Origin of the sequence: Streptomyces sp. NRRL S-37 (assembly GCF_000721605.1) — a bacterium.
In the GTDB taxonomy this organism is placed as follows: Bacteria; Actinomycetota; Actinomycetes; order Streptomycetales; family Streptomycetaceae; genus Streptomyces.
The window spans coordinates 222,188-337,530 of the sequence record NZ_JOIZ01000007.1 but is presented as its reverse complement, the minus strand read 5'-3'; the positions used below and the strand labels follow the sequence as shown (position 1 = coordinate 337,530).

The 115,343-nt window shown below is 71.9% G+C and carries 96 protein-coding genes and 1 pseudogene (2 of these 97 running past the window's edge); 40 read left to right on the top strand and 57 right to left on the bottom strand.

What is annotated here, in order from left to right:
- From IH50_RS0114440 to IH50_RS0114410, 7 genes are all read right to left on the bottom strand, one after another.
- Window positions 1–29: the beginning of a GMC family oxidoreductase gene (locus IH50_RS0114440; protein ID WP_030861167.1), read on the bottom strand. It extends 1,762 nt beyond the left edge of the window; 29 of the gene's 1,791 nt are visible here — the first part of the coding sequence; the start codon lies at window positions 27–29; the stop codon falls past the left edge of the window.
- A 76-nt stretch (window positions 30–105) separates the two neighbouring features.
- Window positions 106–1,719, bottom strand: a complete 1,614-nt coding sequence (locus IH50_RS0114435; RefSeq protein ID WP_030861165.1) for a succinic semialdehyde dehydrogenase — start codon at window positions 1,717–1,719, stop codon at window positions 106–108.
- 129 nt (window positions 1,720–1,848) lie between these two features.
- Window positions 1,849–3,492, bottom strand: a complete 1,644-nt coding sequence (locus tag IH50_RS0114430; protein WP_030861163.1) for a serine/threonine-protein kinase — start codon at window positions 3,490–3,492, stop codon at window positions 1,849–1,851.
- A gap of 80 nt (window positions 3,493–3,572) precedes the next feature.
- Window positions 3,573–4,784 (bottom strand): serine/threonine-protein kinase, encoded by a 1,212-nt coding sequence (locus IH50_RS0114425; protein WP_051767300.1) that lies wholly within the window; start codon window positions 4,782–4,784, stop codon window positions 3,573–3,575.
- Window positions 4,785–4,865: 81 nt separating this feature from the next.
- Window positions 4,866–6,578 carry a serine/threonine-protein kinase gene (locus tag IH50_RS0114420; RefSeq protein WP_030861159.1) on the bottom strand — a complete coding sequence of 571 codons (1,713 nt, stop codon included), beginning with the start codon at window positions 6,576–6,578 and terminating at the stop codon, window positions 4,866–4,868.
- A 159-nt stretch (window positions 6,579–6,737) separates the two neighbouring features.
- Window positions 6,738–9,278, bottom strand: coding sequence for a protein kinase domain-containing protein (locus IH50_RS0114415; RefSeq protein ID WP_030861157.1), 2,541 nt, complete (start codon window positions 9,276–9,278; stop codon window positions 6,738–6,740).
- A 153-nt stretch (window positions 9,279–9,431) separates the two neighbouring features.
- Complete coding sequence (locus tag IH50_RS0114410; RefSeq protein ID WP_030861155.1) at window positions 9,432–11,483, bottom strand: serine/threonine-protein kinase; 2,052 nt, start codon at window positions 11,481–11,483, stop codon at window positions 9,432–9,434.
- Window positions 11,484–11,655: 172 nt separating this feature from the next.
- Between IH50_RS0114410 and IH50_RS0114405 the strand changes: the two genes are divergently transcribed.
- Window positions 11,656–12,699 (top strand): serine hydrolase domain-containing protein, encoded by a 1,044-nt coding sequence (locus IH50_RS0114405; protein ID WP_030861153.1) that lies wholly within the window; start codon window positions 11,656–11,658, stop codon window positions 12,697–12,699.
- Between the two features lie 155 nt (window positions 12,700–12,854).
- Here IH50_RS0114405 and IH50_RS0114400 read toward each other — a convergent pair whose 3' ends face one another.
- Entirely contained in the window at window positions 12,855–14,561 is a 1,707-nt protein-coding gene (locus IH50_RS0114400; protein WP_030861151.1) for a glycerol-3-phosphate dehydrogenase/oxidase, read from the bottom strand.
- A gap of 274 nt (window positions 14,562–14,835) precedes the next feature.
- Here IH50_RS0114400 and IH50_RS0114395 point away from each other — a divergent pair, with 274 nt between their 5' ends.
- Window positions 14,836–16,044, top strand: coding sequence for a nucleotide sugar dehydrogenase (locus IH50_RS0114395; RefSeq protein ID WP_030861149.1), 1,209 nt, complete (start codon window positions 14,836–14,838; stop codon window positions 16,042–16,044).
- Window positions 16,045–16,403: 359 nt separating this feature from the next.
- Here IH50_RS0114395 and IH50_RS0114390 read toward each other — a convergent pair whose 3' ends face one another.
- The 4 genes from IH50_RS0114390 to IH50_RS0114375 form a co-directional block, all read right to left on the bottom strand.
- Window positions 16,404–17,528: a GuaB3 family IMP dehydrogenase-related protein gene (locus IH50_RS0114390; RefSeq protein ID WP_030861148.1), complete on the bottom strand. Its 1,125-nt coding sequence runs from the start codon at window positions 17,526–17,528 to the stop codon at window positions 16,404–16,406.
- A 105-nt stretch (window positions 17,529–17,633) separates the two neighbouring features.
- On the bottom strand, window positions 17,634–19,136 hold the full coding sequence (gene guaB, locus IH50_RS0114385) for an IMP dehydrogenase (protein ID WP_030861145.1): 1,503 nt from the start codon (window positions 19,134–19,136) through the stop codon (window positions 17,634–17,636).
- Window positions 19,137–19,307: 171 nt separating this feature from the next.
- A complete protein-coding gene (locus tag IH50_RS0114380; protein ID WP_030829597.1) occupies window positions 19,308–19,895 on the bottom strand; it encodes a sigma-70 family RNA polymerase sigma factor in 588 nt (195 codons plus the stop codon).
- 959 nt (window positions 19,896–20,854) lie between these two features.
- On the bottom strand, window positions 20,855–21,466 hold the full coding sequence (locus tag IH50_RS0114375) for a response regulator transcription factor (protein WP_003948568.1): 612 nt from the start codon (window positions 21,464–21,466) through the stop codon (window positions 20,855–20,857).
- A gap of 380 nt (window positions 21,467–21,846) precedes the next feature.
- Between IH50_RS0114375 and IH50_RS0114370 the strand changes: the two genes are divergently transcribed.
- Window positions 21,847–22,176 (top strand): WhiB family transcriptional regulator, encoded by a 330-nt coding sequence (locus IH50_RS0114370; protein WP_030861143.1) that lies wholly within the window; start codon window positions 21,847–21,849, stop codon window positions 22,174–22,176.
- A gap of 166 nt (window positions 22,177–22,342) precedes the next feature.
- Here the strand turns inward: IH50_RS0114370 and IH50_RS0114365 are convergent, their stop codons facing one another.
- Window positions 22,343–23,239: a LysR family transcriptional regulator gene (locus IH50_RS0114365; protein ID WP_030861142.1), complete on the bottom strand. Its 897-nt coding sequence runs from the start codon at window positions 23,237–23,239 to the stop codon at window positions 22,343–22,345.
- A gap of 80 nt (window positions 23,240–23,319) precedes the next feature.
- Here IH50_RS0114365 and IH50_RS0114360 point away from each other — a divergent pair, with 80 nt between their 5' ends.
- The 3 genes from IH50_RS0114360 to IH50_RS0114350 all read left to right on the top strand — a co-directional run bounded on the left by IH50_RS0114360 (window position 23,320) and on the right by IH50_RS0114350 (window position 25,670).
- Window positions 23,320–24,000, top strand: a complete 681-nt coding sequence (locus tag IH50_RS0114360) for an MOSC domain-containing protein (RefSeq protein ID WP_030861140.1) — start codon at window positions 23,320–23,322, stop codon at window positions 23,998–24,000.
- A gap of 81 nt (window positions 24,001–24,081) precedes the next feature.
- The gene (locus IH50_RS0114355) at window positions 24,082–24,861 is read left to right on the top strand and encodes an SDR family NAD(P)-dependent oxidoreductase (RefSeq protein WP_030861138.1); all 780 of its coding nucleotides are present in this window, start codon (window positions 24,082–24,084) and stop codon (window positions 24,859–24,861) included.
- Between the two features lie 101 nt (window positions 24,862–24,962).
- Window positions 24,963–25,670 carry an ester cyclase gene (locus IH50_RS0114350; RefSeq protein ID WP_030861136.1) on the top strand — a complete coding sequence of 236 codons (708 nt, stop codon included), beginning with the start codon at window positions 24,963–24,965 and terminating at the stop codon, window positions 25,668–25,670.
- Window positions 25,671–25,872: 202 nt separating this feature from the next.
- Here the strand turns inward: IH50_RS0114350 and IH50_RS0114345 are convergent, their stop codons facing one another.
- From IH50_RS0114345 to IH50_RS41630, 4 genes are all read right to left on the bottom strand, one after another.
- Entirely contained in the window at window positions 25,873–26,958 is a 1,086-nt protein-coding gene (locus IH50_RS0114345) for a hypothetical protein (protein ID WP_030861134.1), read from the bottom strand.
- Between the two features lie 445 nt (window positions 26,959–27,403).
- A complete protein-coding gene (locus IH50_RS0114340) occupies window positions 27,404–28,105 on the bottom strand; it encodes a hypothetical protein (RefSeq protein WP_030861132.1) in 702 nt (233 codons plus the stop codon).
- Window positions 28,106–28,175: 70 nt separating this feature from the next.
- Window positions 28,176–28,970, bottom strand: coding sequence for a hypothetical protein (locus IH50_RS0114335; RefSeq protein WP_030861131.1), 795 nt, complete (start codon window positions 28,968–28,970; stop codon window positions 28,176–28,178).
- A 12-nt stretch (window positions 28,971–28,982) separates the two neighbouring features.
- The gene (locus IH50_RS41630; protein ID WP_158801224.1) at window positions 28,983–29,150 is read right to left on the bottom strand and encodes a hypothetical protein; all 168 of its coding nucleotides are present in this window, start codon (window positions 29,148–29,150) and stop codon (window positions 28,983–28,985) included.
- Between the two features lie 763 nt (window positions 29,151–29,913).
- On the opposite strand from IH50_RS41630, the gene IH50_RS38740 reads away from it, so the two are divergent.
- The 3 genes from IH50_RS38740 to IH50_RS0114315 all read left to right on the top strand — a co-directional run bounded on the left by IH50_RS38740 (window position 29,914) and on the right by IH50_RS0114315 (window position 33,644).
- Complete coding sequence (locus IH50_RS38740) at window positions 29,914–30,396, top strand: DUF3293 domain-containing protein (RefSeq protein WP_051767298.1); 483 nt, start codon at window positions 29,914–29,916, stop codon at window positions 30,394–30,396.
- Between the two features lie 20 nt (window positions 30,397–30,416).
- Window positions 30,417–30,626, top strand: coding sequence for a hypothetical protein (locus tag IH50_RS0114320; protein WP_030861127.1), 210 nt, complete (start codon window positions 30,417–30,419; stop codon window positions 30,624–30,626).
- 315 nt (window positions 30,627–30,941) lie between these two features.
- Window positions 30,942–33,644, top strand: coding sequence for a tetratricopeptide repeat protein (locus IH50_RS0114315; RefSeq protein WP_030861125.1), 2,703 nt, complete (start codon window positions 30,942–30,944; stop codon window positions 33,642–33,644).
- A gap of 267 nt (window positions 33,645–33,911) precedes the next feature.
- Here IH50_RS0114315 and IH50_RS0114305 read toward each other — a convergent pair whose 3' ends face one another.
- Window positions 33,912–34,205: a hypothetical protein gene (locus IH50_RS0114305; RefSeq protein WP_030861123.1), complete on the bottom strand. Its 294-nt coding sequence runs from the start codon at window positions 34,203–34,205 to the stop codon at window positions 33,912–33,914.
- A gap of 289 nt (window positions 34,206–34,494) precedes the next feature.
- Between IH50_RS0114305 and IH50_RS0114300 the strand changes: the two genes are divergently transcribed.
- From IH50_RS0114300 to pglX, 9 genes are all read left to right on the top strand, one after another.
- On the top strand, window positions 34,495–35,577 hold the full coding sequence (locus IH50_RS0114300) for a hypothetical protein (RefSeq protein ID WP_158801222.1): 1,083 nt from the start codon (window positions 34,495–34,497) through the stop codon (window positions 35,575–35,577).
- Window positions 35,578–36,022: 445 nt separating this feature from the next.
- Entirely contained in the window at window positions 36,023–40,447 is a 4,425-nt protein-coding gene (pglW, locus tag IH50_RS0114290; protein ID WP_030861118.1) for a BREX system serine/threonine kinase PglW, read from the top strand.
- A 104-nt stretch (window positions 40,448–40,551) separates the two neighbouring features.
- Window positions 40,552–41,793 carry a hypothetical protein gene (locus IH50_RS0114285; protein ID WP_158801220.1) on the top strand — a complete coding sequence of 414 codons (1,242 nt, stop codon included), beginning with the start codon at window positions 40,552–40,554 and terminating at the stop codon, window positions 41,791–41,793.
- Between the two features lie 219 nt (window positions 41,794–42,012).
- A complete protein-coding gene (locus tag IH50_RS0114280; RefSeq protein WP_030861114.1) occupies window positions 42,013–42,447 on the top strand; it encodes a hypothetical protein in 435 nt (144 codons plus the stop codon).
- Between the two features lie 259 nt (window positions 42,448–42,706).
- Window positions 42,707–42,934, top strand: a complete 228-nt coding sequence (locus IH50_RS0114275) for a hypothetical protein (protein WP_030861112.1) — start codon at window positions 42,707–42,709, stop codon at window positions 42,932–42,934.
- Between the two features lie 21 nt (window positions 42,935–42,955).
- A complete protein-coding gene (locus IH50_RS0114270) occupies window positions 42,956–43,504 on the top strand; it encodes a DUF6879 family protein (protein WP_199822083.1) in 549 nt (182 codons plus the stop codon).
- A gap of 36 nt (window positions 43,505–43,540) precedes the next feature.
- On the top strand, window positions 43,541–45,724 hold the full coding sequence (locus IH50_RS0114265) for an ATP-binding protein (RefSeq protein ID WP_051767296.1): 2,184 nt from the start codon (window positions 43,541–43,543) through the stop codon (window positions 45,722–45,724).
- The gene (locus IH50_RS0114260; RefSeq protein WP_051767295.1) at window positions 45,708–46,277 is read left to right on the top strand and encodes a GNAT family N-acetyltransferase; all 570 of its coding nucleotides are present in this window, start codon (window positions 45,708–45,710) and stop codon (window positions 46,275–46,277) included. Before IH50_RS0114265 ends, IH50_RS0114260 begins: the two co-directional genes overlap by 17 nt.
- A 293-nt stretch (window positions 46,278–46,570) precedes the next feature.
- Entirely contained in the window at window positions 46,571–50,296 is a 3,726-nt protein-coding gene (gene pglX / locus IH50_RS0114255) for a BREX-2 system adenine-specific DNA-methyltransferase PglX (RefSeq protein ID WP_030861103.1), read from the top strand.
- A 76-nt stretch (window positions 50,297–50,372) separates the two neighbouring features.
- Here pglX and IH50_RS0114250 read toward each other — a convergent pair whose 3' ends face one another.
- From IH50_RS0114250 to IH50_RS0114240, 3 genes are all read right to left on the bottom strand, one after another.
- On the bottom strand, window positions 50,373–50,573 hold the full coding sequence (locus tag IH50_RS0114250) for a DUF397 domain-containing protein (RefSeq protein ID WP_030861102.1): 201 nt from the start codon (window positions 50,571–50,573) through the stop codon (window positions 50,373–50,375).
- Entirely contained in the window at window positions 50,570–51,421 is an 852-nt protein-coding gene (locus tag IH50_RS0114245; protein WP_030861100.1) for a helix-turn-helix domain-containing protein, read from the bottom strand. The genes IH50_RS0114250 and IH50_RS0114245 overlap by 4 nt, the downstream gene beginning before the upstream one ends.
- A gap of 194 nt (window positions 51,422–51,615) precedes the next feature.
- Window positions 51,616–52,650 (bottom strand): hypothetical protein, encoded by a 1,035-nt coding sequence (locus IH50_RS0114240; protein WP_158801218.1) that lies wholly within the window; start codon window positions 52,648–52,650, stop codon window positions 51,616–51,618.
- Between the two features lie 322 nt (window positions 52,651–52,972).
- Here IH50_RS0114240 and IH50_RS0114230 point away from each other — a divergent pair, with 322 nt between their 5' ends.
- Genes IH50_RS0114230 through IH50_RS0114220 form a run of 3 tightly spaced genes read left to right on the top strand, consistent with a single transcriptional unit; the run spans window position 52,973 to window position 54,556 of the window.
- The gene (locus IH50_RS0114230; protein WP_051767305.1) at window positions 52,973–53,986 is read left to right on the top strand and encodes a hypothetical protein; all 1,014 of its coding nucleotides are present in this window, start codon (window positions 52,973–52,975) and stop codon (window positions 53,984–53,986) included.
- Between the two features lies 1 nt (window position 53,987).
- Window positions 53,988–54,269, top strand: coding sequence for a type II toxin-antitoxin system Phd/YefM family antitoxin (locus IH50_RS0114225; protein ID WP_037872376.1), 282 nt, complete (start codon window positions 53,988–53,990; stop codon window positions 54,267–54,269).
- Between the two features lie 5 nt (window positions 54,270–54,274).
- Window positions 54,275–54,556 carry a type II toxin-antitoxin system RelE family toxin gene (locus IH50_RS0114220; RefSeq protein WP_030861092.1) on the top strand — a complete coding sequence of 94 codons (282 nt, stop codon included), beginning with the start codon at window positions 54,275–54,277 and terminating at the stop codon, window positions 54,554–54,556.
- Window positions 54,557–54,772: 216 nt separating this feature from the next.
- On the opposite strand, the gene IH50_RS0114215 is transcribed toward IH50_RS0114220, so the two are convergent.
- From IH50_RS0114215 to IH50_RS0114205, 3 genes are all read right to left on the bottom strand, one after another.
- Window positions 54,773–55,357: a TerD family protein gene (locus IH50_RS0114215; RefSeq protein WP_030861090.1), complete on the bottom strand. Its 585-nt coding sequence runs from the start codon at window positions 55,355–55,357 to the stop codon at window positions 54,773–54,775.
- Window positions 55,314–56,021: a hypothetical protein gene (locus IH50_RS37675; RefSeq protein WP_063759484.1), complete on the bottom strand. Its 708-nt coding sequence runs from the start codon at window positions 56,019–56,021 to the stop codon at window positions 55,314–55,316. Before IH50_RS37675 ends, IH50_RS0114215 begins: the two co-directional genes overlap by 44 nt.
- Before the next feature lie 110 nt (window positions 56,022–56,131).
- The gene (locus IH50_RS0114205) at window positions 56,132–56,707 is read right to left on the bottom strand and encodes a TerD family protein (protein WP_030861086.1); all 576 of its coding nucleotides are present in this window, start codon (window positions 56,705–56,707) and stop codon (window positions 56,132–56,134) included.
- A gap of 390 nt (window positions 56,708–57,097) precedes the next feature.
- Here IH50_RS0114205 and IH50_RS43305 point away from each other — a divergent pair, with 390 nt between their 5' ends.
- Window positions 57,098–57,952, top strand: coding sequence for an ATP-binding protein (locus tag IH50_RS43305; RefSeq protein WP_324617135.1), 855 nt, complete (start codon window positions 57,098–57,100; stop codon window positions 57,950–57,952).
- Here the strand turns inward: IH50_RS43305 and IH50_RS0114195 are convergent.
- A complete protein-coding gene (locus IH50_RS0114195; RefSeq protein WP_030861082.1) occupies window positions 57,946–58,203 on the bottom strand; it encodes a Txe/YoeB family addiction module toxin in 258 nt (85 codons plus the stop codon). The two genes, IH50_RS43305 and IH50_RS0114195, sit on opposite strands and share 7 nt — an antisense overlap.
- A complete protein-coding gene (locus tag IH50_RS0114190) occupies window positions 58,200–58,478 on the bottom strand; it encodes a type II toxin-antitoxin system Phd/YefM family antitoxin (RefSeq protein WP_030861080.1) in 279 nt (92 codons plus the stop codon). Before IH50_RS0114190 ends, IH50_RS0114195 begins: the two co-directional genes overlap by 4 nt.
- Window positions 58,479–58,701: 223 nt before the next feature.
- On the opposite strand from IH50_RS0114190, the gene IH50_RS0114185 reads away from it, so the two are divergent.
- The 5 genes from IH50_RS0114185 to IH50_RS0114165 all read left to right on the top strand — a co-directional run bounded on the left by IH50_RS0114185 (window position 58,702) and on the right by IH50_RS0114165 (window position 69,623).
- Window positions 58,702–62,856: a hypothetical protein gene (locus IH50_RS0114185; RefSeq protein WP_063759483.1), complete on the top strand. Its 4,155-nt coding sequence runs from the start codon at window positions 58,702–58,704 to the stop codon at window positions 62,854–62,856.
- Window positions 62,856–65,588, top strand: coding sequence for a BREX-2 system phosphatase PglZ (gene pglZ / locus IH50_RS0114180; RefSeq protein WP_030861076.1), 2,733 nt, complete (start codon window positions 62,856–62,858; stop codon window positions 65,586–65,588). The genes IH50_RS0114185 and pglZ overlap by 1 nt, the downstream gene beginning before the upstream one ends.
- Window positions 65,585–66,937: a BREX system ATP-binding protein BrxD gene (gene brxD, locus IH50_RS0114175; RefSeq protein ID WP_037872374.1), complete on the top strand. Its 1,353-nt coding sequence runs from the start codon at window positions 65,585–65,587 to the stop codon at window positions 66,935–66,937. Before pglZ ends, brxD begins: the two co-directional genes overlap by 4 nt.
- Window positions 66,934–69,087 carry a DEAD/DEAH box helicase gene (locus IH50_RS0114170; protein WP_030861074.1) on the top strand — a complete coding sequence of 718 codons (2,154 nt, stop codon included), beginning with the start codon at window positions 66,934–66,936 and terminating at the stop codon, window positions 69,085–69,087. The genes brxD and IH50_RS0114170 overlap by 4 nt, the downstream gene beginning before the upstream one ends.
- Window positions 69,088–69,206: 119 nt before the next feature.
- A complete protein-coding gene (locus IH50_RS0114165; RefSeq protein WP_030861073.1) occupies window positions 69,207–69,623 on the top strand; it encodes a DUF1761 domain-containing protein in 417 nt (138 codons plus the stop codon).
- Between the two features lie 11 nt (window positions 69,624–69,634).
- Here the strand turns inward: IH50_RS0114165 and IH50_RS42025 are convergent, their stop codons facing one another.
- The 5 genes and pseudogenes from IH50_RS42025 to IH50_RS0114140 form a co-directional block, all read right to left on the bottom strand.
- Window positions 69,635–70,681 (bottom strand): hypothetical protein, encoded by a 1,047-nt coding sequence (locus IH50_RS42025; protein WP_030861072.1) that lies wholly within the window; start codon window positions 70,679–70,681, stop codon window positions 69,635–69,637.
- A gap of 162 nt (window positions 70,682–70,843) precedes the next feature.
- Window positions 70,844–72,472, bottom strand: a complete 1,629-nt coding sequence (groL, locus tag IH50_RS0114155) for a chaperonin GroEL (protein WP_030861071.1) — start codon at window positions 72,470–72,472, stop codon at window positions 70,844–70,846.
- A 148-nt stretch (window positions 72,473–72,620) separates the two neighbouring features.
- Window positions 72,621–72,929: a co-chaperone GroES gene (gene groES / locus IH50_RS0114150; protein ID WP_006130737.1), complete on the bottom strand. Its 309-nt coding sequence runs from the start codon at window positions 72,927–72,929 to the stop codon at window positions 72,621–72,623.
- Window positions 72,930–73,431: 502 nt separating this feature from the next.
- Window positions 73,432–74,145: pseudogene (locus IH50_RS0114145) on the bottom strand (polysaccharide deacetylase family protein); the annotation flags it as partial.
- Window positions 74,142–75,071 (bottom strand): polysaccharide deacetylase family protein, encoded by a 930-nt coding sequence (locus IH50_RS0114140; protein WP_051767303.1) that lies wholly within the window; start codon window positions 75,069–75,071, stop codon window positions 74,142–74,144. The gene IH50_RS0114140 and the pseudogene IH50_RS0114145, both read right to left, overlap by 4 nt.
- Window positions 75,072–75,161: 90 nt before the next feature.
- Here IH50_RS0114140 and IH50_RS0114135 point away from each other — a divergent pair, with 90 nt between their 5' ends.
- The gene (locus IH50_RS0114135) at window positions 75,162–76,349 is read left to right on the top strand and encodes a THUMP-like domain-containing protein (RefSeq protein ID WP_030861067.1); all 1,188 of its coding nucleotides are present in this window, start codon (window positions 75,162–75,164) and stop codon (window positions 76,347–76,349) included.
- Window positions 76,350–76,429: 80 nt separating this feature from the next.
- On the opposite strand, the gene IH50_RS0114130 is transcribed toward IH50_RS0114135, so the two are convergent.
- The 6 genes from IH50_RS0114130 to tsaB form a co-directional block, all read right to left on the bottom strand.
- On the bottom strand, window positions 76,430–77,539 hold the full coding sequence (locus IH50_RS0114130) for an LCP family protein (RefSeq protein WP_078913962.1): 1,110 nt from the start codon (window positions 77,537–77,539) through the stop codon (window positions 76,430–76,432).
- A 99-nt stretch (window positions 77,540–77,638) separates the two neighbouring features.
- Window positions 77,639–78,691 carry a LacI family DNA-binding transcriptional regulator gene (locus IH50_RS0114125; RefSeq protein WP_030861063.1) on the bottom strand — a complete coding sequence of 351 codons (1,053 nt, stop codon included), beginning with the start codon at window positions 78,689–78,691 and terminating at the stop codon, window positions 77,639–77,641.
- 275 nt (window positions 78,692–78,966) lie between these two features.
- Complete coding sequence (locus IH50_RS0114120; protein ID WP_030861062.1) at window positions 78,967–79,230, bottom strand: hypothetical protein; 264 nt, start codon at window positions 79,228–79,230, stop codon at window positions 78,967–78,969.
- A complete protein-coding gene (gene tsaD, locus IH50_RS0114115; protein ID WP_030861060.1) occupies window positions 79,227–80,312 on the bottom strand; it encodes a tRNA (adenosine(37)-N6)-threonylcarbamoyltransferase complex transferase subunit TsaD in 1,086 nt (361 codons plus the stop codon). Before tsaD ends, IH50_RS0114120 begins: the two co-directional genes overlap by 4 nt.
- On the bottom strand, window positions 80,305–80,886 hold the full coding sequence (rimI, locus tag IH50_RS0114110) for a ribosomal protein S18-alanine N-acetyltransferase (protein ID WP_030861059.1): 582 nt from the start codon (window positions 80,884–80,886) through the stop codon (window positions 80,305–80,307). Before rimI ends, tsaD begins: the two co-directional genes overlap by 8 nt.
- Window positions 80,883–81,536 carry a tRNA (adenosine(37)-N6)-threonylcarbamoyltransferase complex dimerization subunit type 1 TsaB gene (gene tsaB / locus IH50_RS0114105; protein ID WP_030861057.1) on the bottom strand — a complete coding sequence of 218 codons (654 nt, stop codon included), beginning with the start codon at window positions 81,534–81,536 and terminating at the stop codon, window positions 80,883–80,885. Before tsaB ends, rimI begins: the two co-directional genes overlap by 4 nt.
- Window positions 81,537–81,655: 119 nt before the next feature.
- On the opposite strand from tsaB, the gene IH50_RS0114100 reads away from it, so the two are divergent.
- Together IH50_RS0114100 and IH50_RS0114095 are read left to right on the top strand one after the other, a co-directional pair.
- Complete coding sequence (locus tag IH50_RS0114100) at window positions 81,656–82,204, top strand: hypothetical protein (protein ID WP_030861055.1); 549 nt, start codon at window positions 81,656–81,658, stop codon at window positions 82,202–82,204.
- Window positions 82,205–82,368: 164 nt separating this feature from the next.
- Window positions 82,369–82,557, top strand: a complete 189-nt coding sequence (locus IH50_RS0114095) for a hypothetical protein (RefSeq protein ID WP_030861053.1) — start codon at window positions 82,369–82,371, stop codon at window positions 82,555–82,557.
- Between the two features lie 116 nt (window positions 82,558–82,673).
- On the opposite strand, the gene tsaE is transcribed toward IH50_RS0114095, so the two are convergent.
- From tsaE to IH50_RS0114075, 4 genes are all read right to left on the bottom strand, one after another.
- Window positions 82,674–83,210, bottom strand: coding sequence for a tRNA (adenosine(37)-N6)-threonylcarbamoyltransferase complex ATPase subunit type 1 TsaE (tsaE, locus tag IH50_RS0114090; protein ID WP_030861051.1), 537 nt, complete (start codon window positions 83,208–83,210; stop codon window positions 82,674–82,676).
- A complete protein-coding gene (locus IH50_RS0114085) occupies window positions 83,179–84,411 on the bottom strand; it encodes an alpha/beta fold hydrolase (RefSeq protein WP_030861049.1) in 1,233 nt (410 codons plus the stop codon). The genes tsaE and IH50_RS0114085 overlap by 32 nt, the downstream gene beginning before the upstream one ends.
- Window positions 84,408–85,607, bottom strand: a complete 1,200-nt coding sequence (gene alr / locus IH50_RS0114080) for an alanine racemase (RefSeq protein ID WP_030861047.1) — start codon at window positions 85,605–85,607, stop codon at window positions 84,408–84,410. The genes IH50_RS0114085 and alr overlap by 4 nt, the downstream gene beginning before the upstream one ends.
- A 207-nt stretch (window positions 85,608–85,814) precedes the next feature.
- Complete coding sequence (locus IH50_RS0114075; protein WP_030861045.1) at window positions 85,815–87,248, bottom strand: bifunctional ADP-dependent NAD(P)H-hydrate dehydratase/NAD(P)H-hydrate epimerase; 1,434 nt, start codon at window positions 87,246–87,248, stop codon at window positions 85,815–85,817.
- Between the two features lie 148 nt (window positions 87,249–87,396).
- Here IH50_RS0114075 and IH50_RS0114070 point away from each other — a divergent pair, with 148 nt between their 5' ends.
- A complete protein-coding gene (locus tag IH50_RS0114070) occupies window positions 87,397–88,587 on the top strand; it encodes a hypothetical protein (protein WP_030861043.1) in 1,191 nt (396 codons plus the stop codon).
- A gap of 87 nt (window positions 88,588–88,674) precedes the next feature.
- On the opposite strand, the gene IH50_RS0114065 is transcribed toward IH50_RS0114070, so the two are convergent.
- The 3 genes from IH50_RS0114065 to IH50_RS0114055 form a co-directional block, all read right to left on the bottom strand.
- Complete coding sequence (locus IH50_RS0114065) at window positions 88,675–89,511, bottom strand: RNA polymerase sigma factor SigF (protein ID WP_030861040.1); 837 nt, start codon at window positions 89,509–89,511, stop codon at window positions 88,675–88,677.
- 96 nt (window positions 89,512–89,607) lie between these two features.
- Window positions 89,608–89,748, bottom strand: coding sequence for a hypothetical protein (locus tag IH50_RS42020; RefSeq protein WP_199822081.1), 141 nt, complete (start codon window positions 89,746–89,748; stop codon window positions 89,608–89,610).
- 5 nt (window positions 89,749–89,753) lie between these two features.
- Entirely contained in the window at window positions 89,754–90,125 is a 372-nt protein-coding gene (locus IH50_RS0114055; protein WP_030861039.1) for a holo-ACP synthase, read from the bottom strand.
- Window positions 90,126–90,497: 372 nt separating this feature from the next.
- Between IH50_RS0114055 and IH50_RS0114050 the strand changes: the two genes are divergently transcribed.
- Entirely contained in the window at window positions 90,498–91,001 is a 504-nt protein-coding gene (locus tag IH50_RS0114050) for a hypothetical protein (protein WP_234328157.1), read from the top strand.
- A gap of 80 nt (window positions 91,002–91,081) precedes the next feature.
- Here IH50_RS0114050 and IH50_RS0114045 read toward each other — a convergent pair whose 3' ends face one another.
- Together IH50_RS0114045 and IH50_RS0114040 are read right to left on the bottom strand one after the other, a co-directional pair.
- Window positions 91,082–91,279 carry a hypothetical protein gene (locus IH50_RS0114045; RefSeq protein ID WP_037872402.1) on the bottom strand — a complete coding sequence of 66 codons (198 nt, stop codon included), beginning with the start codon at window positions 91,277–91,279 and terminating at the stop codon, window positions 91,082–91,084.
- Between the two features lie 432 nt (window positions 91,280–91,711).
- Entirely contained in the window at window positions 91,712–92,128 is a 417-nt protein-coding gene (locus IH50_RS0114040) for an ATP-binding protein (protein ID WP_030861032.1), read from the bottom strand.
- A 204-nt stretch (window positions 92,129–92,332) separates the two neighbouring features.
- Here IH50_RS0114040 and IH50_RS0114035 point away from each other — a divergent pair, with 204 nt between their 5' ends.
- Genes IH50_RS0114035 through IH50_RS0114030 form a run of 3 tightly spaced genes read left to right on the top strand, consistent with a single transcriptional unit; the run spans window position 92,333 to window position 93,590 of the window.
- Window positions 92,333–93,172 (top strand): helix-turn-helix domain-containing protein, encoded by an 840-nt coding sequence (locus tag IH50_RS0114035; protein ID WP_030861031.1) that lies wholly within the window; start codon window positions 92,333–92,335, stop codon window positions 93,170–93,172.
- Window positions 93,173–93,180: 8 nt separating this feature from the next.
- The gene (locus IH50_RS39690; RefSeq protein WP_078913967.1) at window positions 93,181–93,375 is read left to right on the top strand and encodes a DUF397 domain-containing protein; all 195 of its coding nucleotides are present in this window, start codon (window positions 93,181–93,183) and stop codon (window positions 93,373–93,375) included.
- Window positions 93,372–93,590 (top strand): DUF397 domain-containing protein, encoded by a 219-nt coding sequence (locus tag IH50_RS0114030; protein ID WP_030861029.1) that lies wholly within the window; start codon window positions 93,372–93,374, stop codon window positions 93,588–93,590. Before IH50_RS39690 ends, IH50_RS0114030 begins: the two co-directional genes overlap by 4 nt.
- Here the strand turns inward: IH50_RS0114030 and glmS are convergent.
- Both glmS and IH50_RS0114020 read right to left on the bottom strand, forming a co-directional pair.
- Complete coding sequence (gene glmS / locus IH50_RS0114025; RefSeq protein WP_030861027.1) at window positions 93,551–95,398, bottom strand: glutamine--fructose-6-phosphate transaminase (isomerizing); 1,848 nt, start codon at window positions 95,396–95,398, stop codon at window positions 93,551–93,553. The two genes, IH50_RS0114030 and glmS, sit on opposite strands and share 40 nt — an antisense overlap.
- A 109-nt stretch (window positions 95,399–95,507) precedes the next feature.
- A complete protein-coding gene (locus IH50_RS0114020) occupies window positions 95,508–96,296 on the bottom strand; it encodes a hypothetical protein (protein WP_030861025.1) in 789 nt (262 codons plus the stop codon).
- Window positions 96,297–96,505: 209 nt separating this feature from the next.
- Here IH50_RS0114020 and coaA point away from each other — a divergent pair, with 209 nt between their 5' ends.
- The 4 genes from coaA to IH50_RS0114000 all read left to right on the top strand — a co-directional run bounded on the left by coaA (window position 96,506) and on the right by IH50_RS0114000 (window position 104,129).
- A complete protein-coding gene (coaA, locus tag IH50_RS0114015; protein WP_030861022.1) occupies window positions 96,506–97,495 on the top strand; it encodes a type I pantothenate kinase in 990 nt (329 codons plus the stop codon).
- Between the two features lie 16 nt (window positions 97,496–97,511).
- Window positions 97,512–98,459 carry a DUF389 domain-containing protein gene (locus IH50_RS0114010; RefSeq protein ID WP_030861020.1) on the top strand — a complete coding sequence of 316 codons (948 nt, stop codon included), beginning with the start codon at window positions 97,512–97,514 and terminating at the stop codon, window positions 98,457–98,459.
- 451 nt (window positions 98,460–98,910) lie between these two features.
- Complete coding sequence (locus IH50_RS0114005; protein WP_030861019.1) at window positions 98,911–103,389, top strand: ricin-type beta-trefoil lectin domain protein; 4,479 nt, start codon at window positions 98,911–98,913, stop codon at window positions 103,387–103,389.
- Complete coding sequence (locus tag IH50_RS0114000) at window positions 103,386–104,129, top strand: hypothetical protein (protein ID WP_030861017.1); 744 nt, start codon at window positions 103,386–103,388, stop codon at window positions 104,127–104,129. Before IH50_RS0114005 ends, IH50_RS0114000 begins: the two co-directional genes overlap by 4 nt.
- A gap of 79 nt (window positions 104,130–104,208) precedes the next feature.
- On the opposite strand, the gene glmM is transcribed toward IH50_RS0114000, so the two are convergent.
- From glmM to rplM, 3 genes are all read right to left on the bottom strand, one after another.
- Complete coding sequence (glmM, locus tag IH50_RS0113995; protein WP_030861015.1) at window positions 104,209–105,567, bottom strand: phosphoglucosamine mutase; 1,359 nt, start codon at window positions 105,565–105,567, stop codon at window positions 104,209–104,211.
- Between the two features lie 308 nt (window positions 105,568–105,875).
- Window positions 105,876–106,388: a 30S ribosomal protein S9 gene (rpsI, locus tag IH50_RS0113990; protein ID WP_019526966.1), complete on the bottom strand. Its 513-nt coding sequence runs from the start codon at window positions 106,386–106,388 to the stop codon at window positions 105,876–105,878.
- Window positions 106,389–106,430: 42 nt separating this feature from the next.
- On the bottom strand, window positions 106,431–106,874 hold the full coding sequence (gene rplM, locus IH50_RS0113985) for a 50S ribosomal protein L13 (protein ID WP_019526965.1): 444 nt from the start codon (window positions 106,872–106,874) through the stop codon (window positions 106,431–106,433).
- Window positions 106,875–107,694: 820 nt separating this feature from the next.
- On the opposite strand from rplM, the gene IH50_RS0113980 reads away from it, so the two are divergent.
- On the top strand, window positions 107,695–108,582 hold the full coding sequence (locus IH50_RS0113980) for a hypothetical protein (RefSeq protein ID WP_030861011.1): 888 nt from the start codon (window positions 107,695–107,697) through the stop codon (window positions 108,580–108,582).
- Window positions 108,583–108,593: 11 nt separating this feature from the next.
- On the opposite strand, the gene IH50_RS0113975 is transcribed toward IH50_RS0113980, so the two are convergent.
- The 6 genes from IH50_RS0113975 to IH50_RS0113950 form a co-directional block, all read right to left on the bottom strand.
- Window positions 108,594–110,411, bottom strand: coding sequence for a glycosyltransferase family 39 protein (locus tag IH50_RS0113975; RefSeq protein ID WP_030861009.1), 1,818 nt, complete (start codon window positions 110,409–110,411; stop codon window positions 108,594–108,596).
- Window positions 110,408–111,421, bottom strand: coding sequence for a glycoside hydrolase family 26 protein (locus IH50_RS0113970; RefSeq protein WP_030861006.1), 1,014 nt, complete (start codon window positions 111,419–111,421; stop codon window positions 110,408–110,410). Before IH50_RS0113970 ends, IH50_RS0113975 begins: the two co-directional genes overlap by 4 nt.
- Window positions 111,421–113,007: a glycosyltransferase family 2 protein gene (locus IH50_RS0113965; RefSeq protein ID WP_078913961.1), complete on the bottom strand. Its 1,587-nt coding sequence runs from the start codon at window positions 113,005–113,007 to the stop codon at window positions 111,421–111,423. Before IH50_RS0113965 ends, IH50_RS0113970 begins: the two co-directional genes overlap by 1 nt.
- 102 nt (window positions 113,008–113,109) lie before the next feature.
- Entirely contained in the window at window positions 113,110–113,976 is an 867-nt protein-coding gene (gene truA / locus IH50_RS0113960; RefSeq protein WP_030861002.1) for a tRNA pseudouridine(38-40) synthase TruA, read from the bottom strand.
- Window positions 113,977–114,118: 142 nt separating this feature from the next.
- Complete coding sequence (gene rplQ / locus IH50_RS0113955) at window positions 114,119–114,616, bottom strand: 50S ribosomal protein L17 (protein WP_030860999.1); 498 nt, start codon at window positions 114,614–114,616, stop codon at window positions 114,119–114,121.
- A gap of 207 nt (window positions 114,617–114,823) precedes the next feature.
- Window positions 114,824–115,343: the 3' portion of a DNA-directed RNA polymerase subunit alpha gene (locus IH50_RS0113950; protein ID WP_003966937.1), read on the bottom strand. Its footprint extends 503 nt past the window's final position; only the last 520 of its 1,023 coding nucleotides appear in the window; its start codon lies beyond the right edge, outside the window; its stop codon occupies window positions 114,824–114,826.

Genomic DNA, 115,343 nt, shown 5'->3' with positions numbered 1-115,343 from the left:
ACGTCGTAGTCGTAAGCGTCTTGAGGCACGGAGGGCTCCCCTTTGAGTTCGCGTGCGGGTCGTGTGTGGCTGGTCGCGCAGTTCCCCGCGCCCCCTTTGGGCATCTCACCTGAACCGGAGTGTCTTCATGAGGCGCAGGCTGCGGCTCATGAAGGCCGCGTACTTCTCGTCGTCCATGCCCAGCGAGGGGGCCATCGGGAGGAGGCGCTGGTGGGCGATCGTCTGGGCCTCGGTGTACTTGAGGATGCCCTCGGAGCCGTGGCGGCGGCCGAGGCCGGAGTCCTTCATGCCGCCCATCGGCGACTGGACGCTGCCGTACGCGGAGGCGTACCCCTCGTTGATGTTGACCGTGCCGGTGCGCAGGCGCGCGGCGACCGCGCGGCCGCGCCGGGCGTTCCTGGTCCAGACGGAGGAGTTCAGGCCGTACGGGGTGGAGTTGGCGCGTTCGACCACCTCGTCGTCGGAGGTGAAGCGGTAGACCGAGACGACCGGGCCGAAGGTCTCCTCGGAGCAGACGCTCATGGGGGCCTCGACGCCGTCGAGGACGGTCGGCTCGTAGAAGTAGGGGCCGATGTCCGGGCGGGCCGTGCCGCCCGCGAGCACCTTGGCGCCCTTGGCGACGGCGTCGTCGACGTGCCGGGTGACGGCGTCGAGCTGGCGCTGTCCGACCAGCGAGCCCATGTCGGCGCCGTAGGCGAGGGAGGTGCCGAGGCGGAGCGCCTTGGTGCGGGCGGTGAAGCGCTCCAGGAAGGCGTCGGCGACCGACGCGTGGACGTAGAGCCGCTCGACGGAGATGCACAGCTGGCCGGCGGAGGAGAAGCAGGCGCGGACGGCGCCCGCGGCGGCCTTGTCGAGGTCGGCGTCCTCCAGGACCAGCATGGCGTTCTTGCCGCCCAGTTCGAGGGAGACGCCGACCAGGCGGGCGGCGGCGCCCTGGGCGACCTCGCGGCCGGTGCGGGTGGAGCCGGTGAAGGAGACGTAGTCGGCGTGCCGGACGACCTCGGGGCCGACGACCGGGCCCTCGCCGAGGACGACCTGGAAGACGTCGGCGGGCAGTCCGGCCTCGATCAGCAGGTCACGGGCCCACAGGGCGGTGAGGCAGGTCTCCGTGTCGGGCTTCATGACGACCGCGTTGCCCGCGGCGAACGCCGGGAGGGCGTCGCCGACGGAGAGTTCGAGGGGGTAGTTCCAGGGGGCGATCTGGCCGACGACACCGCGCGGGTGGCGCAGTTCGGTGACCTTGGTGAGGGCCGGTACGGCGCCCGCGTGCCGCTTGGGCCGCAGGTAGGCGGCGGCGCGGCGGCCGTAGTGGCGGGCGGCGACGGCGACGGCCTGCACCTCCTCGTGGGCGTGCAGCCGGGCCTTGCCGGTCTCCAGCTGGATCAGGTCGAGCACCTCGGCCTGGCGGGCCAGCACCAGGTCGTGGAAGCGGAGCAGGACGGCGGCGCGCTCCCGTACCGGGATCCGCGCCCAGACGGCCTGGGCGGCGCGGGCCGCTTCGAAGGCCTTCGCCACGTCCTCGGGCGTCGACTCGGGCAGGTCGGCCAGCTTCTCGCCGGTGAACGGCGTGTGGCTGGCGGTCCGGCCGGAGCCGGCCACGCCCTTGGTGAGCTGGGCGACCAGTTCCGGCGTGACCACGTCGGCGGCGGTGCGGGCACCCGCCGGCGCGGGGGCGAGGGGGTTGGTGCCGGTCGTTTCCCGGGTCTGCGCGTCCGTCATGAGCCGCAGGGTATGCCCGGGGGAACACTTTGTGTACCCGTCGGTAACGGATTCACCGACCGCTCACATGCCGCCAGTGAACGCTGGCGGCGAAGCCCCTGATCAGGGCGTTGACGGACCTGCCGCGGTTCAGAGCTTGTGGACGTCCCAGGAGTCGATGACGGTACGGGCGATCTCCCGGCCGTCCTCGGTGAAGTGGCCCTTGCCCGGGTACACGATCCACAGCCGGTACATGTCGCCGCCCTTGCTCCGGTAGTACATGACCCGCACCTCGTGCACCAGCGCCGGAGTGGTGGTCGTCGTGTAGACGATGGTGTTCGTGGCCGCCTCGTGGTCCTTGTACGTGGTCTCGCGCGGCTTGCCCTTCGGGGCCGGGGTGTCGGCGATGCCCCAGCCGTACTCGCCGTCCTTCAGCTCCTCCCAGTGCGCGAACGCCTCTTCCGAGGCCGAGGCCCCGATCTCGCCGTCCTTGTCCTCGGCCTTGATGTCGCGGTCGATCTCGACCCGCACCAGCCCGCTGGGGTCGGTGAAGGAGGCGACCGTCCCGTCCGAGTCGTCGGGCTGCTCGTCCTTCACGAAGCCCTCCGGCACCGCGACGGAGGCGCCCACCCGGTCCCCGAGGTCGTGCCGCTTCCAGCCGTCCGGCAGCGGTCCCGCGAACGGGTCGGCGATCAGCAGGCAGGCGGCCACCGCCGCCGCGACGACCGCCGCGCCCAGCGCCGTCAGCGTCCTGCGGCCGATGCGGACGCCCTTGCCGCCCTCGGTGAACCGGACCACCTGGGTGGGCTGCGGCGCGGGCGGGTTCGCGGCGGCCTCCAGCGCGGCACGGACCCGGGCGGCGTCGGGGCGGCGCGCCGGGTCCTTCTGCAGCAGCGCGGTGATGATCTCGGCCAGCGGGCCCTGCGCGGAGGCGGGCGGCGCCGGCGTGGCGTTGAGGACGGACTGGAGGGTGGCGGGGGTGTTGCTGCGGCGGAACGGCGAGACGCCCTCCGTCGCCGCGTACAGCACCACGCCGAGCGACCACAGGTCGGAGGCGGGGCCGGGGCGCTGGCCCAGCACCCGTTCCGGGGCGATGTACTCGGGCGAACCGACGAAGCCGCCGGTGTCGGTCAGGTTGGTCTCGCCCTCGATCTGCGCGATGCCGAAGTCGGTGAGGACGACCCGGTCGTACCGGCCGAGCAGGACGTTGTCCGGTTTGACGTCCCGGTGCAGGATGCCCGCCGCGTGGGCGGCCTCCAGCGCGCCGAGCACCTCCAGGCCGACCCGGGCCGCCTCGCGCGCGGAGAGGGTGCCCTCCTCCTGCAGCACGGCGCCCAGCGAACGGCCCTGGACCAGTTCCATCACGATCCACGGCCGGCCGTCGACCACCGCGACGTCGTGGACGTCGACCACCGCGGGGTGGTCGAGCCGGGCGGCGGCGCGGGCCTCGCGGCGCATCCGCTCGGAGGCGTTGGAGCGTTCCCCCTCGGGGAGGTGGTCCGGGACGCGGGGCTCCTTGACGGCGACCTCGCGGTCCACGGTCTCGTCCTTGGCCCGCCACACCGTGCCCATGCCGCCGTGCCCGAGCCTGGCGAGCAGCCGGTAACGGCCGGCGATCAGCCGTCCGGCGCCGGGGTCGCTCTCCGGCTGCGGCCGCGGTGGGACCACCTGGGTCGGTGCCGCGTACGGGTTGCCGGGGTGCGGCACGGACGCGGGCGGGTTCGGGTTCGGCGGTTGCAGACCGAAACTGGTTGGCTCGTCGGCCCCGTGGCGGGCTCCCCCGTTACTGCTCATGGTTCATCACTATCGCGCCGAGCCCTCACGCATCCACCGCGGATGCCGACCGGTCACAGACCCGTGACCCGCGTGGGGACTTATCTCCCGTTTGCGGGGGTGTGCGGCCGGATCGGGGAATCGGCCGCCGGAGATGAGGGAGAGGGCGTCGGGGTCGCGGTGGGTGATGGGCTCGCGGGGGTCTCCGGCGCCGTGCTCGCCGGTGTACCGCCCCCGTCGCCGTCCCGGTCCTGCAGGAGCAGCGCCGCCGCTGACACCCCCGCTCCCGCCATGGCGGCGACGGCCAGGGCCGCGACGAGCACGCCCCTCGTGGGCTGCCGCCGGACCGGACGCGCCCCGGGTCCCCCGCCCGTCTCCTCCCGCCGCACCGGGGGCCGCCGGCGCGGCGCGTCCCGGTGCGGGGGCAGCAGTCCGGGGGGTGCCGACTCCGGCGTACGGCCCGTCTCCCGGAACGCCCGCAGCATCCGTTCGGCCCGGTCCGCGTCCAGCCGGCGGTCGGGGTCGCGCTCCAGCAGGCCGCGCACCACGGGAAGAATCGGTTCTGCCTCGATGGGCGGCCGTATCTCGTCGACCACGACCGCGTGCAGCACCCCGCCGAGGGAGTCCCGCCGGAACGGCGACTCGCCGCTGAGCGCCGTGCACAGCAGCGCGCCCAGCGACCACAGGTCGGACTCCGGTCCCGTCCTGGCGCCGGACATCCGCTCGGGGGCGGTGTACTCGGGCGAGCCGACGAAGGAGCCGGTCTCGGTGAGCGTGGTGGCGCCCGACACCCGGGCGATGCCGAAGTCGGTGAGGACGACCCGGTCGGTGCCGTTCTCCAGCAGGACGTTGGCGGGCTTGAGGTCGCGGTGCAGGACGCCCGCCGTGTGCGCGGCCCGTAACGCCCCGAGCAGGTCGACACCGATGCGCGCGGCCTCCGCTGCGTCGACCGGGCCCTGCTCGGCGATCCGGTCGGCGAGGGACGGCCCGTCGATCAGCTCCAGGACGATGTACGGGCGCTCGTCGTCCACGACGACGTCGTGGACGACGATGATGTGCGGGTGGCTCAACTGGGCCAGGGCACGCGCCTCGCGCAGGGTGCGGTCCCGCTGCCGCCGGGCGTCCGCCGCGGAGAGCGTCTCGTCGAGGGGGAGCTCCTTGACGGCGACACCCCGTCCGAGCAGTTGGTCGGTGGCCCGCCACACCACACCCATGCCACCGCGTCCGAGCCTCGCCTCCAAACGGTAACGGCCCGCTATGACACGTCCGTTGGTCCTGGCGGTCGCGTTCTCGGCGTCCCCGTCGGTCCCCATGGGCCCATCATGCCCCACCGGATGTCTGCCCTCCGGTACGGCGATTCGGCCAAGCGGCGCGCCTCGGCGCCCGCCCCGGGGTCAGGGCTCGCGCCACCCCTTCAGCACCGTCTCGAACTGCCCGCTGGTCGTGGCCCAGTCCTCGGCCGGCCCGGACATGTAGATCGCGTACTCGACGCCGTCCCGTGAGAAGTACATCTGGTCGACCGCCCGGCGCGGCCCCGGGAAGGCGGTGTCCTTGGCCAGGGCGGTCCAGGTGTACTCCAGCCGGGCGCTCTCGCGGTCCCGGTAGACGCGGCGGTCCAGACCGATCCGCTGGTAGGCGACCAGGCGCTGCCCTATCTGCCGGTCCAGGTCGCTCAGGTGCTCGTACGGGTCGTCGAAGTCGGACGCGTCGTCCATGGCGATGCGGATGAAGTGCTTGCCGCCGTCGGGCGTGTAGTCGACCTGCCGGGTCTCCTCGTCGAAGACCTCGCGCTCCCAGTCCTCGCCGGGCAGGGCGATGCTGAAGCCCCAGGGGTCGCTGCGGCGCACCCAGCCCTCCGGGAGGTTCCCCCGCGACCCGGCCTTCCCCGTCTTCGTGGGGCTGGGCGTCGGACCCGGGGAGGGGTCGGCCGTGGTGCTGCCCCGGTCCTGCTGCTGGAGCATCACCGCGGTGCCCCCGCCGATGACCGCCGCCAGGACGACGACCAGGGCGATCACCCGCCCGCGCACCCGCCTGCGGGGCGCGGCGGACGGCGTGTACGGCTGCTGGGCGGCCGTGGGGCCGCCGTGCGGGTACGACGGCTGGGCGGTCGCGGGGCCGCCGTGCGGGTACGACGGCTGGGCGGTCGCGGGGCCGCCCTGCGGATACGGCTGCCGGGCGGTCGCGGGGCCGCCGTGCGGGTACTGCGGGACCCCCTCGGGCCCGGTCTCGTACGGCAGGGGGACAGGGGCGTCGACCGCCCGGGTCGGCACGTACTCCTGGGCGGCCTGCGGCCGGCGTCCCTCGGCGGCCTCGGCGAGCAGCTGCTCGGTCCTGTCCGCGTCGGGCCGGGTGGCCGGATCCTTGCGCAGGAGTGCGCTGATGACGGGCCCGAGCGGGCCGGCGTGCTCCGGCTCGTCGGCCTCCTCCTCGACGACCGCCTGCATGGTGGTCAGCGGTGACGTGCGGCGGAACGGTGATCTGCCCTCCACCGCCGTGTACAGCGTCGCGCCGAGCGCCCACAGGTCGGAGGAGGGGCCGGGATCGTGGCCGCGGACCCGCTCGGGTGCGAGGTAGTCGACCGAGCCGACGACCTCGCCGGTGCGGGTGATGGCCGTGTCGCCGTCGATCTGCGCGATGCCGAAGTCGGTGAGCAGGACCCGGCCGTCGTCGCCGAGGAGGACGTTGCCGGGCTTGACGTCGCGGTGCAGTACGCCGGCGGCGTGCGCGGCGCGCAGGGCGCGCAGCACCCACAGGCCGATGCGCGCGGCCTCGCGGGGGTCGACGCGTTCCCGTTCCTTCACCGCGTCGGCCAGTGAATGGCCCTCGACCAGCTCCATCACGATCCACGGCCGGCCGTCGTGCTCCAGCACGTCGTGCACCGTGACGACGGCGGAGTGGTTGATCCGCGCGGCGGCCCGTGCCTCCGCGCGGGTGCGGGCCAGCAGCGTGGCCTGTTCGCTGTCGGAGACGTAGAGCGCCGCGGTCAGTTCCTTGATGGCGACGACCCGGTGCAGCACCTCGTCATGGGCGCGCCACACCCGGCCCATGCCACCGCTCCCGATGGATTCACCGAGCCGGTAGCGGCCCGCGACGAGCGAGCCCTGCATCTGATTCACGTTGCCCCGCAATGGTCTTGACAGGGTCAGCGTAAGTACCCCGGCGCGTCCTGGGAACCGAGGGGGTGCCATGGAGACCGCACTGTGACAGTTGTCGCTTTATGGGGCGTCAGGCAACCAAAACCCCTGTGACCACGTGGAGTCGGTGGGTCAGCCGGTGAAGCGGTAGGTCGCCGCCGCCTGCTCGTAGAGCCGGGTCACCTCGTCCCGTTCGGCCTCCGGTCCGCGTACCTGCACCACGTGGTAGCGGCCGTCGATCAGCGCCGCGAGGTTGCGGACGTACAGCTCGCCGCCGTCGCCGGTCCAGGTGAACTGGCCCTCGGCCATGGTCCGCCCGCCCACCTCGATGGTCTTCAGACCGGTGGAGGTGGCCCAGCTGGAGTCGCGGTAGGGCTGCAGCTCGCGCTCGTCGTCCCGCTGGTAGGCCATGGGGTCGCCGCCGTACTTCTGCGCGCTGTCCCGGCCCGGTACGACGATGAGCTCGAAGTCCCCCTTGGAGTACACGACCTGGCCGCTGCCGTTCTTCGGGGTGCGCTGCCAGCCCTCGGCGACGGCGACCCGGAAACCCTCCGGGTCCTCGGCCAGGGTGAAGCCGTCGGCGGCCTCGGGGCCGGTGGTCTGCGTCTCGGGGGAGGCGGCCGACTCCTCGGGGCTGCTCTCGGGGCTGTCCTCGGGCTTCGACGGGTTCCGCCCGGTGTCCGGTGGGCTCGGCGCGGGGCTCACCTCACCGGCGGCTCCGGTGCGGTCGGCCGAACCCGGGCCGTCCTCACCGGACTTCGGCAGAAACAGCATGGCGTACGCGATCGCCGCCGCCAGGGCGAGCAGCACCAGCAGGAGCAGGGTGCGGCCGAGCCGGCGCGGGGAACCGGTGTCCCGCTTGTGCCGCCCGTGATGCGCGGGGAGCCCGGCGCGGCGCCTGCGGACCAGCTCGCCCCGGCGCCGTATGACGGGCAGCTTGCTCGCGTCGGCGGGCGGTGCCGCTATGACGTGCACACCCGCCTCGGGTTCGGGCGCGGAGCGCACCAGCGAACGCAGCCAGCCGCGCAGCTCCTCGAAGTCGATGCGCTCGGTGGGGTCCTGGCGCAGCAGCGACTCCACGACCGGCCGCAGCGGCCCGCACTCCTCGGCGAACGCGGGCGGCTCGGCGCACACCATCTGCACCAGCTCGGCCGTCGACTCCTCCGGGTAGGGCGCGTGCCCTTGTACGGCCCGGAACAGCAGGGAGCCCAGCGCCCAGAGGTCGGTGGCGGGGCCGATCGGGGCGGCGAGCTGCCAGTTCTCGTGCACGGGTCCGGCCTGCTCCGGCGCCCACCGCTCGGTCACGGGCCCGACGACGGCCATGCGCGCCTGCCGCGCCCGCTCGGCGGCCAGCGCGGTGGTCGGGCCGCGGCGTGCGGGGGCGTGGGCCACCAGGTCGTCCCAGCGGGCGGGCGGGGCGGGGGCGGCCGCCGGTTCGAGGGCCGCGGGAGCCGGGGCGGCTTCGGGTGTTCCCGGGGCGGTGCGTCCGCCGCCGCCTGCGCCGCCCGTACGGGGCGCGGTCCCGTACCGGCCGGTGGTGCCCACGCCGTAGGGGTCGGCTATCTGTCCCGGCGGGATCGCGGCGGCCGTCGTGCCCGCGTCCTCGGCTCCCGGCCGGGAGCCGTACGGCGGCTGCGCGGAGCCGCCGCCGTGCTGCGGGGCGGAGTCCTCGGGGGCGGGCCGGGCGCCGGGCAGGGCGGCACGGCCGCTCTGCTGGGCCTCCTGCACCCGGGCGGCGGCACGGGCGCCCGCCCGGTACGCGGCGATCGCCCCCGCGCGGGCCGCCCGCACGTCGCCCGCGCTGTCGAGGGCCTTGGGGGCCGCCACGGGCGAGAGACCGCCCGCCGTTTCCGCCCCGCCGCCGGACATCCGGCCGGCCCGTGCCTCGATGGCGGCCCGGCGCGCGGCATCGGGATCGGGATCGGGTTCGGGCTCGCGGGTGAACCCGGGCGGCCAGGACGGGCCGCGCCCGGCGTCCAACGTGCCCGCGGGCGCCACCGGCCTCGGAGCTTCAGGGGCCCCCGCCGGCTGCCCCGGCTCCTCGTCCGGGGCGGGCACCGGGTCGTACCCGCACAGTGCCTCCTCCGCCGCACCGACCGCGAGACCGGTGAGCATCACCCGGCCGTCGTCGCAGACGAGCACCGTGCGCGCGGTGATGTTGCGGTGCACCCAGCCGTGGGAGTGCAGCACCCGCAGTGCGGTCAGGACGTCGGAGGCCACCTCGGCCGCCCGGTACGGGGACAGCGGCTTCTCGGCGAGCAGGGCGGCGAGCGGACGCGCGGAGACGAGTTCACTGACGATCCACAGCGAACCGCCCTCCGCGAACACGTCGAAGACCTGGTCCAGGCGCGGGTGGTCGGGGATGGCGGCCGCCGCCTGCGCGGCCTCGATGGCGCGTCGCACGACCGGGTCGGCGGGCCGCCGCGTGCCTCCGCGCGCGGACCCGGGTCCGCCGCGCCGCGCACCTCTGTCACGGGCGGTGAAACCGTCGGGCAGCCCCTCCGCGTCCAGCACCTCGGCCTCGACGACCTCCGGCAACGGGACCTGCCTGACCAGGACTTCCTGCCCGCTGTAGGTGTCGAAGGCGCGGGTCTCGGTCAGTTCGTACTCGTCGGAGGGCGGCAGCGGCAGGCGGTAGCGGTCGGCGAGAACCCGTCCCGCATAGTCGTCCACGTTGCCTCCCCCGGCACTACGGTCGGTCGGTTCCGTTCGCCCGGCGGGCCGTTCCGGCTGCGTACGGTCCGCGGGCATTCACGATACGTGCCGGAGGCAACCCGCAGCGAGGGGATGCCACATCTGCCTCCCCATTCCGCGGGCCGCTCATGCTCAGGACTTCGGCCGGAACGTTTCCGTCAGCGTCCGCCAGGTGTCCTTGCGCCGGTCGCTGCCCCAGTCGGCGGCCTTGGCCGTGTACATCAGCCCGTACCCGAGCCGGTCGCCGACGACGGTCCCCCGGTCGATGGACCGGTACTTGGTCCCGCTCTCCACATAGGTGAACTCCCAGTCGGCCGTGTCCCAGCCGCGGTAGTCCACCGCCTCGATACGGATCCGCTGGTACTGGGAACGCACCATGGCGCGTTCCTGGTTCTTCCAGTCGGCGACCGGGTCGTCCTTCGGCGTGGTCGTCCAGCCGATGAGCAGCTTCTGCCCGTCCGGTCCGGTGAAGCGGTCCCCGGCGGCCCCCGTCGACTGGAACTTCCATCCCTCGGGCAGCCCGATCGAGTACCCCTGGTTCCCGTTGTACGTCTCCGCCGCCGGCGTACCGCCGTCGTCCTCGTCCTCTTCCCCGGCCTCGTCCGCGTCCTCGTCCCCGGCCGCTCCGCCGGCGCCGGCTGTGGCGGTCGCCGAGCCCGCTCCCGTGTCCGTCGGCCCGGTCGCCGTGCCGTCGGTGCGGGTGCCGTCGCCTTCGTCGCCCTTGGTGTCGGCGCTCGGGGTCCCGCTGGCGACGGTCCCGCCGCTGCTGCCCTCGGCTCCCTTGCCGCCCTCGTCGTCGCCGAGCGTGAGGGCCAGCACGGTGCCGAGCACAGCGAGCACCACGACCACCGCGATGATGACCAGCGTCCGGCGCGGCACCACATCGGTGAGCGGCGCCCGCGGCACGGCCCTGGCCGGCAGGTCCGGCGGCGTCATCACCGGCCAGCCCGAACTGCGGCCACCGGCGGCCGGCTTCTGCCGTGCGGTCCCCGGCGCACCCGGGCCGGGTGCCTGGGCCGGGTGCGCGGCGGGCTTCGCGGCCGGGGCGGAGGGCGACGCCACGCCGGGCCTCGTCCCGGAGGCACCCGCCGCCGTGCTCCTGGTTCCCGCGGCCGAAGCGGCTCCGGCACCGCCGGACTTGGCGCGGGTCGCCGCGGCGGCACCGGCCGAACCGGCCGCCACCGCCGCCTTCCGCACGGAACGCAGCGCGCCCCGCAGCTTCTCCCCGGCCTCCTCGCCGCGCCTGCCCCCGCTGCCCGCCCGCTCGTCCGGCTGCTCGGGCAGCGGCACGACCTTCGTCGCGTCCGCCGGTTCCCCGGCCTCCTTGGGCGCGGGCGCGGCGAGGATCGCGTTCAGCATGGCCCGGGCGCCGCTGTCGTCGAGCCGCTGGGCGGGGTCCTTGTTGAGCAGCCCGTAGATGACGTCCCTGAGCGGTCCCGCGTTCTTCGGCTCGTCGAGCGGCTCGGTCATCACCGCCGTGAGCGTCGCGATCGCGGACCCCTTGTCGTACGGCGGAGTGCCCTCCACCGCCGCGTACAGCAGTCCGCCGAGCGACCACAGGTCGGCGGCCGGCCCCGGCTTGTGCCCGCGGGCCCGCTCCGGGGAGATGTAGGAGGGGGCGCCGACCAGCATGCCGGTCGAGGTGATGGACGGGTCGCCCTCGACCTGGGCGATGCCGAAGTCCGTGAGCACGACCCGGCCGTCCTCGGCGATCAGCACGTTCGACGGCTTCACGTCACGGTGCAGGATGCCCTCGCGGTGCGCGGAGCGCAGGACGTCCAGGATGGCGAGGCCGACCTCCGCCGCGCGCCGCGGTTCCAGCAGGCCGTCCTCCCGGATGGCCTCGGCGAGCGACTTGCCCTCGACGAGTTCCATCACGATCCAGGGCCGGTCGTCCTCCTCGACCACGTCGAAGACCGTCACGGCGCTGTTGTTGCGGATCCGCGCGATCGCCTTGGCCTCGCGCAGGGTCCGGGTGATCAGCCGCCGCTTCTCGTCCTCGTCGATGTTCGACGGGAAACGGAGCTCCTTGACGGCGACGGTCCGCCCCAGGGTCTCGTCCTGGGCCCGCCACACCGTGCCCATGCCGCCGCGGCCGAGCACATCTCCCAGCCGGTACCGCCCGGCGAGGAGACGTGCGCTCTTGTCCTGACGGGATGTCCCCGCCCGCTCCGCCTCCGACATGCGTCCCCTCATGCAACCCGCCCTGACAGAGCCTTCATTGTCCCTCACCCGACAAGTGGTCGACGCCCAGGGTGCCTCTGGCCGCGCACCGGGCCCGGCGCGCCCGGCACCTGGGAGGGCGGACACGCCCCTCCGCCCTGCATGATGGGGCTCCGACATAGGAGGATCCGGGATGCCGCCGCTACGGACACTACTGGCCGTTCCTGTGTCCCTGACCCTGCTCGCCCTGGCCCCGGCCGCCTCCTCGGACCCGGCCGTCCCGCCCACGGACGCGCTCCTCCCGCTGCTGGTCACACGGGGCGGCGCCCCCGCCGCGGCCCTGCTCGCCCAGGAGGAGACCGGCGCCCACTACGCCGACGCCGGCCCGGACATCGAGCGCGCCGACCACTTCCGCGCCGGCAGCATCACCAAGACGTTCGTGGCCACGGTCGTCCTGCAACTGGCCGACGAGGACCGCCTGTCGCTGTCCGACACCGTGGAGGAGCATCTGCCCGGCCTGGTGCGGGGAGCGGGCAACGACGGCCGCGCGCTGACCCTGCGTTCCCTGCTCACCCACACCAGCGGCCTGTACGACTTCTCCGCGGACACGCGAGGCACCGTGCCGGTCACCCCTCTTCAGGCCGTACGCATCGCACTCACCCACCCTCCGGCCGACCCCGGCCGCTTCTCCTACTCGAACACCAACTACGTCCTGCTCGGCCTGGTCGTCGAACAGGTCACCGGCCGCTCGTACGCCGCCGAGGCCGAGCGCCGCATCATCGCTCCGCTGCGCCTGATGGGCACCTCCTTCCCGGGTTCCCTGACCTCTCTGCCCTCGCCGCACGGCCACTCCTACGCGGCCGACGGAACCGACGTCACCCGGCTCGATCCGCGGGTGGCCGGCGCCGCGGGCGAGTTGGTGACCACGCTCGCCGACCTGGACCGCTTCTACGCGGCCCTGCTCGGCGGTGAACTGCTGCCCCCGCGCCGGCTGCGCGAGATGCTCGACACCCGCGCCGCACACGGCTCGTACGGCATGGGTCTGTTTCCTGTGACGCTTCCGTGCGGCACCACGGTGTGGGGGCACAACGGGCGCATCTCCGGCAGCTACGTGCGCACCGCGGCCACGGTCGACGGCCGGCGTGTCCTCACCTTCCGCGTGAACACGGAGTCGATGACGGATCCCGGCCTCGAACCCGCGATGCTCGCGGCCGAGTTCTGCCCTCGCACCTCTTAGAACGACCGGGTTCCGAACGGATATCCCGGATCTCGCCACCCGTTCGAGTGATTCGGACCGGTGGCCGGCGACTCGCGGCCTGCGGCTCACGGCCCACGCCTCACGGCCCGCGAACCACGCCTCACGGCCCACGACCCACGCCCCGCAGCCCGCGGCTACAAAGGCACGATGTCCGGAGCCCCCAGCCGTGCCGCGTCCGCCGTCAGGTCGTCGGGCTGCCGCTGCGACTCCCGCTCGGCCTCCACCCGCTTCTCGTAGTGCCGCACCTCGCGCTCGATCTGGTCCTTGTCCCAGCCCAGCACCGGCGCCATCAGCTCGGCCGCCTCGCGGGCGCTGCGCGTCCCCCGGTCGAACGTCTCGATCGAGATGCGGGTGCGCCGGGTCAGCACGTCGTCCAGGTGCCGCGCGCCCTCGTGCGAGGCGGCATAGGTGATCTCGGCACGCAGATAGTCGTCGGCCGCCCGGAGCGGCTCGCCCAGCGAGGGGTCCGCGGCGATGAGGTCCAGGACCTCCTCCGCCAGAGCGCCGTACCGGTGCAGCAGGTGCTCCACCCGTACCGTGTGCAGGCCGGTGCGCGCGGCCGTGCGCGCCCGCGCGTTCCACAGCGCGTGGTAGCCCTCGGCGCCGACCAGCGGCGTGTCCTCGGTGACGCAGTCGGCGACGCGCACGTCGAGTCCGTGCACCGCCGCGTCCACCGCGTCCTTGGCCATGACCCGGTACGTCGTGTACTTGCCGCCCGCCACCACGACGAGCCCGGGCACCGGATGCGCCACGGTGTGTTCGCGGGACAGCTTGCTCGTGGCATCCGACTCACCGGCGAGCAGCGGCCGCAGACCGGCGTACACGCCCTCCACGTCGTCCCGCGACAGCGGCACCGCGAGCACCGAGTTCACGTGCTCCAGCAGGTAGTCGATGTCCGCGCTGGACGCGGCCGGGTGCGCCTTGTCGAGGTCCCAGTCGGTGTCCGTGGTGCCCACGATCCAGTGCCGGCCCCAGGGTATGACGAACAGCACGGACTTCTCGGTGCGCAGGATGAGCCCGGTCGTGGAGTGGATGCGGTCCTTGGGGACGACCAGGTGGATGCCCTTCGAGGCCCGTACGTGGAACTGTCCGCGCTCGCCGACCATCGCCTGGGTGTCGTCGGTCCACACCCCGGTGGCGTTGACGATCTGCTTGGCGCGGATCTCGTACTCGCCGCCGCCCTCGACGTCCTGCACCCGGGCGCCCACGACGCGTTCCCCCTCGCGCAGGAACCCCGTGACCCGCGCGCGGTTGGCGGTCTTCGCACCGTACGCCGCCGCCGTGCGCACCAGCGTCGCCACGAACCGGGCGTCATCCATCTGAGCGTCGTAGTACTGCAGGGCTCCGACCAGCGCGTCCTTCTTCAGACAGGGTGCCACCCGCAGCGCGTGACGACGGGTCAGGTGGCGGTGCACGGGCAGGCCGCGCCCGTGCCCCCGGGCCATCGCCATGGTGTCGTACAGCGCGACGCCCGACCCGGCGTACCACCGCTCCCAGCCCTTGTGCCGCAGCGGGTACAGGAACGGCACCGGGCGCACCAGATGCGGAGCGAGCCGCTCCAGCAGCAGGCCGCGCTCCTTCAACGCCTCCCGTACGAGCGTGAAGTCGAGCATCTCCAGATAGCGCAGGCCACCGTGGATCAGCTTGCTGGACCGGCTGGAGGTGCCCGACGCCCAGTCACGCGCCTCGACCAGACCCGTGGACAGACCGCGCGTCGCGGCGTCGAGCGCCGTACCCGCACCGACCACGCCACCGCCCACCACCAGCACGTCCAGCTCGTGCTCGGCCATGGACGCGAGTGATCCGGCGCGCTGTGCCGGCCCCAGTGTCGCTGTCCTCACCGCTGCCTCCCGCTCATCGGTCGCATCGGCCGCACCCGTCGGGCGAAGCCCGGTCCCCCACCCTCATGCCCAGATTCTGACCGGCTTGCCCGACTTCAGCCACCACGGACCCTCAGCCTGTGGACAACCCGTGCGGGACGACTCACCGAAACTCAGCCGACCAATCCCGCATATCGGTCATATTTACTCCTAGTCTGACATTGCGCTCGCCTGTCCAGTCCACAGGGCTTGCGCACCTGTCGCACTCCGGTTATTGGGAAGGACGGTCCACGCCATGCCCGCAGACCTCGCCGTCATCGGACTCGGCCCGTACGGCCTGCCCCTGGCCCAGGCCGCCGTCGCCGCCGGCATCTCCACCATCGGTTACCGGACCGGCCCCGAGCCGGGCTTCCTCAGCGCCGCCGAACAGCGCCGCATGCTCGCACAGGGCTTCCGTACGACCGCCAACGCCACCGAGCTCGGCCGGGTGCGCACCGCCGTCATCTGCGCACCCACTCCGCGCGGCGCGGACGGCGGGCTGGACCTGGGCCAGGTGGAGACGGCCGCCCGCACCCTCGCCGCGCGGCTGCGCCCGCACACCACGGTGATCCTCGAGTCCCCGGTACCCCCCGGGACCACGGAGGGGCCCCTGCTGCGTCTGCTCGAATCGGGGTCGGGCCTGCGCGCGGGGCATGATTTCCACCTCTCCTACTCCCCGAGCCGGGTCGACCCCGGCAACCGCGACCACACCCCCGCCAACACCCCGAAGGTCATCGGCGGCCTCACCCCCGCCTGCACCGAGTCCGCCGCCGCCTTCTACGGACGCATCACCGACAAGGTCGTCCGCGCGCGCGGCCTGCGCGAGGCCGAAACCGTACAGCTCCTGGAGACCAACTTCCGGCACGTCAACATCGCCCTCGTCAACGAGATGGCCGCCCTCTGCCACGACCTCGGCATCGACCTGTGGGACGTCCTCAGATGCGCGGAGACCAAGCCCTTCGGCTTCCACCCCTTCCGCCCCGGCCCCGGCGTCGGCGGCCACGCCGTCCCCCAGGACCTGACCACCCACGCGGGCCGCACCCTGCGCATGGCGGAACTGGCCCAGGAGGTCAACAACCGCATGCCGCGCTACGTCGTGCAGCGCGCTACCGCCCTCCTCAACGAGCACGGCAAGTCGGCGCGCGGCGCACGGGTGCTGCTCCTCGGCGTCACCTACAAGCCCGACCTCGCCGACCGGCAGGGTTCCCCGGCCCAGGAGATCGCGGTCCGGCTGATGGAGCTGGGCGCCTCCGTCAGCTACCACGACCCGCACGTACCGTCCTGGAACGTCCTCGACCACCCCGTCCCCCGCGCGGACTCCCTCTACGAGGCCGCCGCCGACGCCGACCTGACGATCCTCCTCCAGCACCACCGCACGTACGACCTCCAGGGCTTGTCGGTGAAGGCCCAGCTGATGCTGGACACGCGGGGGGCCACGCCTACGGGGGCGGCGCATCGGTTGTGAGAGGGGCGCGCGGGCGCCCTCCACGCCACAGGGGTCGGTGGTGGGCGGGGCGTTGCGCGGGTACGGTAGAAACAGGTGGAGCCCACCGCAGCGGGTACTGCGGTAGGCCCCTGAAAAGTGAACGGAGTGTCCACCCCTAGTTCTTGTAGGGGTGGCCGCTCACTTTCCGTAAATCCACAAGATGCACCTCCTCCGGAACTTCACCATCCGAAGACGGATCCGGTCCCAGGCGGTGGGCTTGCGGTGACGGCCCACGGCGCGCCCCCTGAACACCACGCGCGCCCCCGGACACGCGAAAGAGGCCGGTCACCTCACCAGGTGACCGGCCTCCTCAGTGCCGTGTCGAAGCCCGCCCGGCCCTACCGCCGGTGCTGCGAGTCCGCCACCGTCACCTCGACGCGCTGGAACTCCTTCAGCTCGCTGTAGCCGGTCGTGGCCATCGCGCGGCGCAGGGCGCCGAAGAGGTTCATCGAGCCGTCGGGGGTGTGGGACGGGCCGGTGAGGATCTCCTCCAGCGTGCCCACCGTGCCCAGGTCGACCTTCTGGCCGCGCGGCAGCTCCTCGTTGACGGCCTCCATGCCCCAGTGGTGGCCCTTGCCCGGGCCGTCCGTCGCGCGGGCCAGCGGGGAGCCCATCATCACGGAGTCGGCGCCGCAGGCGATGGCCTTGGGCAGGTCACCGGACCAGCCGACACCGCCGTCCGCGATGACGTGCACGTACCGGCCGCCGGACTCGTCCATGTAGTCGCGGCGGGCGGCGGCCACGTCGGCGACCGCGGTGGCCATGGGGACCTGGATGCCGAGCACGTTGCGCGTGGTGTGCGCGGCGCCGCCGCCGAAGCCGACGAGGACGCCCGCCGCACCGGTGCGCATCAGGTGCAGGGCGGCCGTGTACGTGGCGCAGCCGCCGACGATCACCGGGACGTCGAGCTCGTAGATGAACTGCTTCAGGTTGAGCGGCTCGTGCGCGCCGGAGACGTGCTCCGCCGACACCGTCGTACCGCGGATGACGAAGATGTCCACACCCGCGTCGACGACGGCCTTGGAGAACTGGGCGGTGCGCTGCGGGGAGAGCGCGGCGGCGGTGACGACGCCGGAGTCGCGCACCTCCTTGATGCGCTGCCCGATCAGCTCCTCCTTGATGGGAGCGGCGTAGATCTCCTGGAGGCGGCGGGTGGCCGCCTCGGCGGGCAGGCCGACGATCTCGTCCAGCAGCGGCTGCGGGTCCTCGTAGCGCGTCCACAGGCCCTCGAGGTTCAGCACGCCGAGGCCGCCGAGCTCGCCGATGCGGATCGCCGTGGCCGGCGAGACGACCGAGTCCATGGGAGCGGCCAGGAACGGCAGCTCGAAGCGGTAGGCGTCGATCTGCCAGGCGATCGAGACCTCCTTCGGGTCCCGCGTACGGCGGCTGGGGACGACGGCGATGTCGTCGAAGGCGTACGCCCGGCGGCCGCGCTTGCCGCGCCCGATCTCGATCTCAGTCACGTCTGTGGCCTTTCCCTGATGCGTTGCAGCGCCTTCCAGTATCCCCGACGGACACGCCGAGGGCGGTCCCGGAGGTGTCCGGGACCGCCCTGGAAGGCCTTCTGACTACTTACGGCTGTAGTTCGGCGCTTCGACCGTCATCTGGATGTCGTGCGGGTGGCTCTCCTTGAGGCCGGCCGACGTGATGCGGACGAAGCGGCCCTTGGACTCCATCTCCTCGATGGTCGCGGCGCCCACGTAGCCCATCGTCTGGCGCAGACCGCCGACGAGCTGGTGCAGCACGTTGGCCAGCGGGCCGCGGTAGGGCACCTGGCCCTCGATGCCCTCGGGCACGAGCTTGTCGTCGGAGGCGACCTCGGCCTGGAAGTAGCGGTCCTTCGAGTACGACCGGCCCTGTCCCCGGGACTGCATGGCGCCCAGCGAACCCATGCCGCGGTACGACTTGAACTGCTTGCCGTTGATGAACTGCAGCTCGCCGGGGGACTCCTCGCAGCCCGCGAGGAGGCTGCCCAGCATCACGGTGTCGGCGCCGGCGGCGAGCGCCTTGCCGATGTCGCCGGAGTACTGCAGGCCACCGTCGCCGATCAGCGGGACGCCCGCCGCGCGGGCCGCGAGGGACGCCTCGTAGATGGCCGTGACCTGCGGGACGCCGATGCCGGCGACTACCCGGGTGGTGCAGATCGAACCGGGGCCGACGCCCACCTTGATGCCGTCGACACCGGCGTCGATCAGCGCCTGGGCGCCGTCGCGCGTGGCCACGTTGCCGCCGATCACGTCGACGCCGACGCTCGACTTGATCTTCGCCATCCAGCTCAGCGCGTTGCTGTTGTGTCCGTGCGAGGTGTCGACGACCAGGAAGTCCACACCGGCCTCGGCGAGCGCCTGGGCCCGCTCCAGTGCCTCGGGGCTGGCGCCCACGGCGGCGCCCACGATCAGGCGGCCCTCCGCGTCCTTGGCGGCGTGGGGGTACTGCTCGGCCTTCACGAAGTCCTTGACCGTGATGAGGCCCTTGAGGATGCCCGCGTCGTCGACCAGGGGAAGCTTCTCGATCTTGTGGCGGCGCAGCAGCTCCATCGCCTCGACGCCGGAGATGCCGACGTGCCCGGTGACCAGCGGCATCGGGGTCATGACCTCGCGCACCTGACGGGAACGGTCGGTCTCGAAGGCCATGTCGCGGTTGGTGACGATGCCGAGCAGCTTCTTGTTGCCGTCGGTGACCGGGACACCGCTGATGCGGAACTTCGCGCACAGGGCGTCGGCCTCGCCGAGCGTGGCCTCCGGGTGGATGGTGATGGGGTCGGTCACCATGCCGGACTCGGAGCGCTTCACCAGGTCGACCTGGTTGGCCTGGTCCTCGACGGAGAGGTTGCGGTGGAGCACGCCGACGCCGCCCTGACGGGCCATGGCGATCGCCATGCGGGACTCGGTGACCTTGTCCATCGCGGCCGAGAGCAGGGGGATGTTCACCCGGACGTTGCGGGAGACGCGGGACGAGGTGTCGACCGCGTTGGGGAGCACTTCGGATGCGCCCGGCAGCAGCAGCACGTCGTCGTAGGTGAGCCCGAGTGTCGCGAATTTGGCGGGCACTCCGTCGACGTTGGCAGTCATGACACCTTCCCCAAATGGCCTTGATCGGTGCGGATGTCCATGCTAACGGGAAGCGTGGGTGTCTCATTCCACGGTTTCGCACGGCTCCAGGCTTCGTATGTTCGTACGGGAACGGCTGATCTTCCGTTCATATTCCGTTCGTATGCCGAAGGGGCGGCGCGGTGGCGGGGGTTACTGCTCCGCCAGGGCGCGCAGCCGGCTCAGCGCGCGGTGCTGGGCCACCCGGACGGCGCCGGGTGACATTCCCAACATCTGTCCAGTCTCCTCCGCCGTGAGGCCCACGGCGATCCGCAGCAGAAGCAGCTCGCGCTGGTTCTCGGGCAGGTTGGCCAGCAGTTTCTTGGCCCATTCCGCGTCGCTGCTGAGCAGGGCACGCTCCTCGGGGCCGAGGGAGTCGTCGGGGCGTTCGGGCATCTCGTCGGAGGGCACGGCCGTCGAGCCGGGGTGCCGCATCGCCGCGCGCTGGAGGTCGGCGACCTTGTGGGAGGCGATGGCGAAGATGAACGCCTCGAAGGGCCGGCCGGTGTCCTTGTAGCGGGGCAGCGCGAGGAGCACCGCTACGCAGACCTCCTGGGCGAGGTCCTCGACGAAGTGCCGGGCGTCGCCGGGCAGCCGCGACAGCCGGGTGCGGCAGTAGCGCAGTGCCAGCGGGTGGACATGGGCGAGCAGATCGTGCGTGGCCTGCTCGTCTCCGTCGACCGCGCGGTGGACGAGCGCGCCGATCGCCCCTTGGGCAGTGCCCGCCTCGTCGTCGCGCATCGGTCCATGGTGCCCTGCGGACGTCTGGTCCGCGGCACCGTGTCCCTGGTTGTGCACCGAAGCGTTATGAGCAGGTGCGCCGGAACTCATCCCCTGCGCCCTCCCCTTCCGCTCGACCGACTCGTCCCCGAGGAACTCCACACCTCAAGGATGCGGCATCCGCGGCGAAACGAGCAGTGGGCACCCGGCGGCTGCCGCCGAGGCGCTGGTGACCGGGGTTTCCGCGCCCGGGCATGGTGGACAATGAGGCTTCCGCGCCCCGTACGACGGGCGTGCCCCCGGCCCTGAGCGCGGCCGACTGCGGGGCTCCCGCGCCCCGGCCCGCGCGCCCCGGCCCGGCAGACGGCAGGGCTTCCACACCCCGCACGACGGGCATATCCGCACCCCGAGCGCGGCCGACGACGAGAGCCTGCGCACCCTGGATCCGGCGGACGGCAGGGGCTCCACGCCCCGCACGGACGAGAGCTTGCGCACCCCGGCCAGGCGGACGGCAGGGCTTCCACACCCCGCACGACGGGCGACAGGCGTGCCCGCACCCGCGCGCAGCCGACGACAAGGGCTCGCACCTCCCCAGGCCCGACGGGTCCGGCCGGCTCCGCCGGCTCGGCGTGCTCCAGGCGGGCGCGATCTGCCCCGGGATCCGCCCGCTCCCCGGTGTGCCGTGCGGCTCGGTCCGTGGGGCCGCGTCGCACCGCGCGAGGCCACGTCGCACCGCGCGAGGCCACGGGCTTCGCCCCACCGGCGGCACACCACCGCGGCCATGGGCTTTCCGTGCGCCGACAGCGCACCGCGCGAGGCCACGGGCCCCGCGCCGGCCACGCCCCGGCTGCCCCGCCGGTCCACGTCGCCGGGCACGTGGCCCGGATTCCCCGCCGGGGCGCACACGCCCCGGCTCCCGCCGCCGTCCCGCGGCGCGGGGCCCTGCTCGCCACCCGGCGTGCTCCCGACGCGAGCCGGCCCTAGCGCACCAGGCCCCACCGGAAGCCGAGCGCCACCGCGTGGGCCCGGTCCGACGCGCCGAGCTTTTTGAAGAGCCGCCGCGCGTGCGTCTTGACGGTGTCCTCGGAGAGGAACAGTTCACGGCCGATCTCCGCGTTGGAGCGGCCATGGCTCATGCCTTCGAGGACTTGGATCTCCCGCGCGGTGAGCGTGGGCGCCGCACCCATCTCGGCGGAGCGCAGCCGGCGCGGGGCGAGCCGCCAGGTCGGGTCGGCGAGCGCCTGCGTGACCGTGGCGCGCAGCTCCGCGCGGGAGGCGTCCTTGTGCAGATAGCCACGCGCGCCGGCCGCCACCGCGAGCGCCACACCGTCGAGGTCCTCGGCGACCGTGAGCATGATGATGCGCGCTCCGGGGTCGGCGGACAGCAGCCGCCGCACCGTCTCGACGCCGCCCAGACCGGGCATGCGTACGTCCATCAGAATCAGGTCCGAGCGGTCGGCACCCCAGCGGCGGAGGACTTCCTCGCCGTTGGCAGCCGTCGTCACGCGCTCGACGCCGGGCACGGTCGCGACCGCGCGGCGGAGCGCCTCTCGGGCAAGCGGGGAGTCGTCGCAGACGAGGACGGAAGTCATGGCCGCCCTCCGCAGCTGATGCGCGTCACCTTGAGCCTCCAGGCTGGTACGGAATCGTCACCTGTGCGGTCGACCGTCTCGGACACCCGCCCGAGCGCTTGTCCCTTCAACCGCCTCGCACTCTCAACGACGGTCACTCGAAAGAGTTACGGGGCCGTCTGCCACCTTCGGCACTCTACGTGAGGAGACGGACACGATGGAGATACGCGCGACGGTCCTCCGAACTTTCATCACAAGCCGTGCCCCATTCAGCCCCTTTTCTTCCCCTTCGTTGGTGTCTGGAGCTAGATTCGCAATGAGTCATATTTTCATCTCCTTGGATCGTAGTTGTACGGTCGTGGACACCGGATCCGCCCAGAACGGCTACAAGGGGTCACGCAATGGCAGATTTCTCCCGCCTTCCCGGACCGAACGCGGACCTGTGGGACTGGCAGCTCCTGGCCGCCTGCCGCGGGGTGGACAGCTCGCTCTTCTTCCACCCGGAGGGCGAGCGGGGTGCGGCTCGAAGCGCTCGCGAGAACTCGGCCAAAGAGGTCTGCATGAGGTGCCCGGTGCGCGCCGAGTGCGCCGCGCACGCGCTGGCGGTACGCGAACCGTACGGCGTGTGGGGCGGACTGACCGAGGACGAGCGCGAAGAGCTGATGGGGCGGGCGCGCAACCGGCTGGTGTCGGCATCGACCACCGGCGGGCACGCCGCTTCGAACAACTGAAGGAACGTTTTCTCAAAAGCACGGGGCACGCACGCGTGCCCTTGTTTCGTCACTGGGGGTGATCAACCGCCCCTCACGCGCGGTGACCGCGCACCCCGGGCTCCCGTATCTCGGACTCCCGTATCTCGGGCCCCCGCACCCCGGACTCCCGCACCCCGGCCCCCTCTTACCGGGCGGCCGCCCCGGCCAGCTTCTCCAGCGTCGCGGTGACCGCCGGCACCTGGGCGAGATCCGGAAGGGTGAGCGCGACGATCTCCCGGCGCACGGCAGGCTCCAGCACCACGGTGCGCACCCCCCTGGGCCGTACCGACTCGATGGCGAGCTGGGGCAGCACCGCCACCCCGAGTCCGGCGCCGACCAGTCCGGCGACGGCCGGGTAGTCGTCGGTCGCGAAGTCGATGCGCGGGGTGAAGCCGGCCGTCTCGCACACCTCGACCAACTGGCCCCGGCAGCGCGGGCAGCCGGCGATCCAGGGCTCGTCGGCGAGGTCGCCGATGGCGACGGACCCCGCGCGGGCGAGCCGGTGCCGTTCGGGCACGAGCCCCACCAGCCGGTCCGACAGCAGCGGCCGTACGACGAGGTCGTCCCACTCCTCGGCGCCCGCCGCCCCCTCGTACCGGAAGGCGAGGGCCACGTCGCAGTCGCCCTCGCGCAGCATCTCCACGGAGCGGGGCGGTTCGGCCTCCTCCAGGGAGACCCGGGTGCCGGGGTGGGCGGCGCGCAGGGCGGCGAGGGCCGTGGGGACGAGCGTGGAGCTGCCGCTGGGGAAGGAGACGAGCCGGACGCGGCCCGCGCGGAGTCCGGCGATGGCGGCGACCTCCTCCTCGGCGGCGGTCAGTCCGGCGATGATCCCGGCCGCGTGCCGCACCAGCGCCTCTCCGGCCTGCGTCAGGCGCATCTCACGGCCGCTGCGTATGAGCAGGGGCGTGCCGACGGACGCCTCCAGGGCCTTCATCTGCTGACTGACGGCGGGCTGGGTGCAGCCCAGTTCGCGAGCCGCCGCGGAGAAGGAACCTGAGGTGGCCACGGCGCGCAGCACACGGAGATGACGGGCTTCGATCACCCCTCAAGGATAAGACGAACTTTGACACCGCGCCGGATAATGCGTCGACGCTTTGATGTTCATCGCTTACCGTGCGACACATGAAGCTTCTGTCTGTGAACCTGGGGCGACCCAAGGCCGTGCCCTACACGGACCACCGCGAGGGTGTGACCGGTATCGACAAGCAGCCCGTGGACGGGCCGGTGCGGGTGGCCGCACCGGGGCCGAAGGGGATCGGCGCGAGCGGCCTGGCCGGGGACGCCGTGTGCGAGACCCGGCATCACGGCGGGGACGACCAGGCGGTGTACGCCGTGGCCCGCGAGGACCTCGACGAGTGGGAGCGCGTGCTGGGGCGCCCGCTGACCAACGGCATGTTCGGCGAGAACCTCACCACCGAGGGGATCGACGTGTCCGGCGCCCTGATCGGCGAGCGCTGGGCCGTCGGCCCCGAGGTGGTGCTGGAGGTCACCTCCGGGCGCATCCCCTGCCGCACCTTCCAGGGCCATCTGGGTGAGAAGGGCTGGGTGAAGCGGTTCACGCAGCGGGGTGCGCCGGGGGCGTACTTCCGGGTGATCCGGCCCGGTGGGATACGCGCGGGTGATGCCGTACGGATCGTGCACCGGCCGGAGCACGAGGTGACGGTCGCGCTGCAGTTCCGCGCGATGACGACCGAGCGGACGCTGCTGCCCCGGCTGCTGGCGGCGGGCGAAGCGCTGCATCCGGAGGCGCTGGCGGCGGCGCGGACGTACGCGGAGAAGTACGGGACGGAGCGGACGGCCTGACGGCGCGTCCAGGCGTGCCCGGGCGTGTCCATGGGATGACACGAAGCGGACGCCTTCCCTCCGGGTAACTACTCTTGCGCCATGACAACGGCTCTGATTACGGGATCGACGGCTGGGATCGGTGCCGCGTTCGCGCGGCGGCTGGCGGCCGACGGACATGACCTGGTGCTGGTCGCCCGCGACACCGTCCGGCTGCGCGAACAGGCGACCGAGCTGCACGACCGCCACGGCATCGAGGCGGAGGTGCTGACCGCCAACCTGGCCGAGGACAAGGGCATCGAGGCGGTGGCCGACCGTCTCGGCGACCGCAAGAACCCCGTCGACCTGCTGGTCAACAACGCCGGCTTCGGCCACCGGGGCCGTTACCTCGAAGTCCCCATGGCCGACGAGCTGAGGATGCTCAAGGTGCACTGCGAGGCGGTGCTCCGGCTGACGTCGGCGGCGGTGGAGGCGATGCGCGAGCGCGGGCGCGGAGGCGTCGTGAACGTCGCCTCGACCGCCGCGTTCGTACCGCGCGGGACCTACGGGGCGTCCAAGGCGTGGGTCGTGCAGTTCACCCAGGGCGCGGCACAGGATCTCGCGGGCCAGGGCGTACGGCTGATGGCGCTGTGCCCCGGTTTCGTGCGCACCGAGTTCCACGCGCGGGCCGGGATGGGCACGGACAACATCCCGAACTGGATGTGGCTGGACGCGGACAAGGTCGCCGCGGCGGCGCTCGCGGACCTGGCCCGGGGCAAGTCGCTGTCGATCCCGGATCCGCGCTACAAGGCGCTGATGGGCGCGGCGAAGCTGGTCCCGCGCGGGTTGCTGGGCGGGATCTCGTCGCGGACGGGACGGAAGTACGGGCCCCGGCGGGGGTAGTCCGGCGGCCGCTCCGCCGCAGCGGGACGGAGCCCGCTCCCCGGGAGAGAATGGGTGCTGACGGAACCGACCCGGACGCGGGGGGACCGGAGGCGAGAGCCATGACCTTCCTACAGCTCATCGACTGCAGGACCAGCCGGTTCGAGGAGATGGACCGGCTCCTGGACCAGTGGGCCGAGCAGACCAGGGGGAAGCGGACGGCGACGCACGCGGTGGTCGGCAAGGACCGCGCGGACACGTCGCACGTCGTCGAGATCGTGGAGTTCCCGTCGTACGAGGAGGCGATGCGGAACTCGAAGCTGCCGGAGACCGACCGGATCTTCCGGGAGATGGTGGCCCTGTGTGACGGTATGCCGACCTTCACGGACCTGGACGTGGTGCGCGACGCGCGGCTGAACGCGGACTCCACGCGGCGCTTCTTCGAGGTCCTGGCCACCGGGGAGGACCTCTCCGCGATGACGGGCCTGGTCGAGGAGCACTACCACGACCACGATCCGGCCAACGAGCAGGACGTCATCGGCCTCGACCACCTCCGGCGCGAGATGGACGTGTGGCGCGGCGGCTTCGACTTCGCGTTCCGGATCGAGGACCAGCTCGCCGAGGGGGACCGGGTGTGCACCCGGTGGAGCTGGGAGGGCACCCACAAGGGCGACTTCCTCGGCATCCCGGCGACGGGGAGGAAGGCCACCATGACGGGCACGACCGTCTTCCGCTTCGGCGACAACGGGAAGATCGTCGAGGGCTGGTGGCAGTACGACCGGCTGGGGCTGATGGCGCGGCTGGGGGCGCTGGAGCCGACGGATCTCTGAACCGGCGCCGACGGACGACCGCCTCGGCCCCGCGCCTCCTGCCGCCCCCTCGTGATGCCGGGGCGGACGGGGCCGGACCGAAGCGGTACGCCCAAGTGCGGCTGTGGGGCGATGTGTTGATAACGCCCGGGAACCTGGTGCCGGACAAGCCCGGGGCTCGACGCCCCGCGCCCCGCCTCCCGCCAGCACATCCGTCCACCGGTCACCTCGTCCCGGGTGCCGCCGCCCGCGCCCAGCGGTGGAGCGTTCCGCTCTTGTCGTCGTACGTGAGCCAGGTCCCGTCGCCGAGCGGGCGTACGTAGCCGTCGACCGGGCCCGTCGGGTAGACGACCACCCCGCGTATGCGCAGGGTACGGGCGTCGAGCAGCCAGTGGCGGGCCTGCTCGGGGTCCTCGTCGGCGTCGACGGTCGAGGCGATGACCGTGTCGGCGTCGACGAAGCCGCAGACGTGGTCCCAGTAGGTCTCGTCCTCGTCCTCGTCGTCGGCCGGCTCGGGCTCCTGCTCGGCGATCACCGTGCCGTCCAGGGCGTGCAGGCGCAGGTCCGCCCCGTAGTGCTCGACCGTCAGGAAGCCGGGGTGTCCCGGGTGGACGTCCGCCAGGATGCGGTCCAGGCCCTCGTTCACGTCCCAGCCGGTCGGCTTCCCGCCGTCCCAGCGTGCCCAGTGCAGCAGGATGCCGTCCTGGCCCATGCCGATGCACAGCCCCATGTGCACGCCGTCGGGGTGGGAGAGGTGGTGCGAACCGGCCGCCGCGCTGTCGGCCAGCGGCAGCCACCCCAACTCCCGTCCGTCACGGGCGTCCAGGACCACCCAGCGCTCCTGCCAGTCACCCGGCTCCGGCTCCGCCACCACATGCGCCCATACGAGCCTGCCGTCGTCCGAGACCCGGCAGGAGCCGTGCTCCGAACCACGGCACACCTCCTGCTCGTCGCCCGTGTGCGGGTGATCGAGCTCGGGACCCCAGCAGTGGTGCCGGTACTCCCACAGCGTCTTCCCGTCCGTCCCCATGGCCCGTACGGCGCGCTGCCCCGAGAAGACCGCGAAGGTGCCGTCCGGGCTCACCGAGTGGACGCCGTGGTCCCACCGGGGCCAGGGCAGGGGGAGGACGGCCGCCGGCGCGCGCTCCCCCGCGAACAGTTCCCGGAGGTCGTAGACCTTCAGCTCGTGCCCGTTCCGGAGCAAGGCGCGGCAGGAACCGTCCCCACGGCTCTCCAGCGCGAAGCCGTTGACCAGTGCGCGCCCACCCGGCAGCCTCACCGAGTCGCGCAGTTGTGCGGTGATCGACATGGCCCGAAGGTAACGAGCCCCACTGACAGCGCGGACCGCCCTTCGCGCCACCGGCGACGCTGTCCCGGCCCGCCCACGCCGCCCGCTCCCTGGGCGGACCGGCAGGTGCGGCCGGTGCCGGCCTTCCGTTGGAAGGCCGGCGCCAGGCACGGCGGGCCGATGCGCAGGTGCTCGGGCACGGATGTTCCCAGCCCGTTCGAAGGTCAGGTGGGGCGCGGGCGGAAAGCCCGTCCCCGCCGCTCGGGCGACAGGGAACACTGCTCGGATCGTTCCACCACGGCAAGCACTTCACGGGTGTCCGGGGTTGTCCCGGACACCCGTGAAGGGTCACGACCGAGCCCTGCCGCGCCCGGAGGCCCGGCAACCCGTGTGGACGGTGGCCACGGCACCGCGGACGCGTAGGGCGGGGACGGCCGTTCCGTGACGGTGGCTCGCCGCACCTCGTCTATCTGACGAATCTGCCGTCGCCGATCACGACGTGCGGCCTGCTGTTCACCGCGTCCGACGCCCATTCCAGGATGGAGACGCTGATCGTGACGGCGCCCGCCCCGGCCACGTCCTCGGACACGTCGTACACGTCTCCGGTCCGGAGCGTGAGGCTGGTGAGGGTCGTTCCGTCACGGCTCTCGATGCCGACGTGCGCCACGTAGTCCGGCAGCGTCTCCCCGTCGAGACCGACAGTCGCCCTGAAACCCGTGAGGCCGGCGGGGACGTTGAAGGAGAGCGGCTTGACCGTCTTGCTGAAGTACCCCGGCGCGAAGACGATGCTCCTGCTGAGAGGAGCGTCACCGAGTTGGGAGGCCTCCTCCCTCACGTTGTTCCCGTATCCCCCGATGGGGCCGATCTCGGTGAGGTGCCGCACTCGGACGTCGGAACGGGATTCGGCCGCCACCCCGTCGGAGTCGTCGTTTCCGGGGCCGGCCGCCGAAGCCTCGCCGTCGCCGTCCGGGGCGTCACCGCCGAACCGCCCCTCGGACGACGGGGAGCCGACCGAGGGGGTGCCGTCCGAGGGCCCTGGTGTCCCGGGCTCCTCCGTGTCCTCGTCGCACACCGCGCCGTCCACACAGACCTTGCCGTCCCGCCCGGCATGCGCGTCGATGTTGTTGGTGTCACCGCAGCCGGCGGCCACGCACACCAGAAGGCACATGAGAGCGGAACCACGGGCCGCTCTTCTCCAGGTTCGCATTTTCTCCGCCTCGGTCACTCGACTCCGCCCGTCACCTGCGCACGACCGGGGACCCGACCGCCCCGTGAGTGCCACCGAGCGCCCCCTCGAAGGAAATGCGCAGCAGTCCGACCTTCGAGACGTCCAGTCCCCTGACCGGATAGCTCCTGCCGTATTCGAGTGTTTCCGAGTAGAGCACCTTTCCCGTCCCCTGGTCGATCACGTTCACCGCCAATGTCTCCGTCCTGTCGTTTCCAGGGGATTCGGCGGAGATACCGAACGTCGCGTCGAACCTGGAATACTTGCCGGCCAGTTTCGCCTGGAACCAGCCGCTGATGTTCTCGCCGCATCCGATCGCGCACTCGATGATGAATCCCGTGGAGAAGGATTCATCCCCCACGATCACGTCCGCGGCGTTCCAGTCGGTGCAGGTCCCCATCCAGCATCCGTCGGTGGTGTCCCTCAGCCCGTCCGGGAGGTTCCCGCCCGACAGGTTCACCCGGACCGGGACGGTTTCCCCCGCCACGGAACCGCCGCCTCCCCCCTGTTCGGTCGCCTCGCCCGACTCCACGGTGTCCTCCCCGCCGGGCTCCCCGCCCTCCGCGCCCCCTCCCTCCTCCTCCGGCTCCGAGGAGGAGGGATCCGGCCTGCCCCCGCCCGGAACGCCGAGGTCATGCGGGTCCGGCTCCTCCGAGGGCTCGCCGTCGAGGCACGTGGAGTCCTCCACACAAACCTTGGCGTCACCCTCAGCCTGCTGGTTGACGGTGGTGTCCCCGCACGAGACGAGGGCGAGGAGGGAAAGCGCCAGGAAGGCCGGTCCACGGACCGCTCTGCGCCATGCCCGCACGGTGTTCCGTCCTCAGCACTTCGAGTCGACGCAGACGACGCCGTCCCGCCCGGTCTTCTGGTCCACGCTGGTGGTGTCCGACTTCATCAGGCCGGTGATGACCGCGGCGACGATCACCGCCACCGCTCCGACGACCCCGACGATGATCTTGACCTTGTGGTCGGTGGTCCATCCCGCCATATCCCCAACCTTCCTCACTGAAAGTGAGGTTGATGGTGACACACGGGTGACGGTGAAAACGGTGAAATGCGACGGGCGTGCGGCGCTGTGGCCCGCCCGTTACAGAAGCGTTCCTCGCGCGGCTTTCCCGGTGCGCGCCCGCACAAAAATCCGACGACCGGATTCGCACTTTCATTCGCATCTGAATTTTTCATTCGATGCCTCTCGGCCACCGGTGTCGTCGCTGCCCCGGCCGTCGCCGCACCCCTCCTGGACAAGGACGCGGGAGCGCGTCCCGAAGTCGTGTTCCGTCGGCCATGACCGCGCGACGTCGACGACCGCCGTGGCCGGTCGTTTCCGAGGCGTGCGACGACCTCGGTGATCGGCGCAGCGAGGCGTTGACGCTCGGACGGCTGGGAGACGTGTCCTCGGCACGCGGCGAGCCGGACGCCGCGCGTGATTTCTGGGCACGGGCCGCGCGGCTCTCCACGAGGAGCTCGGCGACGAGCCGGCCGACGTTCCGCGGAGGCGGGCGGAGGACGTCACGCTCTCGGGGGACGGGCAGGAGGACGGCGGTGGCCGAGCCGGATGAGCGGGAAGGGCCCGCCGGCCGGCATCACACCGCCCTGCTGGGACATCTACGTGCACGACCTGGGCGTTCCCCCTCTTGCCAGGGGACCGGGATCATGAAATCTTGCGGCCGATGCCTCCACGATCCCGTGGGGGCCGGCACCGATCTCCCTGCCCGAGGTGTAAGGGGGTCTTCGTTCCACAGGAGGCCCTTGTGCACACCGTCGACGTATCCGGCACGCCCCGTCACTGGGATCTCTACCGGACGGCGGTCGTCGACATCCGGTTCGGGGAGCGGACCGTGCGGATCGCACCGCGTCCCCGGGGCACGGCCGAGGGCTTCTTCCCGCTGTCCGACGGCGGCGGTGCCACCGTCCATGTGATCACCGCATGGAACCCTCGTGGCCGTACCGCGCCGGACGACGCCAACGCCCGTGACCAGTACCTGCTGCTCGACGAGGTCCGCCGCCGTGGCCTCACCCGGTGGCCCGCGGTGGGTGGCGACGTGTGCGGCACGCACCGGGAGGAGAGCGTCGCCGTCGTCGGACTGAGCGATGCGGCGGCGCGTGACCTGGGGCGCCGCTTCGGCCAGGACGCGGTGTTCGCCTGGTCCCCCGACGCCTGGCGGGTCCTGGCGTGCGGAAGCGGTGCCGTGACGGTGAGCGGATGGGCGGCGTCCGTGCGGGCGTCGGCGTAGTCGTAGGCAGGAGCAGAACGATGGGCATGTATCCCATGCGGACCCCGGACCACTGTCCGAGCTGCGGCCGGCGTCTCGCCGACCCGCCGGCCGAGCGGGTCGCGGTCGACGGCTTCCCTGCCGAGGTGACGTACGCGACGGACCCGGTGTGCGGCGCGCGCTGGCACGTGTGGGACAGGACGTCCCCGCTGCGCCGCCTGGCCCGCCCTCATGTGGAGGGCACGGGGTGACGTCACCCTGCCGCCGGGGATGACCCCGGCCGCGGTGCTTCTTCCCGGCTGCCCTCCCCGAGTTCCCCGCCTGTCCTCCCCCGAGCGGCTTCCCACGTGCTGCCGCGGTCTTCAGCGGGCACGACGTGAGCCCGCTGAGCTGCGGGACCCGTGAAAACCTGCCCCAGCGGAACCGAAACCGACGCACGAGGACGCTGCTGATCCGCCACCGGGCGGGATCGGGCCCGACGGCCCACGCCTTTGCCCATCACTGTGCGCGGGCTCGTGATCGTGGCATCATCGGCTCGCGCCACGTTGGCTTTTCGGGGGAATTCCATGGCGGATCAGATCAGTTCACGTCGCTCGTCGTACTGGGCCACCGGCGCCCTCTGCGGCACCGTGGCCGCGCTGAGCGCGACCGGTGACATCATCTTCGACCTCTTCGACGGGCCGACCGCCCTCGCCGTGGGAGGCGGGACGGCGGTGCTGATCGGCGGTCTCGCCTGGTACCACTCGGCGCGCACCCTGCCCGGGGCGGTCGCACAGCCGGCCGCACGCGGTGTGGTGCGGCACGACCTGCCGTCCACCGCGCCCTGGGTGGGCCGCCGGACGCTGCTCGACGGCCTGCTCACCACGCTCCGGGACGTCCCGGTGCCGACGGGCGGGACCCTGTCCGTCGACCTCTCGCGCAGCCGGTCGAGGATCGTCGCCGTCCACGGGGCGCCCGGCACGGGAAAGACGACGCTCGCCCTCAACGCGGCGCACCGGGTGAAGGACGACTATCCCGACGGCCAGTTGCACCTCGCGCTGCGGGGTGACGGCGACGAGCCCATGACGAGCGCGGACGCGCTGGAGGAGCTCCTGCGGAGGCTCGGTGTCGCGCGCGAGGACATCCCCGCCCGCGTCGCGGACCGGGCCGCGCGCCTGCGGACGCTGACCAACGACCTCCGACTGCTGATCGTGCTCGACAACGCGCACAACGCCGAACAGGTGCGCCACCTGCTGCCGGTGGGGGCGGGGTGCGCGGTGCTGATCACGAGCCGCAGGGTGCTGTCCCTCGGGGACGTGGCCCGTCCCCCCGTGCACGTGTCCCTCCCGAACGAGGACGACGCGCTGAGTGTCCTCGCGCACTGGGCCGGCGAGGAGCGCATCACCGCCGATCTCGCCACCGCCCTCCGGATCACGCGGTTCTGCGGCAGGCTCCCCCTGGCCCTGCACATCGTCGGCTCGAAACTCAGGAACCGGCCGGACCTGAGTCTGGCCCGGATGCAGGAGCGCCTGGAGAACGAGCGGCAGCGGCTGCGGGAACTCTCCCGCGGCGACAGCGGCCTGGAGGCCTGTCTGGGTTTCAGCCACCGGGAGCTGGCGGAGCCCACACGGGCGGCCTTCGATCTGGTCGCCTCGTTACCGCCGGGGCGGCTCACCGACTGGCACTTCGCGTCCGTCCTGGGGACCCGGGAAGCGGCGGTCGCGACCTGCGACGAGCTGGTCGAGGTCAGTCTGATGGAGGCCCGGGGCGACGGGGAGTCGGACCCCGGCTACTCCGTCCACGACCTGATCCGGGTCTACGCGGCCGAGCAGCACGACCGGCTGCCGCCGGACGACCGGCGGCCCCTGGAGGCCCGCCTGGTGCGGGCGTTCCGGGACGCCGCCGTCCACCTCGCCGCACAGCGCGCCCCGGAGCTCGCGACGGAGGTGTCCGCGGAGCGGGTCGACGGCCTGGACCGGTCGTCGGCCGCCGCCTGGGTCTCGGACGAACAGGAGCGTCTGAAGTGGGCCATCAGCCGGGGCCGGAGTCTCGGCATGGACACGGAGGCGGCCGAGATCGGCGAGGCGCTGTCGTACTTCCTCAACGACATCACCCTGCCGGCCGGTGCCGCGGACTGGCTGTTCAGCGCGCCGTCCGGGACCAGGCCGCGGGTGCGGCGCAGTCTGCGGCGGGCCCGCGCGACGATGGCGCTGGCCGAGGGCTCGCCGGACACGGCACTGGCGCTGCTGGTGGCCGGCGGCACGGGGGCCGGGGAGACACCGGACGCGGTGGACCGGGCCAGGGACGAGATGGTCGTCGCCGCCGCACACGCGGCGAAGCACGACTTCCGGGACGCCCTGCGGCACATGACCGCGGCGGTGGACCGGTTACGGACGGCCGGTGACTCCTGGCATGTCCTGAACTCCCTGGAGAAGCTGGGCGAGTTCCAGAGGTGGCGGGGAAAGCCGGAACTCGCGGAGCGGAGCCAGCGGGAGGCGCTGCGGCTGGCCGAGCGGGCCGGTGATCTCCGGGCGCGCGCCCGGCTGCGGCGGACCCTCGCGGAGACCCTCGGCTACCTGCGCCGGCCGGAGGAGGCGGCGCCGCTGCTGGAGTCGGCGGTCCATGACTTCCGGGTGCTGAACGACCGCAGGTGGGAGGGGGCCGGTCTCTACGCCCTCGGCAAGATCTACCGTCTCCTCGGCCGCCGTGCCGAAGCGCTCGACTGCTACCGGCGGGCGGAGGAGATCTTCGGGCCGATGGGCGAACGGCACTGGGTGGGGCGGGTCACCAACGCCAGGATCCGCGTCCTGGCGGGCATGGGTGACCTGGACGCGGCCGGTGAGACGGCCGGGACGGCGATCGGGATCTTCCGGCAGGTCGGCGACGAGATGTGGGTCGCCCACACCCAACGGGACGTCGGATGGCTGCACCTGAAGGGGGGCAGGCCCGCGGAGGCCCTCGGACCGCTCACCCATGCCGTCGAGGTGACCGAACGCGCCGGTGACGCCTACGCCAACGCCATGGCCCGTCATCTGCGCGGGATCGCCCACCGCGACCTCGGCCACCACGCGGAGGCGCACGCCGACTTCGACGCCGCCCTCGGGGTCTACCGGTCGGGGGACTACACGTGGAACGAGGCGGCCGTGGTCCACGACGTCGTCCGTGCCCTGCGGGCGGAGGGCCGGCCCGACGAGGCCGACGCACTGGAGACCGGCACCGCCGCGGCCAACCCGTTCTTCACGGGGATGCGCGGGCGGAACGGAGCCGAGGCCGTACCGGACGAGGACTGACGGTCTTCCGCCGTCCCGGGGAGCGGCTCGGGTCCGGGTGCCCCCGCCGTCCCGCGGCGGACGGTCACCCGGTCGTTCCTCAACGGCCTTCGCACGGGTCGCCGCCCGCGGGCACCGGCACGGTGTCGGCCGCCAGGCAGGAGGAGTACACCCGCGGCGGTGCGGGCCGCGGCTCCGGTGCCGATTTCGACGTGGCACCCACGGCGATGATCGCCCCGGCACCGACGCAGGTCAGTGCTGCCATCACGGCGCGCCGTTTACCGCGGCTCACCGATCGTCCCGGAGGCGGTCGCGGAGCTCTTCGCCGCAGTCGTCATCGGTGCCGTTCTGTACTCGGGAGAAGACCAGCACTCTGTCTCTCTCGCCTTTCTGCCGGGCCTCGGCCACCTGCCTCTCGATGTCCGCGACGTACTCGGCGCACTCGGCGCTGACGGGCCTCTCGGGCCGCGGGCCCGGTGCCGTGGAGGCGTTCAGTCCGGCGGTGGCGACGAGGCCGGCCGCGCACAGCACCACCCACGCGGCGACCCATGTGCGGCGGCTCGTCCGTATCGGCTCGGGCATCCCGGCATCCTACGGGCGTCGCGGCGGGCTGTCGCGGAATCGCGGCTTCCTCATCGACGGGACCAGTGGCGGAGTCGGCCGACATCACCGGCGGGGGCGACGGTGTCCGACCGATCGCCCCCTCAGCACATCGGTCCACCGGTCACCCGTGCTCGCACCGTAGGACGCCCCTACGGCCGAACCCGGGCGGACCGCATTCACATAAACTCCCCGCCGCTCCCCTGGTACGTGTCACCGTGACGGGCGAATTCCAGTGGCCCTCCTCACTTCTCGGTGCTCCAATGAGGCCATGAATCCATTAAACAAGCTTTTTCGCTCCCTTTCTCCCCGAACCGACGCCCAGAAAAAGGAACTGCATACAGAACCGGACACCGACGAGGACGTGGCCGGGAGGAAAAGAATGTCCTCCTGGTCCCAGCGCACCACTGCGCACGTGGCCCACCTCCAGGCACTGCTCAACAAGAGGTGTCAAAGCAAACCCGAACTGACGGCCGCCGAGGAAAAGATCGCGGAAAAGATAAAAACCCACCTGGTCGCGGCGCGAAATTCCGCCGGCACCTGGGTGAATCCGGTTTCGGCACTGACCGGCTCACGCATCGATCGAGCATATTCCAACATACACAAGGCCGAAGTCAAGCTTCTCAAGTTGGTGCCCGACAGCGATGCCGAACTCAAGTGGGCCGGTACGGTCGTCCTGGCTCAGGCCCAGCAGCACCTCGGGGATAAAGATCCGAGACTGGAGGCCCTGAAGGGCCGCTTGACGAGCAACGGCCAAGAAATGGGGCCGGACCTGAAAGAGCTGGCCGTGGCCACGCTCCTGGCCGCGCACGAGGCAGAGGAGACAGAGAGGGCGAGAGTCCGCAGTTTCCGCAACATCCTCCTTTCCGCAGTCATCGTCACCAGCATCATTGCCACACTGTTCACCATCTGGAGTTTCAAGGGCGGCGAGGAAATGGCTTCCCTTCTGTGTTTCAGACCCCAGGACGGGCAAGTCTGCCCGACGGGCAAGGAAAGCAGCGAGGCAGACGTCCTGCTCATCGAGGCGATAGGGGCCGGCGCGGCCGCCCTGGCCGGCACCCTGGCCATTCGAAAAATCCAGGGCACTACCACCCCCTATTCGATCCCCGTGATGCTCATACTCCTGCGACTTCCCGCAGGAGCCCTGTCGGCCCTTTTCGGGATCATACTGATCCACGGCCGGTTCGTGCCCGGCCTGACGGCTCTGGACTCCGGTCCTCAGATCGCCGCGTGGGCGATCGTTTTCGGGATCGGACAAGAACTTATCACACGGCTGATCGACAAACAGGGAATGAGCGTATTGGACAACGTGCGAGGCCCGGAACGGGAATTCGATGACAGTAAGAAGAAGTAGGGGTGCCGGCCTCGGCGGCGAGCGGGTCGTCATCGGCAAGAGCGGTGACGGGCCGGCGTGTGCCGCGGTACCGGCGGCGCGGTCACCGTCTCCGCCCTCGGACGCGGCATCCGCCGCGACGACGACCTCGCCCACGCCTACCGCGACCGGCTCCGAGCCGCTTGACGGGCAAGAGGAGCATCAGGGCGGATCGCCCTTCGCTCCACCGGCGACGCCGTTCCGGCCATCGCCGTGCTCCCTCCCGGACGATGGCGCGGGTACGCGTCCCGAAGACGTGTTCCGTCAGCCCTGACCGCGCAACGCCGCCGGCCGCCTCGTCCGGTCGTTTCCGGGGCGGGCGTCGGTGTCGGAGGGGACGACTAGGATTTTGTATCCGTCGTCAGGGGGGATCACCACGCCGCAGCGTGTACGGGCCCTCCCGCCCGCTGTCCACCGGAGGTGCTCGGTGTCCGCTGCCCCGAAACCGGCCGCTCCCGCTCCCCGTGAGCGCTGGTTCCAGCCGCGGCGGTCGGGCTTCCGGTGGGAGCAGGAGGGGCTGGACCACCTCCGGGGGCTGATGCCGGGCATCGAGCCCTACCGGGCGTGGGCGACGTTCCAGTTCACCGGGGCGTCCGGGCGGATCAACGAGTGCGACGTGCTGATCGCGGTCCCCGGCGGGGTCTACCTCCTGGAGCTCAAGGGGCACCCGGGCCGGGTCGTGAACCACGGCGACACCTGGCAGTTCCACGGCGACGACCGGGTGCGGACGCTGCGCAACCCCCTGCACCTGACCGACCTCAAGGCGAAGGAGCTGAAGGGGCAGCTGGAGCGGGCGGCCCGCACGCTGGGGATGGATCCCCGGCAGGTCCCCTTCATCAAGCCGGCGGTCTTCCTGCACGATCCCGGCCTGGTGAGCGGCCTCGACGAGTTCCAGCGCACCTCCGTCTACGGCCGCAACGACGGGGCGAGCGGACTGCCGAAGGTCTGGGACGACCTGCTCGGCCGCCCTCCGGAGCGGGAGAGCTGGCGCATCACCCCGGTGATCGGCCAGCGCCTCGAGCAGCTGATGCAGCGGATCGGCATCAGTCACTCCACCGCCCACCTGCGGTTCGGCGACGACTGGAAGCTCCAGCCGCGCGCTCTGGACGCCGGTCCGGGCTGGGAGGACCGGCTGGCGGTGCGGGACGACGGGCTGGTGCAGGAGAGCGGCCGGGTCCGCATATACCTGGCCGGGCAGGCCGCCTCCGCGGAGCAGCGGGCGAAGGTGGACCGCGCGGCCCGCCGTGAGTACCAGGTGCTCCAGGGGATCAACCACCGCGGCATCGTGCAGGCGGCGCAGATCCGCGAGCACCAGGGCGGTCCGGCGATCCTCTTCCGGCACCGCGAGTCCGATCTGCGGCTCGACGCCTATCTCGACGCGTACGGCGGCCGGCTCACCCCGGCGGTGCGGCTCGACCTGGTGCGCCAGCTCGCCGAAGCGGTCCGTTACGCGCACCACCGCTCCCTGTACCACCGGGCGCTCGCCGCCCGTTCCGTCTACGTGTCGGCCCGGGAGGACGGCAGCGAACCGGTGCTGCGCATCGCCGACTGGCAGACCGCCGCCCGCGACTTCGAGACGACGCTGCACCGTTCGCTGGGCGACACCCCGCTCGACGCCGGCCTGATCGCCGACACGGCACAGGTGTACCTGGCGCCGGAGACGGACCAGGAGTTCGCCGACCCCGGTGATCTCGACGTGTTCGGGCTGGGCTCGCTCGCCCATCTGCTGCTCACGGGCCGGCCGCCCGCGGACCGGCGCAGTGCGCTGCTGGAGCGGCTGCGGAGCGACGGGGGGCTGCGTCCCTACGCGGTCACCGACTCGGTCTCGTCGGCCCTGGACGCGCTCGTCTTCCGCGCGACGACCGCGGACGTACGGGACCGGATCGCCTCCGTCGACGAGTTCCTGGAACTGCTGGCCGCGGCGGAGGCCGACGCGGCGGCGCCGCAGCCGTCCGCGGGGCCGCCGGCCGATCCGCTGACCGTGCAGCCGGAGCAGCCGCTGGGCGAGGGCTGGACCGTGGCCCGGGTCCTCGGCACGGGTGCCACCGCCCGTGCCCTGCTGGTGCGCCGGCCGCTGCCGGAGGGCGAGGAGGAGGAGCTCCGCGTCTTCAAGGTCGCCCTGGACCGGGAGAAGGACGCCCGCCTGTACGCGGAGGCGAAGGCGCTCAAGGAGGTGGGCGGCGGCCGGATCGTGAAGCTGCTCGCCGAGCCGCGGGAGCTGGCGGGGCGCACGGTCCTGGAGATCGAGTACGCGGGCGGCTACCGCGGCGCGGACGACCGGGAGCCGGTGAGCCTGGGCGCGCGCCTCCGCGACCAGGGCCCGCTGGGGTACGACCAGTTGGAGCGGTTCGGCAACGACCTGTTCCAGGCGCTGGACGCGCTGGCGGCGCGCGGGGTGCGGCACCGGGACGTCAAGCCGGACAACCTGGGCCTGTTCAAGCGCAGTGACGGCTCCTGGCAGTTGATGCTGTTCGACTTCTCGCTGGCCGACGCCCCGGACCAGGACGTGCACGCCGGCACCCGCGGCTACCTCGACCCGTTCCTCGGCGGGGCCGGCCGCTCCCGGTACGACGACCACGCCGAGTGGTACGCCGCGGCCGTCACGCTGCACGAGATGGCGTCGGGCGAGCGCCCGGTGTGGGGCGACGGCCAGAGCGACCCCCGCATGACCGCCGATTCCGCCCCGCACGTCGCCGCCGAGCTGTTCCCGCAGGCGCTCAGCGAGGGGCTGAAGGGGTTCTTCGAGCGGGCCCTGCACCGGGACGCGGAGCAGCGTTTCGACTCGTTGCGGCAGTTGCAGGAGGCGTGGCGGCAGGTCTTCCGGGCCGCCGACGCCGCCCATCCGGCGACCACTCCGGCCACCGTCGGACTGAGCGCGGAGGACCTGGAGGACGTCCGTGAGCAGGCCGCGGAGGCCGCGACGCTGAGGACGCCGCTCGCGGCGGCCGGGCTGTCCCCGCGTGCCGTGTCGGTCGCCGAGGGGCTGAAGGCGCACACGGTCGAGCAGCTCCTCGACATCCCCCCGCACCTGATCTCCCGGGCCCGGGGCGCGGGCAACGCGATCCGCAAGGAGCTGAACCGCCGTCACCGCCAGTGGACGCAGGCGCTGCGCCGCCGTCCCGCGCCGAAGCGGCCGGTCGCCCTGGAGCCGGACGCTCCCGAGGAGGCGCTGGAGTCGGTCGACACCCTGGCCGCCCGGCTCACGCCGCCGGAGGGCAAGCGCCGGACCCGGCCGCGTCCGGACGTGGTCCGGGCGACGCTCCAGCTCCCCGGCGTGCTGGAGGCCGGTGAGGCGCTGGAGCCGTGGCCGGCGCAGAGCCTGATCGCGAAGGCGCTGGGTATCAGCCAGCCGACGGTGTCGCAGAACCAGCAGGTGGCCGTCGAGCAGTGGGCGGCGATGCCGTGGCTCGGCCGGGTGCGCGACGAGGTGGTGGCCGTCCTCGCCGAGCGGGACCGGGTGTCCACGGCGGAGGAGCTGGCGGCCGAGCTGCGGGCGCGGCACGGTTCGGGGGCCGGTGCTCCCGCCGTGTCCCTGGCCAGGGCGCTGGCCGTGGTGCGCGCGGCGGTCGAGGCGGAGATCCGCAAACGGGACGACGACCCGGCCTCGGGCGCCTCCGGTGAGCCGGCCGAGGCGCCCGCGCGGCTGGCCGTGCAGCGGCGTGGCGGCCGGGTCGTCGTCGCGCTGGAGGACCAGCCGGGTTCCGACGATCCGACCCCCGCCGAGCTCGCCGACTACGCGGCGGCGCTGGGTGAGACGGCCGCCGACCTGGCCCGCCGGGAACCGCTGCCGGGCCGGGCCACGGTGCTGCGTGAGCTGCGCGCCGTCGTGGCTCCGGACGGCATGGCGCCGCTCGCCGACACGCGGCTGGTGGAGCTGGCCGCGTCGATGGCGGGCGGGGTGGCGTTCTCGCCGCGTCTGGAGCTGTTCCCGCTGGATCTGGGGCTCTCCCGGGCGCTGCGCATCTCGCAGGCCGCGGCGGGGGTCCGGCCGGAGAGCGGCATTCCGCTCGAGGACCTGCTGTCCCGGGTGCGGGCGCGTTTCCCCGGTCTGGCCGTGCTGGACGAGACGACGTACGTCGACCTGTCCGAGGCACTGGCCGAGGCGGGTTTCCCGCTGGACTGGGATCCGGAGCGGCGGCGTTTCCTCCCGAGGGCCGAGGAGGGCCGCGCCGGCCGGCCGGCCCTGTCGTCCTCCGTGCTGACCAGCACCGGTTCCCTGTACGCGGCGGCCCAGGGCCGCATCGCCGAGGGCCGTGACCCGCGTGAGGTGCTGTCCGCCCGGCTGACGGAGTCCCGTCGTCTCGGCGGTTTCCTCGCGCTCACGCTGAAGGGCCCGGACCTGCCGGGCGTCGCCGACGCGCTGGCCGCCCGGTACGACACGGCGGCGGTGTCGCTCGGCGCGGTGTTCCTGGACGCGCTGCGGGAGCTGGCCGAGGAGCAGTCGGTGCGCTGGCAGGCGCTGCTGAAGGCGGACGCGAAGTTCACGGCGACGGGCACGCTGGGCGCGGCGCTCGCCTCGTACACGCGGCTGGCGGCGGAGCGGGTACGGCAGCGGGTGGTGGACCTCGCGGAGGGGGCGAACCCGCGCTCGGTGGTCCTGCTACACGAGGCCGGTCTGATCGCCCGTTACTGGGACGCCGGCGGCCGTGAGCTGCTGGCCGGCCTCCAGCAGGCCGCCCGCCGTCCGGCGGACACCCCGCACGGCCTGTGGCTGCTGCTGCCGACGGAGGACCCGCGCGCGACGCCCACCCTGGACGGGCGGACGGTGGAGGTGGTGGACCGGGCGACGGAGTGGGAGGTGCTGGACGGGCTGTTCCTCAAGGACCTCCGCTCCGCGGCCGTACGGGCCTGACGGCAGCGGCGTACACCGGTAGGACTGTTCTGCCGCCCGAGTCCGCCTGTCGCGGTTGGGGGGAGAATCGAGCAGCGGTCAGTGGCATTCGGGGGTGGGTGATCATGAAGGTCGGCGAAGAGCTTCTCGGCAGGAAGGTCGTGAGGGCCTACCCGCCACGTGGCGGCATACAACTCGTCCGGCTGGAGGCGGTCGCGTCCTTCACCTGCTCGCGGTGTGCACAGAAGAAAACCGCACGTCTTGCCGCTGTACGCGGTAACACCTTGCTGTGCAACGGTTGTTATGGGCGCGTCGGGGCGTCGACGGTGGAGGCCGGTCGGCCTCCGGCGGCCACCGCGTCTCCGTCGGCGGCCGTGGACACCCGACCGCCGTCCCTTCGGACGGAGGATCTCACGCAGGTCGTCGTCGAGGAGCTCGACAGTGGACTGCCCCACTCGGTGGTCAACACCGGCCTTACGGTCGAGTGGAAGTTCCACGTGCGTGCCGAGCATCTACTGCACGGCACATGTCCCGTGCCGGCCGAGATGGCCGTCCGAGCAGCGCCTCAGGAACCGCTGGATCTCACGTTTGTGCGAGGGCGGAACCGCATCGGGATCCTTGACCAGCAGAAGGATGTCAAGCTCCGGACGGAGGGTGATCCGCCGCTACTGACAGGACTGACGTGGCAGCCCTTCGTCCTTCCCGGGACACGCGTGTCGGTGCGGTGGGACACCTGGAGGAAACTCCGCTTGGCCTACACCCCGCTCGACAAGCCCGTCGTGTTCGGCGGCACCGTGGTCCGCTACGCCTACGACCCGAAGGTCATGACCCGTGAACTCGCGGCATTTGACGCCCGCGTGGACCGGGTGGAGGAACTCGTGCTGATCGCGCTGCGTGAGCTCGGGTACCTCGACGAGAAGGGCCGGGCACTGCTTCCGCGGGAGGCATTGCTCCGGAACACCATGGAGCGTGCGCAGTCGGAGCGGCCTCCGGCGAACAAGATCGATGGGGCGATCGACCGGCTCCTCTCCCGCAGAATCCTCACGTGGGAGGAGGGCAGCGTCAACCGCGCGGGCATGCTCCACTATCCCGCGCGACGCGGGGACACGCCGGTTCCGTTGCTCTGCTACACCCCGGTGCTCCGGGAGGCAGAACGTGAGGACCTCCGGGATGACGTAAGCGCCGCGTACAGCGCGAGCGCCCATCGCGTGGCGGGACACCTCATGCGCATCGGCCACCTGGGCAAGGAAGCGAGCCCCGAGGCGAGAGCCGCCTACCGGGAGGATCACAAGCGAGCGGGCCTGGCGGGGCCCCACGAGCTGCCCCGCGGCTTCACCTACGTGCGGGAGCACGAGCGAGGAATATAGGCAGTGGGTGTGTGCGGGTTCGCGGGACACCACCGGGGCGCACGCTGCGGACGCGAGCGTGGAACCTTCCGTCCGAAGCACACACCTCCTCTCACGTAACGTTTCACCAATTCCGTTTCGTAATACTTCAGTTGAGTGCCTCCGCGAAGCTTCGGACAGGGAGTGCGCAAGCTGCTATACATCCCGTACGGTCCGTGATCTGACAGGGGGTGGGATCGGGTGGATCCGATTTCGGCGGCGCTTCTCGTGGCGCTGGTGAGCGGTGCCGGAGGTGCTGCCGGGACGCAGGCGTGGGCGGCGCTCGGCGGGCTGGTGCGCCGGCCGTTCCGGCGAGCCGATCAGGCGCCCTCCGGGGAACCGGTCCCGGCACTGCGGGAGCTGGAGGCCCTGGAAGGCAGCCCCCAGGACACGGACCGGGCACAGGCACTCGCCGACGTGTTGCGGCGCCGGGCGGCCCACGACTCGGATTTCGCCCGTTCCCTCACGGCCTGGCTGGAGGAGGCGAAGGCCGTGCCGACGGGGTCCGGGGATGTGCACAACAGCATCAGCGGCGGGTCCCAGGGAAACGTCCTCCAGGCCCGGGACCTGCACGGCTCCGTGACGTTCGGAACTCCCGCCGCGCCGGACGCCGGGACCACGGGGCGGACCGGTTGAGCGGTCTCCGGTCTCGGCGCCACACGGGAAACCGTCCTCCGCCGCATCGACACGGAGCCGACAACCGCCGCATCAAAAACCACACCCGAATTCACGGGGCACCCACCCGGGCATTTAGATCATTACATGACGACCCATGAAATGAAATCAGCCAAAATAGCCCGCTCGCGCCATTCGGCTGTGAACATTCTTGACGCGCCACATTATTCGCAATCTAATCTCACGCGAGCCGAGTTCGCCATCCGGACAGGGGAGAGGGATGAAACTCACCAAGCTCTACAAGGACCAGGGCTCGGGCGGCAACGGCTGCCCCACGGTCTACCTGGGCGAGACCGGCGAACTGGTCATCCAGGGAAGCCTCGTGGACAGTGCCACCTTCGCGGAATTGGAGAACGTCCTTCCGGGAGAGGGCGCCGTCCGCATCTCCGCGGACGTCGTGGCCGGCGCCATGGAGCGGTACCACAGCCGGCACGGTGAGGGGCGGTAGGTGGGACGCAGGTTCTCCTCCTTGGCGGACGAGGAATTCAACCGCCTGTTCACGGACTTCAAGTTCACGGCTTACCGTCTGGAAGCCCTCCAGCGGTACGACGTGACCTATGAGCAGGACGAGTTCTCACGCTTCCTCGCGGGCGAGTCGAGGGGTGAGTTCCCCGGTATCGCGGAGTGGATCGACGGCACCGTCGCCAAGGCGGTGGCGGCGGGAAAGAGCCTGAGCAGGGTCCATGTCGTCGAACTGCCCATGTCCGACTACGTCCGCTTCGAATGCGCGTGGGCGTACGAGCACACGGTCGAGGCGGGAGAGGACGTGCGGATCCTGCCCGTGCGCCGGGGGGAATGGCCGGCGGAGCTGCCGCACCACGACTACTGGCTCTTCGACTCGACGCAACTGGTCGCGATGTACTACGAGGAGGACGGGAGCTTCTCGTCCGCCGAGATCATCGACGATCCGCAACGGGTGGTCGAGGCCAATTACTGGCGCGACGTGGCCCGGGCGTCCGCCGTTCCCTACCGGGAGTTCGCCCGCACCCATCAGGATCAGCTGCGTGTCCCGGCCTGAGCGGACCGCACGAGCGACGGAGGCCCGAGCGGGCACATGACCGACGAGCCGACATCCGTCTCGAACGAGTTCTCCGGCGGCGACAGTGACGTGGTGGTCCAGGCCGGGACCGTACACGGTGGGATACACGTCCACGGCCCCGGCCGTTCTTTCCCCCCGCCCCGCCAACTCCCTTATGGGGTACCCGGATTCGTCAACCGGGTAAAGGAGCTGACAGGGCTGGACACCCTGCACCCGCGGCCCGCCGACGAGCACGGTGACGGGCCGGCCGTCGTCACGGCGATCACCGGGGGCCCGGGCGTGGGGAAGACCGCGCTCGCCCTGCACTGGGCGCACCGGGTCCGCCGGCACTTCGCGGACGGCGATCTGTACATCGACATGCGCGGGTACAACAGCGGCAACGCGCTGGGACCCGAGCAGGCCCTGACGTCCTTCCTCCGGGCTCTCGGCGTGGAAGCCGATCGCATTCCGATCGACGAGCAGGAATGCGCCGCGCTGTTCCGTTCGATGGTGTACGGAAAGAAAATCCTGATATTCATCGACAATGTTTCGTCCGTCAAACAGATCAGACAGGTGATTCCCGCTTCACGTTCCAGTCTCGTACTGATCACCAGCCGAAACAGACTCTCCGGTCTCGTGGCGAGGGAGGGAGCAGCGCGTGTGACACTCGACGTACTGTCGCTCGAGGAGTCGGTGCGGCTCCTGCGTGAGGTGATCGGGCCACCGCGGGTCGACGCGGAGCCCGAGGCGGCCCGCCGAGTGGCTGAGCTCTGCGGCTGTCTCCCCCTGGCGCTTCGCGTCGTGGGAGAACGTGCGGCCGGTCGTTCGCTGCTGTCGCTGGGCGAGCTGGTGGACGAACTCGTCCGGGAGCAGGATCTCCTCGACGCCCTGGCCGACCGGGAGGACGAGCTCAGCGATGTGCGTGCCGTCTTCTCGTGGTCCTACAGAGCACTCCCGGAGGAGTCCCGAAGAGCCTTCCGGCTTCTGGGTCTGCACGAGGGAAAGGTGCTGTGCGGCGACTCCGCGGCGGCGCTTCTCGCGGTCACCCCGGCGGTCGCGCGGCGCAGGCTCGGTGAACTCGCCGACGTCCATCTCCTCCAGGAGACCGCCAGGGACAGATACCGCATGCACGATCTGCTGCGTTCCTACGCGGTGGAGCTGCTGTCGGCCGAGGAGCCGCGGGAGGTGAGGACCCGGGCCGTGCGCCGGGTCCTCACCTGGTACCTGCTCAGCGCCGACGCGGGCCGGAAGGCCATCCTTCCGCGCTCCCGCTCCCTTCGCCTGGTGCCCGCGGGCGACCATGTGCGACCGGTCGAGCGTTTCGGCGAGGCCGCCGACGCGGTGCGGTGGTTCGACGCCGAACGCGAGAACCTGCTCGCCGCGCTGAGGCAGGCGGTCGCCTGGGGGCAGTACGACATCGCGTGGATGCTGCCCGCGGTGGCCGGCGGATTCTTCGAGCTCAGTGCCCACTGGTCGGACTGGAAGCACGTCCACGAGTTCGGGCTGGATGCCGCACGGCTGGTCGGGAACCAGGTAGGAGAGGCGTTCCACCTGATGTGCCTGGGTGATGTGCACTGGCGGTCCGGGACGTACGACGTCGCTGTCGAGAACTACCGGCGGGCTGCGGAGCTCAGCCGGGGCATCGACGATCTCTGGACGCTGGGGTTCTCGCTGCGAGGCTTGGGGCTGGTGGCCCTGGAGCAGGGCGATCCCGACGCCGAGGCGCAGACACACTTCGAGGCCGCGCTGTCCGTGTTCCGCGAGCACGGTGACAGACGGGGCGAGGGGATGAGCCTGCTTAGTCTCGCGGAGTGCGCCCGTGGGCGCACCGAGCACGTGGAGGCGGCCGCGCTCTGCCGCCAGGCCCTCGGCGTCTTCCATGCGATCGGCGACCGGTGGAGCGAGGCCTGGGGTGCGCTCCCCCTCGCCGACAGTCTCGGCGAGCTGGGTGAACTCGCCGACGCGGCGGACCACCTCGGGCGGGCCCTGGCCGTCTTCCGCGAGTTCACCGATCGGCGCAGCGAGGCGTCGACGCTCAGACGGCTGGGAGATGTGTCCTCGGCGCGCGGTGAGCCGGACGCCGCGCGTGATTTCTGGACGCGGGCCGCGGCTCTGTACGAGGAGCTCGGCGACGAACTGGCCGACGTTCTGCGGAGGCAGGCGGAGGACGTCATGCTCTCGGGGGACGGGCAGGAGGACGACGATGGCCGAGCCGGATGAGGTCGTGGTCGAGGGCGGTGGAGGGGAGTCGGCCGCCGACTGGTTCCGCCGGATCTGCGCGGTGCACGACCGCGTCTTCTCCGCCGAGCCGTTCGCCTGGGTTCCGGAGATGTCCCCCGCGCACGAGGAGGAACTCCGGAGCCTGAGGGAGGTCACGGGTTTCCGGCTGGTCGTGGCACGGCGGCGGGACCGCCTCCTCGGGTACGCCTACGGTCATCCGCTCCCCGCCGACCACGGCTGGTGGGGCGACTTCGACCGGCCGCTCCCCGCCGGCCTGGTACGGGAGTGGCCGGGCCGGACCTTCGCCGTCATCAGCCTGGCGGTCCTTCCCGAGGGGCGGGGCCGTGGTACGGGCGGACGCCTGTTGGAGGAGCTCCTGCGCGATCGCGCGGAGCAGCGCGCGATCCTGTCGGTGCAGCCCACCGCCCTCGCCACGCAGAGCATCTACCGGCACTGGGGGTGGACGAACGTCGGCAGGAAGGGCCCGCTGGCCGGCGTCACACCGCCCTACTGGGACATCTACGTGCGCGATCTGGGCGTTGCGTCCCGGTAGTCGGGCCGGCCGTCCCGGGCCCGGCACGGGCGGCCGTGCCGCCGACGTGAAGCCGAGGCACGGCCGCATCCCCTGCGGTCACACCGCACCACCGGGACGGGTGGTGCGTGATCAACCGTCTGAGCAGCGTAAATGCCGGATCGCGCCCTGCGAATAGTTCACTGTGCACCGATCTGCCTGAAGCCGGTGCGGCCGGGCTGGCAGGATGGGGCGGCGGGCCTTGGGGGGTTCGCCGGGAAATGAGGGCGTCCGCGTTGATCGCGGGGCCGGCTAGCGGGATGTGAGGTACGGCTGTGACGGTGACGGCTGAGGGGACGCAGGGGTCGGGGGCCTCGCTGGACGGCGCACGGCTGCTGAAGGACCTCCAGGCGCAGGCGCGGCTCCTGGAGGACGACCTGCGGGAGCGGACCGAGGCCGAGCCGGAGTTCCGGGACGCGCTGCGGGCGGAGTACGAGAAGGCCGTCGCGGCGGAGCGTACGGCCGCCATGTACGAGACGTGGCGGGACGAGCGGGTCGTGCAGATCGCCGCCGCGTGGGTGCTGGCGTGTGTGTTCGTGCGGTTCAGCGAGGACAACGGGCTGATCCCGGACGCGTGGCTGTCCGGTCCCGGGGACCGGCTGGCCGAGGCGCAGGACCGGCACGACGACTTCTTCCGGCGGAACCCCTCGCTGAACGACCGTGACTGGCTGCTCGCGTCCTTCGAGGCGCTGGCCCAGTCCCACCGGACGGTGGCGGGGCTGTTCGATCCGGCGCACAACCCGTTGTTCGAGGTCCTTCCGTCGTACGAGGCGGCCACGGCGCTGCTGGCGTTCTGGCGGCAGCGGGGCGCGGACGGCGAGGTCGTGCACGACTTCACCGACGGTGAGCTGAACACCCGTTTCCTCGGTGATCTGTACCAGGACCTGTCGGAGCACGCGCGGAAGACGTACGCGCTGCTCCAGACGCCGGTGTTCGTGGAGGAGTTCATCCTCGACCTGACGCTGGAACCGGCGGTGGAGGAGTTCGGCCTCACGCCGGCGTGGAAGTACCGGCCCGGTGGGTGGGACGGAGAGGTCTTCGCGGACGGTCCCGGTGGGGAGGAGGTCGTACGGGGGCTGCGGTGCATCGACCCCGCGTGCGGCTCCGGGCACTTCCTGCTGGGGATGTTCGAGCGGCTGCTGGGGAAGTGGCGGGAGGCCGAGCCGGGGACCGAGGCGTGGGTGCTGGTGCGGCGGGCGTTGGAGTCCGTCCACGGGGCCGACAAGAATCCGTTCGCTGTGGCGATCGCGCGGTTCCGGTTGTTGGTGGCCGCGCTGAAGGCGGGGGGCGTGCGGGAGTTGAGCGCGGCTCCTGGGTTGCCTATTCGGGTGGCTGTGGCGGACTCGTTGCTGCATGGGCGGGGCGCGGAGACGGTCACGGAGGCGCTGGACACGCTGTTCGCGGAGAACGAGCCGTTCTACTTCCGGACCGAGGATGTGGAGGGGTTCGCGCGGGAGGTGGATCTGCTCGGGCGGGGGTCTTACCACGTGGTGGTGGGGAATCCGCCGTACATCACCGTGAAGGACGCGAACGAGAACAAGAACTACAAGGCTGCGTATGACGCTTGCTATCGGCAGTATGCGTTGTCGGTGCCGTTTGCTCAGCGGATCTTCGAGTTGGCGGTTCGGGCGGGGGGTGACCATCGGGATGGGGGGTTCACCGGGCAGATCACCGCTAATTCCTTCATGAAGCGGGAATTCGGGAAGAAGCTGATTGAGGAGTTCTTCCCGAGGGTTAATTTGACGCACGCCATCGATACGTCCGGGGCTTTCATTCCGGGGCATGGGACGCCAACCGTGATTCTCGCCGGACGCAATCAATTGGCTCGAAAGAGTGAAACTATTCGAGCCATCTTGGGAGTTCGGGGGGAACCTGGCCAGCCAGAGAGGCCTGCGGATGGGGTGGTGTGGCAGGCGATTGCGGCTCAGATTGGGACGCCGGGAAGCGAATCGGATTGGGTGTCATGCGTCGATACACCTCGCAGCCAGCTCCGCAAGTTCCCGTGGTCTCTGTCTGGTGGAGGAGCACTCGACTGCCTAGCACAGCTGGAGAGCGGTACAGAGACTCGACTTTCCGACCGCATCAACGTAATCGGACGCACGACCAATCCCGGTGAAGATGAAGCTTGGACGCTTCCAGACATGGCCACAGCAATGCGACTCAAAGACAACAAGTCTGTGGAGCGGTTCGTAGTAGGAGACAATGTACGAGATTTCGGCGTGCACGGTTCCTTGCTGGTACGCAGTCCATACGCAGATAGAGCCCACTGCAAGGTTGTACCCGAGACTGATCACCTCCCCTCCCGGAGCCTGTGGCCGTCGCGATCCCTTCTGCGCTCCCGAGGCCTATTTGGCCGAACCCTGGAGGAGCATGGCCGATCATGGTATGAGCACTTGGAGAACTATGCAGAACGCCTCAACCTACCCCTAACAATCTCTTATGGCGAAGTAGCTACACACAATCACTTCGCACTGGATCGCGACGGTAAACTATTCAAGCAAACAGCCCCGGCTATCAAGCTACCAGAAGGAGCATCCGAGGAAGAACATCTAGAGTTGCTCGGCTTGCTGAATTCCTCAGCCGCTTGCTTTTGGATGAAGCAGGTGAGCCATGACAAAGGAAGTCAAGGCGTCAATGAAGGTTTCAAATCTCAAGCCTGGGAGCGGTTCTACCAGTTTTCCTCGACCAAGCTAAAAAAGCTTCCCATCCCTGGAACCCTCCCCCTCGATCTCGGCCGAAAGCTGGACGCGCTCGCGCAGGAGTTGAAACAACACGAGCCATCCACTCTGACACACAACGCCATGCCTGCCCGTGAAACGCTCGACGAAGCTCACCGAGCGCAAGAGCGGATCCGGGCGCGGATGATCCTCTTGCAGGAGGAACTGGACTGGACCGTCTACGGAGCCTACGGGCTGCTCACCACTGACGAGGTCGCACAGACCACCATCACCGAGACCGACGTTCCCGAACTCGCCCTCGGGCAGCGCGCGTTCGAAATCGTACTGGCCCGGAGCAGTGCAGAGACGGCTTGGTTCGAGCGGCACGGGTCCGCCCGCTGCACCGAGGTCCCCGCCGACTGGCCCGAGGCGTATCAGAAGGTCGTCCAAGCCCGGATCGATCTCATCGAGGCCAACAAGGAAATTCGCCTCATCGAACGGCCGGAGTACAAGCGCCGTTGGTCCATCGAGCCCTGGGAGAAGCGCGAGGCCGCCGCTCTGCGGAAGTGGCTGCTCGATGCCGCCGAGCGGGAGGAGTTGTGGTTCGAGGAGCGGGACGGGTTCACCGTGCCCCGGCCGCTCACCATCAACCAGCTTGCCGATGAGTTGCGGCACGACCAGGACGTGCAGGACGTTGCCGCGCTGTACGCCGCCGATCACCTCGGTAAGCGGGACGCTTCCCTCGCCACCGTGCTCGCCGCCGTCCTCGAGGCCGAGCACGTGCCCTATCTCGCCGCCCTCCGTTACAAGGACTCCGGGCTGCGCAAGCGGGCACAGTGGGAGCAGGTCTGGGAGCAGCAGCGGGAGGAAGACCGGACCGGGAAGCGGCTCGACATCAAGGTGCCGCCGAAGTACACGAGCGCCGACTTCCTCAAGCACTCCTACTGGTCGAACCGCGGCAAGCTCGACGTGCCCAAGGAGCGGTTCATCTCCTACCCCGGCGCCTCCCCCGAGGCCGACGGCTCTCTCCTGCTCGGCTGGGCCGGCTGGAACCACCGCGACCAGGCCGACGCCCTCGTCAGCCTGATCCGCGACCGTGTCGAGACCGGCGGCTGGGCCAAGGACGACCCCCGTTTCGTCCCGCTCCTCGCCGGGCTGCGCGAGGTGCTGCCCTGGGTGCACCAGTGGTACGGGGAGTACGACGAGGAGTGGGAGGGCAACCCCGCCGAGGAGTTCCAGGCCGCCCTCGACACCGGCCGCGCGGAGCGCGAGCTGTCCGAGGCGGATCTCGTCAACTGGCGTCCCGAGAAGAAGGCAGGCGGGCGGCGCAAGAAGAGCGAGTGAGCAAAGCCGTGCCCTTCGGGCATGAGTGAGGGGCGGTGGGGAGCATCAACGGCTCCCCACCGCCCCTCCGTTCGTCTCAGTCGCGCGTGGCCATCCGCACGAACGCCGTCCACTGGGCGGACGGCACGTTGAGGATCGCCACGTCCGGGCACTTGGAGTCGCGGATCAGAACTGCCGAACCAGCATCCGCGACCTCGACACACTGGCCACCATCACCAGCGCTGTAGCTGCTCTTCACCCAGGTCACCTGTGCTGCCTGATCGTCGTTGGCGTTCACAACTCTCCCAAGAGCTTCTCGATCCAGGCCAGCGACTCCCTGGGGGTCATCGCTTGCGCCCGCAGGACTCCGTACGTGGACTCGAACCCCTGGACCTTCGCTGGCACCGTATGCAGGGCGCTGTTGCTCTGCACCTCCGTATACGCCATCCTCCGTTGTTGCCGCGTGAGGATCAACGTGAAGGGGCCAGCGACTCCGGCATGTTCGTCGCGTCCGGTCGGCATCACCTGTAGCTCTACGTTGCGTTCGTGTCCGATGAGCAACAGGTGCTCCAATTGGGCTCGCATGACCTCCGCGCCCCCAAGGGGCCTACGCAGAACGGTCTCCTCGATCACGAAGCTCAGCAGCGGCTTAGGGCGCCGAGCCAACAACTTATGCCGGTCCAAACGCGCCGACACCCGTTGCTCGATGGTCTCCGCATCAAGCAGTGGCCGCCACATGCTGAAAACTGCGCGTGCGTACTCCTCGCATTGCAGCAAGCCGTTGACGACATGGGAGTCGTAGGCGTGCAACTCGGCAGCGTCGGCTTCCAAGGCCGCGAACTCGCGGAAGAACCCCGGATACCGAGCCTTCGCCACCTCCCCCTTCATGGCCACCAGCAGCCCCCGCCCGCCCACCTCCCGATCCACCGCATCCACCAGCTCCGGCCGGGGAATCCGCCGCCCCTGCTCCACCGCCGCGATCTGCGCCTCGCCGTACCCGACCCGCTCCCCCAACTGCGCCTGCGTCAGCCCCGCGACCTCCCGCAACAGCTTCATCTGCCGCCCGAAGCACCGCAGGAACTCCCCGCTGGAATCGGCGCCCGTGCCACCCTCCACGCCCGCACCCGAGTCCGCTCCCGACTCCATCGCACCCGCCCCCTCAGCACACCCGTCCACCGGTCACCCGTGCTCGCACCGTAGGACGCCCTCCGTGCCGACCGGGCCGGAATCCCCACGAGTTGCGTCGTACGGGTGAACGCCTCCCCGCGCGCCGTCACGACGTACGCACCGGGACCTGACCGCGTGCGGACCGCCGGCCGAATCCGCCGGACCCCGGCTCGTCAGCCCGTGGCCAGACCGGTGAAGATCGCGGTCAGCTCCTGCACGTGTGCCGCATACTCGGGTTGATCGTCCACGTGCGCGTACTTCAGCATGAGGAGAACGGTTCCGGTGCGCACCAAGGAGACCGCCGTGGTGTTGTCCTCGGGGGCCTTGTAGTAGACGAGCGCCGTGCTCTCGTCGCCGAAGCGCGGCATGGAGATCGGGTTCGTCTCGTCGTAACCCTGCTGCCAGCCGAGCACCTCCTCGTACCAGGCGCCGGCCGTGTCGGCGCTGGGGCAGGCGTAGACGGTGAACTCCGCGACCAGGAACCCGACGTCCGGTTCCAACGACTCGTACTCCACCCGGCCCTGGTGGCACCGTCCGGGCTCCTCCGCCGAGGAGACGTGTGCCTCTCGGTACGGAGTCCAGCTCGGCGGCATGTCCTGCAAGGTGGGCAGGATCCGCTCGGTCTCGGTCGTCGACAGGAAGCCGCTGGTGTCCACCGCCCTGTCACCGCTCCGGTCGGACGGGCCCTCGCCGCCCTCAGTCGGCCGGAGGCCGCTCTGCTCCCTCCCCTGTGGCGATGTCCCCGGAGAGTCGTCTGCTCCGAAGATCTGAACCGCGCCGTAGGAGGCGAGGGCGAGGAGCGCCACGAGCAGAGCCGCCGCAGCGGCGAACCACCCCCGTGCCTGACGTGTGTTGTTGATCGTCAGCGGACCGTTCGCGATCGGGCTGCGGGAGACCCGGCCTCCCGTGATCACCACGGAGGAATGTGCCACGATCCCGGACAGGTGCTGTTCCAGGCGGTTTTGAAGTTCGGGATCCGCCTCGATCTCCTCGCGCAGGACGCCCCTGGCCGCGGACCGGGCCGACGCGGCGTTCGGATCCGCGTCGAGGCCTTCCAGGGCCCGCTGTCCCCGCTCCGTCGACGAGAGGCGGGCGCGCACCACGTCGGCGACCGCCGTGCCCGCCCCTTCCCCCACGCCGGTGGCCGCCCCCGTCGCCACTGCGGCCACCACACCCACCGCTAAGCCCGCCAGTTCCCCCGCGTCCACGCAGAGCCCCCTATGCCCCTGGATGCATCAACTGTTCGTTGTTCTCCCCGTCGCACAGGAGACCCAACCCAGCGGAGCGGCCGATGCGATGCGTCACCTCGTCACCGGAGTCGCCCATGTCGACGGACCCCACTGACACGTGGTCGCCCTCCGCGAAAGCCTTCTTCACTCAATGCGTTCATCCGCACACGCTGCGTGCGGTAGCGTCGCCTCGACATCACGTCTTCCGCGTGCCACGCCGGGCACGGAACGAAGGCGACCCCCGCGGCCGGTTGCACCCGTCCGCGAGGGCCTTGAACCACCAGTGGAAAGCGACTCCACCGTGATTTACCGGCACCATATCGCGCCCCCGCGCGCCTTCACGCAGTTCTCCCACGACCTCATCCGGCACCCCCGGCTGTCCTCCGACGCCGTGCGGCTGCTGACCTGGCAGCTTTCCCTCCCCGACGGGGCGCGCGAGCCCCTGTCACGCACCGCCGAGCGCGCCCGCATCGGGGCGTGCGCCTTCACGCGGGCCAAGCGGCAGCTCAAGGAGGAGGGGTTCGTGCACGAGCGACGGGTGCAGGGGCCCGGTGGTCACTGGGTCACCCAACAGCTCGTCTCCAACGTGCCGTTGAGCGCCGCCGAGGCCGCCAAGATCCTCGCCCGGATGCCCGTACACGTATCCGACGCCTCCGCGTCGCCCCAGCTCGCACCGAGTGCCCGCGTTCCGGCCGCCGGTACTCCGACCCCTCCGCCCACCGACGGTCATCCAAGAAAAGCCCCCGGGGAAAACACCTCCCACCGTCCCGCCGGGCCGGAGCGGAAGCCGGACCCGGAGCCGGAGCCCGCCCCGGAAGCGACCGAGACGACCGAGCCCCCCGAAGCCGCCCGCGCCCTCGTCGCCGCCCTCCCCCGCCTCTCCCCCGACCTGCGCCGCATCCCGCGCGGCATGCACGACGAGCTGGCCCGGCTCGTCTCCCGCTGGCTCGCCGCGGGCCACACCCCCACCGCCGTCCGCACGCACATCCTGCGCGGCCTCCCCGACGACGGCACGCCGGTCCACCGCCCCGGCGGCCTCCTGCGCTACCTGCTCCGCGACGTGCCGCCCGCGCCGGTCCCCGACGCCATCCCGATCGCCGGACTCCCCGCCCCCGCACGCCCGTCCAGCCGCCTCGCGGCCTTCCGCGAATGCGAGGGCGACCACGTGCAGGCGACCCTCTTCCGGCCGACCGGCGACGAAACCCTCTGCCGCCGCTGCCTCACCCCACCACCGCCCCATGCCGGTCCGCAGAGCAGCGGCGCGACGACACGTCACCGGCAGCCCGACCTTCATGTACATCTGCTACATTCGTGACATGAGCGAACCGGTAGTCGAGTCCATGGCCGAGGTCCGCAGCCACCTCGCCGACGTCATCGACCGCGCCCGCCGCGAGGAGACGCCGACGATCATCACTCGGCGCGGCAAGCAGGAAGCCGTCGTGATCGACATCCAGGAGTACCAGCGGCTGCGCCGACTCGCCGAGGACGCCGAAGAGGCATGGCTCAACCGGCTGGCCGATGAAGCAGAGTCCGAGGGCACCGACGGGTCGGTCTCGCTCGAGGAGATGGCCGCTCTGCTCCGCGACCAGCAGGGCTGACGCACATGGGGTACGTCACGCGCTTCACCCCGCACGCCCAGCGGGACATGCTCAAGATCCCGCGCCCCGACGCCCTGCGCGTCCTGTACCGCCTGACCGAACTCCAGAAGGCGATGGACGCGGGAGACACGGCGGGGTTCGACGTGAAGGCCCTCCGGGGGCACGAGGCCCGGTGGCGGCTCAGGGTCGGTGACTACCGCGTCGTCTACACCGTCGAGGACGGCCGGCTCATCGTGTGGGTCCTGACCGTGGGCAACCGCCGCGAGGTCTACCGTCAGGTTCCTTAAGAGGTCACCGCAAAAGCAGAGGCCCGCCTGAGTTCTCGGCGGGCCTCGCGCCTGCTCGCCGCAACGAGCAGGGGGTTCTCTACGAACGTATCGGAGTTTCCCGTACTCACCGACAGGAATGAGACCGTCACTCACCGTCACACGCTTCCGCCTCCGTCCACGGCACGGCTGCCCCTGGACCCGGACCGGGCGGCGCGGGCGTGGCGGTGGTGGTGCTCAGAGGTGGGGCGTGATGGCCGGGAGCAGGTCCTGGAAGGTACGGCCGGTGGCGGGTGCGCCGATGGCCTTCATCTGCCAGCCGCCGCCGGAGCGGTGGACCTTCGCCATGATCTGGGCGGTGTGCTCGCCGCCCCCGGTGAGCGTGTAGCGGGCCAGTTCGGCGCCGGTCGTCTCGTCGACCAGGCGACAGAAGGCGTTCTGCACCTCGGCGAAGGTCTGGCCGGTGAACGAGTTGACGGTGAAGACGATCTGGTCGACGTGGACGGGCACGCGGGCGAGGTCGACCAGGATCGACTCGTCGTCGCCTCCCGTGCCCGCGCCGCCGGTGAGGTTGTCGCCGGTGTGCCGGACCGAGCCGTCGTCGCTGGCCAGGTGCTGGAAGAAGACGACGTCCGTGGGCTGCCCGGCGGCGAAGAGGACGGCGGAGGCGTCCAGGTCGATCTCGCGCGCCCCGGTGAGCTTGGCGAGGAAGCCCTTGCGGGGTGCGGCCTGCCAGCCCAGCCCCATGCGGACGGACGTCAGGGCGGTGCCGTCGGACTTACTGAGGCTGATCTGCTGGCCTTTGCTCATGTTGACCGACATGGGACGGGTGCTCCTCAGGGTTGCTGGTGGTGTGTGCGTCGTGGGGGTGGGAGGGGCGGACGGCCGGTGGAGGGGCGGGGTGCGGAAACGGCTCCTCGCGCAGGTGCCGGCGCAGGTGGGGCAGCAGGCCCCGGTGCAGCAGGGCCTGGTGCCAGTCCAGGCGGGCCCGCTGCGTGCGCGCCGAGTGCGCGGACCCGTCACCGCCGCGCACCGCCGTTCTCAGCAGCGCGGCGAAGGCGAGGAGGGCGCTGGTGCCCGCGATCAGCGTCAGGATCCATCCGGCGGTGATCAGCGAGCCGGGCAGGGCGCTTCCCGTGTCCGCCAGTCGGAGCAGGTAGCCGAGGACGAGCAGGACCGCGGCGGACGCGGTGGCGACGAGCGGGGTGAGTACCGCCAGGGCGGGCAGCAGGCTGCCGGTCACGGGGTGGAACGGCGGGCCGGACCGTGCCGACGTACGCGCCGCGAGGTACGCGCCGTATTCCGCGCGTGCCGCGACGGCTATCCCGTCGGCGTCCCCGAGCGCGCGCAGGCGCAGACGCTCCGCGGCCCGGCCGGTGGGATCGGCCCCCAGTGCCTCCCGTACGTCCGCGGTGCCGAGCGCCAGGCGCAGTACCGCCTCGAAGTCCGGCCTGTCCTCCGGGCGAAGGCGCAGTGGGTCGGCCACATGGTCTCCTGACGGGTGGAAGGCTTCGGCGGTGCTCTCGGAGCGGCGCGGACACGGCGTCGGACCGGCCCCGAGGGGAGCCGGCCCGGCGCCGTGCCGTCCGCGGGGTGTCAGACGCCCACGCCGAAGTCGGCGGCGATCCCGGCCAGGCCCGAGGCGTATCCCTGGCCGACCGCGCGGAACTTCCATTCGGCGCCGTTGCGGTACAGCTCACCGAAGACCATCGCGGTCTCGGTGGAGGCGTCCTCGGACAGGTCGTAGCGGGCGATCTCGGCGCCGCCGGCCTGGTTGACGATACGGATGAAGGCGTTGCGGACCTGGCCGAAGCTCTGGCCGCGGTTCTCGGCGTCGTGGATGGAGACCGGGAACACGATCCTGTCGACCTCGGCGGGTACGGCCGCGAGGTCCACCTTGACGACCTCGTCGTCGCCCTCGCCCTCACCGGTGAGGTTGTCGCCGGTGTGCTCCACCGAGCCGTCGGGGCTCCTGAGGTTGTTGTAGAAGACGAAGTGCTGGTCCGACAGGACCCTGCCGGACGTGTCGAGGAGCAGCGCGGAGGCGTCCAGGTCGTAGTCGGTGCCGGTGGTCGTACGGACGTCCCAGCCCAGACCGACCAGGACGGCGGTCAGGCCCGGTGCCTCCTTGCTGAGCGAGACGTTGCCACCCTTGGACAGGGAAACTCCCACTGCGTGCTCCTTCTCGGCAGGTGCGGTCGAGGCCCGCGGTACGGGCCCTGACCTGAAAATCTACACTACTGTAGAAGTTGGGGCGGGGGCGCGACCGCACCTCGGGCCCGCCGGGCGGCGTGCGGGGCCCGGGGCGTCTATACGATGTCCGCTCGGGGAACGGGCAGCGGCGGAAGGGAGACGGGGCGCGTGTGAACTGGTGATCCGGCCGTGTGGCGGGCCGGCGCGCCGAAGCGCGCGGCCCGCCGCACGGGCGGGGCCGGTCGGAGGGTGGACTCGCGGGGCGGTGGCGGTGGATCGAGGGCGTGGCACGCCTCGTGGATCACGGCCCGCTCGTCCTTGCCGGAGTCGCCGTCGGGGCCGCCGGTGCCGGTGACGGTGACGGTCCGGATGGCGGCCCGTGGCTCGGCGGGCTTCCTCTTCGACCTTCCGCTCCCGCTCCCGCTCCCCGCTCCGGCGCCCTTCGCCTTCCGCCGTGGCGGCGTGGCGTCAGCCCTCGTCCTCCTCGTCGCCCTCGAAGAAGTCCCCGACCTCGTCGACCACTTCGGCCGCGACCATGCCGCCGACGACGCCGACCGCGAGTCCGGCGGCGCCCGCCGCGACGACGAGGTGTGCCCACCGACGGGGGACGCAGGAGCCTGCGGCTCCATGAGGGCAAGAAGAACGGACGCCCGCCCCGACAGGCCCGACACCGTCGTCCACCGCCCCGACAGAGCGTCGTCGTGGGGGCGTCGCTGCTGGTGGGTGGGGGTGTGGGCGCGGGATCTTCGGGGCATGACCACTTCCCCCCGCACGGAGCGGCGGTCCGCGCTGCCGCTTCCGCTCGCCGACCAGACGGTGCTCTCGTTCCGCTTCACCCCGTCCCCGCGCGGAGCCCGGCTCGCCCGCCGGCTCGCCTCCTGCCAGATGGACGCCTGGGGCTGGCACCACGGCACCCCGGCGCACGACGCCATCGAGCTGATCGTGGCCGAGCTGGCGAACAACGCCGTGACCCACGGGCGGGTGCCCGGCCGGGACGCCGAACTGCGGCTCAGCAGAGAGGACGGCGGGTACATCCGCGTCGAGGTCAGCGACGCACGGGGCGAGCGACTGCCCGAGGCACGGGACGCCGGGAGCGAGGAGGACGGCGGGCGGGGGCTTCTCCTCGTCGCCGCCCTGGCCAAGGAATGGGGAACGGCTCCGCGCCCCGGCGCCCCCGGAAAGACGGTGTGGGCCGTGGTGCCCGCCGCGCCGGCCCGTCAGTAGTGGTACCGGGCCTTGATGATCACGACTTCCTTCTCGGTGGCCCGGTAGACGAGGCGGTGCTCGTCGTCGATCCGGCGTGACCAGTACCCCGACAGATCCCCCTTCAGCGGCTCCGGCTTGCCGATACCGGTGAAGGGATCGCGCTGGATCTCGCCGATCAGACGGATGAGCTTGCGGAACAGCTTCTTGTCGGCGGCCTGCCAGTACAGGAGGTCCTCCCACCCGGTGGGACGGAACCTTACGTCCCTCACTCGCCGTCCTCCGCCAGCGCCTCCAGCTCCGCCATGCTCCTGGTGATCACCGGGGTGTCGGCGGCCTTGTCCGCGGCGACGGCCGCCATGAGGTGAGCCGCGTTGGCCGGCGAACGCAGCAGGTAGACGGTCTCCTGCCAGGAACGGAAGTCGTCGGCCGACATCAGTACGGCGTCGCCGCCCCTGGAGGTGATCTCCACGGGCTCATGGTCGTCGTTGACCTGCTGGATCAGCGGGAAAAGCCTGGCCCGGGCCTCGCTGGCGGTGATGGACATGCCTCTCCTCCACAGAAACCGGTACGGGAAGACCGTACCAGTCGAATGGTACAAGTATCCGGTACCAGTCGCATGACCTCTTGCTCCTCGGCCCGGGATTCGCGCCCCGGCTGGCAGGATAAGGAGGGAGATGTGAGGCGCCCGGGTCTGACCGCGCGGGCCCCGAAAGGAAGCCCGGCCGCGGGGGTGGCCGGGCGTGTGCTGTGGGGAGTGGGAGCGGCTGATGGCCAGGGGCGCGGGCGGGACGGTCGTACTGAGGGACGTGCTCGACATCAAGGAGGACGTCTACGCCGGTGACTTCAAGGTCGAGCTGTCCCAGGGGTTCAGCGGCCGGTCGGCGGGGCGGGTCGAGGAGTACGTGGTCACGCCACAGCTCCAGGAGCAGTTCGGCAAGGCGCTGAAGCTGGTCCGCGGCGCCGTCCGCAAGAACGCCTCGTACGCCGCCTACCTGCACGGATCCTTCGGCGCCGGTAAGTCCCACTTCCTGACCGTGCTGCACGCCGTGCTCAACGGCGACGCCTCCGCCCGCGCCAAACCGCGCCTGCGGGAGGTCATCGCCGAGCACGACGAGTGGCTGCGCGGGCGACGCTTCCTCATGGTGCCGTACCACCTGGTGGGCGCCGCCAACCTCGACGAGGCGCTGCTCGGCGGATACGTACGGGCCGTACGGGAACAGCACCCGGACGCGCCGACACCGACCGTGTTCCGCTCCGACGCCCTGCTCGCCGACGCACGGCGGATGCGGGAGCAGCTCGGCGACGACGCCTTCGTACGGCTGCTGCCCGCCGAGGACGGCGGCGCGGCGGACGAGGACGACGACGAACTCCAGGTCATCGGCGCGGGCGGCGCCTGGACCGCCGCCGAGCTGGACGAGGCGTTCGCCGCGCCCGCCGGGGACACGCGCCGCGAACGGCTGGAGTCCGCGCTGCTCACCGGGCCGATGCGGTCCTACGCGGAGAGCGCGCGCGGTGACGCGGCGAAGTACGTGCCGCTGGAGAACGGGCTCGCCGCGATCAGCCGGCACGCCCGCTCGCTGGAGTACGACGGCGTGGTGCTGTTCCTGGACGAGCTGGTGCTGTGGCTCCAGGCGCACATGCGGGACCGGACCTTCGTCAACAGCGAGATCCAGAAGCTGGTGAAGCTGATCGAGTCCGGGGACGCGGACCGGCCGGTGCCGATCGTGTCGTTCATCTCCCGGCAGCGCGACCTGTCCCAGCTCGTCGGCTCCGACGTGCTCGGCGCCGACGTCAAGGCGATGGAACAGGCCCTCGAATACCTCAACGAGCGGTTCGACACCGTCGACCTGGAGGACCGCAACCTGCCGGAGATCATCAAGGAGCGGGTGCTGAAGCCGCTGCCCGGCAAGGACACGGTCCTGGAGGCCGAGTTCGCGAAGATCGACCGGACCGGGCAGCAGGTCAAGGACATCCTGCTCGACGGCAGCGGCGCCACCCAGGCCGACTGGACGGACTTCCGGGCCGTGTACCCGCTCTCCCCGGCCCTGCTGAACGTGCTGGTCGCGCTCTCCGGCGCGCTCCAGCGGGAGCGGACCGGCCTGAAACTGGTGCAGCAGCTCCTGGAGCGGAACGCCGACGCCGCCGTCGGCCGGCTCATCCCCCTCGGCGACCTGTGGGACGTCCTCGTGGACGGCACCGGGGCCGCCTTCACCGACAAGCTGAAGCGCGAGTCGGAGGCGGCCGTGAAGTTCGCCGCGAAGGCCCGCGCCCACCTGCTGGAGAAGTACGGCTCGGACACCCACGCCGACTTCCAGGCCGACGAGCGGTTCGTGAAGACGATGCTGCTCGGCGCGCTCGCCCCCGACGTGCCCGCGCTGCGGCGGCTCACCGGGGCACGGCTCGCCGCCCTCAACCACGGCTCGGTGCGCTCCCGTACCGTGCCCGCCGGGGACGTCGTCGTACGGCGGATGCGGGACCTCCAGGCCGCGTTCCCGTCCGAGGTGCGCTCCGACGGCGAGGCCGACCCGGTGTTCTCGCTGCACCTGTCCGACCTCGACATCGAGCCGCTGCTCGACGCCGTCGCCGAGGAGGACAAGGCGGGCGTGCGCCGGGTGTGGCTGCGGGACCGGCTGTGGGAGGCGATCGGGGTCCGCGACGGGCAGTTCGTCGCCGAGAAGGAGATCGTCTGGCGGGGCACCCGGCGCATCGCCGAGTTCGTCTTCGGCAACGTGCGCGACCGGGCCGACCTGCCCGACGAGCAGTTCACCCCGGCGACCGCGGGCAACGTGCGGTTCGTCGTCGACTACCCCTTCGACGACGGCGACCACTACCCCAGCGACGACTACCACCGCGTCGAGGAACTGCGGAAGTCCGGCGTCACCGCGCCGACCCTGGTGTGGCTCACCGACTTCTTCTCCGACCAGCGCCGCGCCCAGCTCGGCCGGCTGATGCGGATCACGTTCCTGCTGGAACGGGACCGGCTCGCCGACTACACCGGCACCTTCCCGCCCGACGACCGGGCCAAGGTGCGGCGGCAGCTCGAAGTGGCCCGCGACACCCTCACCGACCAGCTCACCGGCGCGCTCGCCGAGGTGTACGGGCTGGCCCGGCCCACCGACGCCAACCCCGGACCCGAGGTGCCGGACGGGCGCCACGTGCTGTCCCTCCAGCCGGAGTTCGCGCAGCCCAGGGAGGAGGGCGGCAAGGGCTTCGAGGCCAACGTGCTGCACCTCGCCGACGGCATGTTCTCCGCGCTGTACCCGAAGCACCCCGACTTCGGGGCCGACCGCACCGGGCAGCGCAAGGCGGTGACCCCGGCCGAACTGCGGACCGCGCTGGAGTGGATCACCCGCGCGATGGACGAGGGCGGACGGGCCAACAACGTCGACAGCCACCACCTGAAGACCGTCAAGCGGATCGTGGAACCGCTGGAGCTCGGCACCGTCCACGACGGACCGCTGGTAATGCGCAGCGACTGGCGCACCCGCGTCAACCAGTGCGCGGCCGGACACCAGCAGCGCGGCGACCTCGACGTCGAGGACATCCGTGGCTGGATCGCCAAGGACCTCGGGTACGCCGGACTCGACAGGCTCACCGGCAACCTCCTCATCGCCGCGTACGCCCTCCTCGACGACCGCGCCTGGGTGCTGCGCGGCGGCCCGGAACGGGAGGCGCCCGCGCTCCAGGAGATCGGCCCCGGCTGGTCGCTGCGGGCGCAGCCGCTGCCCAGCGAGGAGGAGTACGGGGCGGCCCGGGACCGGGCGGCCCGGCTGTTCGGGGTGAGCGCCAAACCCGCGCTGTACGCGCGCAACGTCAACCGGCTCGCCGAGGACCTGCGCGCCCGCGCCGAGGCGTGGGAGCGGGACGTCGCCGGGGTACGGGCCTCACTGGACCGGCACGCCGCGCTGCTCGGACTCGACGAGCCGGGCGCCCCCCGTACCGTGCTCCTGCGGGAAGCGGCCGGGCTGCTGGCCCGGCTCTCCCGGCACGGCGGCGACGCCACCGCGCTGGTGCGGGAGCTGGCCGCCTTCTCCCCGGCCGCCGGCGAGCGGGACCTCAACACCGCCATGGGCAGCGCGGGCGAGGTGCTGGCGGCGCTGGACGGCACCGACTGGCCCGCGCTGCGGAACGTGCACGGGCTGACCGGGCGGGAGGACGGGGTCGGCGACCGGGCGCGGCGGCTGTTCACCGAGATCGCGCAGGCGGCGCGGGCCTCCGAGTTCGAGCGGTCCCTGGCCCAGGTGCTCTCGGGGGTCCGGGAGCAGGCCAACGCCATCATCAACGCGGCGCTGCGGGTGGAGAGCGTCGTCACCGATCCGCCGGCGCGGCCCGCGGCGGCGGACGTGCGGGTCAGCGAGCCGGAGGTGGCCACCTCGCACCCCGGCGTACCGCAGCGGCCGGAGGCGGGACCGGAGGCGGGACCGGACACGTGGTCCGGCTCGTCGGTGGACTCCGGCTCGTTCGCGGACACGGCCGGGGGCGGTGCTCCGCCGCGCCGCTCCGGGCGCCGGCTGATCCCGGCCGGGGGCGACGCGACCGCGCTGGAGCAGCGGCTCGCGGCGCAGCTGGCCGCCGTGCAGGAGGAGATCCGCGCCTTCCGGGCCGCGCACCCGGACGCCGGCGTCGAGATCGTCTGGCAGCCGGTCGACGGCCCCGTCGCGCACCGGGGGACGGAGGGCTCCGGGGCGGCCGACGCCTCAGGGGCAGCTCACGGCGGCCGGGCGGCCGGGAACCCCGGGGCGGCCCACGCCCCCGAGGCAGCCCACGGCAGCCGGACGGCCGGGACCGTCGCGTCCTCGGGGACCGTCAGGGACCCCCGGACGGCGTACGGCTCCCCGGCGGTCGGGGAGGCCGGGCGGGCCGGTGCCTCCGGGGCGGACCGTGCCGGTCGGGCGGACGGCGGCGACGGGGAGGTGCGCTGATGCCGGCGCGGCCCGCCGCGGGGCGGCGTGCCGTCGAGGTGCTGCTGGAGGCGGAGTTGCCGCGCGCCGAGGGGCGGCGGCTGGTGCTGGTCGACGCCGTCTGGGCGGACGGCGACGAGGAACGGGACTTCACCGTCCGGATCGACGGCACCGCGCGCCGCGTACACGTCACCGACCAGGACTCGCCGCTCGGCATCACCGAGGCCTGGCAGCGGCACCTCGCCGACACCGGCCCCGACGAGGACGGCGTCCTCGTCGTCACCGGCACGGTGCCCGCCGACCAGCTCGGCTGGGACCTGCGCGGACACGCGGTACGGCGCCGCCCGCTGGCCGTGGACCGGGCCGGCATCGTCACCCAGCTCTTCGGCGCGGAGAACCTGGACACCCGGATGGTCCGGGAGGAATGGCTGCTGGACGCCCTCCTCGACGCCGAACCCTCCGGCGGCTGGCCGCGCGTCGGCGGCGTCCTCACCCGCGACCGGGCCCTGCGGGCCCTCCTGGCCGCCCGCACCGGCCTCGGGGACACCGCCGCCGACTCCCTCGACCTGGACGCCGACACCCTCTTCGACTGGAGCCGAGGCCCGGCCGGACCCCGCCGGTTCGCCGAACTGGCCGAACCGGAACGCGCCGGGCTCACCGCGTGGCTGGCCCAGGTCACCGGGCCCGCCGCGCCCACCCTGCTCGCCCTCGCCGCCGACGGGCGCGGAGCCGACGCGCTGCCGCTCGGCGCGCTCGCCGCGGCGGCCCTCGGCTGCCCGGCCGCGGCCGACGCCGGTTTCGCCCTCGGCACGCTCTTCGGCAACGCGCTCGGCTCGTTCGACGCGCTCACGCCGTACGCCGCCGCCGCCACCGGCGTCCTCACCCGGTGGATCGCCCAGGCGGAGGCGGGCGGCACCGCCGGCGCGGACGCCCGCGCCCGCGTCGTCGCCGTACTGGAACGCGCCGACCAGCTCGCCGACACCGCGCGGCTGACCCCGCTGCTCGCCGAGGACCGGCTGCTGCCCTCCGGCTACCGGAGCCGGCTGCGCGCCCTCGCCGCCACCCTCGACGGACGTCCGGGAGCCGCGCAGGACGCGCTGCGCCGGCTCGCCGACCACCAGCTCGCCACCCTGTACGGCGAGTCCACCGAACGCGCGCGGACCGCCGTACGCCTGGTGCGGTGGCTCGACACCCCGGCCCCCGACGCGTCCTCGGTGGGCCAGGCCGTACGGGAACACCTGCGGTCCACCGGCCGGGCCGATCTGGCCGTCGGCATCCTGGCCGAGGGCGACGCCTCCCGCGACGGGGTGCTCGGGGAGGCGTACCACCGGCTCATCGGCCGGGTACGGGACCGGCGGCGGGAGCTCGACGAACGGTTCGCGCGGAACCTGGCCACCTGGACCGAGGCCGCCTCCCAGCAGGCGCCGAACGGGGCCCTGCTGATCGAGGACGTGCTCGCGGAGGTCGCCGCGCCCCTCGCCCGCGACGGCGGACGGCCCCTGGTCCTCGTCCTCGACGGGATGAGCGCCGACGTCGCCGTGGACCTCGCGGCGGGGCTCGACCCGCGCGCGTGGACGGAGATCTGCCCGGCCGCGCCCGCCGGACACCGGCCCGGCCGGCTCGCCGCCGTCGCGATGCTGCCCACCGTGACCCGCGTCAGCCGCGCCTCCCTGCTCTGCGGCACCGCCGCCGACGGCGGACAGGACGTGGAACGCGCCGGGTTCACCGCCTTCTGGAAGAAGCGCAGGCGCAGCTCCGTCCTCTTCCACAAGGGCGGCTACGAGGGCACGGCCGGACACCGGCTCGCCCCCGCCCTGCTGGAGGAACTCGCCCACGAGGAGCGGATCGTCGGGGTGGTCGTGAACACCATCGACGACGCCCTCGCCGACGGACGGGAGAGCGGACGGGCCCGGTGGCGCACCGGGGACATCGCGAAACTGGCCGACCTCCTCGACGCGGCACGCGGCAGCGGCCGCCCGGTCCTGCTCGTCTCCGACCACGGGCACGTCCTCGACCGGAGCCCCCGGGACACGGGCCCCACCCCCGCCGACGGCGTGCGGGGGGCCCGCTGGCGCACCGGCCCCGCCGGGCCGGGCGAGGTCGCGCTCGCCGGGCCCCGGGTACGGGCGGACGGCGGACGGATCACCGCGGCGTGGCGTGACGACCTGCGCTACACCGCCCGCCAGGCCGGCTACCACGGCGGCGCCTCCCTCGCCGAGGTCACCGTGCCCGTCCTCGCCTTCGTCCCGTCCGACAGCCGCATCCCCGCCGGATGGACGGCCCTGCCGGCCGAGGACACCGTGCCGGACTGGTGGCGGGGCGGCACCGGCCCGGCGGCCGGACCCGTACCCGAGCCGAAGACGCAGGGGCGCGGACGCAGGCAGGCCGCCCCGCAGGAGGAGAGCCTCTTCCCGCAGCCCGGCCGGGGCACCCCCGGCGAGGAGACGGTGCGCAGCGCGGCGTACCGGTCGCAGCGCGACTTCGTCCGGCTGCCGCCCGCAGACACCGCCGTGGCCGCCGCGCTCGACGCGCTGCTGACCGCCGGGGGCAAGCTGTCCCCGGCCGCGGTCGCGGCGGCGGCCCAGTCCGCCACCGGCAAGTCGCAGCGCAACCCGGAACGGTTCGTCACCGTGCTGGAGCGGCTGCTGAACATCGACGGCTACCCCGTGCTCCAGCTCGTCGAGTCCGGCCGCACCGTCCACCTGGACAAGGAGCTGCTGCGGCAGCAGTTCACCGGAGGCACCCCCGCATGAGCACCACCGCCGTGGACACCCCCGGCGAACGGCCCGGCATCAGTGCCGCACGCGCCCGCGACGTCGTCGACGCCCTGCGCCGCGGCACCGTGCCGCACCAGGGGCTCGGGCTGTTCGCCGTCGGGCTGGACCGCTTCGCCCAGGCCCTCGACGACGACCTGGCCACCGTCGCCCGCGGCGGCTCCGCCTTCCACGCGCTGCGCGGCGAGTACGGCTCCGGCAAGACCTTCTTCGCCCGCTGGCTCGCCGAACGCGCCAAACGGCGCGGACTGGCCGTCAGCGAGGTGCAGATCTCCGAGACGGAGACCCCGCTGCACCGGCTGGAGACGGTCTACCGGCGGCTCACCGAACGCCTCACCACCGCCACCCACCCGCCGTCCGCGCTGCGCGCCGTCGTCGACTCGTGGTTCTACGCGCTGGAGGAGGAGGTCCTCGACGCCGGAGAGGCCGAGGAGGACGACGAGGCCGGACTCGGCCGGGCCGTGGACGAACTGCTGGAGCGCCGGCTCGCCGACGTCGCCCGTACCACCCCCGCCTTCTCCGCCGCCCTGCGCGGCTACCGGGACGCCGTGGCGGCCGGTGACGGGGCCCGCGCCGAGGCGCTGATCGCCTGGCTCGGCGGGCAGCGGTCCGTCGCCGCCGCGGCCAAGCGCGCGGCCGGGGTCCGCGGCGACCTGGACCACTTCGGCGCCCTCGGCTTCCTCCAGGGGCTGCTGACGGTGCTGCGGGACTGCGGCCACCCCGGACTGCTGCTCGTGCTCGACGAGGTGGAGACCCTCCAGCGGGTACGGGGTGACGTGCGCGAGAAGTCCCTCAACGCGCTGCGGCAGTTCCTCGACGAGATCGACGCCGGCCGGTTCCCCGGACTGTTCCTCGTCATCACCGGCACCCCCGCCTTCTACGACGGGCAGCAGGGCGTGCAGCGCCTCGCACCGCTCGCCCAGCGGCTGGCGACCGACTTCACCACCGACCCGCGCTTCGACTCCCCGCGCGCGGTACAGCTCCGGCTGAGCGGCTTCGACCTCGCCTCCCTGGGCGAACTCGGCCGCAAGGTGCGCCAGGTGTACGCGGCGACGGCCAGGAACCCCGAACGCGTCGCCCTGCGCGCCGACGACGCCTACCTCGACGAACTGGCGCGGGCGGTGACCGGCTCCCTGGGCGGCAGGGCCGGTATCGCGCCCCGGCTCTACCTGCGCAAACTGGTGGCCGACGTCCTCGACCGGGTCGACGCCTTCGACGACTTCGACCCCCGGCGGCACTACACGCTCACGGTCCGGAGCGCGGAACTGGACGAGGTGGAACGCAACGCGGCCGCGAGCGCCGGGGACGTGGAGCTGGAGCTGCCGTGAGCGCCGACGCGCTGGACCTGCTCGACCCGATCCTCACCCACCACATCGTCAACTCGCTCGGCTGGCGCTCGCTGCGGCCGTTGCAGCAGGAGGCGATCGGGCCGGTGCTCGCCGGTCAGGACGCCGTCCTGCTGGCGCCGACCGCCGGCGGGAAGACCGAGGCCGCCGTCTTCCCCCTGCTCACCCGCGCGCAGCGGGAGGGCTGGAAGGGCACCGGCATCCTGTACGTCACCCCGCTGAAGGCCCTGCTCAACAACCTGCACCCGCGCGTGGAGACGTACAGCGGCTGGGTGGGGCGCACCGCCGAGCCGTGGCACGGCGACATCGCCTCCACCCGTCGCCGCCGCATCCTGGCGAACCGCCCCGACATCCTGCTCACCACGCCCGAGTCGCTCGAGGCCATGCTGGTCAGCACGCACGTGGACCACCGGGCGTTCTTCTCCGGGCTGCACAGCGTCGTCGTCGACGAGGTGCACGCCTTCGCCGGCGACGACCGGGGCTGGCACCTGCTCGCCGTACTGGAACGCCTCCAGCACGTCATCGGGCGGCCGGTGCAGCGGATCGGCCTGTCGGCCACCGTGGGCAATCCGCGCGAGCTGCTGGACTGGTTGCAGGGGTCGGGGCTGGGCACGCGGCCGGGGCGGGTCGTGGCGCCGGGGGTGCCCCTGCCGGGCACCGGTGCCGCGGTCGCGCCGCCGCCGGGCGACGTCGAACTGGACTACGTCGGCTCCGTCGCCAACGCCGCCACCGTCGTCGCCGCCCTGCACCGGGGCGAGAAGCGCCTGGTCTTCTGCGAGAGCCGGCGCACCGTCGAGGAACTGGGCGAGCAGCTGCGGCTGCGCGGCGTGACCACCTTCCTCTCGCACGCCTCCCTGTCCGCCGACGAACGGCGCCGCGCGGAGGAGGCGTTCGCCGAGGCCCGGGACTGCGTCATCGTCTCCACCAGCACCCTCGAACTCGGCATCGACGTCGGCGACCTGGACCGGGTGATCCAGCTCGACGCCCCGGCGACGGTCGCCTCGTTCCTGCAACGCCTGGGCCGCACCGGGCGCCGCCCCGGCACCCGGCGCAACTGCCTCTTCCTCGCGTTGAGCGACGAGGGTTTCCTGGCCGCCGCGGCCCTGCTCCTCGCCTGGTCGCGCGGCTGGGTGGAGCCGGTGACCCCGCCTCCCGAGCCGCGGCACCTCGTGGCCCAGCAACTGCTCGCGCTGTGCCTCCAGGAGCACCGGGTCGGGGAGAACCTGTGGCAGGAGTGGTGGGGCGGCCTCGGCACGTTCGGCGCCGCCGCCGAACCCGTCGTACGGCACCTGGTGGAACAGGGCTGGCTGGAGCGGGACTCGGGCACCCTGTTCATCGGGCCGGAGGCCGAACGCCGCTTCGGGCAGCGGCACTTCATGAACCTGACGGCCTCGTTCACCGCGCCGCCCGAGTTCACCGTGCTCAGCGGACGGACCGAGATCGGCCGCACCGACCCGGACCTGCTGACCGAGGAGACCGACGGCCCGCGCAAACTGCTGCTGGCGGGCCGCAGCTGGCTGGTGACGTACATCGACTGGCGGCGCAGGCGCTGCTTCGTGGAACCCGTGGACGAGGGCGGGCGCGCCAAGTGGAGCGGCTTCGGGGCGCAGCGCGTGCGGTCCTTCACCCTGGCCCGTGCCGTACGGGACGTGCTGCTCGGCGGGGACCCGCCCGTGTCCCTGACCCGCCGGGCGGAGGCGAGGCTCGCGGCGGCCCGGGAGAGGTACCTGGACGTGGTGCATCCGGCCGGGACCGTCATCACCCGCCGGGGCGACAGCGACGTGCGCTGGTGGACCTGGGCCGGGCACCGGGCGAACGCGACCCTGGCCGCGTCGCTCCCCTCCGTCGTCCTGCGGCACCGCAACGTCGACGACCGCTTCGTCCGGCTGCGCGACGACGTCACCCCGCGGGCGTGGCGCGCGGCGGTGGCGGACACCGGTACGGGGGCGGACGCCGGTACGGGCCTGACGCTGCCGGACGTGGACCCGCACGCCGTACGGGGCCTGAAGTTCGCGGAGGCGCTGCCCGCACGGCTCGCGGAGGCCACCCTCGCGGCGCGGCTGGGGGACGCCGAAGGGGCGCGGGCGGCACTGGCGGAACCGGTGCGGTTCCTGCTGCGGCAGGACGGCTGACCGGCTCCGCCGGGAAGCCGACCGGCTCCGCCGGGAAGCGGACACACCCTGTCCTGTACGTCGCCGAGACTCGTGCCCCCGGCGGTCGCGAGGACCGCCCGTCCACAAGGAGCCCGCGCGTGTTCTCCGTTCTCGCCGACATCAACTGGTGGGCCGTCGCCGTCACGGCCGTCGCCTCGGTCCTGCTCGCCGGCGTCTGGTTCGCGGTCGTGATCGCCAAGCCGTACGCCGTGGCGCTCGGCCGCGAGGGCGCGCCGGCGCCCGCGCAGACGGCCCTGGCCATGGCGGGGCCGCCGGTGTGCCTCCTCGTCACCGTCCTGACCAGCGCCGTGCTCGTCGAGGCGCTCGACATCACGGGCATGGGGGACGCCGTGGTGTTCGGGCTCCTCGTCGGCGTCGGCTATCTCGGAGCGATGACCTTCCAGATCGCCATCAACCCGAACTTCCCGCGCCCGCTGTACTACGGGGTCCTCAACGCGCCGTTCTTCGTGCTCACGAGCGTGCTCGGCAGCGTCGTCCTGGTCGCGACGCGCTGAGTCCGGGCCGGTCAGTCGCCGCCCCCGCCGCCTCCCCCGTCACCGCCGCCGTCGCCGCCGCCTCCGCCTCCGTCGCCGCCGTCTCCTCCGTCGCTGCCCCAGCCGTCGCCGCCGCCGCGTTCGTTGTCGTCGCCGTCGGTGCCGAGGTTGCTGAACCAGGGGAGGTCCCAGGCGGCGGTGTCCGACTCGGAGCGGGGGCGGGGGCGGAACCTGGCCAGGCCCGTCGTGTCCCCGAGGCCGAAGGAGACGGCGACCGCGTGGGCCATGACGGCGTCCAGGGGATCGGGGCTCTCGTGGTGCACGGTGGCCAGGGGCAGCAGCACGGTGCCGGGCGGAGGGCCCGGCCAACGGGACGGACGGGTCAGCAGTGCGACCCGCCGGCCGTCGCGCAGCAGCCACGAGCTCTCCGCGTTCTCGCGCCGCAGCGTCCAGTGCCGGTCGGGCAGGTGTATCTCCACGCTGCTCCTCGACTTGCGGAACTTCTTCTGCAGGACGAGCCGGGCCGTCGTGTCACCGACGGTCATGACCAGGCCGCTGCCCGGGACGGTGGAGTCGCCGCGGAAGCCGTACGGTGCCCGCAGGCGTACGGCGGGGGCGTGCGGGCCCCAGACGTCCACGCGGACCAGGCGCCGGTCCACGGCGACGGCGACCGGTCCGGCGGGGCCGGGCGCGTAACGCCGCGCGATCCACAGCGGTACGCCCTCCGCACGCGCCCGCGCGGCGAGCGCGGCCACCTGGTCCGCCCCGCCGCACCCGCGGACCGCCCACTCGCCCAGGGCACGGGCGAAGTCGGCGGCCCGGCGCACCTTCAGGGGCTTGGTCGTGCCGGTCACGCGGGTGACCGGCACGATGCCGGGGCCCTGCGGCAGCGAGGCCAGGGGGCGTTCCGTGCCGCCGCCACCGAGCCAGCACCCCCGCAGGTACGCCTCGGCCATGGCGCCGAGGTTCAGTTCGGCCGGCGGTGTCGTCCGGCCTCCTCTGCGCAGCCCGGCCTCGGTGAGTTCCACGGTCCGCGCCAGCGGGTTGCGGGACCGTTCCCCGTAGAGCACCTGGTTCATCCCGTCCCCCTCCTGTTCCGAATACCGTGGGGAAAGACCTCGCGGGCCGTGGCGCGGTTCCGCGATCAGCCGTCCGACGTGCGGCCGCGAGTACGGCGAAGGCCCGGCACCCCGTTTCCGGGGGTGCCGGGCCTTCGCTCAGGTTCTGGCGACCTTACGTCGTCAGTGGGCGTGGCCGTGGCCGTGGCCACCGGCGGCGGCCGGCTCTTCCTCTTCCTTCTTCTCGACGACCAGGGTCTCGGTCGTCAGGAGCAGGGAGGCGATGGAGGCGGCGTTCTCCAGGGCGGAGCGGGTCACCTTGACCGGGTCGATGACGCCGGCCTTGACCAGGTCGCCGTACTCGCCGGTGGCGGCGTTGTAGCCGCTGCCCTTCTCGAGCTCGGCGACCTTGGAGACGATGACGTAGCCCTCGAGGCCGGCGTTCTCGGCGATCCAGCGCAGCGGCTCGACGGCGGCCTTGCGGACGACCGCGACACCGGTGGCCTCGTCGCCGGTCTTGTCGAGGTTGCCCTCGAGGACCTTGACGGCGTGGACCAGCGCGGAGCCACCACCGGAGACGATGCCCTCCTCGACCGCGGCGCGGGTCGCGGAGATGGCGTCCTCCAGACGGTGCTTCTTCTCCTTCAGCTCCACCTCGGTGGCGGCGCCGACCTTGATGACGCACACGCCGCCGGCGAGCTTCGCGAGGCGCTCCTGGAGCTTCTCGCGGTCCCAGTCGGAGTCGGTGGTCTCGATCTCGGCCTTGATCTGGCCGACGCGGCCGGTCACGTCCTCCTTGTTGCCGCCGCCGTCGACGATCGTGGTGTCGTCCTTGGTGACGGTGACGCGGCGGGCGGAGCCCAGCACGTCCAGGCCGACCTGGTCGAGCTTGAGGCCGACCTCCTCGGAGACGACCGTGGCGCCGGTGAGGACGGCCATGTCCTGCAGCATCGCCTTGCGGCGGTCACCGAAGCCGGGGGCCTTGACGGCGACCGCGTTGAAGGTGCCGCGGATCTTGTTGACGACCAGGGTCGACAGGGCCTCGCCCTCGACGTCCTCGGCGATGATCAGCAGCGGCTTGGAGGCGTTGGCCTGGATGACCTTCTCCAGCAGCGGCAGCAGCTCCGCGATGGAGGAGATCTTGCCCTGGGTGATCAGGATGTACGGGTCGTCGAGGACGGCCTCCATACGCTCCTGGTCCGTGACGAAGTACGGCGACAGGTAGCCCTTGTCGAAGGCCATGCCCTCGGTGAAGTCCAGCTCCAGACCGAAGGTGTTGGACTCCTCGACGGTGATGACACCGTCCTTGCCGACCTTGTCCATCGCCTCGGCGATGAGCTCGCCGACCTGCTGGTCCTGGGCGGACAGCGCGGCGACGGCGGCGATGTCGGACTTCTCGTCGATCGGGCGGGCCGAGGCGAGCAGGTCCTCGGAGACCGCGGCGACGGCCGCGTCGATGCCCTTCTTCAGCAGCGCCGGGGAGGCACCCGCGGCGACGTTCTTCAGGCCCTCGCGGACCAGCGCCTGGGCCAGCACGGTGGCGGTGGTCGTACCGTCACCCGCGATGTCGTTGGTCTTGGTCGCCACCTCCTTCACCAGCTGCGCGCCGAGGTTCTCGTACGGGTCCTCGATCTCGACCTCGCGGGCGATCGTGACACCGTCGTTGGTGATGGTGGGGGCGCCGAACTTCTTGTCGATGACGACGTTGCGGCCCTTGGGACCGATCGTCACCTTCACCGTGTCGGCAAGCTTGTTGACGCCGCGCTCGAGGGCGCGACGGGCGTCCTCGTCGAACTTCAGGATCTTCGCCATGGCAGCGGGAGCCCTCTCGGAATTCTGGGTGAAATCACTGCGCCCCGGGCGCCCGGTCCTTGTCGGATGCTGGGGCCAGGGGCGCAGTGGTTCGAGCAAAAGTGCTTGCTACGAGGTCGGGTCGTCCGGGGTGACCCCCGGATCTCCCTTACTTCTCGACGATCGCGAGGACGTCGCGGGCCGAGAGGACGAGGTACTCCTCGCCGTTGTACTTGACCTCGGTGCCGCCGTACTTGCTGTACAGAACGACGTCGCCGACCTTCACGTCGAGCTCGACGCGCTTGCCGTCCTCGAAGCGGCCCGGACCGATGGCCAGGACGACGCCCTCCTGGGGCTTCTCCTTGGCAGTGTCCGGAATGACCAGGCCCGAAGCCGTGGTCTGCTCGGCGTCGAGCGGCTGGACCACGATGCGGTCCTCGAGCGGCTTGATGGCAACCTTGGAGCTGGCGGTCGTCACGATCCGACCTCCCCCTTCGGAGATCTCACGGGGTTAACTGTCTGAGGTGGCGACCAGGTGGATCCGTCGTCGCGGGTGCCGGACCTGCCCGTCGCGTGTTTGGCACTCTCCAGGGGGGAGTGCCAGACCTGAGACTATGACTGCGATTAGCACTCGGTCAAGCGGAGTGCCAATTGCCTGCGGCGCGTCGTGGGGTGGGTGCGTTGTTCACACCGGGGTGTGGAGCTTGCCCGTGTTGTGGTGACCGTCCCCTGGGGGCTGCGCCCCCAGGCCCCCCTTCGGCCCTGAACGGGCCTCGTCCTCAAACTCCCCCAGAGGGGGTACCCCCGGACGGGCTGAGAGGTGAGCGGTGCTCGCCGGGAACCGTCGGTGGGCTGAGAGGTGAGCGGTGCTCGTCAGGGGCCGTCGATGGGCTGAGAGGTGAACCGTGCTCGTCAGGGGCCGTCGATGGGCTGAGAGGTGAACCGTGCTCGTCAGGGGCCGTCGGCGGGGTGATGCGGCCGACGTAGTCCTCCAGCTTGCCCACCTTCAGGTCCCGTTCCTCCAGCTCCCCCAGCAGCCGTGTCGTCCGTTCCGTCAGTGACAGCGGCGGGGCCTCGCCCGACGGTACGGCGATGATGTCGCCGGGGGCCGGGTGGTGGGGGCCGTCGGTGTAGGTCAGGTGGCCGTCGGGTTCCAGGGTGGCCCGCCACAGGACCACCGTCTCGATGCCGCAGTCGGCGGCGGCCCGCAGGGTGATGGTGTCGTACATGCCGTAGGGCGGGCGGAAGAGGCGGGGGCGGACGCCGAAGCGGGACGTGAGTTTGCGCTGCTGGCCGCAGATCTCGGCGCGCTGGCCGGCGTACGGCAGGCCGCGCAGGGCGGGATGGTCGAGGGTGTGGTTCTGCAGGCTCGCGCCGACCGAGCGCAGGCGGGCGAAGTGCGCGTATCCGGGGCCGGCCACCGTGTCCGTGAGGAACAGGCTGACGGGGAGCCGGCGCTCGCGCACCAGGTCGATGAAGCGGGGGTCGCGTTCGGCGCCGTCGTCGTAGGTGAGGAAGACGACCCTGTCGCGGGTGGGGACGCGGTCGACGACGGGCGGGAGGGCGCCGTTCTCCGGCGCAGGACCGGCTCCGGGGGAGCGGCCGCCCGTACCGTCCCCCGCCCCCTCCCCCGTACCGCATCCGGCGACCACGGCCAGCAGGGCGACGGCGCCCGCCAGGACACGGACCCTCACAGGTAGTCCTCCAGGCGGGCCACCGCGTACCCCTCCGCCGTGACCTTGTCCAGGAAGCGGCGGATCATGTCCGGCATCGTGCCCTTCCAGTCCTCGCGGCCCCGGAAGTGGGTGAGGACGATGTCGCCGGGGTGCAGGTCGCGGTCCCACTCGCGGTACTCCCAGTGGTCGACGAAGACCTCCTCGTTCCAGAGGGGGACGTGGGTGATCCCGCAGGACTTCGCGGCGCGCAGGGTGGCCTTGTCGTAGTTGCCGTAGGGCGGGCGGAAGAGGGCGGGGCGCTCGCCGTAGCGCTCCTCGATGACCTCCTGCATGCCGCAGATCTCGCGCTTCTGGCGGGCGTAGGACAGGGCCGGCAGGTAGGGGTGGTGGAGGGTGTGGTTGTTCAGGGCGACGCCCCGGCCCTGCATCTCCCTGAAGTAGCCGTAGTCCTCCTTGACGAGGTAGTCGCTGAGGAAGGCGCTGTACGGGATCTTCAGCTCGCTCATCATCCGCAGGAACGCGGGGTCCTTCTCGGCGCCGTCGTCGATGGTGAGGAAGAGGATCTTCTCGTCGGTGGGGACGGTGGTGAAGACCGGGGGGAGTTCCAGGCGGCGGTGGCCGTCGACCTCGAAGCCGTCGCGGGTGGTGATCCTGGGCTTCTTCGCCGGGGGCGGCGGGGCGGTCAGGGGCACCTTCCTCAGTCCCCAGCGTTTCGCGGCGGCGACCCGCGCGGCATGCGCCGCGCGCAACCGGGTGGCGTAGGCGTCGAGCGCACGGGCCGGGGGTGCCTTCAGGGGCTGCTGGCCGCCCGCCGGTTCGACCCGGGCACCACCGTCGCCGTCCGGTCCGCAGCCGGAGGCGATGGAGGCGAGAGCGAGTACCGCGAGGCCGATCCGTACACCACCGAACGGCCACCTTTTATCGTTTTGTCCTACTGCTCGCATGGTGCCGGATCCTCGCAGCCGTCCGGTCCGGACCCGGCCCGACACTGCGGCCGGAGGCGCACGGTCCACCGACTGGCCCACAATGACCCGGTGAACGACCTCGCTCCCCTCCTCACTCCCGAAGGCCGCGCCCTCCTCGACGAGGTGCGCGACACCGACCCGGCGCACGAACTCGCCGTCGCCACCCGCCTGCGCCGCGAGCACCCCGCCGGCCTGGTGTCGGCCGCGCTCGGCCAGGCGCGGCTGCGGCAGCGCGCGGTGGCCAAGTTCGGGGCGGAGGACGCGCGGCGGATGTTCTTCACGCCCAACGGGGTGGAGCAGTCGACGCGGGCGAGTGTGGCGACGTACCGGGCCGAGTGCCTCCAGGCGCTCGGGGTGCGGTCCGTCGCCGACCTGTGCTGCGGCATCGGCGGCGACGCGATCGCGTTCGCCCGCGCCGGGATCCGGGTCCTTGCCGTCGACCGTGACCCGCTGACCTGCGAGGCGGCCCGCGCCAACGCCGACGCGCTCGGTCTCGCCGGACTGATCGAGGTGCGCGAGGCCGATGTGACGGAGGTGGACACGGCCGGGTACGACGCCGTGTTCGTCGACCCCGCCCGGCGTTCCTCCAAGCGCGGCCGGATCTTCGACCCGGAGGCCTACTCCCCTCCCCTGTCCTGGGCCGTCTCCGCCGCGCTCGGGGCACCGCGCGGCCTGCTGAAGATCGCGCCCGGCATTCCGCACGAGGCGATCCCCGCGGAGGCGACGGCCGAGTGGATCTCGGACGGCGGGGACGTCAAGGAGGCCGTGCTGTGGTTCGGCCCGGACGAGACGCCGGGGGCGCGGCGGGCGACACTGCTGCCCGCCGTCGACAGCATTTACGTGACACCCGGGACCATGCTCCCGGACCCCGAGGTCCGGCCGGTCGGGCGGTACCTGTACGAGCCGGACGGCGCCGTCATCCGCGCCCACCTGGTCGCCGAGGTGGCCGAGGAGGTGGACGGCGGCCTGATCGACCCGACCATCGCCTACGTCACCGCCGACGAGGCGCACCACACCTCGTACGCCACCGCGTACGAGATCACCGACCGGCTCCCGTTCAACGTCAAGAAGCTGAAGGCGCTGCTGCGCGAGCGCGAGGTCGGCGTCCTGACCGTCAAGAAGCGCGGCTCGGCGGTGGAGCCGGAGGAACTGCGCCGCAAGGTCCTGCCCAAGCCGCACGGCCCCGCGTCCGTCACGGTCTTCCTGACCCGCGTCGCCGGCGCCCCGACGATGCTGCTGGGCCACCCGGTGCGCTGAGACACCGGGCCCGGCCGGTACGAATCCGTGACGCGTACCGCACCAAGTCCTCCTGCCGGTCAGCCGAACGGGTGATCACCTCATCTCAGCGACGCCCACAGCTCCCCCGCCTCCGGCTCGTCCGCGATCACGCGGTTGCGGTCCCAGGGGGCCGGGACGACCGGCATGGTGAGGGTGGTGACCTGGTCGGACGGGAGGTCCCGCAGGCTCTGGGCGAGGCGGGTGAGTTCGCCGAGCGAGTCCAGGCCGGTGTCGGTGGTGAGGCTGTCGGTGACGGTGTCGGCGAGCCGGTACAGCCGGGTGGGGCTGGTCAGCAGGTCCTCGGCCGCGATCTGCTCCAGCAGCGCCTTCACCAGCTGGTGCTGGAGCCCTATGCGGCCGAGGTCGCTGCCGTCGCCGATGTCGTACCGGGTACGGGCCAGGGCGAGGGCGTCCGTGCCGTCCAGGTGGTGGGTGCCGGCGTCCAGGGTGAGGTGGCTGCGGTCGTCGTCGATGTCCTCCTCGGTGGTGACGGTGACCCCGCCGAGCGCGTCGACCAGACGGGCGAAGCCGGAGAAGTCGATCTCGATGTAGTGATCCATGCGGACGTCCGTGAGCGACTCGACGGTCTTCACGGCGCACACCGGACCGCCCACCTCGTACGCGGTGTTGAACATGACCCCGGAGGCCGGACGGGTCGACTCCCCGTCCTCCAGGGGGCAGGAGGGCCGGTCGACGAGGGTGTCGCGGGGGATGCTGACCACCGTCGCGGCGGTCCGTCCGGCGTCGAGGTGGACGACCATGGCGGTGTCGGAGCGGGCGCCGCCGCTGTCGCCGCCGCCGAGCGCCCGGTTCTCCTCACCGCTGCGCGAGTCGGAGCCGAGCACGAGGATGTTCAGGGATCCGGTCGGCAGGGGCGCGGCCGTGGCGGACGCGTCCGGGGACGGCGCGGTCACGGCCTTGACGGGGCGGTCGTCGCCCAGGGCGTTGTTGATGTCGACGCTGTCGATGTTGTCGTTGAGCTGCCAGTACGCCCAGCCGGCCGCTCCGGCGCCCAGGACCAGCAGGCCGGCCAGCGTCAGCCCCGTGATCCTCAGCGCTCTCGCCCGCCGGCCCGTCCGTATGCCCGAACCCCCGCCCCCGCTCCCGGCCTCGTCCCCGTCGTCCCCGGTCCCGCCGCTCTTCTCATGTCCCCTCACAGGCAGGAACATAAGTCCGAATTATGACGAGCGGCGACTCCCGGAGAGTTTTCTTGTGAAATTCTCAGACTTCCCGTATGCCGTCCGGCGCTCCGAAACTTTCGGACCGGCTCACGCCCCCGCCGGCGCCGCCGTACTGCTCCGCACCACCAGGCTCGTCGCCAGCTCCACCCGGGTCGCCGCCGCCGAGTCCTCGTCCCTGCCCAGATCGAGGACCAGCTTGGCCGCCGCCTCGGCCATCTCCGTCAGCGGCTGCCGTACGGTCGTCAGCGGCGGCCCCACCCAGCGGGCCACCGGCAGATCGTCGAACCCGACCACGCTCAGGTCCTCCGGGATCCGCAGCCCCAGCTCGCGCGCGGCCTCGTACAGCCCGAGGGCCTGGAGGTCGTTGCCGGCGAAGACCGCGGTGGGCCGGTCCTCGCGGCGCAGCAGGGCGAGCCCCTGCCGGTAGCCGGCCTCGTGGTGGAAGTCCCCGGTCATGATCAGCCCCGGGTCGACCGGCAGCCCGGCGGTCTCCAGGGCGGCCCGGTAACCGTCGATACGGGCCCGGCTGCACATCATCCGCGTGGGCCCGCTGATCGCGCCGATCCGGGTGTGGCCCAGGTCCACCAGGTGCCGGGTCGCGGCGAGCCCGCCCTGCCAGTTGGTCGCGCCGATGGAGGGCACGTCGGTGCCCGGGTCGCCGGCCGGGTCCATCACCACGAACGGGATGGAGCGGCTGGTCAGCAGGGCCCGCCCGGACTCGTCGAGGCCGGACAGCACGAGGATCACGCCGTGCGGGCGGCGCGCGGCGACCTGGTCGGCCCAGGTGCGTCCGGGCGTGAGCCGGCCCGCGCTCTCGGAGAGGACGACGCTCAGGCCCTCGTCCCGGGCCACGTTCTCCACGCCCCGGATGACCTCCATCGCCCAGGCGCTCTCCAGTTCGTGGAAGACCAGGTCGATCAGGGGCGAGCGGGTGGCCTCGGCGCGGCGGCGCCGGTAGCCGTGGGCGCGCAGCAGCCCCTCGACCCGGCTGCGGGTGGCGGGGGCGACGTCGGCACGACCGTTGAGGACTTTCGAAACAGTCGGGGCGGAGACCCCGGCCTCGCGGGCGATCTCCGCGAGGGTCGCCGTCCGGGCTCTGCGCCCTTGCGTCCGGGTTTCAGCGGGCTGCGGGGAAGTCATGGCCGCGATCGTAACCCTGCGGGCCCTTTCGACGAACCCCTCCGGGAATCATGGATTCCCGGAACATTCGATATTCAATCCGAAACATTCGGCGAGAATCGTCCGTATGCGGGCCGCCCGTCCACCCGGCAGGAGCTCCATGACCACCGCGCCTGGAGAGACCCCGCCCCGCCCGTCATCGCATCGGCCATGACCCTAGCCCGGCGACCACGACGCGGAGCGCCACGATGTCGTTCCGGCCGAGCCGGACGGGGACCGGGCGTGAAGACGCCGGGTCAGACCCCGCCGAGCGACTCGAACCTCCACCGGTGCACCGGACGGGCGGTCAGGTCGCCGTCCGGCTCCGGGAGTTCGGGGAGGTCCGCGTCGTACGGGGCGTCCCACCAGGTGATGACCAGGACGCGGTCCTGCGGGGCGCGGAAGGTCTCGCGGCGCAGGGGGCGGCCGGGGAGTTCGCGGGCCCGCTCCTGCGTCCACGCGAGCAGCTCCGCGGCCCGGCCGGGAACCGCCCGCGCCTCCCACATCAGGGCGACGGTCACGAGTACAGGTTCTCCTTGCTGACCTCGTGGACGTGGTCGTGTCCGGGCACGTGCGGCTCCGTCACCGGAAGGGAGGAGTCCGCCGACAGGTCCCAGCCGGAGGCGGGGCGGTTCCGGGCGACCATCTCCGCGCCCAGCGCCGCCACCATCGCGCCGTTGTCCGTGCACAGCTTGGGGCGCGGCACGCGCAGCCGGATGCCGGCCGCCTCGCAGCGCTCCTCGGCCAGGGCCCGCAGCCGGGAGTTGGCGGCCACGCCGCCGCCGATCATCAGGTGGTCGACGCCCTCGTCCTTGCAGGCCCGTACGGCCTTGCGGGTGAGGACGTCGACGACCGCCTCCTGGAAGGACGCCGACACGTCACGCACCGGCACCTCCTCCCCCGCCGCCCGCTTGGCCTCGATCCAGCGGGCCACCGCCGTCTTCAGCCCCGAGAAGGAGAAGTCGTACGCGGGGTCGCGCGGGCCGGTCAGTCCGCGCGGGAACGCGATCGCGTCCGGGTCGCCCTCGCGGGCGTAGCGGTCGATGACCGGGCCGCCGGGGAAGCCCAGGTCCAGCACGCGGGCGATCTTGTCGAAGGCCTCGCCGGCCGCGTCGTCGATGGTCGCGCCGAGGGGGCGGACGTCGGAGGTGATGTCCGTGGAGAGCAGGAGGGAGGAGTGGCCGCCGGAGACCAGCAGCGCCATCGTCGGCTCGGGCAGGGCGCCGTGCTCCAGCTGGTCGACGCAGATGTGCGAGGCGAGGTGGTTGACGCCGTAGAGGGGCTTGCCGAGGGCGTAGGCGTACGCCTTGGCCGCCGACACGCCGACCAGCAGCGCGCCGGCGAGTCCGGGACCGGCGGTGACGGCGATGCCGTCGAGGTCGCGGGCGCCGACGCCCGCCTCCTTCAGCGCGCGCTCGATGGTGGGGACCATCGCCTCCAGGTGGGCGCGGCTCGCCACCTCGGGGACGACGCCGCCGAAGCGGGCGTGCTCGTCGACGCTGGAGGCGACGGCGTCCGCCAGCAGGGTGGTCCCGCGCACGATGCCGACACCGGTCTCGTCGCAGGAGGTCTCGATCCCCAGGACCAGGGGTTCGTCAGTCATTGGCTTCGGTTCCTTGTACGCCGGTCCCGTCGACGGGACCCGCCGGGTTCACGGAGGTGGAGGGGTCGGTCAGTCGCATCACCAGGGCGTCCACGTTCCCCGGCTGGTAGTAGCCGCGCCTCACGCCGATGGTCTCGAAGCCGAAGCGCTCGTAGAGCTTCTGGGCGCGCACGTTGTCGACCCGGCACTCCAGCAGCACCTCGGCGCACTCGAAGGCGGTCGCCGCCCGCAGCAGCTCGGTCAGCAGCCGCGAGCCGAGGCCGGTGCCCCAGTGGTCCCGGGTGACGGCGATGGTCTGCACGTCGGCCGCCTGGACGCTGGCGCCGTCACCGGCCTCGCCGCCCTCGGCCTCCGCGCCGGAGACGGTGAGGCCCGCGTAGCCGACGATCCGGCCGTCCTCCTCGGCGACGACGTAGCGCCGGGTCGCCCCGGGCCCGCGCGCGTGGGCCAGCTCGGACCAGAACATCCCGCGCGACCAGGCGTCCTCGGGGAACAGGTCCCGCTCCAGCTCCAGTACGGGGTCGATGTCCCACCAGCGCATCTCGCGCAGCACGGCAGTCTCGGATCCGGTCACTTGGGGGTGACCACCTTGTAGTTCTTGGGGACCTGGGCATCGGGCCGGCGCAGGTACAGCGGCCGGGGCGCGGGCAGTTCCTCGCCCGCCGCCAGCCGCTCGGCGGCCAGCCGGGCCAGGGCGGCGGCGGACACGTGCTCGGGCTCGTGCGCCCTGGGGAAGGTGTCCGGGTAGAGCAGCGCGCCGGCGCCGACGGCCGGGAGCCCGGCCACCTCGTCCGCGATGTCGGCGGGCCGGTCCACGGCGGGACCGGTGAGACGGGTGCGGGAGTCGGCGTAGCGCGCCCAGTAGACCTCCTTGCGGCGGGCGTCGGTCGCCACGACGAAGGGGCCCTCCAGGTCGGCCGCGTAGGCGAGGCCGTCCAGCGTGCACACACCGTGCACGGGCACGCCGAGCGCGAGCCCGAAGGTGTCCGCGGTCATCAGGCCGACGCGCAGCCCGGTGTACGGGCCGGGGCCGGTGCCGACGACGATCCCGGTGACGGCGTCCAGCCGGGAACCCGCCTCGGCGAGCATCCGGTCGATCGCCGGGAGCAGCAGCTCGCCGTGGCGGCGGGCGTCCACCTGGCTCGACGAGGCGATGACGTCGTGACCGTCGTGCAGCGCGACGGTGACGGCGGGGGTGGCGGTATCCAGAGCGAGCAAGAGCACGCAAACAGCCTACGGCTCCCGGGCCCCGGCCACGGCCGCACGGGCCGGACGGTCACGTGCTGCTACGGTCACGACGACGTACGTGGATAACGGGACAGAGCAGGACAGAGGTGACGACGGTGGCAGGCACCAGCTCGGCGATCGTGGCGGGGCTGACCGCGGCGGCCCTCGCGACGATCGGCTACCTCGGCCACCAGGCGGCGGTGACCGCCCCGGCCGGGCCGCACCGTCCGGCGCCCGGCACCGCGGCGGCCGTCCAGAAGGCCCTCCGGGGCAACGGCCATCCCGCCGCCCTGCCCGCACGGTCGGGGACGGGCGAACGGGTCGTGTACGCGCTGGGCAGGGACCGGGTGTGGCTGGTCGAGGAGAGCGGCAGGGTGCGGCGCACCTACGGGGTCAGCCCCAGCACGGTGGACCCGGAACCGGGCACCTACCGGGTCACGTCCCGGTCCGCGGCGGTCACCGGATCGGACGGCGTTCCGGTCGAGCACGTGGTGCGGTTCGCCTCCGTCGAGGGCACGGCGATCGGGTTCAGCGCGGCGGTCGACGGCTCGGCGCCACGGCTCGACCCGGAGCAGCGGACGGGCGGCATCCGGGAGACGCGCGCGGACGGCGAGGCGATGTGGGGGTTCGCGACGATCGGGCGGAAGGTCGTCGTCGTGCGGTGAGTCCCGGTGTGCGCGTTCCGGCCGGATCGCGTGAACGGGGGCCGCACATTCCGACAAGACGTCGGCAAGATGTTGCGTTCGGCGTCCCGGGCGTGGTCACATGGTATCCAGTCCGTGGTTAGGTCTGCCTAACCACGCCCGCCCCCGTCCTTCAGGAGGCGTCCATGCCGGCCCACCAGAGCGCCCGCCGGACCACGGCGCAGTCGCGGCCCCAGCCGGTCTCCGGCCTCTCCGGAATCCCGATGCGCGACCTGCTGGCGTCCTGCGCCGCGGCCGCCGCGGTCTCCACCCCGCCCAGCGCCCCGGAACCCCGGCCCTGCGAACCGGCCGAAGGGCACCGCGAGGCGGCGTAGGCCGGTCGGGCCGCGTGGCCCTGTCAGTCGACGAGGCGGTCGAACCGACAGCCTGGTCAGACCGGCAGCACGTCCGAGCCGACGGGGCAGTCGGGCCGCGTGGCCCGGTAGGACGGTCAGGCCGACAGTACGGTCAGGTCGGTCGCCGTCCAGCGTTCGCCCAGGCCGGTCACGGTCACCTCGCGCACCTCGTCCGTGGTGTCGCCGACCGCCCGGTGGATGACGACCTGGAGACGGTCCTCGGTCAGCTCCTCGACCTTGCCCTCGCCCCACTCCACGACGATCACCGACTCCGGCAGCGAGACGTCGAGATCGAGGTCCTCCATCTCGTCCAGACCGCCCGACAGCCGGTACGCGTCGACGTGGACCAGCGGCGGACCGTCCCCCAGCGACGGGTGCACCCGGGCGATCACGAACGTCGGCGAGGTGACCGCGCCCCGCACGCCGAGCCCCTCACCGAGGCCCCGGGTCAGGGTCGTCTTGCCCGCGCCCAGCTCACCCGAGAGCAGCACCAGATCGCCGGCGCGCAGCAACTTGGCGAGCCTGCGGCCCAGTTCGCGCATCTGCTCGGGGGAGGTGACGGTCAGCCCGACGTCGACGGAGTTCGCGGTCGGCGCCGGCTCAGCCGGGTTGTGCGGTGCTGCTGCTTCCATAGCGTCCAACGGTAGCCCCTGCGGGCACCGCGCCCGCGCGGACGAGCAGGTCGGCGAGGCGGTCGGTGACCGCCTCCGGGTGCTCCAGCATCACCAGGTGCCCCGCGTCCGGGACCAGCACCAGTTCCGCGTCGGGCAGCAGACCTGCGATCTCCTCGCTGTGCTCGCTCGGCGTGACCAGGTCGTCCACCCCGGCCAGCACCAGCACCGGCAGGCCGGCGAAGTGGGCGAGGGCCTCGGTCTTGTCGTGGTCGCTGAACGCCGGGTAGTACTCGGCGACCACGTCGATCGGCGTGCCCTCGATCATCCGCTCGGCGAACCGGGCGACCGCCGGGTCCACGTCCCGCGACGCGAACGAGTACCGCTTGATGACCCCCGCGAACAGATCCGCGGTGGCCCGGCGCCCCCGCTCCACCAGCTCGGCCCGCTGCCCCAGCGCCTTCAGCACCCCCGGCAGCACCCGCCGCACCGCGTTGACGCCGGCCACCGGCAGCCCGAAGTTGACCTCCCCGAGCCGCCCCGACGACGTACCGACCAGGGCGACGCCCACGACCCGCTCCCGGATCAGCTCCGGGTACTGGTCGGCGAGGGCCATCACCGTCATCCCGCCCATGGAGTGGCCGACCAGCACCAGCGGCCCCTCGGGCGCCGCCGCGTCGATGACGGCCTTCAGGTCCCGCCCCAGCTGCTCGATGGTGACCGGCTCGCCCCGCTCCGCCTGCGCCGCACCCCGCGCCGAACGGCCGTGGCTGCGCTGGTCCCAGTGCACGGTCCGTACGACGCCCCGCAGCGCGGCCCGCTGGAAGTGCCAGGAGTCCTGGTTGAGGCAGTAACCGTGGCTGAAGACCACGGTGACCGGGGCGGGCGCCTTGCGGCCGAACAGCCGGCGCCGCCGCTCGGGGGTCGGGGCGGGGTCGGGGTCGTCGGCCTCGTAGTACAGCTCGGTGCCGTCGTCGGCGTACGCCTTGCCGGGGGTGCCGCGCAGCGCGCCGTACGGTCCCGCGGAGTCGAGGGCGAGCCGGGCCTTCCTGCGCATGCCCCGGCCGACCGTCATCCGCTCTATCGCGACGCCCGCGGCGGCCCCGGTGGCGAGCACGCCTATCGCGACACCCGCGACACCGGTGGCCCGGCGCCAGCCCCCGCCGGACGCGCCGGCTGCCGAGGCCGCGGAGACCGCGGCCTCGGCGATGCCCTCGCTCACGTACCGCTCCCCTCGTCCGCGTCGTTCCCGTCATGGACGTAGACGCGCGGGACGCGGGTTCCGATGCGGGTGACGATCTCGTACGCGATGGTCCCGGCCGCCTGCGCCCAGTCCTCGGCGGTGGGCTCGCCGCGGTCGCCGGGCCCGAAGAGGACTGCCTCGGCGCCCGGCCCCGGCTCGTCCCCGCCCAGGTCGACGACGAACTGGTCCATCGCGACCCGCCCGGCGACCGTGCGCCACTTGCCCTCGACCAGCACCGGCCCGGTGGAGGAGGCGTGGCGGGGGATGCCGTCCGCGTAGCCGAGCGGGACGAGGCCGAGGGTGGTGGCGCCCGGGGTGAGGTAGTGGTGGCCGTAGCTGACGCCGTGGCCGCCGGGGACGTGCTTCACCAGGGCCATCGAGGCGGACAGGGTCATCGCCGGGCGCAGTCCCAGGTCGGCGGGGGTGCCGATCCGGGGGCCGGGCGAGACGCCGTACATCGCGATGCCGGGGCGCACGAGGTCGAAGTGGCTCTCGGGGAGGGTGAGGGTGGCGGGCGAGTTGGCGATGTGCCGCACCTCGGGGTCGACGCCCTGCCCCTCCGCGTACGCGACCATCTCCCGGAACCGGGTGAGCTGGGCGGCGATGGAGGGGTGGCCCGGCTCGTCGGCGCAGGCGAAGTGCGACCACAGGCCGGTGACGCGGACCAGCCCCTCGGCCTCGGCGCGCAGCGCGGCGGCGACCAGTTCCGCCCAGTCGTCGCCGGGCTGGCAGCCGCCCCGCCCGAGCCCGGTGTCGGCCTTGAGCTGCACCCGCGCGGGCCGCCCGGCGAGACGGGCCGCCCGGGTGACCTCGTCCAGCGCCCACATGCCGCTCAGGGACACGTCGAGGCCGGCCTCGATCGCCTCCCGCCAGGGCCCGCCGGGCGTCCACAGCCAGCACATGATCCGTACGCCGTCCGGCACCCCGGCACCGGGCGCGCGCAGCGCGAGCGCTTCCTGCGGGGTGGCGGTGCCCAGCCAGGTCGCCCCGGCCTCGACGGCGGCCCGGGCGCAGGGGGCCGCGCCGTGCCCGTACCCGTCGGCCTTGACCACGGCCATGAAGGCGGCGCCGGGTGCCCGCTCGCGCAGGGCCCGCACATTGGCCCGCACGGCGGCGAGGTCGATCTCGGCACGGGCCCGCAGCTCCGCACCACCCGGGGCAACTGTCTCGTTCATCCCGCCCAGTCTCTCAGAGCCCTCCACCCCGCAAGCCGCGGGCAATCGTGCCGCAGGGCGATGGGGGTACCTCCCATGCCTTTCGGGCAATGGGGGAGGGTGGGCGCGACGGCACCCCGTAAGCGCCGGGCTGCGCACCCTACCCCCGCCCCACCCCTACGCCGAGCAGCCGGTCAACCCCGCCCCACCCCTACGCCGAGCAGCCGCTCACCCCCGCACCACACTCCGCCAAGCCCCCGCGATCCCCTCCGCCACATCGTGCGCCCCCATCGGCGCCCCGTCCGCCGCGAACCGCCCCGCGAGCCCGTGCAGATACGCCCCCGCACTCGCCGCGTCCACCGCCGACAGCCCCGCCGCCAGCAGCGACCCCGCCAGCCCCGACAGCACGTCCCCGCTCCCCGCCGTGGCCAGCCACGACGTCCCCGTCGGGTTCACCCGCACCACGCCCCCTCCCGAGGACGCGATCAGGGTCGTGGACCCCTTCAGCAGCACCGTCGCCCCGTACCGCCCCGCCAGCTCCCGCACCGCCGCCAGCCGGCCCCCCTCGACCTCCTCCCGCTCGACCCCGAGCAGCGCCGCCGCCTCCCCCGCGTGCGGGGTCATCAGCGTCGGCGCCCGCCGCCCCCGTACCGCCGACGCCTCGGCCAGCCGCAGCCCGTCCGCGTCGATCAGTACCGGCACGTCCGCCGCCAGCACCTCCGCGACCGTCGCCGCGTCGTCCCCGGCGCCCGGCCCGACCACCCACGCCTGCACCCGCCCCGCACGCCGCGGCCCGCCGTCCGACACCAGCGTCTCGGGGAAGCGGGCGATCACGGCCTGCCCGGCGGGGCCGACGTACCGTACGGCCCCCGCACCGCCCCGCAGCGCCCCCGCCACCGCGAGCACCGCCGCCCCCGGATACCGGGAGGACCCGGCGGCGATCCCGACGACGCCCCGCCGGTACTTGTCGCTCTCGGCGGCCGGCACCGGCAGCAGCCGGGCCACGTCCGCGTGCTGCAACGCCTCCAGTTCCGGCTCCTTCGGGAGCGACAGCCCGATGTCGACCAGCCGCACCGACCCCGCGTACTCCCGCGCCGGATCGATCAGCAGCCCCGGTTTGTGCGTCCCGAAGGTGACCGTGAGGTCGGCGCGGACCGCCGCTCCCCGCACCTCCCCGGTGTCGGCGTCGACCCCGCTCGGCAGGTCGACGGCGACCACGGCCGCCCGCGCCCGCCCGGCCGCCTCGGCGAGCGGCACCGCCTCCGGGCGCAGCCCGCCCTTCCCCCCGATCCCGACGATGCCGTCGACGACGAGATCGGCCCGCTCGATCAGCGCCTCGGCGCCGTCCGTGCCCGTGGTCCGCCCGCCCGCCCGGCGCAGCGCCGCGAGCCCTCCGCCGTGGGCGCGCTCCGGCGCGAGCAGCACCGCGTTCACGCCCGCGCCGCGCCGGGCGAGCCGGGCGCCGGCGTACAGGGCGTCGCCGCCGTTGTCCCCGCTGCCGACGAGCAGGACGACCCTGCTGCCGTACACCCGCCCCAGCACATCCGCGCAGGCGGCGGCGAGCCCGGCGGCGGCGCGCTGCATCAGCGCCCCCTCCGGCAGCCGTGCCATCAGTTCCCGCTCCGCCGTCCTGACCGTCTCCACGTTGTACGCAGTACGCATGCGTCCGAGTCTCCCGCAGACGGCCCGTCAACTCCCGTAAGCGGGAGGCGGACCGCTTGACTCCTTGCCATGCCCTTGCCAAACTCTCGGCCCCCCACCGGATGAATCGATTCAGTCGAATCGGTTCGACGAGAGAAGCAGAGGACCCATGGGACGCAGAGCCGCACTCCTCACCGCAGCCGGCGCCACCGCACTCCTCACCACGGCCGGCGTCATGACGGCCCCCGCCACGGCCGCCCCCACGACCACCGCCGTGACCGCCGCGGCCCCGGCCCCCGCCCGCGCCGCGGCCTGCGGCGACGGCTCCTACCAGGCCGAGGCCGTACTCAGCGGCAGCACCTGGACCGCCCGGCGCGGCGGCAGCACCGTCTACACCGGCGGCGACATGCGCGCGGCCGTACAGGCGGCGATCAACAGCCTGTCCTCCGGCCGCACCAGCAAGGAACGGGTGGTGGTCCGCGGCTCGGGCTCCGTCTCCGCCGGTTCCCGCATCTCCCTGCCGAGCTACACCACCCTGGACGTCTGCGGCACCATCGACGTCACCGGCAGCGGCTCCGGCGACCAGGCCCCGGTCTACTCACGCGGCACCCGCGACATCGAGGTGCAGCACCTCGACGTCACCGGCGCCCCGCTGTACGGGATCTTCCTGCGCAACGTGCAGAACGTCGTCCTCGGCCAGATCGACATGCGCCTGACCCGCGGCCTCGGCGTCCGCATCGACAACCGCGGCGACACCAGCCAGTGGACGCGCAACGTGCGCATCGACAACGTGTACGTCTCCGGCGCGTCCAGCCACGCCGTGGAGACGTACGGCGTCGACGGACTCACCGTCGGCACGGTGACCGCCCGCAACGTCGGCGAGTCGGGCCTGCTGCTGAACCAGACCATCAACGCCACCGTCTCCAAGGTGGACGCGGAGAACGCCGGCACCGGCACCGGGTACGCGGCCTTCCGCATGGCCAACCGCAACGGCCGGATCGGCAGCTCCTACTCCACCAACATCCGCGTCGGCGAGGTCGTCGCACGCGGCGGCGGACGGGGTGTGTTCTGCGTCTCGGAGAGCGGCGGCGCGACGATCGACAGGATCACGCTCTCGAACACGGGCAACAACGCGATCCTCATCGAAAATTGTTACAACGTGAACCTCGCCGCCCAGAGCGGCACGGTCACCGGCGGCGGCGAGATCCGCCTGGCGGCGCGCTCGGAGTTCGCGAACAACCGGGACATCACCGTCCAGAACCTCACGGTGACGAACTCGTCGATCCGCGAGAGCCCCTGCGGCGAGAACACGACGTTCCGCAACAACCGGCTGGTGAACAGCAGCCAGTCGATCTGCTGACGCCCTGCCGGCGTCTTGCCGACACAAGGAGACGGGGTGCGGCATGGTGTGCCGCACCCCGTCCCCGTACGTCTGGGCCGCCCGGCCTCAGCTCGTGGTGAGCATCCCCGCCCGCAGCCGCTTCAGCGTGCGCGACAGCAGCCGCGAGACATGCATCTGGGAGCAGCCGAGCCGCTCGCCGATCTCCGCCTGCGTCAGCTCCTCCACGAACCGCCAGTGCACGATCTTGCGCTCGCGCTCGTCGAGCTCGGCGATCATCGGGGCCAGCGCGTGGAAGTCCTCGACCAGTTCCAGCGCGGCGTCCTCGGTGCCGATGAAGTCCGCGAGCACGCTCTCGCCGTCCGGCTCACTGCCGATGGCGGCGTCCAGGGAGGCGGAGTTGTAGCCGTTGGAGGCGATCCGGGCCTCGTTGACCTCTTCCTCGGTCAGGCTCATCAGCTGCGCGAGCTCGGCGGTCGTGGGCGTACGGCCCAGCCGGCTGCGCAGTTCCTCGGTGGCGCGGGCGAGCTGCACCCGGGCCTCCTGGAGGCGGCGCGGCACGTGCACGGACCACGAGGTGTCACGGAAGAACCGCTTGATCTCGCCGACGATGTAGGGGATCGCGAAGGAGGTGAACTCCACCTCGCGGGACAGCTCGAACCGGTCGATCGCCTTGATCAGCCCGATCATGCCGACCTGGACGATGTCCTCCATCTCCTCCGGACCCCGGCTGCGGAACCGGCCGGCCGCGAAGCGGACGAGGGACATGTTCATCTCGATGAGGGTGTTGCGCGCGTACTGGTACTCGTGCGTGCCCTCTTCCAGCTCCGTCAGCCGCCGGAAGAACTGCTTGGACAGCTCCCGGGCGTCCTTCGGCGCGACCTGACCGGGATCGGCGACCTCCGGCAGTTCGGTCACTGTCTGAGCTCGGTCGGTCCGCGCCATCGTCGACGTCACTGTTCGCCCTCCCTGTTCGTTCGGCCCGGCTCCAGGCACCGGCTCTCCGCGTCTACCCCGGTTCATCCGAAGCACGCACCCGGGTCAACGACGAAAATTACGGAGCAGCCGTACGAGGGCGAAGACGACGGTGAGCACGGCGGCGACGACGAGGAACACCTCGCCCCAGACCGGCAGGTCGACCCCGGCCCCGGGGAAGGCGAGGGGAAGGGCGGGTGCGGGCACCGCCCTCACCCCTCCGCGATCACGACCGCCGAGGCCACCCCGGCGTCATGGCTGAGCGACACGTGCCAGGACCGTACGCCCAGCTCGGCGGCGCGCGCCGCCACCGTCCCCGTCACCCGCAGCCGGGGCTGCCCGCTGTCCTCGCACCACACCTCGGCGTCGGTCCAGTACAGCCCCGCGGGCGCGCCGAGCGCCTTGGCGAGGGCCTCCTTGGCGGCGAACCGCGCGGCGAGCGAGGCGACACCGCGCCGCTCCCCGCTGGGCAGCAGCAGCTCGCTCTCCAGAAAGAGCCGCTGAGCCAGCCCCGGCGTCCGCTCCAGCGACGCCGCGAACCGCTCGATCTCGGCCACGTCGATCCCGACTCCGATGATGCTCATGCGGGCACCTTATTGCGGTGCGGCGAAGTGGACGGGGCGAGCGCCTGCTGCCACGCGGCCGTCGGGCCGCTCCCCCAGCCGTCGGGCGCCCTCGACGCGGACCACGGTCCGACTCCCGCGCCACCCCGGCGGTCCGGGCTTCACCGGGCCGGGACCGCCCGGAAGACCCCTACGACAGAACTCCGGGCCCTCCGCCCCCGAAATCTTCCACGACCTGCGGTCGCAACCGCTCCCGGGACCGTCCGATCACGTCCAGTAGCATTCGGCGCACACATAAATGGGGGAAACGTGTGTGACGAAGAGCCTGTTCCGAACAATATGCTCGCGTCCGGAATCACCGTGCTCTGCCTCAATCTGCTGATCCTGGGTGGAGTGAGCAGCTTCTTCATGTTCGCATGGGGGTTCGCCGGAAGGGCCGAGAACTGCGGTCCGCGTATCGGTGTGCCGTGTCCGTCGGGCACCGGCTACGCGCTGGCGGGGCCGTGGGTGGCGGTTTTCGGGGCGCTGGCACTGCTCGCCCACCTGTGGCGGGAGGGCGTCCGCGGACCCATGCCGGCCGCCGTGGTGCCCGTCGTGGCGGGTGCGGTCCTCGGGGCCCGCTTCCTGTGGTCCGCCGTGTTCATCGCCGACACGTCCCAGAGCAGGGTGATCATGGCCGTCATAGGCCTGCTGAGCACCCTGTTGCCCGGCCTGCTGTACGGACGCTGGCTGTTCCGCAGGTGGGGCACCGCCTTGTTGCTGTGGTGCGTGCGGCTCGACCGCGGCGGCACGGTGGCGGCATCGGGGCCCTCGGAGGAGCGCGCGCGCAACGTCCTTCTCGCCCTGAGCCTGACGGGCGCGGCCCTCGGCTGCTGCGCGGGGGCCGCACTGGTCTGAGGCTCGCGTGAGGAAGCGCATGAGCTCCGCACGCCCGGGGCCGGCCGGCCCGCCCGTTCCTTTGACGGGGCCTCGCGACTTCACGAGTGTGTCGGGCCCTGCCGCAACGCGCTGAATCGCTGATCCACCAGATCAACGCACTCGTGCAGACTCGGCACCGGCAGACCGACACGGTCCCGGATCACAGCAACGGCCTGCACGTTCCGTCCGGCCGAAACGAGGCCGTCCACCTCCGACCGCACCTCGACCGGGAGCCGGTCCCACAGCGCGTTCTCCATACCCGCATTGAACCCCACGGACCGCACACGGGAACGTAATGGGCTCGACCGCCTGCACCACCTCGTGAGACACACCCTTTCTGAAAAGCGGGAGCATTTCGGCCTCCGGTGTACGCATGCCGCTCATCTGAGGGCGTGAGTGACATCCATCCACCAGATGCTCACCGTTTCCAGCAGGGTGGGTGTCATGAGCCTCGAGAGATCGCGACTCGCCGGATGGTGCGGTCACGCGCGATGGCGATGTCGAATCAGTCAGTGGTGTCGGGAGTCGGTCTCGCCGGTGTGACGGCGCACTGCGGCGGAAGCCCGGTCGGCGCCGTGGAGTTGCCGGTGGGGGCGGTAGCCTCTGCGCCGGCGAACCCGAAGCCGCCCCGGAGGCCCGCGGCCAAGACCCACCGCAACCGCGGGAACCGAAGTGCTCCGCGAATCCCGTCAGGCCGCACCCAGTTCGCACCACACGAACTTCCCCTTACTGCCGTCCCGGGACAGCGGCTGCCAGCCCCACAGGTCGGAACACGCCCGTACCAGCGCCAGTCCGCGCCCGTCCTCCAGCGCGAGGTCCGCGGATCGTTCGAAGGGCAGCGGCGCGTCGGGCGGCGCGGGGTCGGTGTCCCACGCCCCGACCCGCAGCACGCCGGCCGCCCAGCCCACCCGCAGGGCCGCGGGCCCCTCGGTGTGCCGTACGGCATTGGCGACCAGCTCCGCCGCGAGCAACTCGGCGACGTCGACCAGTCCGATCAGCCCGTGCATCGTGAGGATGAGACGAAGGGTGCGGCGGCTGACGGTGACCGCTCGGGGGTCGTTGGGGACGGAGAGGGAGTACTCCCAGGGCTCGTTTTCTTCGGGCATGCGTGAACTCCGTTCAGTGGGGGTGGAGTCGATTCACGGGCGGTGGCAGTGCCGCAGCCGTCGTGGCAGGACGGAACGGTGCGCTTCCGCTGCGCTCACCTGTCATCACTGACGGTAGACCTAATATTTCATCCGGATCAAGCCGATCGCGTAATCTGGCCCCGAACGAGTCGCGCCCACAAGCGCGTTGAAAAGGAGCGGCCAATGGTCCTGCGGCGCGAACCCACTGCACGCCAGATGCGCCTGGCAGTCGAACTGCGCAAGCTACGTGACGCAGCCGGCCTCAAGGCCCGCGAAGCGGCAGCGTTGCTCGGCGTGAGCTCCGTCCAGATCAGTCACATCGAGTCCGGCCTCACCGGAGTGAGCGAGGAGCGGCTACGTCGCCTCGCCTCCCACTACTCCTGTACGGACAAGGAGTTCATTGATGCCCTGGTCGGGATGGCCACCGATCGGACACAGGGCTGGTGGGAGGAGTACCGCGGACTGCTTCCCACGTCATTCCTGGATCTTTCGGAGCTGGACCACCACGCCGCATTCCAGCAGGACGTAGCGATCCTGTATGTACCCGGCCTGTTCCAGACGGAGGATTACTCCCGAGCGGTCTTCTCTTCCAGGCTGCCAGAACTCACTGACGAAGAACTGGAGTTGCGGGTCCGCCACCGCATGACACGCCAGCAAGAGGTCGCCTTCCCTCACGAAGTCGTGATTCATGAGGCCGCGCTGCGCATCAGGGTCGGCAACCGCGCTGCCGCCCGCACTCAACTCACCCGTCTCCTTGAGCTTTCCGAAGTGGACCGCATCACTTTGCGCGTCATCCCCTTCGACCTGGACGGTTTCGCCAGAGCCTCAAGCACGATGACGTACGTGGGCGGCCCCGTGCCCAAGCTGGACACCGTGGTGCGCGATGCACCCCACGGCTCCATCTTTCTCGACTCCGAGTCCCAGCTCACCACTTATCGAACGCGCTTCCGTAAGGTGGAAGCCGTGTCGCTCGAACCGGGCCGGTCGCGCGACTTCATCCACGAGCTGACGAAAGAGCTGTGAGGCACTCGATGGACAACTGGCGCAAGTCGTCCTACTCCGGCGAAGGCGACGGCAACAACTGCGTGGAAATCGCGACCCACCCCACCCACGCAGCCGTCCGCGACTCAAAAGCTCCAGCCGGGGCGACCCTCACCTTCCCCGCCGAAGCCTTCGCCACCTTCGTGGAAGCGCTGAAGGCTCACTCCCCTGGGAGGCCGGCATGACCGCACTCGGCCGCTGGAAGAAGTCGTCCTACTCGGGCCCGGGCGACGGCAACGAGTGCGTCGAGATCGCGCACACCGCCACTCACGTGGGCGTACGCGACTCGAAAGCCCCGGCCAGGGCGAACCTCACCTTCCCGGCCGGAGCCTTCGCCACCTTCCTCGCCGGCCTGAAGGGCTACTCCACCGTCACCGACTTCGCCAGGTTCCGAGGCTGATCCACCTCGTTGCCCCGCGCCGTCGCCAGTTCGCAGGCGAAGACCTGGAGCGGCACCGTCGTCACCAGGGGCTGGAGCAGGGTCGGGGTGGCCGGGACGCGGATCAGGTGGTCCGCGTACGGCGCGACCGCCTCGTCGCCCTCCTCCGCGATGACGATCGTCCGCGCACCCCGCGCCCGGATCTCCTGGATGTTGGAGACGATCTTGTCGTGGAGGACGGAGCGACCGCGCGGCGACGGCGCGACCACGACCACCGGCACGTCGTCCTCGATCAGCGCGATCGGCCCGTGCTTCAGCTCGCCCGCCGCGAAGCCCTCCGCGTGCATGTACGCGAGTTCCTTCAGCTTCAGCGCGCCCTCCAGGGCGACGGGGTAGCCCACGTGCCGGCCCAGGAACAGCACCGTGTCCTTCGCGGCCAGCGACCGCGCCAGCTCCCGTACCGGCTCCATCGTGCCCAGGACGCGCTCCACCGCGCCGGAGACCGACGACAGGTCCCGCACCACCGCGCGGATCTCGTCCGCCCACTTGGTGCCCCGCACCTGGCCCAGGTACAGCGCGACGAGGTAGCAGGCGACGAGCTGGGTCAGGAACGCCTTGGTCGAGGCGACCGCGACCTCCGGGCCGGCGTGCGTGTACAGCACGGCGTCCGACTCGCGCGGGATGGTCGAGCCGTTGGTGTTGCAGATCGCCAGCACGTGCGCGCCCTGCTCGCGGGCGTGGCGCAGGGCCATCAGGGTGTCCATGGTCTCGCCGGACTGGGAGATGGCGATGACGAGGGTCTGCTGGTCGAGGATCGGGTCGCGGTAGCGGAACTCGCTGGCCAGTTCCACCTCGCAGGGGAGCCGGGTCCAGTGCTCGATGGCGTACTTGGCGATCAGTCCGGCGTGGAAGGCCGTACCGCAGGCGACGATGACGACCTTGTCGGTCTCGCGCAGGACGTTGGCCGGGATGCGGACCTCGTCCAGGGTCAGCGAGCCCGCCCCGTCGATCCGCCCGAGCAGCGTGTCGGCGACCGCCTTCGGCTGCTCGGCGATCTCCTTGAGCATGAAGGAGGCGTAGCCGCCCTTCTCGGCGGCGGAGGCGTCCCAGTCGACGTGGTACGCGCGGACGTCGGCGGGGGCGCCGTCGAAGTCGGTGACCGTCACCGCGTCGCGGCGCAGCTCGACCACCTGGTCCTGGCCCAGCTCGACGGCCTCACGGGTATGGGCGATGAACGCGGCCACGTCGGAGGCGAGGAAGGCCTCGCCCTCCCCCACGCCCACCACCAGCGGGGAGTTGCGGCGCGCGCCGACCACCACGTCCGGCTCGTCCGCGTGGACGGCGACCAGGGTGAACGCGCCCTCCAGGCGGCGGCAGACCAGCCGCATCGCCTCCGCGAGGTCGGCGCAGGCGGAGAACTCCTCGGCGAGGAGGTGGGCGACGACCTCGGTGTCCGTCTCGGAGGCGAGGTCGTGGCCGCGCTCGGTCAGCTCGGCGCGCAGGGCGGCGAAGTTCTCGATGATGCCGTTGTGGACGACGGCGACCCGGCCCGCGTTGTCGAGGTGCGGGTGGGCGTTGGCGTCGGTCGGGCCGCCGTGGGTGGCCCAGCGGGTGTGCCCGATGCCGGTGGTGCCGGTCGGCAGCGGCCGTTCGGCCAGCTCCTTCTCCAGGTTGACGAGTTTCCCGGCCCGCTTGGCGGTGGCCAGACCCCCGTCCGCCAGGACGGCGACGCCCGCCGAGTCGTAGCCCCGGTACTCCAGTCGCTTCAGTCCGGCCGTCACGACGTTCAGCGCCGACTGCGGCCCCACGTATCCCACGATTCCGCACATGACCGGCAGCCTACGGTCCGTCAGCCGCCGGAAATGGCCTTTGCCTGCCCGAAATCGGAAATTCCCACCGGTGCAGGAAGCACCGGTGGGAACGGAACCCGGAGGTGACTCAGGCGAGCTTGCCGAGCTGGGCGTCGGAGACCGCCGTCGGGAAGTCGAAGTCCTCGCCGGTGGCGGCGGAGGCGAAGTTGGTGACGGTGAAGGAGGCGACGGTGGCGCCCTTGCGGGCGACGACCAGCTTCATGGGAGCCTTCACGCCCTCCTCCGCGGCCAGGGTCGCCGTGATCGCGACCGCCTCGTCGGCGCCGCCGGGCGCCTCGGTCTTCTCGACCGTCAGGATCTTGAACGGCTCACCCATGGCGTCGTAGGTGAAGCCTCCGGCGCACTTGCCGGCGGCGGCGTCCACGTCCTTGATGACCTGCTCGGCGCCGCCGTCCTCGTAGGAGGCGAGCGTGACGAGCATCTTCTCCGCGTCGAGCCCGGCGAGCAGGGCCTCCTCGGGGCTGACGTCCCCGGCCGGCTTCTGCGGCTCGCCCGTCCAGGACCGCTTCACCGTGGCGGCCGGCGAGCCGGCGGGCACACCCATCTGCAGGTGGGCGAGCGGCTGGCAGGCCGCGTCCTTCGACTTCACCTTGTCGGCGGCGACGTCGTCCGCGGCGGTCACCTTCGTCACCTTGCCGTCCTTGACGTCCGCCTGCGCCAGCGCGGCCTTCTCCAGCTCGGCGGCGGTGAGCGGCTTGGCCGCCGGTGCGGCGGACGCGGAGGCGGTCGAGTCGCCCTTGCCCTTGCTGTCGTCGGCCTTGTCCTCGTCGCCGGAGCCACCGCAGGCGGTGACGAGCAGGGCGAGCGCGGCGGCGGAGGCGGCGAGCGCGGTACGGCGGACGGCGGTGGTTCTCACGTGGGAACTCTTTCTCGAAGGCGCGGAGGAATCCGCGGCGCATTGCGCGCACTGTAAACGGATCTCGCACACAGCCACCGCACAGATGATCATCAGACGATCACCCGGTATGCGACCGTGACCACCATGTGATCCCGGACGGTCACGGGCGACGCCGTACGTGACACAGCCCACCCGCCACCTTGTTCAAACTCCGTTAACAATGGACTGTGATCTCTCCGGTCTCCTCGACACCCCAGAGCGCCCACCGGCAGCGGCCGGAGGCGACTCCCTACGTCGACCTCACCCGCGCCGAGTGGAGCGCGCTGCGCGACAAGACCCCGCTGCCCCTGTCGGCGGCGGAGGTCGAGCGGCTGCGCGGCCTCGGTGACGTCATCGACCTCGACGAGGTGCGGGACATCTACCTCCCGCTGTCCCGGCTGCTCAACCTCTACGTCGGCGCCACCGACGGACTGCGGGGCGCGCTGAACACGTTCCTCGGCGAACAAGGCTCCCAGTCGGGCACCCCCTTCGTCATAGGGGTCGCCGGTTCCGTGGCCGTCGGCAAGTCCACGGTGGCCCGGCTGCTCCAGGCGCTGCTGTCCCGCTGGCCCGAGCACCCGCGCGTGGAGCTGGTGACGACCGACGGGTTCCTGCTGCCGACGAAGGAGCTCCAGGAACGGGGCCTGATGTCGCGGAAAGGTTTCCCCGAGTCGTACGACCGCCGCGCGCTGACCCGTTTCGTCGCCGACGTCAAGGCGGGCAAGAGGGAGGTCTCCGCCCCCGTCTACTCCCACCTGATCTACGACATCGTGCCCGGCGAGAAGCTCACCGTGCGCCGCCCGGACATCCTGATCGTCGAGGGCCTCAACGTCCTCCAGCCGGCCCTCCCCGGCCAGGACGGCCGCACGCGCGTGGGCCTCGCCGACTACTTCGACTTCAGCGTGTACGTGGACGCCCGCACGGAGGACATCGAGCGCTGGTACCTCAACCGCTTCAAGCGGCTGCGGGAGACCGCGTTCCAGGACCCGTCGTCGTACTTCCGCAGGTACACCCAGGTCTCCGAGGAGGAGGCCCTCGACTACGCCCGCACGATGTGGCGCACCATCAACAAGCCCAACCTGACGGAGAACATCGCCCCGACCCGGGGCCGGGCCACACTGGTGCTGCGCAAGGGCCCGGACCACAAGGTACAGCGCCTCAGCCTGCGCAAACTCTGACCGCTAGGCTGCCGCCATGCTGCACCTGCGAGTGATCACACCGGCCGGGAAGACCGAGGACGTGGTCCGGCTGATCGAGGGGACGATCGGCACCGCGCACCTGTGCGTGCTGCCGGGTGCGGCCCGCGATCCCGCGGGGGACGTGGTGATGTGCGACGTGGCGCGGGAGGCCGGCGACGACCTGCTGAGCGAGCTCCAGCGGCTGGGGCTGGACGTCAGCGGTTCCATCGCCGTGGAGAACATCGACCTGTCGCTGTCGAAGCGGGCCGAGAAGGCGGAGGAGGACGCGCCGGGCGAGGCCGCGGACGCGGTGCTGTGGGAGCACCTGGCCGAGGCCACCCACGAGGAGTCGACGCTCTCGGTCACCTATCTCGCGTTCCTCACGCTGGCCACGGTGATCGCGGCCTGCGGTGTGGTGCTGGACAACGCGATCCTGATCGTGGGCGCGATGGCGGTGGGCCCGGAGTTCGGGCCGCTGGCCGGTATCTGCACGGCGGCCGTGCAGCGCCGGCCCCGCCTCGCGCTGCGCTCGGTGACCGCCCTGCTGGTGGGCTTCGCGGTGGCGATGGCGGTGACGGTGGGGTTCAGCCTCTTCATGGACGCGGTGGGACTGTTCACCGAGGAACAGCTGAAGGGCGAACGGCCGCAGACCGGCTTCGTGTACGCCCCCGACTGGTTCTCGTTCGTGGTGGCGGTCCTGGCCGGGGCGGCCGGCACGCTCTCGCTGACGTCCGCGAAGTCCGGCGCGCTGGTGGGCGTCGCCATCTCGGTGACGACGGTCCCGGCCGCCGCGAACGCCGCGGTGGCGCTGAGCTACGGCGACACGGCCCAGACCTGGGGGTCGACCGAGCAGCTCCTGCTCAACCTGCTCGGCATCGTCATCGCGGGCACCGCCACGCTGCTGGCCCAGAAGTACTTCTGGGCCAGCCAGCACGAGCGGCTGCGCAAGCGGGCGCGCGCCTGACAACCCCGGGCGACCATTGCTCAATACCGGCCAACTTCGATCGACGGCGGACCACTTCGGTCGCCACTCGAACACCATAACTTCACAAACGCCCCTTGAGATGTGAAGGAACGGAGAACGAGAACGGCTACCGGCCGGTAGCCGAAATCCCGCCAACCTCGGCCGGAAACGGAACCGGCCGCTCTTCCCCGTGCCCGGGCACCTGCCTAGTGTTGCGCCCGCGCAGCCGGACCTGACCAGTCCGTTCCGCGCACATCCATCAGCGGCCGGGGGAACAGCGCCGCCACGGGGAGGGGCGCGTCGTATGCCACACCATCTGTCATTCGTGCATCCCGCACCGGACGACCATCGCCGTTCCTGACGCCGCGGGAGCCAGGCGCGCCCTCGCGGCCCCCTCGCGCCCGCCGGCGGAATCCCGGTCATCTCCCTCCAACGAACAGGGGATGCACCCTTGCGCTCCAGACCACCGTGGTCCGTCGGGCACGGACCACGTCGATCCAGACTCCTCGCCGGCTTCCTGCCCCTCTCCCTCAGCCTCGCGGTGGTGGCGGGAGTCGCCGCCCAGCCGCAGCCGCTCGACCGGATCACCGGGGACGACGCCGTTCCCACGGGCAGCTCTCCCGACTGGAACGATGTCACGGCCGCCGAGCAGCTGCGGGAGGACCAGTGCCTGATGTCGGACGTGCTGCGGCTGGGCGGGCCGGCCATGACCGCCGTCGCGCAGGACGGCCTCAACCAGCCCCCGGACAAGCTGCGCGAGCTGGCCAACCGCGACTACTGGGAGGACACGCCCCTCGCCACCGCGTACACCAAGGACCGGGACGCCGCGGACAAGGAACTGGACGCTCTCAACTCCCGCAGGGACAGCTGGGGGAAGCCTCTCGACGGGCTGGAGACGCCCGGCGGCTTCACCGTCGCCGAGTTCCGTGATCCTCCCGGATCGCCCGGTGACGACACGGAGGACTTCCACTCCCAGACCGGCCTGACCCAATGGGTCGCCGACCGGTTCTGGAAGAGCGAAGACGACTTCTACGAGGACCCCACTCCCCCGGCCGACGAGCAGACCGTCAAGGCCGTCAAGGACCTGGGCACACCTCTGTACACGAAGGAACCCGATCCGCACTCCCCCGACTGGGACCGGGACCTCGCCGAGCGGGACGCCTTCGAGCACCTGACGGACTGGTCGCTGGAGCCGACCGGCGCGGACAACGCCCGCCTCTTCCTCGCCTCCGGCGGATTCCCGCGTACGGCTCCGAGTCCGGGTTCCGCCGAGTACCGCATCGCGGTCGAGGACCTGAAGACCCGGTTCGCGTCCTGCGCCTGGCGGGACCCGATCGACCCGAACGAGGTGCTGGGCGGGATCGCCGGCACCGCCGCCACCGAGTGGCAGGAGGAGGTCGCCGCCCAGGCCGGGCAGCGCGACCTGATCCTCGACGCCAACGAGGACGCCACCAAGGCGCTCGCCGCCGGTGCGAAGTCGCTCGGGGAGATGCTCGGCAACTCGTGGGTCGCCGACCACCTCGTCCAGTGGCAGGACTACTGGTCCTCCGGCGGGATGGGCTGGATCGGTGACAGCTATGTGACGATCGAGGTGCCGGGCGCGAAGGGCAGCTGCCTGGACGTCGCCGGCGGCGGCAAGACCAACGGCACGCCCGTCCAGATCTACACCTGCAACGGCGGCGCAGCCCAGCAGTGGACGCTCGAGGGCAATGAGAACGACCTCTACCTGCGCAACCTCGGGTCGCAGAAGTGCCTGGGCGTGGCCGGGAACGCCTCGGCGAACGGCACGAAGATCCAGATCTCGGACTGCTACACGTCCAAGGGGCAGTCGTGGAAGGGCGACGTCCGCGCCACCGCGCCCCTGAAGAGCGTCACCACCGGCAAGTGCCTGGACCTGAGCGCGTTCACCAAGAGCACGGACGCGCGGCTGTGGGACTGCAAGGACGCCTCCTCGCAGAAGTTCCTGATCAAGCCGTCCGGCCACCAGGGCGCCGACAGCCTGTTCTACCCGGACACGGCCCAGTTCAACAAGGCGAAGTCGGGCGTCACCTCCGCGCAGCTGAAGGCGACGAAGGAACTCGCCCTCCTCAAGGTGCAGGCCGGCCTGGCGCGGAAGGCCGTGACCACCACCGACACCGCGGAGCAGGCGGCGTACGCCATCGCGGACGAGCAGGGTGCGCCGCGTGGCCGCGGTTTGTTGGTCGGTCAGCAGAAGGCGCAGGTCACCAAGGGCGCCGCGGCGGCACTGGAGGCGATGGTGAAGGCCGGCGAGACGGCCGCCGCCGCCACCCGGGCCTCCGCCGGCGACAGCGCGACCATCGCCCAGCGGGCGCTCGCCCAGGCCGCGCAGTCCAAGGCGGAGTTCCGCAGGGAGGCCGCCCACACCGCCGAACTGCAGGCGAAGGCGTCCGCCGACGCGGCCAAGGCGCACCGGGACAACGCCAAGAAGGACAAGGAGACCGCCGAGGCCAAGCTCACCGAGGCCCTGAAGGCCGAGGGCGAGGCCAAGACGGCCGCCGCCGAGGCCCACGCCGAGCGCCTGGCCGCCGAGGCCGAGGAGGAGACGGCCGAGGCGGAGAAGAAGAAGGCCGCCGCCAAGCAGGTCGAGGCGGCCGAGCACCGGAAGACCGCCGAGGCCGAGGCGACGAAGGCCAAGGACGCCAAGGACAAGGCCGAGGCGGCCGAGGGCACGGCGTCCGACAAGAGGGACGCCGCGGTCAAGGCCAAGGACAAGGCCCGCGACCTGCGCGACGACGCGTGGGACGCCGAGCAGAAGGCCGACGCCGCACGCGCCAAGGCCGACGCGAAGGAGGCGTACGCCCAGGCGCACGAGTCCGACAGCAACGCCCAGGAGGCGAGGGCCGCGGCCGACGCGGCCGACGCGCACGCCGACGACGCCGAGGCGGCCGCGACGAAGGCCCGCTCCGCGGCCGACGCCGCGACGGCGGCGGCAGCGGAGGCGGACGCCGCGGCGACCCGCGCCGAGGCCGCCGCCAAGCGGGCCCGCGCACACGCGGACGGCGCCCAGGCGGCGAAGCTGAAGACCGACGCCGCGGTGAAGACCGCGACCAGCGCCGCGGCGGACGCCATCCAGGCGGCGAAGCACGCCGCCTCCGAGGCCAAGGCGGCCGTCGCACTGGCCGCCGAGGCCGAACAGGAGGCCAAGACCGCCAAGACCCACGCGAACGAGGCGAGCAAGGAGGCCGTCAAGGCCCTCGCCGCGTCGGCGAAGGCGGCGGGCTTCGCCCACGTCACCGCGCAGGCCGCGGTGGACGCGGGGAACTCCGCCGCCCAGGTCGCCAAGCCCGCCAACGACGCGATCCAGCTCGGCTCCCCCTACGTCGACACCGACTCGGCCGCCGGCCTCGTCGTGCTGACCGGCCAGGCGTCGAAGTCGATCGCCGAGCAGCAGAAGGCCGTCGCCGAGGCGCACGCCAAGAACGCGCAGGCGGAGGCCTCCGCCGCGAAGAACCTCGCCGACCAGGCCGTCGGTGACTCGAAGCAGGCCTACGTCCACGCCGCGAACGCCGCCGGTCACGCCGCCGACGCCCGCGGCTACGCCAAGGAGGCCCTCGGCTACGCCGACGACGCCGCCACCGCCGCGTCCAAGGCCGCCGCCTCACTGGCCCGCACGGTCGAGTACAACCGCCAGGCCACCGAGGACGCGGCGGCCGCCGACAAGGCCGCGGGCCGCGCCGAGGGCCACGCCAAGGACGCCCGCGACTCCGCCGACGAGGCCGCCCTCGACGCGGAGGCCGCCCGCTCGGCCGCTTCGGAGGCCGAGGAGGCCGCCAGGGACGCCCGCTTGGCCGCCGACCGCGCGGACGCCGCCGCCACCGAGGCGGAGGAGGCCGCGAAGGACGCCCAGAAGTACGCGGAGGAGGCCCAGGAGGCGGCGGAGTCCGCCGAACGCAACCAGGCCAACCAGCAGGTCTCCTCAGGCGCCGGCACGGGCATCGGCGGCACGTTCTACGTCATCGACAAGATCACCGAGGCGGGACCGGCCAAACAGCTCAACGAGTGCGTCTACACGCTCCAGGGCTGCACGGTCACCTACGAGCTGCACGTCGACGTCACGGTCAGCTACTACTACTGCCTCAACCCCGACGTCCCCGCGACCGAGAGCGGCTGCCCGAAGCAGGACACGCAGTACCTCGGCACAGAGACGCTGAAGGACCAGACCAACAACTGGACCCACCACTTCACCTTCGAGGAGATCACCAGGATCGGCTGGCAGGCCCTCTTCGGGGAGAAGGCCGGAGCGGTCCTGTACGAGCTGGTGCTGGGGGACGCCTTCCAGTGCTTCCACGGTGACAAGTCCAGCTGTGCCTGGGCCGCCGCGATCCTCGCACCACCGTCGGTCGCCACCAAGCTCGCCGAGGCCGTCAAGCTCGCCACACGGGCCGAGAAGGCCATCAAGACCGGTGAGGACGCCGCGCAGGTACTCAAGGACCTGAAGAAGATCTACGGGGAGAAGGGGGCCGCCCAGGTCGGCGACGCCACGAGCGCGGCGGGAATGGGCCTGCGCATCGCACTCGGCGTGGCGGAACGAGCCAAGATCCACCGCGGCACACTCGATCCGAAGCTTCTGGACAAGCTCAAGGACGCCGGTGTGAAGTTCAACCAGGCGGACACGATCTGGGTGATCCAGTACGCCAAACCCGGTGTGCCCCTCGCCTGGCTCGAGAAGGGCAACGTCAACGCGGGCCTGACCCACATCATCTTCCGCCACGCGGGAGAATTCGCGGACGCGGGGGTCCGGATAGACGACATCCCGGCCCTCGTGAAGACCGCCCTGACCGAAGGCACGAGGGTCGGCACCCAGGGGGCCGGGAGGCCGATCTTCGAGGTCGTCTTCCAGGGCAAGACCCAACGCGTCGCCATCAGCGTGGGCGACAACGGATACGTGATCGGAGCGAACATCGCATGACCCTCGAAGAACCGCGGCACGTCCTCGTGCACGCCCGGGGCGAGCCGTCTCCGTTGTACGAGCCGCAGGACGACGGCGTGCACGACGACCCCGATGCCTTCACCCGCGGGGTCCCGCTGGACGACGTCCGGCTGGACCTGCCCGGGGACCTGGCCGACGCGCTGCGCTCCTGGTCGCTGTCCCGCCCGGCGGAGGGCTTCGCCTCCCGGCCGGACCTGCGTCAGCACGCCGGGCAGGGCTTGGTGGTCGCCCGGCGTCTGGCCCGGCGGCTCGGACCGTCATGGGTGGTGCGCTACCGGAACGAGCGTCACCGGACGACGACGTGGGTGTGCTGGGGCTGTGACCGCCTGCACTGGGAACGCGACGAACACGACGCGCCACCGCACCCCGTCCACATCACGGTCGAGGGCGAGTACAAGTTCGGTCCGCTCCGCTCGGACGGGTTCGGGGACTTCTTCCCCGACGATCCCGCCGCAGGCCTGGACCTGTCCGACGGACTCGTCTCCTCGCTCCGCGCCTGGGCGGACGAGATCGACACCACCCTCAACCTGGACCTGCGGGACCGGGAAGAGGGGAAGTACGACACCGTGTGGCAGCGGCTGTTCCACCAGGGGATGGAGCTGGCGCAACGGGTCGCGCACGAACTCGGCCCCGCCCGGACGGTGACCTACAAGGGCTTGGCCCACGGAGGTCTCGACGCGATGACGTCGGTCACCTGGCAGGGGGACCGGCAGATCTGATCACGGACCGGAACCGGCCCGGTGGAGCGGGGAGAGTACCCGCCCCGCTCCACCGGGCCGCGCCGGAACACCCTGGGGACTATCCCAGCGCCGACTTCACCGCGTCCGCCAGGCGGCTCGCGACCGAGCGGGCCTGGTCGATGTCCGCGGCCTCGACCATGACGCGGACCAGGGGTTCCGTGCCGGAGGGACGGAGGAGGACGCGGCCCGTCCCGCCCAGTTCGCGTTCGGCCTCGGTGACGGCCGCGGTGAGTTCCGCGGAGGTCCTCACGCGGGACTTGTCGACGTCCGGGACGTTGATCAGGACCTGCGGGAGGCGCTCCATCACCGAGGCCAGGTCCCGCAGGGTACGGCCGGTCTGGGCGACCCGTGCCGCGAGCAGCAGGCCGGTGAGCGTGCCGTCGCCGGTCGTCGCGTGGTCGAGGACGATGACGTGGCCGGACTGCTCGCCGCCGAGGGCGTAGCCCTTCTCCTTCATCTCCTCCAGCACGTACCGGTCGCCGACCGCGGTCTGTACGAACCGGATGCCCTCGCGCTCCATGGCGAGCTTGAAGCCGAGGTTGGACATCACGGTCGCGACGACGGTGTCGGAGCGCAGTGCGGAACGCTCCCGCATCGCCAGCGCGAGCACGGCGAGGATCTGGTCGCCGTCGACCTCCTCGCCGGTGTGGTCCACGGCCAGGCACCGGTCGGCGTCGCCGTCGTGGGCGATGCCCAGCGCGGCCCCGTGCTCGACGACCGCGGCCTTCAGCAGGTCGAGGTGGGTCGAGCCGCAGCCGTCGTTGATGTTGAGCCCGTCCGGGTCGGCACCGATGGTGACGACCTCGGCCCCGGCCCGGGTGAACGCCTCCGGGGAGACCTTCGCGGCGGCGCCGTGCGCCTCGTCGAGGACGATCCTCAGACCGTCCAGCCGGTTCGGGAGGACGTCGACGAGGTGGGCGACGTAACGGTCGGCCCCCTCCTCGTAGTCCCGTACGCGGCCGACGCCGGCGCCGGTCGGGCGGTCCCAGGGGGCGCCGGTGCGGTGCTCCTCGTACACGGACTCGATGCGGTCCTCCAGCTCGTCGGCGAGCTTGTGGCCGCCGCGGGCGAAGAACTTGATGCCGTTGTCCGGCATGGCGTTGTGGCTGGCGGAGAGCATGACGCCGAGATCGGCGCCGAGCGCGCCGGTGAGGTGCGCCACGGCCGGTGTCGGCAGCACGCCGACCCGCAGGACGTCCACGCCCGCGCTGGCGAGGCCCGCGACGACGGCGGCCTCCAGGAACTCTCCGGACGCGCGTGGGTCACGTCCGACCACGGCGGTGGGCCGGTGTCCTTCGAACGTGCCCGCCTCGGCCAGTACGTGCGCGGCGGCGACGGACAGGCCGAGCGCCATCTCCGCCGTCAGGTCCGCGTTGGCGACACCGCGCACGCCGTCCGTGCCGAAGAGTCGTCCCACTTGTCCTCCTGAGGGTGCGTCAGTATCGAAAGCCGTCGCCGAGGCCGTGCCGGGGCGCTGGGCCCGTCCGCGCGGTCGCCGGGCGTACCGCTGACGGAGCTGGTGATGTGTTCGACGGTCGTGAGGCGCGTGCGGCTCCGCGTTCCGCGCCTCCGGGCGTCCGCCGTAGCGACATGCCCGACCATCCGATCACATTAGCCTTTGAGCGCCTTGTGCCGTTATACGCCCACAGCGATGAATAAACGAACGCCCCGACAGCACTGTGGCGTGCCGCCGGGGCGTTCGGAGTACGCGCGAGCGCCTGGGATTTAGCGCTTGCTGTACTGCGGGGCCTTACGGGCCTTCTTGAGACCGGCCTTCTTGCGCTCGACCGCACGGTCGTCGCGCCGGAGGAAGCCGGCCTTCTTCAGCGGGCCGCGGTTGTTGTCGACGTCCGCCTCGTTCAGCGCGCGGGCGACACCGAGACGGAGCGCACCGGCCTGACCGGAGACACCGCCACCCGCGATGCGGGCGATGACGTCGTAGCGGCCCTCGAGCTCGAGCACCTTGAAGGGCTCGTTGACTTCCTGCTGGTGCACCTTGTTCGGGAAGTAGTCCTCGAGGGTGCGACCGTTGATCTTCCACTTGCCGGTGCCCGGGACGATCCGGACGCGGGCGATGGCGTTCTTGCGGCGGCCCAGGCCGGCGGCCGGCTGGGGCTCACCGAAGCGGGAGGCCATGGACTCCGAGGTGTACTCGCCCTCGACGGGCACCTCGGACTCGGTGGTGTAGCTGTCGATGTCAAGCTCTTCGAGCGGCTGCTCGGCAGTGGTCTCGGCCACGATTCTCCTCAGATTCTGTTCAGTCTTAGGGGGTGGCCGGACTTACTGCGCGACCTGGGTGATCTCGAACGGCACCGGCTGCTGGGCAGCGTGCGGGTGCTGGTCGCCCGAGTAGACCTTCAGCTTCGAGAGCATCTGACGGCCCAGGGTGTTCTTGGGGAGCATGCCCTTGACGGCCTTCTCGATGGCCTTCTCGGGGTTCTTCGCCAGCAGCTCGTCGTAGCGGACGGAGCGCAGACCGCCCGGGTAGCCCGAGTGGCGGTACGCCATCTTCTGGGTCCGCTTGTTGCCGGAGAGGTGCACCTTGTCGGCGTTGATGATGATGACGAAGTCACCGGTGTCGACATGGGGCGCGTAGATCGGCTTGTGCTTGCCGCGCAGGATGGAGGCCGCAGTGGAGGCCAGACGACCCAGGACGACGTCCTGAGCGTCGATGACGTGCCACTGGCGCGTCACATCGCCGGGCTTGGGGCTGTACGTACGCACGGTTCGTAGCCTTCGCTTCTTCAGTGAATGGTCCTGACAAGGTCACCGAAGACGATCACGACAGCCTTGACCGCATCTCGGTGACGCAAACCGGATGCTGGTCGCTGGTCATCGGTCCGGTGGACCGGTGTAAGGGCCCCTCACGTGAGAATGAGCAAGCCACTACACACAACGAAAACGCAGAATACCCGCCCCCGGCCGGGCGGGTCAAAACGGCTCCGCCCCGGCGGGCTGCGCCGGCCCCACGGCCGTACCCCGCTCCCCCGGCACCCCGCCCGGACCGTCCGCGCCCCGCCCCCCGTACGCGGCGGTACGCCACCGTCACCGTCGGTGCACACGGCGTGAAGGCGTCCCGGAAGACCCGGCGTACGGCAGACCGGCGAGCAGCGGCGGCAGGACGACCGGGAGACAGTGGCCGCAGGAGGGGCGGGAGACCGGGCACGCCGAGCCGGGGCAGCACCGCCGTCGGCGAGGCCTCGTCGCGCACGGACCGTGGCGGCGACGCCCGCGGGGCGGCGGCCACGACCGCGTCCGGAAAACAGGGGAAGCGCCGGCCGTCGTACGGCGGACCCGGCCGGCCGGGTCCGCCCGGCGTCCACGACGATCGCGTCGTCCGCCCCTCCGTCCGAGGTCACCAGCACCGTACGTCCCGTCAGCACCCCCGGCACCGCCGCGAGTCCGGCCCGCGGGGGCCCGCCCGCGGGGCGCACCAACCACCCGGAGATGTCGCTTTTGCCCGTCGCCGTGCGGGCAACGCCAGGGCCACCGGGCCCCGTTGGCGGGGACCAGCACACCCGGCGCCCCGTCTAAGATGCGCCCCATGAGTTTTGGGCAGGGGGGACCTCAACAACAGTGGGATCCCTGGAAACCGAATTCCCAGCAGCCCTGGAGCGGTGGCGGCTCGGGTGAGTCACCCGACTGGGCCGCGCTCGCCGACGCCTCCGAGGCCCGCGCCAAGCGGCGCCGGCTGCTGTTCATAGGCGGCGGGGTGCTCGCCACCGTCGCGATAGGCACGGCCGTGGCGGTCGCCGTCGTCTCGGCGAACGGCAGCGACGAGGCCTCGCCGGGCACCTCCTCCCAGGTGCCCGGGGCCACCGACTTCGACATCCCGAGCCCGACGGGCACGGCCCCGTCGTTCGCCCCGACGAGCGCCCCGCCACCGCTGGACCCGAAGGACTTCGTCGACAGCGCGAAGAAGGACAAGGCCCCGCTGAGCCCCGACATCCTCTTCCCCGGCACCCAGCTCACCATGGGCGAGACGGTGTACAAGAAGGGCCCGACGGCGGACACCGGGAACTGCGCCTCGGCCGCGAAGGCCACGCTCCCGAAGGTCCTGAACGACAACGACTGCACCCGCCTGATCCGGGTCACCTACACCAAGGACGGCATGGCGGTGACGGTCGGCGTGGCCGTCTTCGACACCGAGGCCCAGGCGCTCAAGGCCAAGCAGCAGGCCGACAAGAAGAGCATCGTCAAGTCGCTGTCGGGCGGCGGCGTCAAGGACTTCTGCTCCGGCGCGGTCTGCCGCTCCACCACCAACTCCTACGGCCGATACGCCTACTTCACCATCGCCGGCTTCACGAACGGCAAGAACGTGACGACGAAGGACACGGCCGTCTTCGCCACGGGCGACGACCTCCAGGAGTTCACGTTCCGCCAGATCCGCCGCCGGGGCGTGGCCCAGGCGTCGGCGGCAGCCGAGGAGTAGCCGCCCGGCGCTCAGGAGGTCTTGATCCAGATCCGGTACTCGCCGGTGCCGGCGGAGTTGCGGAACGGCAGGTCGGCCAGGAGCCGGTAGTGCGGATTGCCCCTGACCGCCTCCGCGACGATGTCGTCCACCCGCGGGTTGGTGAGCCCGTCGAGGACGATCAGGTCGAATTCGCCGTCGCGCAGCGCCGCCCGGTAGGCGTCGTCCCCGGAGAAGTACCTGCCCTTCCCGTCCGTGTACTCCATGCCGAAGACGCTCTGCCACTGACGGTGCGTGGTCTTCTCGCGGAAGTAGTAGAGGGGCACCTCGGGCGTGGAACTGAGGTAGTGGCCCCGGGAGTTCATGTAGGGCTCGACGGCCCGGACCATCTTCGAGGAGTCGGGCCAGAGGGCGAACCGCCAGTCCGCCTGCACAATGCCCAGGCAGAGCATCGCCGTCCACAGCATGATGCCGAGCTGCGGGTACCGGAAGTGCGCGCCCACCAGGCGGGTCACGCCGACCCCGGCCATGGGCGCGGCGAAGAGCAGCCCGAAGCCGACGTGCTTGAACAGCGACACCTGGGTGGCCAGATACACCTGGTAGGCGGGCGCGAGCACCGCCGTGCCGCACAGCACCAGCCCGAGCAGGGCCCGCCGGCGCCGGCCGGGGTCGTCCAGCTTCCGTGCGAGGGGCGACTCGTGCATACGGCTGCGCCGGACGTAGGAGACGGCGCCGCCGACGGCGGTGAGGAACATCAGGCCGCCCCACTCCGCCGACCGCCGCAGCAGGAAGCCGGCGCCGTCGGTGCCGTGCTCACGGTCGGTGGTGGTCTGCCGTACGCCGGCCACCAGGTCGGTGGCGTACACGCCGGCCGCGAGGAGCGCGCCGATGCCCAGGCCGAGCAGCACCGTCCGCCCGACCGCCGGCCCGACGCCCCGGCGGGGCCGGGCGGTGAGCAGGGCCAGCACGACGACGGTCGGCAGGTACAGCGCGGCCGCGTACTTCACGCCGACGGCCAGGACCGCCACGGGCGCGGCGAGCAGCACGGCCGCGGCGGGCGCCCGGTCGGTGCGGACGACGATCCAGGTGGCGAGCGCCAGCAGGAACACGGCGGCGGCGTCGTAGGTGGCGTAGTGGCCCATGACGACGGTCGAGTGCAGCACCGCGAACAGCGCCGCCGCGGCCAGGGCCGCCCGCTCGTTGAACAGGCGGCGGGTGAGGGAGTACAGCAGCCCGGTGGTGGCGAGCATGAACACCAGGCTCAGCGACCGTGCCCCCGCGAGCCCGAACCGTCCGTCCACGAGCGCGGCGAGCACCGGGTAGAGCTGCGGCGAGCCGGAGAAGTACGCCGCGTAGTCCCTCGGGAGCGGGGTGCCGTGCAGCAGGTGGTCGAGCTCGGCGTGCCCGGCCGCCAGGTACAGGGCCTCGTCCTGGAAGGCGGTGTTGGACAGCCGCAGCGAGAGCGCGGCCTGGACGGCCAGGACGCACAGCAGCACGGCCCGGCTGATCCAGGCCCGCCGTCTGCCGGCGGCCAGGGCCCAGCTCGCCTCGGGGGTGCCGGGTACGTGGTAGCCCGGCTCGGCCGGCGCCCGTTCCGCCACGACCCGCAGCGCGCGGGTCGGCCGGTCGTCGTGGTCGCCCTGCGGCTGCCCCGGGATGCCGGGCCGGTACGGCTGTTGCTGGTACGGGTAGGTCCGGGCGTCGTAGCTGTAGCCGTGACCGTACCCGTCCTGCGGATCGCCCGGCCGCCGCGGTACGAACCCGTCGGAGCCGAACCAGCCGCCGGCCGTGCCCTCCTCGGCGTACGGGTCGTGGGACCCCGGCGCGTGGGGATCGTGCCGGCTCATCACGGCTTCCGTACGTCGAAGCCGAACCGGTCGTCGGCGGCCAGGCGCCTGAACTCCTCCAGCGCCCGGGGGCTCGCCTCCAGCCGCCAGTCGGCGCGCTTGTCGTAGTTGAACCAGACGAAGCCGAGCATGTCGTCGTCGGCCGTGACACCCGCGAAGAGGTGGCGGATGTCGTCCCGCCGCCGCTCGCCGGCCATGGCCGCCGTCTCCAGCAGCAGCATCGGCTTCCCGGTGAAGGCGCGGACCCGGTCCCGGGTCGGCCCGAAGACGCTGTCGAAGGCGCTGTCCTCCTCCCGCGTCCAGTAGCCGATCAGGCCGACCCAGTCGACGTAGCCGTCGCCCGGGTAGTACGGCTCCAGCTCGACCTCGCTGACCGGGTTGACGATGTTCGGCGACCAGGCCCAGATGACGTTCGAGGCGCCGGCGTCGACGAAGACGTCGTGCACGCGCCGCCAGGCGGCCACGTACTCCTTGGGTGTGGTGTGCTCGGTGCCCCACGTCTCCCAGTGGCCGTTGAACTCGTCCGCGAAGGAGATCACGACGGGCAGGTTCAGCTCGCGCACCGCCGCCGCGTACTCCTTGGCGTAGGCGTCCGACTCGCCGGCCGCGATGTCGGCCAGTGGGGTGTCGAAGGGCTCCCAGGACATCAGCGTCAGGGCGCCCCGCGCCCAGGCGTCGCGCACACCGGCGGCGTCGAAACCGTCGCCCCAGGCGGCGTAGTACTCGATCAGGTTCGGCTGCTTGCCGACCATCCCGGTGTAGGCGTCGACGCCCTTCATCGAGTGCGGCGCGCCCTCGACGGCGGCGCCGAAGTATTTCCTCGCCGGCTTCAGCAGCGGTACGACGTCGTAGGGGACGTCCGTCTCTGTACTCCTGGTGCTTCCGGCGCTCGGGCCGCCGCCGGACGGGTCCGGTCGGGCCGGCTCGTCGCCGGGTGACGAGCAGCCGCCGAGCAGCAGGGCCGCGAGCAGGCAGGAGGACAGCACCGTACGGGTGCGGGAGAGCGGGCGCATCAGGCCGTCACCTCCGCCTGGGGCTGCGCCAGGACGCGGGCCACCACCAGGGCGTAGAAGAGTCCGGAGGACAGGATCAGCGCGAAGTCCGGGGCGTTCATGGTGAACGTGCGGTACACCGCGGCGACCACCCACACCAGGGCGGTGCCGCCGCTCCACACCCACATGCCGATCCAGAAGCGCCGGGTCTTGTTCCTCCTGACGCCGGACGAGCCGGTGGGCTGCCAGCCCATGCGGTTCCTGCGCAGGATGTCCCAGATGGCGAAGACGTGCGCCCAGCCGTACATCATGCGGGCCGCCCAGGCCTCCAGGCGGTAGGGCGCCCTGTGCCACATCGGGAAGACGAGCGTGGTGTAGACGATGCTGGGGAGCACCAGCACCAGGTGCTCGACCAGGAGCTTCTCCGGCATCGCCAGCAGCAGCACGATCGGGATGACGGGTGCGGCGAAGGTGAACAGCGCCGTGTGGATGTAGTAGAAGAAGCCGGACAGGTAGCACAGGCGGCTCGGCAGTCTGAGCTCGGCCTGCCAGAACTTCCTGCTGCCCAGCAGGCTCATGGAGCCGGAGCACCAGCGGTACTGCTGGTGGAAGAAGGCGCCCGCGCTGTCCGGGCACACGCCCGTCGACACCGCGACCGGCAGGTAGCGCAGGTCCCAGCCGAGGACGCGCAGGTCGAAACCGGTGTGCACGTCCTCGGAGTGCTCGATCAGCGTGGTGCCGCCGTTGGCGTCCAGGGCCGCGCGCCGGTAGACGGCGCAACTGCCCACGCAGATGGCGCCGTCGCTGCCCTGCCGGGAAACCTGCACGGACCGGTAGAACAGCTCCTGCACGGCGCCCGCGCCACGCTCGATCCAGTTCTGCGCGTCCAGGACCCGGAAGTACTGCGGCGACTGGACGATGCCGGTGCGCGGATCCGACGCCATGTACGGCAGGAGCTCCTGGAGCAGGTCGGCGCGCGGTGTGAAGTCGGCGTCGAGGATCAGGACGTACTCGCCGTCGGACCGGGCCAGCCCGAAGTGCAGGTTGCCCGCCTTCTTGAACCAGCCGCGGTTCTCGCGGGTCCCGTAGCGGAAGCCGAAGTCCCGTGCCATCGCCTCCAGTTCGCTGCTGGCACCGTCGTCCAGCACGAACGGGAGGCAGACGCCCGGGTAGTGGTCGGCCATCGCCCGCACGTACTTCCAGGTGTTGTGCAGGATCTCGATGGGCTCACCGCAGACGGGCAGGAACACGTCGACGGTGGGGTACGTCTCCGGCCGCCAGTCACGGACCAGCCGCTTGTGGCGGGCGATGTCGAAGTCACGGCTGAAACCGTTCACCCGGAGCGACACCAGGTAGTAGACGACCGTGAAGGCGAGCAGCGGCGTGTACGCCCACAGCAGCGGCGCGGCCCGCGCCAGCTTGACCTGGCTGACCGCCAGGCAGCAGAAGCTGACCAGTGAACTGACCGTCAGGATCCATAAGTGCCGGCGCGTGTAGGCGTACTTCTCCCTGTCCGTCGGCGGCACCGGCAGCAGCCCCGACGGCACCTCACCACCGCGTGATGCCCTGCGTCGCCCCCCGGCCCGCACCGGGCCCACTGACCCCATAGGAACCCCCCCGGGTCTCGACCGGCCTCCCCAAACCCATGATCGAGGTGCACAAGGTTATACGAGGGGCAAGAGGACCGTAAGGGGGATGAAGGGACGGAACTAGCAGGCCGTGCATCCTGAACCGCCGGGCAGCGACCGCTTGTTGCGGGCCTCCTTGCTGCGGGCGGCGAGGAGTTCGTCGGCCGGGTAGCCGACCTCCTCCAGGGTCAGGCCGTGCGGGCGTACGACATGGACGGCCGAATCCCGTACGCCCGCCGCCAGCACCTTGCCCGGCCAGTCCGGCGGGCGGTGGCCGTCGCCGACGAACAGCAACGCGCCGATCAGCGAGCGGACCATGTTGTGGCAGAAGGCGTCGGCGCGGACGGTGGCGGTGATGATCCCGTCCCCGCCGCGCGCCAGGCTCAGCTCCTGGAGGGTCCGGATGGTCGTGGCCCCCTCCCGCTTCTTGCAGTACGCGGCGAAGTCGTGCTCCCCCAGCAGAGCGCGGGCCGCCTCGTTCATGGCGTCGACGTCGAGCGGCCAGTCGTGCCACAGCACATGGCCGCGCAGCAGCGGGTCCACCCCGCCCGGGTTGTCGGTGACGCGGTAGGCGTAGCGCCGCCAGATCGCGGAGAACCGGGCGTCGAATCCGGCGGGCGCCTCCCTGAGCGCCCACACCCGCACGTCCTTCGGCAGCCGTCCGGCGAGCCGCTTGAGCAGCTTCGTGTGGTGCTCGGCCCAGACCTCCCGGGGCAGATCGACGTGCGCGACCTGCCCCCGCGCATGCACCCCGGCGTCGGTACGGCCGGCCACGGTCAGCTCGTACGTCGTCCCCCCGGACCGCGTCACGGTCCGCAGCGCGTCCTCGATCTCCCCCTGCACGGTCCGCCGCCCCCCGGCCTGCTTGGCCCACCCGGAGAACTCGGACCCGTCATAGGAAAGGTCCAGACGGACCCGCACGAACCCTGGCTCTACTTCGTCACTCACCCGGAGATCCTCTCACCACACAGAAGCGGGCCCGCTCCTCGAAAGGAACGGGCCCGCAACAACGCCCTGAAGGGGCGCGGGGAACTGCGCGACCAGCCACAACGGCGCCGCAGCCGCACACGCACAGCCCCCGGCAGAACGCTTACGCGTCCTTCGACTCCTCGGCCGGAGCCTCGGCAGCCTCGTCCTTGGTCGTGTCGACCTTGGCCTCGGCGGCCTCCGCGTCCTTGGCGGCACGCTTGGTGGCGGCCTCGGCCTCGCCGGTGGCCTCCTGCGCCACCGTCAGCGCCTCGACCAGCTCGATGACGGCCATGGGCGCGTTGTCGCCACGGCGGTTACCGATCTTGGTGATGCGGGTGTAGCCACCGGGACGGTTCTCGTACCGCGGGCCGATCTCGGTGAAGAGCGTGTGGACGATGCTCTTGTCCGTGATCACCTGGAGCACCTGACGGCGGTTGTGAAGGTCGCCCTTCTTCGCCTTGGTGACCAGACGCTCGGCGTACGGACGCAGCTTGCGCGCCTTCGCCTCGGTGGTGGTGATGCGGCCGTGCTCGAACAGCGCCTTCGCGAGGTTCGCGAGGAGGAGCTTCTCGTGCGCGGCGCTGCCGCCCATACGGGCACCCTTGGTGGGCCTCGGCATGGTGTTTCTCCTAGGTGTCTGCCCCGGCCGTATCAGGTACCGGGGTCAGTATCCGAGCAGGCGGTCGCCCGTCGGAGATCCGAGCACAGGTCCCGAAGGGACCGTGCTCGGAAGGGGCGCGGGCGGTATCGATATGCGACTCCGTCGCGTGGGCGCGACAAGCCACAGCGCACCCGCGCCCGAAAATCCGGTCTCCTCGCGGAGCGCTCAGTACTGCTCGGTCTCGACGAAGCCCGCATCCGCGTCGTCGTCCGCGCCGAACGCGTCCGCGGCGGCGGTCGGGTCGAACCCGGGAGGCGAGTCCTTCAGCGCGAGGCCCATGCCGGCGAGCTTCGCCTTGACCTCGTCGATGGACTTCGCACCGAAGTTGCGGATGTCGAGCAGGTCCGCCTCGGAGCGGGCGACGAGCTCACCCACGGAGTGGATGCCCTCACGCTTGAGGCAGTTGTACGACCGAACGGTGAGCTCCAGCTCCTCGATCGGCAGCGCCAGGTCGGCGGCGAGGGCGGCGTCCGTGGGGGACGGGCCCATGTCGATGCCCTCGGCGTCGATGTTCAGCTCGCGGGCGAGACCGAACAGCTCGACCAGGGTCTTGCCGGCGGAGGCCATGGCGTCACGCGGACGCATCGCCTGCTTGGTCTCGACGTCGACGATCAGCTTGTCGAAGTCGGTGCGCTGCTCGACACGGGTCGCCTCGACCTTGTAGGTGACCTTGAGGACCGGCGAG

What these genes read in the sequence shown, in the direction of transcription:
- IH50_RS0114435 (WP_030861165.1), bottom strand. Translation starts at nt 1,719, where the DNA reads ATGACGGACGCGCAGACCCGGGAAACGACCGGCACCAACCCCCTCGCC.
- IH50_RS0114430 (WP_030861163.1), bottom strand. Translation starts at nt 3,492, where the DNA reads ATGAGCAGTAACGGGGGAGCCCGCCACGGGGCCGACGAGCCAACCAGT.
- IH50_RS0114425 (WP_051767300.1), bottom strand. Translation starts at nt 4,784, where the DNA reads ATGGGGACCGACGGGGACGCCGAGAACGCGACCGCCAGGACCAACGGA.
- IH50_RS0114420 (WP_030861159.1), bottom strand. Translation starts at nt 6,578, where the DNA reads ATGCAGGGCTCGCTCGTCGCGGGCCGCTACCGGCTCGGTGAATCCATC.
- IH50_RS0114410 (WP_030861155.1), bottom strand. Translation starts at nt 11,483, where the DNA reads ATGTCGGAGGCGGAGCGGGCGGGGACATCCCGTCAGGACAAGAGCGCA.
- IH50_RS0114405 (WP_030861153.1), top strand. Translation starts at nt 11,656, where the DNA reads ATGCCGCCGCTACGGACACTACTGGCCGTTCCTGTGTCCCTGACCCTG.
- IH50_RS0114395 (WP_030861149.1), top strand. Translation starts at nt 14,836, where the DNA reads ATGCCCGCAGACCTCGCCGTCATCGGACTCGGCCCGTACGGCCTGCCC.
- guaB (WP_030861145.1), bottom strand. Translation starts at nt 19,136, where the DNA reads ATGACTGCCAACGTCGACGGAGTGCCCGCCAAATTCGCGACACTCGGG.
- IH50_RS0114380 (WP_030829597.1), bottom strand. Translation starts at nt 19,895, where the DNA reads ATGCGCGACGACGAGGCGGGCACTGCCCAAGGGGCGATCGGCGCGCTC.
- IH50_RS0114375 (WP_003948568.1), bottom strand. Translation starts at nt 21,466, where the DNA reads ATGACTTCCGTCCTCGTCTGCGACGACTCCCCGCTTGCCCGAGAGGCG.
- IH50_RS0114370 (WP_030861143.1), top strand. Translation starts at nt 21,847, where the DNA reads ATGGCAGATTTCTCCCGCCTTCCCGGACCGAACGCGGACCTGTGGGAC.
- IH50_RS0114360 (WP_030861140.1), top strand. Translation starts at nt 23,320, where the DNA reads ATGAAGCTTCTGTCTGTGAACCTGGGGCGACCCAAGGCCGTGCCCTAC.
- IH50_RS0114355 (WP_030861138.1), top strand. Translation starts at nt 24,082, where the DNA reads ATGACAACGGCTCTGATTACGGGATCGACGGCTGGGATCGGTGCCGCG.
- IH50_RS0114350 (WP_030861136.1), top strand. Translation starts at nt 24,963, where the DNA reads ATGACCTTCCTACAGCTCATCGACTGCAGGACCAGCCGGTTCGAGGAG.
- IH50_RS0114345 (WP_030861134.1), bottom strand. Translation starts at nt 26,958, where the DNA reads ATGTCGATCACCGCACAACTGCGCGACTCGGTGAGGCTGCCGGGTGGG.
- IH50_RS0114340 (WP_030861132.1), bottom strand. Translation starts at nt 28,105, where the DNA reads ATGTGCCTTCTGGTGTGCGTGGCCGCCGGCTGCGGTGACACCAACAAC.
- IH50_RS41630 (WP_158801224.1), bottom strand. Translation starts at nt 29,150, where the DNA reads ATGGCGGGATGGACCACCGACCACAAGGTCAAGATCATCGTCGGGGTC.
- IH50_RS0114320 (WP_030861127.1), top strand. Translation starts at nt 30,417, where the DNA reads ATGGGCATGTATCCCATGCGGACCCCGGACCACTGTCCGAGCTGCGGC.
- IH50_RS0114315 (WP_030861125.1), top strand. Translation starts at nt 30,942, where the DNA reads ATGGCGGATCAGATCAGTTCACGTCGCTCGTCGTACTGGGCCACCGGC.
- IH50_RS0114305 (WP_030861123.1), bottom strand. Translation starts at nt 34,205, where the DNA reads ATGCCCGAGCCGATACGGACGAGCCGCCGCACATGGGTCGCCGCGTGG.
- IH50_RS0114300 (WP_158801222.1), top strand. Translation starts at nt 34,495, where the DNA reads ATGAATCCATTAAACAAGCTTTTTCGCTCCCTTTCTCCCCGAACCGAC.
- IH50_RS0114285 (WP_158801220.1), top strand. Translation starts at nt 40,552, where the DNA reads ATGAAGGTCGGCGAAGAGCTTCTCGGCAGGAAGGTCGTGAGGGCCTAC.
- IH50_RS0114275 (WP_030861112.1), top strand. Translation starts at nt 42,707, where the DNA reads ATGAAACTCACCAAGCTCTACAAGGACCAGGGCTCGGGCGGCAACGGC.
- IH50_RS0114265 (WP_051767296.1), top strand. Translation starts at nt 43,541, where the DNA reads ATGACCGACGAGCCGACATCCGTCTCGAACGAGTTCTCCGGCGGCGAC.
- IH50_RS0114260 (WP_051767295.1), top strand. Translation starts at nt 45,708, where the DNA reads ATGGCCGAGCCGGATGAGGTCGTGGTCGAGGGCGGTGGAGGGGAGTCG.
- IH50_RS0114245 (WP_030861100.1), bottom strand. Translation starts at nt 51,421, where the DNA reads ATGGAGTCGGGAGCGGACTCGGGTGCGGGCGTGGAGGGTGGCACGGGC.
- IH50_RS0114225 (WP_037872376.1), top strand. Translation starts at nt 53,988, where the DNA reads ATGAGCGAACCGGTAGTCGAGTCCATGGCCGAGGTCCGCAGCCACCTC.
- IH50_RS0114220 (WP_030861092.1), top strand. Translation starts at nt 54,275, where the DNA reads ATGGGGTACGTCACGCGCTTCACCCCGCACGCCCAGCGGGACATGCTC.
- IH50_RS0114215 (WP_030861090.1), bottom strand. Translation starts at nt 55,357, where the DNA reads ATGTCGGTCAACATGAGCAAAGGCCAGCAGATCAGCCTCAGTAAGTCC.
- IH50_RS43305 (WP_324617135.1), top strand. Translation starts at nt 57,098, where the DNA reads ATGGCGGCCCGTGGCTCGGCGGGCTTCCTCTTCGACCTTCCGCTCCCG.
- IH50_RS0114190 (WP_030861080.1), bottom strand. Translation starts at nt 58,478, where the DNA reads ATGTCCATCACCGCCAGCGAGGCCCGGGCCAGGCTTTTCCCGCTGATC.
- IH50_RS0114185 (WP_063759483.1), top strand. Translation starts at nt 58,702, where the DNA reads ATGGCCAGGGGCGCGGGCGGGACGGTCGTACTGAGGGACGTGCTCGAC.
- pglZ (WP_030861076.1), top strand. Translation starts at nt 62,856, where the DNA reads ATGCCGGCGCGGCCCGCCGCGGGGCGGCGTGCCGTCGAGGTGCTGCTG.
- brxD (WP_037872374.1), top strand. Translation starts at nt 65,585, where the DNA reads ATGAGCACCACCGCCGTGGACACCCCCGGCGAACGGCCCGGCATCAGT.
- IH50_RS42025 (WP_030861072.1), bottom strand. Translation starts at nt 70,681, where the DNA reads ATGAACCAGGTGCTCTACGGGGAACGGTCCCGCAACCCGCTGGCGCGG.
- groL (WP_030861071.1), bottom strand. Translation starts at nt 72,472, where the DNA reads ATGGCGAAGATCCTGAAGTTCGACGAGGACGCCCGTCGCGCCCTCGAG.
- IH50_RS0114140 (WP_051767303.1), bottom strand. Translation starts at nt 75,071, where the DNA reads ATGCGAGCAGTAGGACAAAACGATAAAAGGTGGCCGTTCGGTGGTGTA.
- IH50_RS0114130 (WP_078913962.1), bottom strand. Translation starts at nt 77,539, where the DNA reads ATGTTCCTGCCTGTGAGGGGACATGAGAAGAGCGGCGGGACCGGGGAC.
- IH50_RS0114125 (WP_030861063.1), bottom strand. Translation starts at nt 78,691, where the DNA reads ATGACTTCCCCGCAGCCCGCTGAAACCCGGACGCAAGGGCGCAGAGCC.
- tsaD (WP_030861060.1), bottom strand. Translation starts at nt 80,312, where the DNA reads ATGACTGACGAACCCCTGGTCCTGGGGATCGAGACCTCCTGCGACGAG.
- IH50_RS0114095 (WP_030861053.1), top strand. Translation starts at nt 82,369, where the DNA reads ATGCCGGCCCACCAGAGCGCCCGCCGGACCACGGCGCAGTCGCGGCCC.
- tsaE (WP_030861051.1), bottom strand. Translation starts at nt 83,210, where the DNA reads ATGGAAGCAGCAGCACCGCACAACCCGGCTGAGCCGGCGCCGACCGCG.
- alr (WP_030861047.1), bottom strand. Translation starts at nt 85,607, where the DNA reads ATGAACGAGACAGTTGCCCCGGGTGGTGCGGAGCTGCGGGCCCGTGCC.
- IH50_RS0114075 (WP_030861045.1), bottom strand. Translation starts at nt 87,248, where the DNA reads ATGCGTACTGCGTACAACGTGGAGACGGTCAGGACGGCGGAGCGGGAA.
- IH50_RS0114070 (WP_030861043.1), top strand. Translation starts at nt 87,397, where the DNA reads ATGGGACGCAGAGCCGCACTCCTCACCGCAGCCGGCGCCACCGCACTC.
- IH50_RS0114065 (WP_030861040.1), bottom strand. Translation starts at nt 89,511, where the DNA reads ATGGCGCGGACCGACCGAGCTCAGACAGTGACCGAACTGCCGGAGGTC.
- IH50_RS0114055 (WP_030861039.1), bottom strand. Translation starts at nt 90,125, where the DNA reads ATGAGCATCATCGGAGTCGGGATCGACGTGGCCGAGATCGAGCGGTTC.
- IH50_RS0114045 (WP_037872402.1), bottom strand. Translation starts at nt 91,279, where the DNA reads ATGGAGAACGCGCTGTGGGACCGGCTCCCGGTCGAGGTGCGGTCGGAG.
- IH50_RS0114040 (WP_030861032.1), bottom strand. Translation starts at nt 92,128, where the DNA reads ATGCCCGAAGAAAACGAGCCCTGGGAGTACTCCCTCTCCGTCCCCAAC.
- IH50_RS0114035 (WP_030861031.1), top strand. Translation starts at nt 92,333, where the DNA reads ATGGTCCTGCGGCGCGAACCCACTGCACGCCAGATGCGCCTGGCAGTC.
- IH50_RS39690 (WP_078913967.1), top strand. Translation starts at nt 93,181, where the DNA reads ATGGACAACTGGCGCAAGTCGTCCTACTCCGGCGAAGGCGACGGCAAC.
- IH50_RS0114030 (WP_030861029.1), top strand. Translation starts at nt 93,372, where the DNA reads ATGACCGCACTCGGCCGCTGGAAGAAGTCGTCCTACTCGGGCCCGGGC.
- glmS (WP_030861027.1), bottom strand. Translation starts at nt 95,398, where the DNA reads ATGTGCGGAATCGTGGGATACGTGGGGCCGCAGTCGGCGCTGAACGTC.
- IH50_RS0114010 (WP_030861020.1), top strand. Translation starts at nt 97,512, where the DNA reads ATGCTGCACCTGCGAGTGATCACACCGGCCGGGAAGACCGAGGACGTG.
- IH50_RS0114000 (WP_030861017.1), top strand. Translation starts at nt 103,386, where the DNA reads ATGACCCTCGAAGAACCGCGGCACGTCCTCGTGCACGCCCGGGGCGAG.
- IH50_RS0113980 (WP_030861011.1), top strand. Translation starts at nt 107,695, where the DNA reads ATGAGTTTTGGGCAGGGGGGACCTCAACAACAGTGGGATCCCTGGAAA.
- IH50_RS0113970 (WP_030861006.1), bottom strand. Translation starts at nt 111,421, where the DNA reads ATGCGCCCGCTCTCCCGCACCCGTACGGTGCTGTCCTCCTGCCTGCTC.
- IH50_RS0113965 (WP_078913961.1), bottom strand. Translation starts at nt 113,007, where the DNA reads ATGGGGTCAGTGGGCCCGGTGCGGGCCGGGGGGCGACGCAGGGCATCA.
- rplQ (WP_030860999.1), bottom strand. Translation starts at nt 114,616, where the DNA reads ATGCCGAGGCCCACCAAGGGTGCCCGTATGGGCGGCAGCGCCGCGCAC.